The sequence below is a fragment of the Neobacillus oceani genome (assembly GCF_046237595.1).
Lineage (GTDB): Bacteria > Bacillota > Bacilli > Bacillales > Cytobacillaceae > Bacillus_D > Bacillus_D oceani.
In genome coordinates, this window is sequence record NZ_CP143543.1 from 2,475,724 (window position 1) to 2,591,066 (window position 115,343).

114 protein-coding genes, 1 tRNA gene and 2 pseudogenes (2 of these 117 only partly in view) are annotated in these 115,343 nt (G+C 45.7%); 41 read left to right on the top strand and 76 right to left on the bottom strand.

Translation table 11 applies throughout. The features are described 5' to 3' along the window. On the top strand, positions 1 to 22 hold the end of the coding sequence (locus tag V1499_RS12355; RefSeq protein WP_409270221.1) for a hypothetical protein. 290 nt of this gene lie to the left of the window's left edge; only the last 22 of its 312 coding nucleotides appear in the window; its start codon lies beyond the left edge, outside the window; the stop codon is at positions 20 to 22. An 18-nt stretch (positions 23 to 40) separates the two neighbouring features. Here the strand turns inward: V1499_RS12355 and V1499_RS12360 are convergent, their stop codons facing one another. The 5 genes from V1499_RS12360 to plsY form a co-directional block, all read right to left on the bottom strand. Beyond that, positions 41 to 328, bottom strand: coding sequence for a HesB/YadR/YfhF family protein (locus V1499_RS12360; RefSeq protein WP_409270222.1), 288 nt, complete (start codon positions 326 to 328; stop codon positions 41 to 43). A gap of 86 nt (positions 329 to 414) precedes the next feature. Next, complete coding sequence (locus V1499_RS12365; protein ID WP_409270223.1) at positions 415 to 1,551, bottom strand: CapA family protein; 1,137 nt, start codon at positions 1,549 to 1,551, stop codon at positions 415 to 417. Between the two features lie 470 nt (positions 1,552 to 2,021). Next, a complete protein-coding gene (locus V1499_RS12370) occupies positions 2,022 to 2,222 on the bottom strand; it encodes a hypothetical protein (protein ID WP_409270224.1) in 201 nt (66 codons plus the stop codon). Between the two features lie 108 nt (positions 2,223 to 2,330). Next, positions 2,331 to 3,140, bottom strand: a complete 810-nt coding sequence (locus V1499_RS12375; protein ID WP_409270225.1) for a two-component system sensor histidine kinase NtrB — start codon at positions 3,138 to 3,140, stop codon at positions 2,331 to 2,333. A gap of 560 nt (positions 3,141 to 3,700) precedes the next feature. Continuing rightward, a complete protein-coding gene (gene plsY, locus V1499_RS12380) occupies positions 3,701 to 4,294 on the bottom strand; it encodes a glycerol-3-phosphate 1-O-acyltransferase PlsY (RefSeq protein WP_409270226.1) in 594 nt (197 codons plus the stop codon). A 213-nt stretch (positions 4,295 to 4,507) separates the two neighbouring features. Between plsY and chrA the strand changes: the two genes are divergently transcribed. From chrA to V1499_RS12435, 11 genes are all read left to right on the top strand, one after another. Beyond that, positions 4,508 to 5,686 carry a chromate efflux transporter gene (gene chrA / locus V1499_RS12385; RefSeq protein WP_409270227.1) on the top strand — a complete coding sequence of 393 codons (1,179 nt, stop codon included), beginning with the start codon at positions 4,508 to 4,510 and terminating at the stop codon, positions 5,684 to 5,686. Positions 5,687 to 5,891: 205 nt separating this feature from the next. Continuing rightward, complete coding sequence (locus V1499_RS12390; RefSeq protein ID WP_409270228.1) at positions 5,892 to 7,064, top strand: ATP-binding protein; 1,173 nt, start codon at positions 5,892 to 5,894, stop codon at positions 7,062 to 7,064. Between the two features lie 116 nt (positions 7,065 to 7,180). Next, a complete protein-coding gene (locus V1499_RS12395) occupies positions 7,181 to 7,594 on the top strand; it encodes a CoA-binding protein (protein WP_409270229.1) in 414 nt (137 codons plus the stop codon). Between the two features lie 334 nt (positions 7,595 to 7,928). Next, positions 7,929 to 9,917: a DNA topoisomerase IV subunit B gene (gene parE / locus V1499_RS12400; protein WP_409270230.1), complete on the top strand. Its 1,989-nt coding sequence runs from the start codon at positions 7,929 to 7,931 to the stop codon at positions 9,915 to 9,917. Further along, positions 9,914 to 12,355, top strand: coding sequence for a DNA topoisomerase IV subunit A (gene parC / locus V1499_RS12405; RefSeq protein WP_409270231.1), 2,442 nt, complete (start codon positions 9,914 to 9,916; stop codon positions 12,353 to 12,355). Before parE ends, parC begins: the two co-directional genes overlap by 4 nt. 243 nt (positions 12,356 to 12,598) lie before the next feature. After that, positions 12,599 to 13,303 (top strand): RDD family protein, encoded by a 705-nt coding sequence (locus V1499_RS12410; protein ID WP_409270232.1) that lies wholly within the window; start codon positions 12,599 to 12,601, stop codon positions 13,301 to 13,303. A gap of 136 nt (positions 13,304 to 13,439) precedes the next feature. Next, positions 13,440 to 13,916 (top strand): staygreen family protein, encoded by a 477-nt coding sequence (locus tag V1499_RS12415; RefSeq protein ID WP_409270233.1) that lies wholly within the window; start codon positions 13,440 to 13,442, stop codon positions 13,914 to 13,916. A gap of 208 nt (positions 13,917 to 14,124) precedes the next feature. Then, complete coding sequence (locus V1499_RS12420; RefSeq protein ID WP_409270234.1) at positions 14,125 to 15,432, top strand: ABC transporter substrate-binding protein; 1,308 nt, start codon at positions 14,125 to 14,127, stop codon at positions 15,430 to 15,432. A gap of 135 nt (positions 15,433 to 15,567) precedes the next feature. Continuing rightward, complete coding sequence (locus V1499_RS12425) at positions 15,568 to 16,893, top strand: carbohydrate ABC transporter permease (RefSeq protein ID WP_409270235.1); 1,326 nt, start codon at positions 15,568 to 15,570, stop codon at positions 16,891 to 16,893. An 11-nt stretch (positions 16,894 to 16,904) separates the two neighbouring features. Further along, positions 16,905 to 17,726, top strand: a complete 822-nt coding sequence (locus V1499_RS12430) for a carbohydrate ABC transporter permease (protein WP_409270236.1) — start codon at positions 16,905 to 16,907, stop codon at positions 17,724 to 17,726. 133 nt (positions 17,727 to 17,859) lie between these two features. Then, a complete protein-coding gene (locus tag V1499_RS12435) occupies positions 17,860 to 19,815 on the top strand; it encodes a glycoside hydrolase family 15 protein (RefSeq protein ID WP_409270237.1) in 1,956 nt (651 codons plus the stop codon). A gap of 128 nt (positions 19,816 to 19,943) precedes the next feature. Here the strand turns inward: V1499_RS12435 and V1499_RS12440 are convergent, their stop codons facing one another. The 3 genes from V1499_RS12440 to V1499_RS12450 form a co-directional block, all read right to left on the bottom strand. Continuing rightward, complete coding sequence (locus tag V1499_RS12440; protein WP_409270238.1) at positions 19,944 to 20,594, bottom strand: hypothetical protein; 651 nt, start codon at positions 20,592 to 20,594, stop codon at positions 19,944 to 19,946. 471 nt (positions 20,595 to 21,065) lie between these two features. After that, positions 21,066 to 21,431: a hypothetical protein gene (locus tag V1499_RS12445; protein ID WP_409270239.1), complete on the bottom strand. Its 366-nt coding sequence runs from the start codon at positions 21,429 to 21,431 to the stop codon at positions 21,066 to 21,068. Beyond that, the gene (locus V1499_RS12450) at positions 21,412 to 22,176 is read right to left on the bottom strand and encodes an LAGLIDADG family homing endonuclease (RefSeq protein WP_409270240.1); all 765 of its coding nucleotides are present in this window, start codon (positions 22,174 to 22,176) and stop codon (positions 21,412 to 21,414) included. Before V1499_RS12450 ends, V1499_RS12445 begins: the two co-directional genes overlap by 20 nt. 221 nt (positions 22,177 to 22,397) lie before the next feature. Here V1499_RS12450 and gndA point away from each other — a divergent pair, with 221 nt between their 5' ends. Further along, positions 22,398 to 23,807 carry an NADP-dependent phosphogluconate dehydrogenase gene (gene gndA / locus V1499_RS12455; protein ID WP_409270241.1) on the top strand — a complete coding sequence of 470 codons (1,410 nt, stop codon included), beginning with the start codon at positions 22,398 to 22,400 and terminating at the stop codon, positions 23,805 to 23,807. Positions 23,808 to 23,842: 35 nt separating this feature from the next. On the opposite strand, the gene V1499_RS12460 is transcribed toward gndA, so the two are convergent. From V1499_RS12460 to V1499_RS12485, 6 genes are all read right to left on the bottom strand, one after another. Beyond that, the gene (locus V1499_RS12460) at positions 23,843 to 24,487 is read right to left on the bottom strand and encodes a hypothetical protein (RefSeq protein WP_409270242.1); all 645 of its coding nucleotides are present in this window, start codon (positions 24,485 to 24,487) and stop codon (positions 23,843 to 23,845) included. 127 nt (positions 24,488 to 24,614) lie between these two features. After that, positions 24,615 to 25,979, bottom strand: a complete 1,365-nt coding sequence (locus V1499_RS12465) for an amino acid permease (RefSeq protein ID WP_409270243.1) — start codon at positions 25,977 to 25,979, stop codon at positions 24,615 to 24,617. A 76-nt stretch (positions 25,980 to 26,055) separates the two neighbouring features. Beyond that, positions 26,056 to 26,409, bottom strand: coding sequence for a hypothetical protein (locus V1499_RS12470; RefSeq protein ID WP_409270244.1), 354 nt, complete (start codon positions 26,407 to 26,409; stop codon positions 26,056 to 26,058). 141 nt (positions 26,410 to 26,550) lie between these two features. Beyond that, complete coding sequence (locus tag V1499_RS12475; protein ID WP_316570023.1) at positions 26,551 to 26,742, bottom strand: YbxH family protein; 192 nt, start codon at positions 26,740 to 26,742, stop codon at positions 26,551 to 26,553. 30 nt (positions 26,743 to 26,772) lie between these two features. Beyond that, positions 26,773 to 26,904: a hypothetical protein gene (locus V1499_RS12480; RefSeq protein WP_409270245.1), complete on the bottom strand. Its 132-nt coding sequence runs from the start codon at positions 26,902 to 26,904 to the stop codon at positions 26,773 to 26,775. A 20-nt stretch (positions 26,905 to 26,924) separates the two neighbouring features. Continuing rightward, a complete protein-coding gene (locus V1499_RS12485) occupies positions 26,925 to 27,074 on the bottom strand; it encodes a hypothetical protein (RefSeq protein ID WP_316570021.1) in 150 nt (49 codons plus the stop codon). Between the two features lie 146 nt (positions 27,075 to 27,220). Here V1499_RS12485 and V1499_RS12490 point away from each other — a divergent pair, with 146 nt between their 5' ends. Continuing rightward, on the top strand, positions 27,221 to 27,376 hold the full coding sequence (locus V1499_RS12490; protein ID WP_409270246.1) for a hypothetical protein: 156 nt from the start codon (positions 27,221 to 27,223) through the stop codon (positions 27,374 to 27,376). Positions 27,377 to 27,480: 104 nt separating this feature from the next. Here the strand turns inward: V1499_RS12490 and V1499_RS12495 are convergent, their stop codons facing one another. After that, complete coding sequence (locus V1499_RS12495; protein WP_409270247.1) at positions 27,481 to 27,615, bottom strand: hypothetical protein; 135 nt, start codon at positions 27,613 to 27,615, stop codon at positions 27,481 to 27,483. 344 nt (positions 27,616 to 27,959) lie between these two features. On the opposite strand from V1499_RS12495, the gene V1499_RS12500 reads away from it, so the two are divergent. Beyond that, positions 27,960 to 29,111, top strand: a complete 1,152-nt coding sequence (locus tag V1499_RS12500) for a glycoside hydrolase family 18 protein (RefSeq protein ID WP_409270248.1) — start codon at positions 27,960 to 27,962, stop codon at positions 29,109 to 29,111. 36 nt (positions 29,112 to 29,147) lie between these two features. Here V1499_RS12500 and V1499_RS12505 read toward each other — a convergent pair whose 3' ends face one another. Then, entirely contained in the window at positions 29,148 to 29,426 is a 279-nt protein-coding gene (locus V1499_RS12505; RefSeq protein ID WP_409270249.1) for a DUF1292 domain-containing protein, read from the bottom strand. An 81-nt stretch (positions 29,427 to 29,507) separates the two neighbouring features. Beyond that, positions 29,508 to 29,768 (bottom strand): hypothetical protein, encoded by a 261-nt coding sequence (locus V1499_RS12510; protein ID WP_409270250.1) that lies wholly within the window; start codon positions 29,766 to 29,768, stop codon positions 29,508 to 29,510. Positions 29,769 to 29,894: 126 nt separating this feature from the next. Between V1499_RS12510 and V1499_RS12515 the strand changes: the two genes are divergently transcribed. Beyond that, positions 29,895 to 30,209, top strand: a complete 315-nt coding sequence (locus tag V1499_RS12515; protein WP_409270251.1) for a hypothetical protein — start codon at positions 29,895 to 29,897, stop codon at positions 30,207 to 30,209. A gap of 30 nt (positions 30,210 to 30,239) precedes the next feature. Continuing rightward, positions 30,240 to 30,324, top strand: a tRNA-Ser gene (locus V1499_RS12520). Between the two features lie 69 nt (positions 30,325 to 30,393). Here V1499_RS12520 and V1499_RS12525 read toward each other — a convergent pair. The 19 genes from V1499_RS12525 to glgB all read right to left on the bottom strand — a co-directional run bounded on the left by V1499_RS12525 (position 30,394) and on the right by glgB (position 55,087). Continuing rightward, positions 30,394 to 32,325 carry an endonuclease MutS2 gene (locus V1499_RS12525; RefSeq protein ID WP_409270252.1) on the bottom strand — a complete coding sequence of 644 codons (1,932 nt, stop codon included), beginning with the start codon at positions 32,323 to 32,325 and terminating at the stop codon, positions 30,394 to 30,396. Between the two features lie 456 nt (positions 32,326 to 32,781). Continuing rightward, the gene (locus tag V1499_RS12530; protein ID WP_409270253.1) at positions 32,782 to 33,861 is read right to left on the bottom strand and encodes a tartrate dehydrogenase; all 1,080 of its coding nucleotides are present in this window, start codon (positions 33,859 to 33,861) and stop codon (positions 32,782 to 32,784) included. Between the two features lie 14 nt (positions 33,862 to 33,875). Then, positions 33,876 to 34,856, bottom strand: a complete 981-nt coding sequence (locus V1499_RS12535; RefSeq protein WP_409270254.1) for a hydroxyacid dehydrogenase — start codon at positions 34,854 to 34,856, stop codon at positions 33,876 to 33,878. A gap of 18 nt (positions 34,857 to 34,874) precedes the next feature. Continuing rightward, positions 34,875 to 36,077, bottom strand: a complete 1,203-nt coding sequence (locus tag V1499_RS12540; protein WP_409270255.1) for a thiolase family protein — start codon at positions 36,075 to 36,077, stop codon at positions 34,875 to 34,877. Then, complete coding sequence (locus V1499_RS12545) at positions 36,077 to 37,225, bottom strand: acyl-CoA dehydrogenase family protein (RefSeq protein WP_409270256.1); 1,149 nt, start codon at positions 37,223 to 37,225, stop codon at positions 36,077 to 36,079. Before V1499_RS12545 ends, V1499_RS12540 begins: the two co-directional genes overlap by 1 nt. A 14-nt stretch (positions 37,226 to 37,239) precedes the next feature. Then, positions 37,240 to 37,911: a 3-oxoacid CoA-transferase subunit B gene (locus tag V1499_RS12550; RefSeq protein ID WP_409270257.1), complete on the bottom strand. Its 672-nt coding sequence runs from the start codon at positions 37,909 to 37,911 to the stop codon at positions 37,240 to 37,242. Beyond that, complete coding sequence (locus V1499_RS12555; protein ID WP_409270258.1) at positions 37,895 to 38,602, bottom strand: CoA transferase subunit A; 708 nt, start codon at positions 38,600 to 38,602, stop codon at positions 37,895 to 37,897. Before V1499_RS12555 ends, V1499_RS12550 begins: the two co-directional genes overlap by 17 nt. A 68-nt stretch (positions 38,603 to 38,670) precedes the next feature. Continuing rightward, positions 38,671 to 39,981 (bottom strand): flavin monoamine oxidase family protein, encoded by a 1,311-nt coding sequence (locus tag V1499_RS12560; RefSeq protein ID WP_409270259.1) that lies wholly within the window; start codon positions 39,979 to 39,981, stop codon positions 38,671 to 38,673. A gap of 309 nt (positions 39,982 to 40,290) precedes the next feature. Further along, positions 40,291 to 41,772: an aldehyde dehydrogenase family protein gene (locus V1499_RS12565; protein ID WP_409270260.1), complete on the bottom strand. Its 1,482-nt coding sequence runs from the start codon at positions 41,770 to 41,772 to the stop codon at positions 40,291 to 40,293. 18 nt (positions 41,773 to 41,790) lie between these two features. Further along, complete coding sequence (locus tag V1499_RS12570) at positions 41,791 to 42,957, bottom strand: LL-diaminopimelate aminotransferase (protein WP_409270261.1); 1,167 nt, start codon at positions 42,955 to 42,957, stop codon at positions 41,791 to 41,793. Between the two features lie 65 nt (positions 42,958 to 43,022). Then, positions 43,023 to 44,360, bottom strand: coding sequence for a D-serine ammonia-lyase (locus V1499_RS12575; protein WP_409270262.1), 1,338 nt, complete (start codon positions 44,358 to 44,360; stop codon positions 43,023 to 43,025). Positions 44,361 to 44,831: 471 nt separating this feature from the next. Further along, positions 44,832 to 45,824 (bottom strand): zinc-binding dehydrogenase, encoded by a 993-nt coding sequence (locus V1499_RS12580; protein ID WP_409270263.1) that lies wholly within the window; start codon positions 45,822 to 45,824, stop codon positions 44,832 to 44,834. A gap of 167 nt (positions 45,825 to 45,991) precedes the next feature. After that, entirely contained in the window at positions 45,992 to 46,447 is a 456-nt protein-coding gene (locus tag V1499_RS12585; protein WP_409270264.1) for a DUF6376 family protein, read from the bottom strand. 73 nt (positions 46,448 to 46,520) lie between these two features. Then, the gene (locus V1499_RS12590) at positions 46,521 to 47,108 is read right to left on the bottom strand and encodes a YdcF family protein (protein ID WP_409270265.1); all 588 of its coding nucleotides are present in this window, start codon (positions 47,106 to 47,108) and stop codon (positions 46,521 to 46,523) included. A gap of 71 nt (positions 47,109 to 47,179) precedes the next feature. Continuing rightward, positions 47,180 to 49,582 carry a glycogen/starch/alpha-glucan phosphorylase gene (locus V1499_RS12595; protein ID WP_409270266.1) on the bottom strand — a complete coding sequence of 801 codons (2,403 nt, stop codon included), beginning with the start codon at positions 49,580 to 49,582 and terminating at the stop codon, positions 47,180 to 47,182. Between the two features lie 12 nt (positions 49,583 to 49,594). After that, on the bottom strand, positions 49,595 to 51,025 hold the full coding sequence (gene glgA / locus V1499_RS12600) for a glycogen synthase GlgA (RefSeq protein ID WP_409270267.1): 1,431 nt from the start codon (positions 51,023 to 51,025) through the stop codon (positions 49,595 to 49,597). Further along, a complete protein-coding gene (locus V1499_RS12605; RefSeq protein ID WP_409270268.1) occupies positions 51,022 to 52,050 on the bottom strand; it encodes a sugar phosphate nucleotidyltransferase in 1,029 nt (342 codons plus the stop codon). Before V1499_RS12605 ends, glgA begins: the two co-directional genes overlap by 4 nt. A gap of 21 nt (positions 52,051 to 52,071) precedes the next feature. After that, positions 52,072 to 53,211 (bottom strand): glucose-1-phosphate adenylyltransferase, encoded by a 1,140-nt coding sequence (locus V1499_RS12610; RefSeq protein ID WP_409270269.1) that lies wholly within the window; start codon positions 53,209 to 53,211, stop codon positions 52,072 to 52,074. Continuing rightward, on the bottom strand, positions 53,129 to 55,087 hold the full coding sequence (glgB, locus tag V1499_RS12615; RefSeq protein WP_409270270.1) for a 1,4-alpha-glucan branching protein GlgB: 1,959 nt from the start codon (positions 55,085 to 55,087) through the stop codon (positions 53,129 to 53,131). The genes V1499_RS12610 and glgB overlap by 83 nt, the downstream gene beginning before the upstream one ends. A gap of 286 nt (positions 55,088 to 55,373) precedes the next feature. Between glgB and V1499_RS12620 the strand changes: the two genes are divergently transcribed. Beyond that, positions 55,374 to 56,285, top strand: coding sequence for a superoxide dismutase (locus V1499_RS12620; RefSeq protein WP_409270271.1), 912 nt, complete (start codon positions 55,374 to 55,376; stop codon positions 56,283 to 56,285). Positions 56,286 to 56,518: 233 nt separating this feature from the next. On the opposite strand, the gene V1499_RS12625 is transcribed toward V1499_RS12620, so the two are convergent. The 15 genes from V1499_RS12625 to V1499_RS12695 form a co-directional block, all read right to left on the bottom strand. After that, complete coding sequence (locus tag V1499_RS12625) at positions 56,519 to 56,602, bottom strand: putative holin-like toxin (protein WP_222928849.1); 84 nt, start codon at positions 56,600 to 56,602, stop codon at positions 56,519 to 56,521. A 406-nt stretch (positions 56,603 to 57,008) separates the two neighbouring features. Then, positions 57,009 to 59,606 carry a helicase-related protein gene (locus V1499_RS12630; RefSeq protein WP_409270272.1) on the bottom strand — a complete coding sequence of 866 codons (2,598 nt, stop codon included), beginning with the start codon at positions 59,604 to 59,606 and terminating at the stop codon, positions 57,009 to 57,011. Between the two features lie 106 nt (positions 59,607 to 59,712). Next, the gene (locus V1499_RS12635; protein WP_409270273.1) at positions 59,713 to 60,390 is read right to left on the bottom strand and encodes a TerC family protein; all 678 of its coding nucleotides are present in this window, start codon (positions 60,388 to 60,390) and stop codon (positions 59,713 to 59,715) included. Between the two features lie 334 nt (positions 60,391 to 60,724). Further along, the gene (ppdK, locus tag V1499_RS12640) at positions 60,725 to 63,394 is read right to left on the bottom strand and encodes a pyruvate, phosphate dikinase (protein ID WP_409270274.1); all 2,670 of its coding nucleotides are present in this window, start codon (positions 63,392 to 63,394) and stop codon (positions 60,725 to 60,727) included. Next, positions 63,391 to 64,212 (bottom strand): pyruvate, water dikinase regulatory protein, encoded by an 822-nt coding sequence (locus V1499_RS12645; RefSeq protein WP_409270275.1) that lies wholly within the window; start codon positions 64,210 to 64,212, stop codon positions 63,391 to 63,393. The genes ppdK and V1499_RS12645 overlap by 4 nt, the downstream gene beginning before the upstream one ends. A gap of 25 nt (positions 64,213 to 64,237) precedes the next feature. Next, on the bottom strand, positions 64,238 to 64,861 hold the full coding sequence (locus tag V1499_RS12650; RefSeq protein ID WP_409276290.1) for a helix-turn-helix transcriptional regulator: 624 nt from the start codon (positions 64,859 to 64,861) through the stop codon (positions 64,238 to 64,240). Positions 64,862 to 65,037: 176 nt separating this feature from the next. Further along, the gene (locus V1499_RS12655; RefSeq protein ID WP_409270276.1) at positions 65,038 to 66,438 is read right to left on the bottom strand and encodes an FAD-binding domain-containing protein; all 1,401 of its coding nucleotides are present in this window, start codon (positions 66,436 to 66,438) and stop codon (positions 65,038 to 65,040) included. 158 nt (positions 66,439 to 66,596) lie between these two features. Next, positions 66,597 to 67,349 carry an exodeoxyribonuclease III gene (locus V1499_RS12660; protein WP_409270277.1) on the bottom strand — a complete coding sequence of 251 codons (753 nt, stop codon included), beginning with the start codon at positions 67,347 to 67,349 and terminating at the stop codon, positions 66,597 to 66,599. Between the two features lie 73 nt (positions 67,350 to 67,422). Continuing rightward, positions 67,423 to 67,860: a peptidylprolyl isomerase gene (locus V1499_RS12665; RefSeq protein ID WP_409270278.1), complete on the bottom strand. Its 438-nt coding sequence runs from the start codon at positions 67,858 to 67,860 to the stop codon at positions 67,423 to 67,425. 202 nt (positions 67,861 to 68,062) lie between these two features. Beyond that, on the bottom strand, positions 68,063 to 68,575 hold the full coding sequence (locus tag V1499_RS12670) for a mismatch-specific DNA-glycosylase (RefSeq protein ID WP_409270279.1): 513 nt from the start codon (positions 68,573 to 68,575) through the stop codon (positions 68,063 to 68,065). A gap of 479 nt (positions 68,576 to 69,054) precedes the next feature. Further along, complete coding sequence (locus V1499_RS12675) at positions 69,055 to 69,327, bottom strand: hypothetical protein (RefSeq protein WP_409270280.1); 273 nt, start codon at positions 69,325 to 69,327, stop codon at positions 69,055 to 69,057. A 281-nt stretch (positions 69,328 to 69,608) separates the two neighbouring features. Continuing rightward, positions 69,609 to 69,797, bottom strand: coding sequence for a hypothetical protein (locus tag V1499_RS12680; RefSeq protein ID WP_409270281.1), 189 nt, complete (start codon positions 69,795 to 69,797; stop codon positions 69,609 to 69,611). A gap of 164 nt (positions 69,798 to 69,961) precedes the next feature. Further along, complete coding sequence (locus tag V1499_RS12685) at positions 69,962 to 70,720, bottom strand: ATP-binding cassette domain-containing protein (protein WP_409270282.1); 759 nt, start codon at positions 70,718 to 70,720, stop codon at positions 69,962 to 69,964. Positions 70,721 to 70,735: 15 nt separating this feature from the next. After that, a complete protein-coding gene (ssuC, locus tag V1499_RS12690) occupies positions 70,736 to 71,479 on the bottom strand; it encodes an aliphatic sulfonate ABC transporter permease SsuC (RefSeq protein ID WP_409276291.1) in 744 nt (247 codons plus the stop codon). Positions 71,480 to 71,518: 39 nt separating this feature from the next. After that, complete coding sequence (locus V1499_RS12695) at positions 71,519 to 72,502, bottom strand: sulfonate ABC transporter substrate-binding protein (RefSeq protein ID WP_409270283.1); 984 nt, start codon at positions 72,500 to 72,502, stop codon at positions 71,519 to 71,521. Positions 72,503 to 72,675: 173 nt separating this feature from the next. On the opposite strand from V1499_RS12695, the gene V1499_RS12700 reads away from it, so the two are divergent. The 3 genes from V1499_RS12700 (at position 72,676) to V1499_RS12710 (ending at position 74,876) form a co-directional block, all read left to right on the top strand. Further along, the gene (locus tag V1499_RS12700) at positions 72,676 to 72,948 is read left to right on the top strand and encodes a YqhV family protein (RefSeq protein WP_409270284.1); all 273 of its coding nucleotides are present in this window, start codon (positions 72,676 to 72,678) and stop codon (positions 72,946 to 72,948) included. Positions 72,949 to 73,102: 154 nt separating this feature from the next. Further along, positions 73,103 to 73,603 (top strand): DUF3231 family protein, encoded by a 501-nt coding sequence (locus V1499_RS12705; protein WP_409270285.1) that lies wholly within the window; start codon positions 73,103 to 73,105, stop codon positions 73,601 to 73,603. Between the two features lie 19 nt (positions 73,604 to 73,622). After that, on the top strand, positions 73,623 to 74,876 hold the full coding sequence (locus tag V1499_RS12710) for an MFS transporter (protein WP_409270286.1): 1,254 nt from the start codon (positions 73,623 to 73,625) through the stop codon (positions 74,874 to 74,876). Between the two features lie 8 nt (positions 74,877 to 74,884). Here V1499_RS12710 and V1499_RS12715 read toward each other — a convergent pair whose 3' ends face one another. Both V1499_RS12715 and pssA read right to left on the bottom strand, forming a co-directional pair. After that, the gene (locus V1499_RS12715; RefSeq protein ID WP_409270287.1) at positions 74,885 to 75,496 is read right to left on the bottom strand and encodes a YitT family protein; all 612 of its coding nucleotides are present in this window, start codon (positions 75,494 to 75,496) and stop codon (positions 74,885 to 74,887) included. A 119-nt stretch (positions 75,497 to 75,615) separates the two neighbouring features. Continuing rightward, positions 75,616 to 76,107, bottom strand: coding sequence for a CDP-diacylglycerol--serine O-phosphatidyltransferase (gene pssA / locus V1499_RS12720; RefSeq protein WP_409270288.1), 492 nt, complete (start codon positions 76,105 to 76,107; stop codon positions 75,616 to 75,618). 173 nt (positions 76,108 to 76,280) lie between these two features. On the opposite strand from pssA, the gene V1499_RS12725 reads away from it, so the two are divergent. From V1499_RS12725 to V1499_RS12735, 3 genes are all read left to right on the top strand, one after another. Then, positions 76,281 to 76,829, top strand: a complete 549-nt coding sequence (locus tag V1499_RS12725; RefSeq protein ID WP_409276292.1) for a D-glycero-alpha-D-manno-heptose-1,7-bisphosphate 7-phosphatase — start codon at positions 76,281 to 76,283, stop codon at positions 76,827 to 76,829. Between the two features lie 39 nt (positions 76,830 to 76,868). Next, positions 76,869 to 77,117 carry a sporulation protein gene (locus tag V1499_RS12730; RefSeq protein WP_409276293.1) on the top strand — a complete coding sequence of 83 codons (249 nt, stop codon included), beginning with the start codon at positions 76,869 to 76,871 and terminating at the stop codon, positions 77,115 to 77,117. Between the two features lie 146 nt (positions 77,118 to 77,263). After that, complete coding sequence (locus V1499_RS12735; RefSeq protein ID WP_409270289.1) at positions 77,264 to 78,520, top strand: erythromycin esterase family protein; 1,257 nt, start codon at positions 77,264 to 77,266, stop codon at positions 78,518 to 78,520. 44 nt (positions 78,521 to 78,564) lie between these two features. Here V1499_RS12735 and V1499_RS12740 read toward each other — a convergent pair whose 3' ends face one another. The 4 genes and pseudogenes from V1499_RS12740 to V1499_RS12755 all read right to left on the bottom strand — a co-directional run bounded on the left by V1499_RS12740 (position 78,565) and on the right by V1499_RS12755 (position 80,770). Beyond that, entirely contained in the window at positions 78,565 to 79,164 is a 600-nt protein-coding gene (locus V1499_RS12740; RefSeq protein WP_409270290.1) for a hypothetical protein, read from the bottom strand. A gap of 101 nt (positions 79,165 to 79,265) precedes the next feature. Beyond that, positions 79,266 to 79,436: pseudogene (locus V1499_RS12745) on the bottom strand (beta-eliminating lyase-related protein); the annotation flags it as partial. A gap of 97 nt (positions 79,437 to 79,533) precedes the next feature. After that, positions 79,534 to 80,184, bottom strand: coding sequence for a potassium channel family protein (locus tag V1499_RS12750; RefSeq protein WP_409270291.1), 651 nt, complete (start codon positions 80,182 to 80,184; stop codon positions 79,534 to 79,536). 439 nt (positions 80,185 to 80,623) lie between these two features. After that, the gene (locus V1499_RS12755; protein WP_316569972.1) at positions 80,624 to 80,770 is read right to left on the bottom strand and encodes a lmo0937 family membrane protein; all 147 of its coding nucleotides are present in this window, start codon (positions 80,768 to 80,770) and stop codon (positions 80,624 to 80,626) included. A gap of 234 nt (positions 80,771 to 81,004) precedes the next feature. On the opposite strand from V1499_RS12755, the gene V1499_RS12760 reads away from it, so the two are divergent. Continuing rightward, positions 81,005 to 82,300, top strand: a complete 1,296-nt coding sequence (locus V1499_RS12760; RefSeq protein WP_409270292.1) for a NarK family nitrate/nitrite MFS transporter — start codon at positions 81,005 to 81,007, stop codon at positions 82,298 to 82,300. A gap of 83 nt (positions 82,301 to 82,383) precedes the next feature. Here V1499_RS12760 and V1499_RS12765 read toward each other — a convergent pair whose 3' ends face one another. The 3 genes from V1499_RS12765 to V1499_RS12775 form a co-directional block, all read right to left on the bottom strand. Next, positions 82,384 to 83,166, bottom strand: a complete 783-nt coding sequence (locus V1499_RS12765) for a LysM peptidoglycan-binding domain-containing protein (protein ID WP_409270293.1) — start codon at positions 83,164 to 83,166, stop codon at positions 82,384 to 82,386. A 532-nt stretch (positions 83,167 to 83,698) separates the two neighbouring features. Next, positions 83,699 to 85,756 (bottom strand): formate dehydrogenase subunit alpha, encoded by a 2,058-nt coding sequence (gene fdhF, locus V1499_RS12770; protein WP_409270294.1) that lies wholly within the window; start codon positions 85,754 to 85,756, stop codon positions 83,699 to 83,701. Positions 85,757 to 85,939: 183 nt separating this feature from the next. After that, the gene (locus tag V1499_RS12775) at positions 85,940 to 88,483 is read right to left on the bottom strand and encodes a PAS domain S-box protein (protein WP_409270295.1); all 2,544 of its coding nucleotides are present in this window, start codon (positions 88,481 to 88,483) and stop codon (positions 85,940 to 85,942) included. A gap of 282 nt (positions 88,484 to 88,765) precedes the next feature. Here V1499_RS12775 and yhfH point away from each other — a divergent pair, with 282 nt between their 5' ends. From yhfH to V1499_RS12790, 3 genes are all read left to right on the top strand, one after another. Further along, complete coding sequence (yhfH, locus tag V1499_RS12780) at positions 88,766 to 88,900, top strand: protein YhfH (RefSeq protein ID WP_409270296.1); 135 nt, start codon at positions 88,766 to 88,768, stop codon at positions 88,898 to 88,900. Between the two features lie 150 nt (positions 88,901 to 89,050). Then, complete coding sequence (locus V1499_RS12785; protein ID WP_409270297.1) at positions 89,051 to 89,311, top strand: hypothetical protein; 261 nt, start codon at positions 89,051 to 89,053, stop codon at positions 89,309 to 89,311. 56 nt (positions 89,312 to 89,367) lie between these two features. Beyond that, entirely contained in the window at positions 89,368 to 89,553 is a 186-nt protein-coding gene (locus V1499_RS12790) for a hypothetical protein (RefSeq protein WP_409270298.1), read from the top strand. A 22-nt stretch (positions 89,554 to 89,575) separates the two neighbouring features. Here the strand turns inward: V1499_RS12790 and V1499_RS12795 are convergent, their stop codons facing one another. Then, positions 89,576 to 89,761 (bottom strand): cold-inducible protein YdjO-related protein, encoded by a 186-nt coding sequence (locus V1499_RS12795; protein ID WP_409270299.1) that lies wholly within the window; start codon positions 89,759 to 89,761, stop codon positions 89,576 to 89,578. 190 nt (positions 89,762 to 89,951) lie between these two features. Between V1499_RS12795 and V1499_RS12800 the strand changes: the two genes are divergently transcribed. Both V1499_RS12800 and V1499_RS12805 read left to right on the top strand, forming a co-directional pair. Continuing rightward, positions 89,952 to 90,650 (top strand): Crp/Fnr family transcriptional regulator, encoded by a 699-nt coding sequence (locus V1499_RS12800; protein ID WP_409270300.1) that lies wholly within the window; start codon positions 89,952 to 89,954, stop codon positions 90,648 to 90,650. Between the two features lie 95 nt (positions 90,651 to 90,745). After that, a complete protein-coding gene (locus tag V1499_RS12805) occupies positions 90,746 to 91,348 on the top strand; it encodes an SCO family protein (RefSeq protein ID WP_409270301.1) in 603 nt (200 codons plus the stop codon). 62 nt (positions 91,349 to 91,410) lie between these two features. Here V1499_RS12805 and V1499_RS12810 read toward each other — a convergent pair whose 3' ends face one another. Next, positions 91,411 to 91,545 carry a hypothetical protein gene (locus V1499_RS12810; protein WP_281272308.1) on the bottom strand — a complete coding sequence of 45 codons (135 nt, stop codon included), beginning with the start codon at positions 91,543 to 91,545 and terminating at the stop codon, positions 91,411 to 91,413. Positions 91,546 to 91,786: 241 nt separating this feature from the next. Here V1499_RS12810 and V1499_RS12815 point away from each other — a divergent pair, with 241 nt between their 5' ends. Then, positions 91,787 to 93,403, top strand: coding sequence for an ABC-F family ATP-binding cassette domain-containing protein (locus V1499_RS12815; protein ID WP_409270302.1), 1,617 nt, complete (start codon positions 91,787 to 91,789; stop codon positions 93,401 to 93,403). Positions 93,404 to 93,449: 46 nt separating this feature from the next. Here V1499_RS12815 and V1499_RS12820 read toward each other — a convergent pair whose 3' ends face one another. Continuing rightward, a complete protein-coding gene (locus V1499_RS12820; RefSeq protein WP_409270303.1) occupies positions 93,450 to 94,409 on the bottom strand; it encodes a nuclease-related domain-containing protein in 960 nt (319 codons plus the stop codon). Between the two features lie 406 nt (positions 94,410 to 94,815). Next, positions 94,816 to 94,947, bottom strand: coding sequence for a YuzL family protein (locus V1499_RS12825; protein ID WP_409270304.1), 132 nt, complete (start codon positions 94,945 to 94,947; stop codon positions 94,816 to 94,818). An 88-nt stretch (positions 94,948 to 95,035) separates the two neighbouring features. Between V1499_RS12825 and V1499_RS12830 the strand changes: the two genes are divergently transcribed. From V1499_RS12830 to V1499_RS12840, 3 genes are all read left to right on the top strand, one after another. Then, the gene (locus V1499_RS12830; RefSeq protein ID WP_409270305.1) at positions 95,036 to 95,278 is read left to right on the top strand and encodes a YkuS family protein; all 243 of its coding nucleotides are present in this window, start codon (positions 95,036 to 95,038) and stop codon (positions 95,276 to 95,278) included. A 131-nt stretch (positions 95,279 to 95,409) separates the two neighbouring features. Beyond that, positions 95,410 to 96,057 carry a molybdate ABC transporter permease subunit gene (gene modB / locus V1499_RS12835; RefSeq protein ID WP_409270306.1) on the top strand — a complete coding sequence of 216 codons (648 nt, stop codon included), beginning with the start codon at positions 95,410 to 95,412 and terminating at the stop codon, positions 96,055 to 96,057. A gap of 71 nt (positions 96,058 to 96,128) precedes the next feature. Continuing rightward, a complete protein-coding gene (locus V1499_RS12840; RefSeq protein WP_409270307.1) occupies positions 96,129 to 96,827 on the top strand; it encodes a DUF421 domain-containing protein in 699 nt (232 codons plus the stop codon). On the opposite strand, the gene V1499_RS12845 is transcribed toward V1499_RS12840, so the two are convergent. The 3 genes from V1499_RS12845 to hutU are packed head-to-tail and all read right to left on the bottom strand — an operon-like array spanning position 96,808 to position 100,772. Beyond that, on the bottom strand, positions 96,808 to 97,794 hold the full coding sequence (locus V1499_RS12845) for an agmatinase family protein (RefSeq protein WP_409270308.1): 987 nt from the start codon (positions 97,792 to 97,794) through the stop codon (positions 96,808 to 96,810). The two genes, V1499_RS12840 and V1499_RS12845, sit on opposite strands and share 20 nt — an antisense overlap. After that, on the bottom strand, positions 97,788 to 99,062 hold the full coding sequence (gene hutI / locus V1499_RS12850; protein ID WP_409270309.1) for an imidazolonepropionase: 1,275 nt from the start codon (positions 99,060 to 99,062) through the stop codon (positions 97,788 to 97,790). The genes V1499_RS12845 and hutI overlap by 7 nt, the downstream gene beginning before the upstream one ends. 48 nt (positions 99,063 to 99,110) lie before the next feature. Continuing rightward, positions 99,111 to 100,772 carry a urocanate hydratase gene (hutU, locus tag V1499_RS12855; RefSeq protein WP_409270310.1) on the bottom strand — a complete coding sequence of 554 codons (1,662 nt, stop codon included), beginning with the start codon at positions 100,770 to 100,772 and terminating at the stop codon, positions 99,111 to 99,113. Positions 100,773 to 100,958: 186 nt separating this feature from the next. On the opposite strand from hutU, the gene V1499_RS12860 reads away from it, so the two are divergent. From V1499_RS12860 to yidC, 7 genes are all read left to right on the top strand, one after another. Then, a complete protein-coding gene (locus tag V1499_RS12860; protein ID WP_409270311.1) occupies positions 100,959 to 101,411 on the top strand; it encodes a cupredoxin domain-containing protein in 453 nt (150 codons plus the stop codon). Positions 101,412 to 101,756: 345 nt separating this feature from the next. After that, a complete protein-coding gene (pflB, locus tag V1499_RS12865; RefSeq protein WP_409270312.1) occupies positions 101,757 to 104,027 on the top strand; it encodes a formate C-acetyltransferase in 2,271 nt (756 codons plus the stop codon). A 59-nt stretch (positions 104,028 to 104,086) separates the two neighbouring features. Beyond that, on the top strand, positions 104,087 to 104,836 hold the full coding sequence (pflA, locus tag V1499_RS12870) for a pyruvate formate-lyase-activating protein (protein ID WP_409270313.1): 750 nt from the start codon (positions 104,087 to 104,089) through the stop codon (positions 104,834 to 104,836). A 135-nt stretch (positions 104,837 to 104,971) separates the two neighbouring features. Further along, positions 104,972 to 105,700, top strand: coding sequence for a sulfite exporter TauE/SafE family protein (locus V1499_RS12875; protein WP_409270314.1), 729 nt, complete (start codon positions 104,972 to 104,974; stop codon positions 105,698 to 105,700). 97 nt (positions 105,701 to 105,797) lie between these two features. Then, on the top strand, positions 105,798 to 106,376 hold the full coding sequence (locus tag V1499_RS12880; RefSeq protein WP_409270315.1) for a biotin transporter BioY: 579 nt from the start codon (positions 105,798 to 105,800) through the stop codon (positions 106,374 to 106,376). 131 nt (positions 106,377 to 106,507) lie between these two features. Beyond that, positions 106,508 to 106,798, top strand: a complete 291-nt coding sequence (locus V1499_RS12885; protein WP_409270316.1) for a hypothetical protein — start codon at positions 106,508 to 106,510, stop codon at positions 106,796 to 106,798. 26 nt (positions 106,799 to 106,824) lie between these two features. Beyond that, positions 106,825 to 107,607 (top strand): membrane protein insertase YidC, encoded by a 783-nt coding sequence (gene yidC, locus V1499_RS12890; RefSeq protein ID WP_409270317.1) that lies wholly within the window; start codon positions 106,825 to 106,827, stop codon positions 107,605 to 107,607. A 38-nt stretch (positions 107,608 to 107,645) separates the two neighbouring features. On the opposite strand, the pseudogene V1499_RS12895 reads toward yidC, so the two are convergent. The 9 genes and pseudogenes from V1499_RS12895 to V1499_RS12935 all read right to left on the bottom strand — a co-directional run. Next, positions 107,646 to 108,925 (bottom strand): annotated as a pseudogene (locus V1499_RS12895) (M20 metallopeptidase family protein). Positions 108,926 to 109,014: 89 nt separating this feature from the next. Further along, entirely contained in the window at positions 109,015 to 109,674 is a 660-nt protein-coding gene (locus V1499_RS12900) for an amino acid ABC transporter permease (RefSeq protein WP_409270318.1), read from the bottom strand. A 94-nt stretch (positions 109,675 to 109,768) separates the two neighbouring features. Continuing rightward, complete coding sequence (locus V1499_RS12905) at positions 109,769 to 110,596, bottom strand: substrate-binding periplasmic protein (RefSeq protein ID WP_409270319.1); 828 nt, start codon at positions 110,594 to 110,596, stop codon at positions 109,769 to 109,771. 1,142 nt (positions 110,597 to 111,738) lie between these two features. Then, complete coding sequence (gene lepB / locus V1499_RS12910) at positions 111,739 to 113,106, bottom strand: signal peptidase I (protein ID WP_409270320.1); 1,368 nt, start codon at positions 113,104 to 113,106, stop codon at positions 111,739 to 111,741. Position 113,107: 1 nt separating this feature from the next. Further along, positions 113,108 to 113,650, bottom strand: a complete 543-nt coding sequence (locus tag V1499_RS12915) for a sigma-70 family RNA polymerase sigma factor (RefSeq protein WP_409270321.1) — start codon at positions 113,648 to 113,650, stop codon at positions 113,108 to 113,110. A 106-nt stretch (positions 113,651 to 113,756) separates the two neighbouring features. Beyond that, positions 113,757 to 114,098 carry a fluoride efflux transporter FluC gene (locus tag V1499_RS12920; protein ID WP_409270322.1) on the bottom strand — a complete coding sequence of 114 codons (342 nt, stop codon included), beginning with the start codon at positions 114,096 to 114,098 and terminating at the stop codon, positions 113,757 to 113,759. A 5-nt stretch (positions 114,099 to 114,103) separates the two neighbouring features. Next, the gene (gene crcB, locus V1499_RS12925; protein WP_409270323.1) at positions 114,104 to 114,478 is read right to left on the bottom strand and encodes a fluoride efflux transporter CrcB; all 375 of its coding nucleotides are present in this window, start codon (positions 114,476 to 114,478) and stop codon (positions 114,104 to 114,106) included. Positions 114,479 to 114,513: 35 nt separating this feature from the next. Next, the gene (locus tag V1499_RS12930; protein ID WP_409276294.1) at positions 114,514 to 115,098 is read right to left on the bottom strand and encodes a GNAT family N-acetyltransferase; all 585 of its coding nucleotides are present in this window, start codon (positions 115,096 to 115,098) and stop codon (positions 114,514 to 114,516) included. 63 nt (positions 115,099 to 115,161) lie between these two features. Further along, positions 115,162 to 115,343, bottom strand: the 3' portion of a protein-coding gene (locus tag V1499_RS12935; protein WP_409270324.1) for a DUF6501 family protein. It continues 22 nt past the right edge of the window; only the last 182 of its 204 coding nucleotides appear in the window; its start codon lies beyond the right edge, outside the window; it ends in the stop codon at positions 115,162 to 115,164.

A 115,343-nucleotide genomic window follows, 5' to 3' on the forward strand; every position in this document is an offset into this window, starting at 1 on the left:
CAAGAAAAATGGCGGCCTGTAGGAGGGTCGCCATTTTTCATTAATGGTAAAGGAAGACAGGTTCCTGGCGTTCTTCATCCAGTTCTACCTCCACGTCTTTCCCGTCAAAATACCATAAATCCTTTTCTTCAATATAGAATAGTAATCCGCCGCTTTCTGTCGTCACGGCAGCGTCCATAGGCTCATCGGAAATCACGCCGAGGGAAAAACCTTTCTGAAGCTGGTTGAAGCCCCCATAACGGACAAAGAAGCGAATAGGGGTTCCATCACTTACCCCGAATTCATCCTTATACCACTTTGCCGCTTTACTGCTAACATTTAATTTCATGTAAATGCCTCCTTCCGCATCTTTATTATTTACCACATTTAGTGTTATTGCAAAAAAACAAACCCTAAAAACAAACAGCCCCGTATTTAACGGAGCCATTGGTTCATGTGGCGGAGCGTTTCGTCCTGCAGTTTTTGTGCTCCAGCAACTCCATATTGGCCAGCTTCGCCAATTGGTATAACGCTAAAATTGCGGCGGTTTTTCCTGTAGACAAAGGTTGGCTGGAAGGATGGGGGACCGATTTCCAAGGTTGTACCTTTACTATTGACCCTTTTCGTAAGCTTTAGCGTAACGAGGCCGCCGATATCCTTGTAATCCCCAATCTGCGCGGAAAGGAAATTTCCGAGAGAGTATACGACGAACGTTCTTTTTCCGTCCTTGCGTTTTATCCATTCCATTGGCTGGAGGACATGGGGATGGGAACCGAAAATAATATCTACCCCCTGGTCAGCCATGAACGCTGCAAGGCTTTTTTGTTCTTCATTCGGAAAGCGTTGGTACTCATTTCCCCAGTGGATGCTGACTATAACAGCATCGCTCATCCTTTTGGCCGTGGCGATGTCCTTTTTCATCAGCTCCCTGTCAATCAAATTTACAGCGAATTCCTTGCCTTGCGGAATCGGTATACCATTCGTTCCATACGTGTACGATAAGAACGCGAGTCGGATGCCGTTTTTTGAAAGGACGGTTATCTTGTCCCTTCTCTCTTTGCTGTCCGCCGTCCCGGTAAAGGGGAGGCCAACTTTAGAAAAATGGGCTATCTGGGCCTTTAAGCCCCGATACCCTTTATCAAGGGAATGGTTGTTCGCGGTTGAAACAATATCGACACCAGCTTTCATGACAGCTTCGGACAACTCGAAGGGACTGTTGAAGTTAGGGTAGCTTGAAATACCCAATTCAGTACCGCCAACGAGACTTTCCTGATTTGCAGTCAAGATGTCGGGCGCCTGGAGCATTCCTTTTACCGGTTCAAACATCCGGTTGAAATCGTATCCTTTAGCCGTTTTCGCGTCATTGTAAACATGGTCATGGATCAGAATATCCCCAATGGCGCCGATTGTCGCACTTTCAACAATTTCTTTGGGCGCACTCGTATATTGGCGTTCCTTATGGAGCGTCGGAGCGGGAAGGCCCTCGGGCTTTTGGGTTGAGCAGGCGTTTAATAGGAAAACCAAAATGGATCCTGCCACCATGAAAATTCTATAAATCCGGAATTCCTTCACTGGAAGTCCTCCTGTTAAGCAAATTGTTTTCAATGCAGGGCACAGTGATTTATTATAAATGGTAGCCTTTTGCATTTCATCTTATTTTTTAAATAAAAGGCAAAAAATGAATATAATAACCAAACGGGGTGACAAAATGTTCACAATTACGGAAGCAGCCTACCAAACCATTGCCAAGTCGATTGAAAATGAAACCCCACTAAGCGGCGACAAACTGTATATTCGCCTGACTATGGGAATCGGCTGAGGCGGCCCAAAGCTGAACCTGTCTCTGGAAGAGCAGAAGTTAACCAATGACCAAGAATTTGACTATAAGGATTTGACTTTCCTGATCCATGAGAACGATCAGGTGTATTTCAACAACACCAAGCTTGATTTTGTAAAAGACGTCTTTGGAAGCGGAAGATTCCAGCTCCTCAAAGTATAAAAAACGGTGCCCTTTAATTGGGACACCGTTTTAAAATGCGCTTTTACCGGAAATTTAATTCGTCCATTTCTTCAAAAAATCCTATCAACTCATCAAACGTTCTTGTCACTTTTACCGGATTGCCGGAACAGGACCAGTCAGGCGTGTATGGATAAAATTCAACAATGAATTCTTCTTTGGAAGGAGCAGGGGTAACGGAGGAAGAAAAGACAAATTTAAACTTCTTGGCATTCAAATCAGGCATGCGGATTCTCCTCTCACTTTTACAATTCCGTATACGTCTATTGTAAAGGAAAGAAATTTCCATATCCGAAAATGATTTGAATGATTCGTGAATTTTATGTATCAACTGTCATGAGCAAATAGGAATCTTAATCGGAAATGAAATGGAAAACAGCGATCCCGATCCCGCTTTACTTTCCACTTGAATGGAAGCACCGTGTTCCTCAACGATTTTTTTACTAATATTTAATCCGAGCCCATTACCATCCGGCTTTGTTGAAAAGAAAGGGGTGAACAGCCGGTTAACAGTGTCCGGTTCCATCCCGCACCCATTGTCCTTAATGCCGATAATGAATGCATCCTTCTTAGTTTTCGTGAAAATCTCTATTTTCCGCCTATGCGAATGACTTGCTAAATCAATCGCTTCAATGGCGTTTTTTAACATATTGATGAAAACCTGTTTAAATTGGCTGGCATCGAGTATGAACGTATAATCTACCTCTGAAAGGCTTGCCACAAGCCGGATATCCCGAAGAATACATTCACTTTCGTAAAGCAAGATAACTTCTTTTACAAGTTGATTGATTGAGGTCCTTGTTTTTACATTCGACGGGTGTTTTGTCGCGCTTAAAAATTCGGTGATAATCTCGTTCGCCCTGTTTATTTCCTCTATCGACATCGAAGCATAACGTTCTTTTCCCAACTCTTTTAACTCCGGCAATAGAAGTTGCAGGAACCCTTTTACAATCGTCAAAGGATTCCTGATTTCATGTGCAATTCCGGCCGCGAGCTTTCCAATTTCCTCGCGTGCATCGTTCAAAGCCCTTAGTTCATCAATTTTATGATTTAGAGTATTGAGGCTTATATCCAGGAATTCCTTAAGCCCTGTCTTGCTGTTATGTAGTTCCTTTCGGTCAGAGAGTGGAATGCAATAAACCATAACCATCTCTTCCCGGCCCTTGGACTTATATACTTTAAAATAGTGTTTCTCATTATTTTTATCAAATAACGCAAGTACAATTGGCTCATCAGAAAATGAAGACCGGAAAAACTCCCTGGCATCATTGAAAAATACGTCATCCACCAAATTAAAAAACGACTGCCTCTCCGAAAATAGGTTAATAGCGGAAGAAGAAGCTCCCTGAATAGTAAACTTATGATCGAGAAGAAAACATGGAAAGGGGAGATTTGCAATTTCAATTACCATTAAGCATCCGACCGTCCTTATAAAGTTTTCTTGTCGAACTCTGGATAAAAGCCATGAAAGCATTGTAAATTATTTCAATTTCCATAAATTTTCATTTTAATGATACAAAATATGAACCTTACTTACAATCGCTTATCCGGATAATAACTGCTGGTTTTTGATTGCGATTCATTATTTTCTTCAAACCTGATATTGATTTTCCCAACAGTTTTTAGGTCCTAGTACCCTTGACATTTTCAGTCATATCTAAACTAATCCATTAAAAAATGGCTGTAAGGGAGCTTGTCCATCCCTTACAGCCATTTAATTTTGGGTTCCGTTTTATTCATGATTCTCTTAATGTTCGCCCTGTGCCTGTAAAAAACAAATAACGCCAGGATGCTTACGATAATGATGAGCGGTACATCCCTTGGCGATATCAGTAGAGAATAGGCCACCGCACCGACTCCTGCCATCATGGACGATAGGGAAACATATTTTGTAAGATACAAAGAAATGATAAAAATTGCAAAGATGACAATGAACATGATGGGTACATAAAACAGCAGGACCCCTCCAGAGGTCGCGACCGCCTTGCCGCCCCGGAAGCCAGCGAAAATAGGATACATATGGCCAATTACCGCAAACACGCCCGGAATCAAAGCATTGAAATCATCATAACCAACGAGCGTCGGCAGTGCCGCTGCAAGGGTTCCTTTCAGGATATCGGCCAAAGTGACCGCAATTCCCGCTTTTACGCCCAACGTCCTGAATGTATTTGTTCCCCCAAGGTTCCCGCTTCCATGCTGGCGGATATCCTTGTTATAAAAAACCTTTCCGATAATGAGTCCGGAAGGGATGGATCCTAGCAAGTACGCCAGCACACAAAAAAGAACAATTTCAATCATACATAAATCTCCTTTACCTTCAGTTGCAGATGTTTAGATGAAAGGTTCAGCGGAACCCCCGCTGATGGAAGTTTCACTTTATTGTACCATTTTCTTTTTAAAACGCCATATAGCCTAAAAAGGATTTTTTTAAACATGAATGACGGCCGTGGTTCCTATGGCATAAAGGCTGCTTGTTTGCTAGGATAAAATCTAGGGAAAGGACGGTTAAGGATGGGTACATATAAAGATAATAAGCAATCGAGTTTCATGGAGATATTTCTTGTTTCTTTAAAATTGGGCTGTACGTCATTTGGAGGGCCAACAGCCCATATAGGCTATTTCCATTATGAGTATGTAAAAAAGAAAAAGTGGCTCGATGAGCGAGAATTTACCGAACTGATTGCTTTATGTCAGCTGCTACCTGGGCCGGCGAGTAGCCAAGCGGGGTTTGGTATCGGTTTAAAGCGAGGGGGAGTTGCAGGAGGCATCGCCTCGTTTACGGGGTTTACCCTTCCGTCATTTGCTCTGATGGCGATATTCGCATTCCTCCTTATGGGGATTGATCCGGCAGGAAATGGCTGGCTGCACGGACTGAAAATTGTGGCCGCCGCGGTCGTTCTCCAGGCTGTGTACTCTTTGGGCAAAAACTTTGCCTCAACAAAGGTAACAGGTACAATCGCGACATTCGCCGCGGCAGCGATGTTCCTTTTTCCTTATTCAATTGCGCAGTTGGCGGTAATGGCTGCAGCGGGGATCGCTGGCTATCTTTTTTGCAAAAAGCAGGAAGCTGAACCAATCACCGGCCCTTTCACCAATGTATCCAGGAAGCTCGCGGTTGTCTGCCTGGCGGTTTTTTGCTTGTTGTTCATCCTCCTGCCAGTCCTTCGAATTTACGGAATTGAAGCAGCACTGGCAGACAGTTTTTACCGAAGTGGCGCTCTTGTATTTGGAGGGGGGCATGTTGTCCTTCCACTTCTTGAACGGGAACTAGTCCCAGCTGGTTTCATTTCAAAGGGGGACTTTCTTGCTGGATATGGCCTTGTTCAGGCAATGCCCGGTCCGTTATTTACGTTTTCCGCCTATCTTGGCGCGGCGATTGATGGATGGACAGGTGCGATTATAGCGATTGCTGCCATCTTCCTTCCGGGTTTTTTGCTTCTATTGGCTGTTTTGCCATTTTGGGGAAAAGTCCGGACAAAGCCTGCAATCCAATCCGTAGTTGCCGGGTTGAACGCCGGAGTTGTTGGGCTGCTTGCTGCCGCTTTTTATGATCCAATTTTCATTTCGTCAATAACATGGAGGATGGATGCTGCCCTCTTTGCAATATTTTTTGGTTTGCTGGCCTTTTGGAAAATACCTCCGTGGCTCCTCGTTGTCGTTGGGGCTGGAGCGGGGTATGTACTCCTTTAAAAGGATTCACATAATTACGTCCAAAAAAAGGCGAACTTTTTACAATTTGATGGATTGTTGCCAAAAGCCGCCATTTCGAATTGAACAATCCGGAAGACATTTCTATAATTTTACATATAGGCGTTCCTATAGTTTCCGCCGGCCAGGCTTGTACGTAAGGCCGGCTTATTTTTTAAAAATCCATTTAAAAAGGTTGTGAGCGAGCATGGATTCATGGGAAGAGAAACAAGGGGAATCACCAACCGGCGTTACTTTTCCAGATGGCAGGTACCCACTTAGTATCTTTCAGCTAGATTCCAAAGGAATGATTATTGCTGTTGATGGGGAGTGGGAATCGATAACCAGCCTTTGTCCCACCGAATCAATCGGCCAAAACTTCCTCGATATTTTCAGCTTCGATCCTCTTTCAAGGGGCTGCTGCGATTTCCTCCCCCTAAATAAAAACGAAAAACGCTCTTTATTCACCAAAAAAGGAAAGTTTACTTGCGTTACCGTATCAGTACTTCCAATTTTATTAGACGACGGTACAATTCATGGTTATTCTGGCGCTATGATCGATCGTTCAAGCCCACTTCTACATGAAGAACAGAGGCAATTTGAGCCAAAAAGCCTAATTCTGGATCTTGGGGAAAAGCTCTCTTCGGAAATTGAAAAAAACAGGCAAAAGGACGCGATTTTCATACAACAATCCAGGCTTGCCGCGATGGGTGAAATGCTCGCAAGTATCGGCCATCAATGGAGGCAGCCTTTGAACAATTTATCGATGCTTTTCCAGGAAGCAAGGGAAGCGCTGGAATTTGGCGACATTAACGAACAATTTGCCGACATATTTATAAAAGATGGGCTTGAGCAGGTACAAGTGCTGTCCCGGACCATCCATGACATCCGGAGATTTTACCGCCGAAACCAGGAAAAGTCGTTCTTCTCTGTTGCGGATGCGATAGAGGATGCATTGTCTCTATTCTCGCCAAGTCTCAAAAAGCACGAAATTGATATCGAATTCATCTACAGGGGACAACAAATGGCGTTCGGCTATCCGAATGAATTCAGCCAGGCTATCTTGAATTTGCTTGCCAATTCAAGGGACGCCTTTGTCCACAAAGGGATGGAAAATAGAAAAATTACGATTGCGATTGAAGATGAAGATTGTTTTACCGAAACCATTTTTACTGACAACGCCGGAGGAATTGACCCATCCTACATAACAGACATTTTTGACCCTTACTTTACAACAAAGCCTGGAGGAACCGGTTTGGGGCTCTATATGGTCAAAACGATAGTTGAACGAATGGAAGGAAACACGTTGGTTGAAAACCATCGTTCAGGGGCGCTGTTCAGGCTATCGATCCCTAAAGCAATAAATCAATGCACAGAATAAGCTGGCGGATTAGACCAAACCCTCGTTCTCTTTTTATCTGAAAAAAAGCAGAATTAAGGCATTTTTTTATGGGAAAAGGTAAACTAAAGCTAAAAGAATAAGGAGGAAACGTGCTCATGCTGACTTATCCAAGCCGTGAAGAAATAAAGGAAATCCTAAATAAGGCAAAAAGAATCGCTGTCGTTGGCCTAAGTGATAATCCAGAAAAAACGTCCTATATGGTATCCGAAGCGATGCAAAAGGCAGGCTACGAAATCATCCCTGTGAATCCGGCAATTAAAGAAGCACTTGGGGTAAAAGCGGTACAATCGCTAAAAGACATCGAGGGGCATATTGACATCGTTAACGTATTCCGCCGATCCGAGTATTTGCCCGGGGTTGCCAAGGAGTTCGCAGAAATTGATTCTGATGTATTCTGGGCGCAGCTTGGCCTTGAAAGTGAAGAAGCGTATCATTTTTTGAAAGAAAAAGGATATACCGTTATTATGGACCGTTGCATTAAGGTGGAACATGCTTTAACTAGAAGGTAACAAACTTGAAAACGGCTGCCCGCGGGCGGCTTTTTTCGTGGTGCTCATAACAAAAATAGGCAAAAAACAAGGAAAATTAACTTAAATTTGAAAGAACTGGTTTGCGAAAACGAAATAAATCGCTACAATAAAGCATAGACGCCAGGAAAAGTTATGGTAAAATTAACTTGCGAACGCTTGTTCTAAGTCGAATTTACCGATTATCCCACTCTTAATGGGACATAACCATCATGGGACATGAACCCACTTTGATGGAGCTTCACTTTATTTGCTGCTTAAAAGGATGATAGAGATACAATTCAATTCCTTTGGCAAGCATGAAAGGGGTATGTTAGTGTCAGCAAACCAACAGGCTTTTACTTATAATGATGACGCCATCCAGGTCCTCGAAGGATTGGAGGCAGTCAGGAAGCGCCCGGGTATGTATATCGGGAGTACTGACGCAAGAGGGCTCCACCATCTTGTTTATGAAATAGTCGACAACTCCGTCGATGAGGCACTTGCTGGGTACGGCAACCATATCATTGTGAGAATCCACAAGGACAATTCAATCAGCGTTATCGATAAAGGGCGCGGGATGCCAACGGGAATGCACAAGCTTGGAAAACCGACCCCGGAAGTCATCCTTACGGTCCTGCATGCCGGAGGAAAATTCGGGCAAGGGGGCTACAAAACAAGCGGAGGCCTCCATGGTGTCGGCGCCTCGGTTGTCAATGCCCTTTCGGAATGGCTGGTTGTCACAATTAAAAGGGACGGTTTTGTCTACGAACAGCGGTTTGTAAATGGCGGAAAACCGGCAACCACCCTTGAAAAAATCGGCAAAACGAACCAGACCGGAACGACCATTCATTTCAAGCCGGATCCGTCGATTTTTTCCGTCACCACCTATAACTTTGAAACGCTTTGCGAAAGGCTAAGAGAATCTGCATTCCTGTTAAAAGGCATGAAGATAGATATCATTGACGACCGGAACGGCGTACAGGAATCCTTCCATTATGAAAATGGAATAGAAGCGTTTGTCGAATATTTGAATGAAGGTAAGGAAGTCCTTCACCCGGTCGTGAGCTTCGAGGGCTCGACGAACGGGATTGAAGTTGAATTTTCTTTTCAATTCAATGATGGCTATTCGGAAAATGTCCTTTCATTCGTAAACAACGTTCGGACAAAGGACGGAGGTACCCACGAAGTAGGCGCGAAGACGGCAATGACAAGGGTTTTTAACGATTACGCCCGCAAGGTTTCCCTCCTGAAGGAAAAAGATAAAAACCTTGACGGCGCCGATATCCGTGAAGGGCTTTCTGCTATTGTTTCGGTCCGCATTCCCGAAAACCAGCTACAATTTGAAGGGCAGACAAAGGGAAAGCTAGGCACGAGCGAAGCAAGGTCTGCAGTCGATTCAGTCGTTTCCGAACATCTCTCCTATTTCCTTGAAGAGAATCCCGATATAAGTTCCCTGCTTATTAAAAAATCAATTAAGGCGTTCCAGGCAAGGGAAGCTGCCCGGAAGGCACGGGAAGAGGCGAGGAGCGGCAAAAAGCGGAAGCGCGCTGACGCAATTCTATCCGGCAAGCTGACCCCGGCACAATCACGCAATCCACAGAAGAACGAACTTTACCTGGTGGAGGGGGACTCGGCGGGAGGGTCGGCAAAACAAGGCCGCGACCGCAGATTCCAGGCCGTCCTTCCGTTAAGGGGTAAAGTTATCAATACCGAAAAAGCAAAGCTTCAGGATATTTTTAAAAATGAAGAAATCAATACAATCATCCACGCAATCGGCGGAGGAGTCGGGACCGATTTCAATGTAGAAGATATCAATTACGACAAGATTATCATCATGACCGATGCCGATACGGACGGGGCGCATATCCAAGTGCTTCTCCTGACATTCTTTTACCGCTACATGAAGCCCCTTGTTGAAGCCGGTAAGGTCTTCATAGCCCTTCCGCCGCTTTTCAAAGTGAGCAAGGGTACCGGCAAGAAGGAAATCATCGAGTATGCCTGGAACGAAGATGAGCTGCAGGGCGCCATCAAAAAGGTTGGCAAGGGCTATATGATCCAGCGCTATAAAGGACTAGGTGAAATGAACGCGGACCAGCTTTGGGAAACGACAATGGACCCTGAAACAAGGACATTGATCAGGGTGAAAATCGATGATGCGGCCAGAGCGGAACGCAGGGTTACAACCCTGATGGGCGATAAAGTAGAACCCCGCAGGAAGTGGATTGAATCAAATGTTGCATTCGGCCTGGAAGAAGAGGATGAACTTGATACGATTCTTGACAATGAAAATATTACCGTCGCCGAGGAGGAGATAGGGCAATGAGCATGACAGAGAAATTCCGTGACCTTCCCCTTGAAGATATACTTGGCGACAGGTTTGGCAGATACAGCAAATACATTATCCAGGAGCGGGCGCTTCCTGATGCGCGGGACGGGCTGAAGCCTGTCCAACGGCGAATCCTGTATGCCATGCATGTCGAAGGGAATACCCATGAAAAAGGATTTAGGAAATCAGCGAAAACAGTCGGTAACGTAATAGGCAATTACCATCCACATGGCGATTCGTCTGTTTATGAAGCGATGGTCCGGATGAGCCAGGATTGGAAAGTCCGTAATGTCCTCGTCGAAATGCATGGCAATAACGGAAGCATGGACGGCGACCCGCCGGCCGCGATGCGTTATACGGAAGCGCGGCTGTCTTCCATTTCAACTGAACTGCTCAGGGATATTGATAAACAGACTGTCGACTTCATTCCAAACTTCGATGACACATCAAGTGAGCCGACTGTTTTGCCGTCGATGTTCCCGAACTTGCTCGTCAACGGTTCGACCGGTATTTCCGCCGGTTATGCGACCGATATCCCGCCCCACAACCTTGGCGAGGTGATTGATGGCGTTATTATGAGGGTGGATAATCCTGACGCATCGGTGGAACAGCTGATGGCGGCCATCAAAGGACCCGATTTCCCAACCGGAGGAATCATCCAGGGCATAGACGGAATTAGGAAAGCGTATGAAACCGGGCGCGGGAAAATCATTGTCCGCAGTAAGACCGAGATTGAAGATATCCGCGGCGGAAGGCAGCAAATCGTCATTACTGAAATACCATATGAGGTTAACAAGGCAAACCTCGTTAAAAAAATGGATGAATTCAGGCTCGACAGGAAGCTTGAAGGGATTTCCGAAATCCGTGACGAAACCGACCGGACAGGCCTCAGGATCGTCATTGAATTGCGCAAGGATGCGGATGCTTTGGGCGTCCTGAATTATCTATATAAAAACAGCGACCTTCAAGTGGCCTATAACTTCAATATGGTCGCAATCCATAACAAACGGCCTGTGTTGATGGGACTCAGGGAGCTTCTTGATGCTTATATCAGCCATCAAAAAGAAGTCGTTACAAGAAGGTCGCAATATGAGCTAAGGAAAGCACGGGAAAGGCAGCATATCGTAGAAGGCCTCATGAAGGCACTGTCTATTCTGGATCAGGTGATCGCCGTTATCCGAGCTTCCAAAGATAAACGGAATGCGAAGGACAACCTTATCGCAAAATTCGGGTTTACTGAGCCGCAGGCCGAAGCGATTGTTTCCTTGCAGCTTTACCGGTTGACAAATACGGATATTACCGCGCTTAGGAAAGAAGCCGAGGAGCTTTCTAAAAAAGTCGAAGAGCTCCAATCCATTCTTGGCAGTGAAAAGAAACTTTTCAGCGTCATTAAAAAAGACCTGAAGGATGTTAAAAAGCGTTTCGCGGACGCAAGAAGGTCAAATATTGAAGAAGAAATCGAAGAACTGAAAATCAATCTTGATGTAATGGTCCCAAGCGAGGATGTCATCGTAACGGTGACGAAGGAAGGGTATATCAAACGGACAAGCCTGCGTTCGTTCAGCGCCTCAAACGGGCAAGATTTGGCGATGAAGGATTCCGACCGGATGTTCGCGCAGCTAGAAATGAACACGAAGGATGTCCTGCTTCTATTTACATCCAAAGGAAATTATCTTTACATGCCCGTGCACGAGCTTCCTGATATTAGATGGAAGGATATGGGGCAGCATGTCGCCAATATCATTCCAATTGACCGGGATGAAGAACTCATCAAAGCGATTCCGGTTAAAGATTTCGAAAACCATTCGTATCTCCTTTTCGTCACCAGGAATGGAATGGTCAAGAAAACGGAGTTGAAGCTTTATAAGGCGCAGCGCTATTCCAAGCCGCTGACCGCAATCAACCTGAAAGATGCCGACCAGGTTATCGATGTTCACGTAACCAATGGATCTCAGGAATTGTTCCTCGTTTCCCAATATGGGTATGCGCTATGGTTTGATGAAGCCGAGGTCAGCCCGATTGGCATAAGGGCCGCCGGGGTGAAAGGAATGAACCTGAAAGAAGGCGACTTTGTGGCCGGCGGGAAAGTGATTGGTCCGGAAGGCAAGGAATCAATCACTCTTGTCACCCAGCGCGGGGCAATGAAAAAAATGAAATTAAAGGAATTTGAAAAGGCCGCACGCGCGAAACGAGGAGTCGTTGTCCTGCGGGAACTGAAAGCCAATCCGCACCGCGTAGTCGGCGTTGAAGCGGTTGAAGACCTCGACCAGCTCTTCATCCAGACTGAAAAAGGCCAGCTTCTTTCAATAAAGGCGGGCGATCTGAAATTTAGCGACCGCTATTCAAACGGCTCGTTTATTTTGGATGAGGGGGAAAGCGGAAAAGCCGTCTCCCTTTGGAAGGAAACCCGCGGAAAAGAAACTGAACAAGCATAGCTGAAAAAGGGCTGCCCTACTTTACTTTTGGCGGCCCTTTTTCCTTTATTGGGCAGTTCATTAGCTGCCGTTTCTAGCATCCTCCGGAACATTGCCATTGATTCGGGACACTGGGTAGAGTCCCGCCTTGAAAGGTAAAACCAAATGACAAAACACGACAATTTTAACCAATTTTTCTAGTAATCTTTCAGCCAGTTTATTATACTATTTAATATTGTTAATTTTTTATAAGGAGGCAACTACTTGTACTGTCCTAATTGCAACACGTTAAATGATGATTCCGCCCGTTTTTGCAGCAAATGCGGGGAATACCTCGAAAAGAAAGCACCGAAAATATGTCCGGATTGCGGTACTGAAGGGAAAAAGGGCGATCCCTTCTGCAATATGTGCGGCTATAAATTCCCTGATGGCAATGCGCCAATCCAAACAGCACCGCCAACGAATAACTATGGCAACACTGGCAACGCAGATGGTTTTGGAGGGAGCAATGGCGGTTTCCAATCAGGCCCTTCACACAATTTCGGGTCTTACTCCGCATTTGGCGCCGATGCGGATAACGTACGGTATGCGAATTTTGGTGAAAGGCTTGTAGCACTTATAATCGATTCGGTTATTTTGGGCGTCGCTGGATTCCTCCTTGGGATTGTATTCGTATTCATTGACGATACCGGCATTCTCACGAATTTGATTTCCCTTATTATCGGTATTGCCTATAAAGCGGGAATGGAGGGCTCCTCCTACCAGGCAACGCTAGGGAAGATGGCAATGGGTATAAAGGTAATTGGGCCTGATGGCGGGCGAATCAGCTATGGCAGGGCCATCGGCAGGTACTTTGCGACTTTCCTGTCTTCAATCATTTTAGGGATCGGTTACCTGATGGCTCTCTGGACAAAAGATAAACGGACCCTTCATGACTTTATAGCCGATACGTATGTAATTAAAAAATAAGAGCAGGAAAACCCCCTTTACTTTTTAGATAAGGGGGTTTTTCATTTGTCTTTATATAGGATAGGCAATCGTCACAAATTTGTAAGGGACGCATAGTATAAAGCAGGTAGATAAAAGGGAAAGGAGCTTGCTTGACTTGACTAAATTCAATCAGGCTAACTTAACAGTCACCTATATAGCGCCGATTACCCCATTTAGGCCGCTCGAGGGAAGAAAGTATACTTTGTCCCATTCGGATACGACTGGTAAACTTTTTTTGACGATTGGGCCTGAATACAGCTATTCGACAACAACTGTTGCCAAGGATGAAGTTTTTGCCGAATGGGTCCAAAGCATGGGTGAGTATTCCCTGTACGGACGTGTACATGTAAGCAGCGGTGAATTCGACGAACAGCAATCCGGAGTCCGGTTCATGATTTTTAAAAAGGAAATGGATTTGGCCCTTACGGCAATTGTTTATGGCGACCAAGTGTTTTACAAAAGCTTTCCATGGCTCCTGGATGCTCCCATTTACATTCAATTTGATTCTATCTATCCCGAATTCAAGAAAGTCCTATACTATGGGACGCCAAGGCAATACCTTGCATCATCACGCGGACAGAAAGTAACGTAGCAGCGCGGGATAAAAATGCCTGCGCTGTTTATTTTGTAGAATATTCCATTGATTTGGACATACCCGGTTTTTTTAAAAGAAACAAGGGTAAATACGTTTTAGCATAACTTTTACCGAAATCGGTTCCAGGCCCTACATATAGAAAACATGCTGCGGATTAGAAGAGTGAACTGGATACCGGCTTCAAAATTTACTAGGAGGCGTTCTTATGCATAAGAAAAGTAAGTTCCTTCCGATTTTGGCTTCCGCCGCTCTCGCTTTGGGACTGGCCGCCTGCCAATCTGCTTCTGATAAAACGGGAGGGGACTCAAAAAAGGATGGTAAAGGGGAAGGCACAAAGGATAAAGTTGTTACAATTACGTACGCCAGGGGCGCTGATACGACAGGAAGTACCGAAAAACTAATCCAGGCATTCGAGGATGCACATCCAAATATCAAAGTCGAATACCAGGAAATGCCGAACAGCAGCGGACAGCAGCACGACCAATATGTTACCGCCTTCAGCTCGAAAAGCGACGAAATTGATGTATTTGATGCGGATGTCGTTTGGCCGGCTGAATTTGCCCAGGCGAATTATGCCCTCGAGTTGGACAGGTTTATCGAGAAAGACGGAATCAATATGGATGATTATTTCCCTGCGACAGTCCAGGCGGGCAAATTCGGCGGGAAACAATGGGCCATGCCTAAATACATGGACGCCGGCCTCCTATATTACAGGACTGACATTGTAAAGGATCCGCCGAAAACGTGGGATGAATTAATCGCTGCCGCGAAAGAAGGGCAAGGGAAGGAAGGGACAAAATTCGGTTTCGTCCTTCAGGCGAACCAATATGAAGGCCTTGTCGTAAACGCAATTGAGTTCATTGCAGCCTATGGCGGACAGGTCATCGACGAAAATAACCAGGTTGTTATTGACAGCCCTGAATCTATCAAGGGCTTAACGAAAATGGTTGAAGTCGTTAATTCGGGCATAACGCCTAACAATATCCTGAACTTTACTGAAACAGAAACGGAAACCGCGTTTATTGAAGGGCAAACTGTCCTTGCGCGCAACTGGCCATACATGTCGAAATCCGGCGCAGACAAAGAGCGTTCGAAGGTCCTTGATAAAGTTGGCTATTCTGTACTGCCTTCAGGTGATAAAGGGTCCGCTTCGACTCTCGGCGGATACATGACAATGATTAACCGGTATACGGACGAACCGGAAGCTTCGTGGGAGTTCGTTAAATGGATGACAGGCAAGGACGGCCAACTCATTTCCGCTATTGAAGGCGGTAGGGCACCGACGCTGAAAGCTTTGTATGATGACGAAAAGGTTAAAGAAGCAGCCCCGCTATTTGGCAAAGAAGAATTTGTCAATGTGCTTCATAGCGCCGTTCCAAGGCCTGTAACGCCAAATTACCAAAAAGTATCCGATATTATGCAGATAGAAGTTTCCAAGGCGTTGACCAAGAAAATTACCCCAGAAGAGGCCATTAAAAATATGCAACAAAAAATGGAAGAGGCTTTAAAGTAATCTTTCCATTTGTTAATAATTTTATTTCAAAGGAAGAAGGTGGGTGTTCTCGCACCCGCCTCTTTTCTTTCAAGTTCCACTTTAACAAACCTCAATGGCGTATCCATAACCCATTTGGAAGAGAGGGTGGTCATAATGGCAAAAGGCCCCGGGCGCAACTTCAGCCTTAGCGAAAAACAGCTTGGCTATTTGATGGTATTGCCGTCCCTGTTACTGATTCTAGCAGTTGTGATTTGGCCAATCACCCAATCCTTTTGGAATAGCCTGTTCGATTACAGGCTGAACGACCCCACCAGATCACAGAAAATGCTGACGGATAATATCGACCTTGAACGATACGCAAACAACTATTATTATTTGTCCAATTCCCTGGAAAGCCTTGAAGAAAGCGTTAAGGAGACGGATGTTAATCAAGTGCTTTCCGACATAAATACACAAATCGAATCCTACCATAAAAAGCTTTTGGGCGAACCCGGAATGGAGGATAAATACAAAAAGGTAAACGATATTATTGCTTCCTTCAGGCCCGTAACAGACTCAAAACTTAAGTATTCAAAGCTGGATTCAAAGCTTGCGGCTGATTATTCCACAGTATTGGAAAAAGCGGACAAAAAACTGGACAAGCTCCAATTTGGACCGGAAGAAGAGGCAATCGCGGCCGACTTAAAGGAACAGCTTAAAGATACGAGGGGAGCAATCCTTAAGTCAAATTTTATCGGCTTTAAAAATTATATGAATTATTTTCAGGACCAGCGGATGTGGCAATCCATTGCGAATACGACAATCTTTACGGTCATATCCGTATTTTTCGAGCTCGTTATCGGATTAATGATCGCACTGCTCTTGAACAGAGTGTTTTTTGGAAGGGGTATTGTCCGGGCGGCAGTCCTAATTCCTTGGGCCATTCCGACCGCGGTTTCAGCGATGATGTGGAAGTATTTATATGATGGCCAGTCAGGCATTATCGCTCACTTTTTTGAAAAGCTCCACCTTGTAGAAAATGCAGGGGATTTATTGACCACGCCAACCGGTGCAATGTTCTCCATCATTTTTACCGATGTATGGAAAACGACTCCCTATATGGCGCTGCTTCTGCTTGCCGGCCTCCAGACCATTCCTTCTTCGCTGTATGAGGCTGCGCAGGTTGATGGAGCAAACAGATACCATCAGTTTTTCAAAATTACGCTGCCACTCTTAAAATCGTCTTTTCTTGTGGCGCTCCTGTTCCGTACTCTCGATGCTTTCAGGGTTTTCGACCTGATTTATGTATTGACTGGGGGAGGGCCGGCGAATTCAACGGAATCAATTACGGTCTATGCATATAAAACATTGTTCTCCCAGCAAAACTTCGGAGCCGGATCTGTTTTATCAGTCATTGTCTTCCTGGCTGTGGCATTGATCAGCATGATCTATATCCGTTTTATCGGTTCCGACCTCTTTGAAGGGAAAATTAAGAGTTAGGAGGATTGAGGATGAATAGGAGAGCCGGAATTCCTTTTTATGCGTTCCTGGTTGTTTTCGTATTTCTGGTGATGTTCCCATTCTTATGGGTATTTCTCACATCGATTAAACCGCCCGGCGAAATATTTTCATCATTCGCCTGGTTCTCAAAGGAGCCGACGCTCAGGTCGTACGAATCAGCCCTGACGACTAGGCCTTTGCTGACATATATGAAAAATAGTTTTATCGTATCGGCATTGACAACCCTTATTGCAATTGTTTTCGCGTCATTCGCGGCCTATGCGCTGACCCGCCTGCCGATACGGTTCAAAAAACTCATATTGGGCATCGTACTGGCCTCTTCTATGTTTCCGCATATTGCAATCATGTCGCCAATCTATAATTTTGCGACAGACTTCCATTTGCGGAACACGTACATGGGTCTTGTAATCCCGTATATTACGTTCAGCCTGCCGCTCGCGATTTGGCTTCTATCTACCTTTTTTCAAAAGATTCCTTTCGACTTGGAGGAATCCGCGAAAATTGATGGCGCGACTCCATTTCAAACCTTCAGGAAGGTCATCTTTCCGCTCGCTGCGCCAGGTGTTTTTACAACGGCGATTCTTGTCTTTATCACGGCATGGAATGAATACCTGTTCGCGCTGACAATCAACTCGAAGGAGTCATCCAGGACGGTGCCTGTTGGAATATCGCTCTATCAAAGTGACTATACCGTCCCGTGGGGCGACATTACGGCAGCAACGGTTATTGTAACGATACCGATTGTTGTGCTGGTCCTTATTTTCCAAAGAAGGATTGTATCTGGGCTGACTTCAGGTTCGGTAAAAGGATAAAGTGAACTTCAATAAGCGTTTAACCGTATTGATGGTTAAACCAATTTACTCGATTCCTCGTAATATAAACCATGGTCTTACTTAACGTTATAAAATAGAATGATGGACTTGTTTTTTTGGGGGTGACAAATGTATGAGGAAAAAACCTTACTTAACAGACGCGATTATCGGCAATTCTAAAATGCTCGCAACGCTGACGAAGGATGGGCAGCTCCAGCGCTTGTTTTGGCCGAATATCGACTATCCGCAGCATGCAAACCGGTTCTATACCGGCATCTATATCGATGATGAAGGGGGAGGAGGGACCACTTCGTTTATCCATGAAGACGGGTGGGAACACCTTCAGTCTTACGAGGAAGATACGAATATTCTTTTCACCACGGCACGAAACTTTGAACTGAAAGTTGAAATCACGCAAACAGATTTTGTGGTGCCCGGAATGGACATTTTTGTTCGGGATTATCATGTTAAAAACCTATCAAGTTCACCTAATAGGATGTCCTTCGTCGTGTACTCAGATTTTACTGTCGATGACAGGAAACGGTACAGCACGGTGATGTTTAACCCAGTGGACGACTGCCTAGTGCATTATTTCCGCCAATATGCCTTTGCGGTCGGAAGCAGCATGGAGGCAGCCCAGTACCAGAGCGGCTCGGCTTTGGATGCGGCCCGGGCGAACAAACTAAGCGGCAAGGTAATCATGAACAAGACAGACGGAGCGCTTTCATGGGACCTTGGGGATATGGCAGGCGGTGAAGAGAAGCGGCTGACCGTATACATTACGGCCGGGTCCAATCTCGGAGGTGCAGTTGCCTGTCTTGCCAAAGCAAAAGAGCAGGGGCCAGATGATCTCCATGATCGAACGGTGCGTTACTGGGAGGAGTACCTCCTTCAGGGACGTGCAATCCATATTGATGATGAAAAGACTAGTCAGGTATACAAAAGGTCATTGCTCGCGTTCAAGCTGCTGAATGATGAAGAGACGGGAGCGTTCATCGCAGGTCCGGAAGTTGATGAAGATTATGACTATTCCGGAGGGTATGCGTATTGCTGGGGCAGGGACGCCGCTTATATCGCCACTGCCGCCACCGTTGCAGGATACCATGAACTTGTATCCAAATTTTATTATTCTACGATGGCGACACAAAGGGATGATGGAGCCTGGGAGCACCGATTTTACACGAATGGCATGCTCGCCCCGACCTGGGGAATCCAAATCGATGAAGGCGGCTCAATTCTCTGGGGTATTCATAAACACTATGAAATTACTAAGGATGACATCTTCCTGAATACCATCTGGCCCTCCGTGGAAAAGGGCGCCAATTACCTGACAATGTTCATTGACCTTGAAACCCATCTGCCGCTCCCGACAAACGATCTTTGGGAAAAGAGGGAGGGGGAACATCTGTACTCAACCGCAGCTGTCTATGGCGGTTTGATTGGTTCGGCAAAGCTTGCCCGAAAACTGGACCGAGTAGATTTGGCCGAAAAATGGGAAAGAACGGCAGAACGGATGAAAAAGACGGTAGAGGAACGATGCTGGAATGAAGAAACCGGCTCCTATTTAAGGGCCCTGAAGCTTGCAGTTGACGAGAAAACCTATACTGAGGCAGAGCTTGCAGGTAAGGAAACGGTTGTAGAAGAAGACCGGAAAGGATACAAAACTTACAGATTGATGGAGGATCCAGTTGTCGACATCAGCCTCCTCGGGTTGAATGTACCTTTTGGGATGATTGATGAAAATTCGGAAAGGATGCTTAAGACAGCCGAAACGATTGAACGCCTGTTGACTTCGCCGGTAACAGGCGGACTGGAACGTTTTCCAGGGGACGTTTATATCGGGGGGAACCCGTGGATTCTCACCACCTTGTGGATGGCCTTGTTTGACATTAAAATCGGCAATTTCGAAAAAGCACGCGCTTCTTTGCAATGGGCCGTGAACAACGCCAACCATCTAGGCCTGCTGCCTGAACAAATACACAAAGAGACCGGCGAGCCCGCTTGGGTCATGCCGCTCACATGGTCCCACGCGATGTTTGTGCTGACAGTCATAGCGCTGGAGGAAGCGGGGGAGTTGAATAGCGGTTAATGACAACAGCGAAATCCATTTTGGAGGTGGATTTCGCTGTTTTTTAAAAGTAAAAAGAAATGGAGGAATAATTGCAAAAGGTGGTCCCAAAAGATATCTTTATGGACAGCCCCGTTTTTTGGTTTCCATTATATAAAATTCCGATCTTTCGCTGCATCTTTTTGAAAGGCAGCAACGACTCCATAGCAAAGCAGGCTTATATAAAATATCCCACTGTTAAAAAAGGCTTGCAGGAACTGGACAGGGATGAAACCCAGCAACGGGGTGATCATTGCCAATAACATCAGATAAGCGAGCCAATTTGGAAAAACTTTCGATTTTAACGTGCCAATTGCAAAACCGAGAGCTCCAAAAAAAGCCAATGGGATGAAAAAGATGAAAAACCGAAAAACTGAATGGTCAAATACGCTGGTCATGAATGAATCAGCCTTTGTAAATTCTCCCTGGCTTGCAACCCCATCAAAAACAACTGGTGCAACCGAGGAAAGCAGGGTGTAGGTAGTCATTTCATATAGAAGGATATACGTAAACAAAAAGGTAAATCCAATTAGCCCCCAAGCACCAGCTTTGGATGCAATTCGGGCATAAATTCCAATAAATCCAAGAAACAAAAAGATTATACCGAAAAGAAGGAGGATTGAAACATTATTTACAGTGGCCAGGAAACTGTCAACTTGCTCAAGCTTCAAAAGATCCGGGAAGAAATAAGCCTTATAAACCATAATGGCCGATCCAATACCCAAGGAAATCCCGCTTAACTTTGCAATGGCTGAACTCATAATTTACCTCCCAGGTATGAAAAAATTTGATTCATGGTTTAATACATATGCAAAGCGCCAAATTGAATGAATTTAATTAATGTTGTTATGTTGTAATTTAAAGGAAATCAGTTCATTGTAAAGATACAAATAAACAGTTTAGGTAAACTAAATGAAAAGATCAAAATTCAACCTGGAAATTGTACAAAATGAATATTCAACAAAATCTTCTCTAAATCCATCTCACAAATGTTGCGATTCAGAGAGCATTATATTATTTTTTACACTGCTAGAATTCACGGGATAAAGATACTAGAGCATTTAATATAAGCGGAACCATAGAAAAACGAAGAATGGAACAAAATTTTTCATTCTGTCTCACTATCAAGAGTTTACTTTGATAGTGAGACTAGTTTTCCGTTTTTAAATTCAACTTCCTAGAATATATATTATGTAAACTGATAAAAATTATAAATAATAGAATCCAATCCTCTATGATTGAACCCTATGGCTTCTCCCTTCCTTGACAGCTACATTAACATCAATAAACTCTGCGGCATATTCAATTAAGTCACTCATATGAATTCCATTTGTTTGGGCAAAAACTCTCGCCCGGCCTAGCAGTTCACGGTCAAAAGTGGATTTATAGTGAACCCGGTCAGACCGCTTATTCTTTATAAGATTAAGATCTTTTGCATCAATTAAAATGTTCATTCCGCTTTCAATTAAATAATTAGTATATGTATTGTTTTGTTTCGCGATTTCTCCTAGTTTTGCCAGAATACCTGAACTGACAGTTGTTCTAAACTTAACTCGTTTTGATATGGGCAAAGCATCTTTATTCATAATTTGCAACATATTTTTTTTTCTTCAATACACAGTTTGATCTAGCGTTCCTATATATAATATCCGCCAGTTTCTTCACGCTTTCTCTGTCAGATACAACGACTCTGTAAATTGAATTCAAACTATTAGTTTTTTCTGTGCGGATTCTTGCTCGTAAAGTCCACTCTTGATATACGGACAATAAACCCTGCGCAAAACTAGAACTGCCGCTGGTTACTGTAACAGTGTATCCCTCATTATCTACATATCCATCCCCATCAATGACGCCTCGTACAAAGGATGGCAAATATTCTTGTGGACATTTAGGAAAATTAACTGTTAACGATTTCCTTTTTGTTACTCCCAGTTTACATAACTTATCTTTTAAAGTCTTTGAGCAAACTGTCAATGTATATAAATCTGCATGTGCACGTTTTGCCGCTTTACCGGTGAATCCCATCAGGTTTGCTATTTTCTCCAAAAGTTGTGGATCCTTTTGGCTCACTGAAAAAGATTGGTTAGTTGGACATATGTTCCCATCCGTAATAATCAGCCCCAACACCCAAGCCATTTCATTGGTCCATTGATCAAAAAAAGCTTCGTTTACATTATGTTTCCTCGGGGGTCCCGTTCTTGTTGCATTTAAGCCATTTTTAGTAATAACATTTAAGATGGCCCTTGCTGTCAGGCCGCTTATCTCGCTCATTTCCTTATAAGAAACTCTATCTGTATACATTTTGACAATGTTTTCATCCGTAATCCCCTTCTTTCTTGGCAATTGGCCCTCCCTCCCCTCATAGAACACTTGTTCTACTTCTATTATACAACAACGAGGAAAACTTTTCCAACTCCAATTCTCTTTAAAAAACCGAATTATGTAAAGACATAGTATTTCCTACTCATTGCCTTAAGACCTTATGACGGGTAACTGAAGTTAACTTTTGGTATACTACGTAATATATTCCCTAAAATATATAGCAGGAAAGGACGAAATACAATATGCCAAAACACCATATCGGCGTCATTGGGCTTGCAGTTATGGGCAAGAACCTTGCCTGGAACATGGAAAGCAAAGGCTACAATGTCGCGGTTTACAACCGCTCACCGGAAAGAACGGACGAAATGGCGACGGAATCCGAAGGCAAAAACATCTTCCCTGCCTATTCCCTTGAAGAATTTGTTGATTCACTTGAAAAACCACGCAAAATCATGCTGATGGTGAAAGCAGGCAAGCCAACAGACGCGACCATTGAGCAATTGAAGCCGCTCCTTGATAAAGGCGATATCCTCATAGATGGCGGAAACACATTCTTTGCCGATACCCAGCGCCGCAACAAAGAGTTAAGCGAGGCAGGCTTTCACTTTATCGGAACCGGTGTATCAGGCGGCGAAGAAGGCGCACTAAAAGGCCCTTCCATCATGCCGGGCGGCCAAAAGGAAGCCTATGACCTTGTCGCTCCTATCTTTAAGGATATTTCAGCCAAGGTGAATGGCGAGCCATGTACAACCTATATCGGTCCTGACGGCGCCGGCCATTATGTAAAAATGGTCCATAATGGGATCGAATATGGGGACATGCAGCTCATTTCCGAAGCCTACTTCCTTCTTAAAAATATTCTTGGATTAACAGCCCAGGAACTGCACGAAGTATTCGCGGAATGGAACAAAGGCGAACTCGACAGCTATCTTATCGAGATTACAGCTGATATTTTCAAAAAGACCGATGAGGAAACCGGAAGGCCTCTAGTTGATGTCATTCTCGATACAGCCGGCCAAAAAGGCACCGGAAAATGGACAAGCCAAAGCGCGCTCGATCTTGGTGTCCCCCTTCCAATCATCACCGAATCGGTATTCGCCCGTTTCATTTCAGCCATGAAGGAAGAACGCGTTCAAGCAAGCAAAATCCTCCGCGGCCCAGCCGAAAACACCTTTACGGGGGACCGCAACGCTTTCATTGAATCGGTCCGTAAAGCCTTGTATATGAGCAAAATCTGTTCGTATGCCCAAGGATTCGCACAATTGAGGGCGGCATCCGAAGAATATGGCTGGGATGTGCGCTACGGTGACATCGCGATGATATTCCGAGGCGGCTGCATCATTCGGGCGCAATTTTTACAAAAAATCAAGGAAGCATACGACCGTGAGCCTGGCTTGAAAAACCTTTTGCTAGATCCGTACTTCAAGGAAATCGCCGAAGGCTACCAGGATCCGCTGAGGGAAATTGTCGGGGCTGCTGTCCAAAACGGAATACCGGTGCCTTGTTTCTCGGCGGCGATCGCTTATTACGATAGCTACAGGAGCGAAACGCTGCCTGCCAATCTTCTTCAGGCGCAACGTGACTATTTTGGCGCGCATACGTACCAAAGGGTCGATAAGGAAGGCATTTTCCATACCGAGTGGCTGAAATAGAACACAGCAAGGGAGCTGCAAACGCAGCTCCCTTTTTAATTGTAATGCTTTTGTTTGATTAGGAATTCATGGATCGATGGATTATCGAGCTCAAAGTAAGGGCTTGAAACGTATTGGATATCCCCGCTTTTTCCTTTGATATAAGTAGGCTCGTCAAATGCAATCAGTTCCCGAATCGACAAATGGGCCATGTTCGTCATAATAAAAATTTTATTATAAAGCGTTTCATCCTTGAACAAAGCATGGATAAGCATCGCAAACCGCTCAAGAATTTCAATGGGTTGGAATTCATCAAATTCACTGACCTCCGCAAAAAATTGCTTCGTCTTATTATTATTGAGGCCAAACAAGATGTAAGGTTTTATTGTAAAAAAGGGCTTGATGATCACTTCATAATCACATTTCTGCAAATCATCGAAAGAATCGTCCACATTTGAATCAGGAAAAATGCCCCTTTCAAAAGAAATCGCGATGTTCAGGTAGTCAGGATCCTCGTCATCTTCAAACTCCCCGTCCATTTCGGTTTCATAAACGGTTTCTGCAAAAACCTCATCGTCTTCCGAATCATCGACATCCAATTCAATAATCTGCCCGGACATATCATTGACAATCATCGGCAAAAAAGGAGCTAACAGGCCAAGAACATGATCGTAAAATGGGAACCTGGTGTCTATAGTCAATTGATTTCCTCCCCGCTCATAATGACATGATGACTTCTGTACATATAATCTACCCATTCTCGTTGGATTCACACCTTCCTGCAAAAATTGGGCAAAAGAAAAAGCCCCTGAAAAGGAGCATGATTCTTTATGCCGGCTTTTGCTTTTTCCAAACCTTAAAGTGCATGATCAGCGTCGCGATTCCTATGATTAGAACAAACCCGATACTTACAAAAAAGCCAAAACGGATTTCGCTTTCCGCAAGTGTACCGCTTGCCGCCGCAAGCAACAGCAACAAGCCCATGAAGGCAAGAACCTTTCCCCCTTTGCCTGTTTCGAGGATACGGAGGCCGGAAAGGATAATAAATCCCCAATTAAACAAAATGAGAATTCCCGCTGCTGTTGTGATATATTCGTAAATTTTGCCCGGTAGTAGCAATGCCGTAATGATTGAAGCCAATAAGCCTACCGCCGCCAACCCGAGCGATGGCAAAGGCACATGTTTCCATTTTATTTTTTTCGCAAAAATAGCTGGCGCATCCTTGCTTTTTGATAAAGTTACCAGCAAGGTAGTAACCCCGAACAAGGAGGCTGTCATTGTCGAAAAACCCGCCATAATGATAGCGGCATTAAATACATGGGGAAAAAAAGAAAGGTTGTAATGTTCCATGGCTGTGACAAATGGGCTTTCCTTGTCGTTAAATTCGCCATAATTAGCCATGATGACCGCGAAGCCGATTGCCAGGAAGTAAATGGCCACAAGGACGATCAGCATAATGATTCCCGCTTTTGGGGCATCTTCCTTCTTTTTCAGCCTTGTCGCCATTAAACCGATTACTTCAATCCCCCCATAGGCGTAGTAGGCGTAAATGAGCGATGCCCAGAAGCCCATAAGCCCATTTGGAAAAAAACCGCCCATCGAATCCGGAATGCCGGGATGCTTTACATCCCCGTGAAGTACGCCTGTTAGGGCAAGTATTGCCAAAATGATGAACATGATGATTGCCGACGTCTTGATAACGGCAAGCAAATTTTCCACCTTATCGAAACCCTTGTTGCCCGTAATGACAACCAGGATTGATAAGACTGCATACCCCGCAGCAAAAAGCCAAAGAGGAATATTAGGAAACCAAAACCTCGACAGGATGGACAATGCTGTCAATTGGCTGCCCATAATAAGGATATTAGACGACCAATAATTCCAACCGCAGCTAAATCCCGCCCACTGTCCAAAAGCCTTCCCTGCATAATAACAGAACGAACCGTCCTGGGGATCTTCCGCGGTCATTTTCGCCAACAAATTGTAAACTGTGTACGTACCAAAAGCTGCCAATAAAAAAGAAAATACAAGTGATGGACCAGTCGTTTTAATCCCTATGGCTGATCCAAGGAAGAAACCGGTGCCAATTGTACACCCGATTCCTATTAACGACAACTGCCACCATTTTAGGCTTCCCTTGCCTTTGCCGCCACCTTTGTGCCCAGATTTGGCCGAAGGGATAAAAAAGTCCATGAAATACCTCCTTACGGTATTTTCTCAAAAGTAAAAGGTTTTCATCGTATAGTACATAGCACTAAATGGAATGTAGTTATTCTTCTTTTTCCTCTTCATCCTCAACAGGTTTTCCCGCGTTTCGTTCAACTGTCCGGTACATGGCAGTCGTCATGCTTCCCTGGACGACATATTCAAGAAAGAAAGGCGTGAATATTTTCTTATACTCGTCATCGTCAAACATTTTCCTGTTTTGGAGCTCCATTTCCCCCAGGCCTTCGTATTCTGAAAGGAGCACATAGGAATAGTCCGGGCCCGCGATAGGCGATAATAGTTCGACTTTGTGGCTGTAATGGTCGTTCCGATAGCTGACGATTTTCTCAAGATTTGCAAATGCCTCCATAAACTTCTCCTGCTTGATTTCAAAGGTTTGATAAACATAAACTGTCATGGCAACCTCCTTGATTCTTAATGCCTCGCTGGCGGCTGTTTCTTAAAGTCAAATACCTGGCGGCGGCCAGGATTAAAGTAACGAAAAAAAGGCCGATTGGCCGGATTATTGGGCGAATTTTCCGCTAGCAAATGGCCCTTATTAAATCCCTTTGTTATGGCAATACTCGTCAACGATTTGCTCAATCTCATCCAAAACCGGGAACTTCCCGCTAAAAGTGAATTTGATTTCTTCAACAAATTCACCATTTTTGTAAACATGGATGGCCCCGTTCTGGCTTATGACACTGAATTCGGGTTCAAATCGGTAACCAAACTTGTCTATCGCACCCACTCCATCATCCACTCCATCCACGAACTGATATTATTGATTTTTAAATTTGGATTTACCGCCGTTTTCTTGCTTATTCGGATGGACCGGAACAAATCCATAACCTGTGGGGCTGTTCTCAATTTGTTGGGCGGGCCCTTTCCTGTCCGTTTGTTCTTTTTTCATCGTTTTCCCTCCAAGCTCCTTTACTGATTACGGTTATTCGAATCGCCTTTAGTCCCCTTTTTAACAGTCTGGGGGGAATGATGATTTTCGCTTCCTCCATTCGGCGGACCGAAAACATGGCTATCGGAAGTTATTTTTGCTCCTTTTATAAAATCATCCTTCGTTTTCAATTCCTTCACCTCCACTTAAAGACCATTGTGGTTAGGTTGTGTCAATTTCCAGATTTCTATTAAGACAATTCAAAGAAGGCTGTGTAATAATTTGCATAATGCAAATACTAATTATTGATAAGTCCATACATTCAAGGAGTGTCAATATGAACAAAAAGAAAGATACTGAACAGGCGCCGACAATTGCTCCTGGGCTTGATACAGATGCGCAGCTAAGCCAGACCGCAACAGAAGAAGACCAGCGAAAAGGGAATTCCACTTCCGTCACAATCGCTTCATACGATGAAGTCGATCCTAGTTGAAAAGCCAAACCAGGGCTAACCCTGTACACAGAAAAAAAGCCCGCATCCGCCGGGCTTTTCACATTCCATCCAGTAAAGGGCTTGATTTTCGTTATGGCATTACATTATTCTCTTAAATCCGGATTTTCAGGAGGAGCAAATTTTACAGACAGGAGGCTTTCATCCTTTTTAAGTCCATATGTAGTCTTTGTATCATCATTTTCTCGATGTTCATTCACTTCTTTCTCTTCTTTTTCCATACGATGTCTCTCCTTTCATTCAGTGAAACGCGGATGTTTCATCACCCTTGTTGCATCCTCCGCGTAATATTCTTCCCTTCATTCCCTTTCAATATTAAGCGCGCCCTATTTTCAATTCTGATTAAAGAATACATGCTGCGGGGTGTAAGCTATTGGGCTCTCGGCAAGCCTTTTCCACAGAACTGGGTATTTCTTTCCGATAATAATTTTACACAGAAAAAAGAGTGCCAGCGAATTCCGGCTGGCTCTTTTGTGCTCATGCTCGGCTTCCCTTTAATTGCCACCTTCTTCCCGCCTAATTTCTGTTACACTTTTAATCAGCAATGTTTAAAAGGTGGGTTAACATGCTTTCTCGAAAGAAAATCATTCTAGGTATCATGCTGCTTGCTTTCTTTGCGGGCGGATTTTTTTCGGGAATCTATTATTCTGGGAATCTCGCAAAAGAAGCGTATATGCCTTCTTCAAGTTCCGATGGAATGGAAAATGAACGTACTGATACAGTTCAATCTGGCTCTTCTAAAGTAGTTATAGGCTACGTACAGGATTTCCGAAATCCCGAGGAAATAGATTTTACGGCGTTTACCCATATTCTTTTTTCATTCGCGCATCCAACAGCGGATGGCTCTGTTTTGTTCAACGGCGGCATGGCGCGAGAAAATCTCAGAAAAACAGTATCCCTTGCCCATCGTGAAGGGACTAAGGCAATTCTTGCGGTTGGAGGTTGGTACCATATACAGGGCGGCCAGTCTTATCCATATTTCTCTGCGGCGATCAGCAATCCGGAAGCACGCAAAAACCTTGTCAATAATTTAATCCACATCGTAGAAACAGAAAATTTGGATGGCATTGACCTCGATTTTGAACATCCCCGGACAGAACGGGATGCGGCCAACCTGGAACTTCTTGCGCAAGAGCTAAGCGAAAGGCTTAGGCCTGCTAAAAAGGAACTGTCCATTGCAGTCCATTCAAAAATAAACGCGGTTACCGGCGAAACAGTTGAATCGGTTATTTATACGCCTGGTATCTTCAAGGCTGCCGACCATGTGAACATCATGGCATATGACGGCCAGTGGGACGGTGGCTATCATGCCAAAAACCTTGCTCCTTATGGTTTCACTAAAAACATTGTCCGTTATTGGTCCAGCATGTTTGATCAACTTGGCATACCCAGGGAAAAGCTTGTCCTAGGCTTGCCGCTCTATGGGCAGCCTGAAAATCAGGAAGCAAAACAAGTGTCCTATGCTGCAATCGTCGAAAATTACCCGTCTTACGCCAGGGAAGACACTATCGCAATGAACGGCACGGTTTATTTCTATAATGGGGTGGAAACTGTTAAGAAAAAAACGAGGTTGGCAATGGCAAATAATTTTGGAGGATTGATGCTCTGGGAGGCGGGCCATGACAGCAAAGGTGAAACAAGTCTGGCCAGGGCTATCGGGGACGAAATGAAAAGCATCTCCTTCTCTGCTGCAAAGGGAAACTCGCATAGAAAATAAACGGAAGGGGCAGCAACAGCCAGCCCCTTCCGCTTATCAGTCTTCCATTTCTTCCTGATCCATCAATTCCTCGAACGCACGCGCGACTTTGTCAAACTCCTCATCTGACTGGATGGCGTCCAGGTCGCCTTCCTCATCGACTTTCAGGAAAAAAATATCAATGTCATCATCCGTCTCTTCCTGCAGGTCCTCAAGGAAGCTTACAGCCGCATACGGGGTACCGTCAACTTCCATTATGGCCAGTACCTCAACCTGCGCTTCCTCATTATTTTCATCGCTTATGGTAAAGATTTCGCCTACTTCAATTTTTTCCATCATGCTTCCCCTCACTTTAAAAGAATGCTTTCTTTCATTGTTTTCCCTTTGGAGAACAAATTAATGCCTACAAACATTCAATCAGGAATCAAATTCCTTTATTTTTGCCAGTTTTTCGACCAGCACCATACACCTTTTTCCGTCAAGTTCGAATATGTACATGGAATTTTCCTTTTCTACAAGGAGTTTCCTGAATTGAATATCGCCTTCCATGTTATTCTCTTTAACGAGCTCTGTCAATTTATGAAAAATTTGTTCTTTATTCGGTTCAATGGTTGAAGCAATCTTGATCGGCATCGGCATTCCCGGAATTTTATAGGTCACTAGAATCACTGTATCCAAATGGCTTCACTCCTTACATGGACAATTCGACACTTCATGTGTTTTCCCTGCACGGGATGAAAAAACTTTTTCGCCGCCCTGCAATTGTTTATACTTAAAATAAAAACTGTTATTGGGAGACTCGTTATGGATAAAAAAGACCTGCAAGAACAGATCATCCAGAACTATCAGGCTGATGAAAAGATGATGATCCTTATTTTTGCCCAATGGTGCGTTAATAATGGGTTAGACCCGGAAGAACTGTATTTGAGTGCCTATCCGGGACAGAAAGGAAACCATGCTTTACGGGAAGCCATAGAGCTCACTGTTCCAAAAGAGGAAGCCGGAGAAGTGCCGGACAATACCGTTCTTGGCGCTTTATCCCTTTTTGGCAACGACGATCTTGCTTTCATTGTATCCGAAGAAATCCGCAGACGAAAGAGAAAAGGGGACGCCGAATAACTGTAGAAGGATTGGACAAACTAGAGCGGAAAGCCTGTAGCTCAACGGCAGAGCGGCCGCGGCCTGGATTGCCAGGCTGATGCGCATCTAGCGGGTTCAATTCCCGCCGGGCTTTTGGAAAAATGCTTCTAAGATGGTCTTAATAAATCAGGCATGCCCATGAACCCGGCATGCCTTTTCCTGTTTATTCTTCGTATTCGATGGTAATGCCTGATTCGTGCCTTTTCGAAATAATTTTATCCGCTTTTCTATTTTCCTTCGATTTGAACACAATGTCAAAATCATAATCCGGTGGATAGAGTTCGCTAGCCGCAATTTTTAGTTCCAGGCGCTTATGATTGTATTTCTTCTTTTCCCCTTTTACCTGGACGATGTAATTCCCCAGCTCATCAGGGCCTTTATAAATAATCCCGTATTCGTTCCCTGGAGAAATCACGACATTGTCCCCCATGTTAAAAGAAGCTACTGCCTTCGCTGCGCCATTCATTTCATTTTTCACCCTTTGCTGGTGCCGGTTGACGATCATTTGTCGTTCCATTTCGATTAGTCGCCGATTATCTGTTACTAAATGGGAATAATCTTTTTCTTCCCTGTAGGTGATCCGGTGCGCTCTCTTAATTAGTTCCGGATGCATGCCCAGTTTCAGCGCTATCGCAAACGCCTGGCTCTTGCCGCCCTTGCCGATGGTCAGCCTGTATGTTGGCTGAAGCGTATCAAGGTCAAATTCCATTGACCCGTTCATAAAACCGTAGTGCTGATTGGCAAAATCCTTTATTTCGCTGTAATGCGTCGTCGCCAGCAAGGTAGCGCCTTTTGCATAAAGTTGCTCAAGGATGGCGGCCGCAAGCCCCATCCCTTCTCCCGGGTCCGTTCCAGATCCGAGTTCATCAAGAAGGACGAGGGTGAGGTCATTTGTTTCCTTCAGGATTTCAATAATGTTTACAATTCTTGAACTGAATGTGCTCAAGTTATCCAAAATGCTTTGCCCGTCGCCGATATCAACGAGGATTTTCTGATAGACAGCAATCTCACTCCCCTCTGAAACCGGGATAAAGAGACCAGATTGTACCATCAACGCCAGCAGTCCCACCGTTTTGATCGCGACTGTTTTCCCTCCGGTATTTGGGCCGGTAATGACAAGCGCGTTCTCCGGGCTGCCAATCGCTATCGTAAAGGGAACAGCCTTGCTGGCGAGCAGCGGATGCCTGGCGCCTTTAAGGTTCATAACATGCGATTCATTGACCGAAACCTTTTTGCCGTTAATAGCACGTGCATATTTCGCTTTTGCAAACAAGAAATCGTAATGGACCATCGTTTCCACCGCCAAGCGGATTTTCTGCTCATTTGCTTCTACAAGCCCGGTCAAATAGGAAAGGATTTTCTGGACTTCGGCTTCCTCGTCCGACTTCAGCCACAATAGATGTTCGGAAAAAGCGGCTATTTCCTCTGGTTCGATGAACAGTGTCGACCCGGAAGCAGATGTATCAAGCACCGCCCCTTTAACCTTTGTCCGGTATTCCTTTTTTACCGAAATGACATACCGCCCGTCTCGCTGGCTAATGATATGATCCTGCAAATACGGTTTGTATTTATTGGAGCGGACCATTTGCTGCACTTTTTCCTTGAGCCGTTCCTCCTGGATGGCGAGTTGCTTCCGGATTTTTAAAAGCTCTTTGCTCGCATAGTCATCAACAGCGCCATGCCGGATGCAGCGGATGATTTCTTCAGCGAGGGCAGGCAGTTCATCGATTGAATAAATATAGCTGGATACCCTTGGAGCCACGTATTCCTTATCCTTCATAAATCGCTTCATTTTCCCGCAGCAATCCAGGAAATCATAAAGCCTGCTGAATTGCTCCGGCCTAAGCGCGACTCCTTTATTCAGCCCTTCCAACAACGTGTCGATTCCCTCGAGGCCATGTACGGGAACACTTGTGCTGATCGCCATGATTTGCTCCGCTTCCGCAAGTTCGTCTAGTAGCACCCTAATTTGTATAAGGTTAGTTGACGGAACCAGGCTGGCAATCCTGGCTTTTCCCGCACTGGTCAAAGCATGGGCGGAAAGCTCTTCTTTGATTTTGCAAAAGTCCAATGTAGTAAATGTGTGTTCGTTCAATTTTTTTCCCTCCAAAAATAAAAATAGCCACGCTGAACAATGTCAACGCGGCTCCGCAAAGAAGCGGATATGTTCCGCTTTCTTAATCCTTTTGGCAAAAAGCCATTATAACTCTTAATAAAACCCCGATCGACGGGTTGTTGTAGAGTTAAAAAAGCATTGGTTGCCTAACCAAAATAAATAGCTGTGCACAAAGGTACACAGCTACAACGGTTAAAGGATTGTATGCTTGTATGGCCATTGTTCTTAACTTTCATTCCAGGCCACACCTAAATAAGCTTTCCCCAAAACATTCATTTTGGAGGAAAACACGGCCAGAATGAGTGTATCCAATTGATTGGATTAGTTAAGAACGGCTCCCGACATAAAACATACTCCCTTAAAAGGCTATATTGGTTTTCATTGAAATAGTATCATAGGGAAATCAGCAAAGTAAAGCGGCAGCAGCAGAAAAATTTACCCTTTTTCAATGATTTTTTGGCAAACTTCATCTCCAAATTTCCAGGTGGATGCCGTCCCTCCAAGATCAGGCGTCAAGGCCGTGCCTTCCTCCAGAACTTGCTGTAGTGATTCCATTAGGACCGCCGACAGCTCGTATTCACCAAGATGGTCCAACATCATCCCGGCGCACCATATGGCGGCAGTCGGGTTTGCAATTCCTTTTCCGGCGATATCCGGAGCCGATCCATGGACCGGTTCGAACATGGACGGGAAATCCTTTTCAGGATTGATGTTCGCGGAAGGCGCGATGCCGAGTCCCCCGACAATTGCTGCTCCGAGGTCTGTAAGGATATCGCCAAACAGGTTCGAGGCGACGACTACTTCAAATGTTTCCGGTTTTGTAACGAAAAATGCGGCGAGGGCATCGATATGGGTAATTTCGGTTATGACGTCAGGATACTCGCTGTTTATTTTCCTGACGTATTCATCCCAGAACGGCATTGAATGGTTAATGCCGTTTGATTTTGTAGCCGCCGTCAGCTTTTTTCTTTTTCCCTGCCTGCTTGCTAGAGAAAAGGCATAGCGCAAGACCCGTTCGACCCCATGTCTTGTAAAAACGGCGCTTTGAATAGCCATATCCATCGCAGTGCCTTCATACATCCGCCCGCCGATGCTGGAATATTCGCCTTCATTGTTTTCCCTGATTACGATAAAATCGAGGTCCCGCAGGTCTTTTCCCGCCAGTGGAGATTTCAATCCCCTTAACAGCTTAACAGGGCGAAGGTTGATATACTGCTGGAATTGGCGCCGGATCGGCAATAACAGCCCCCAAAGGGAAACATGGTCCGGAACGCCTGGATAACCGACTGCGCCAAGGTAGATTGAATCATATCCCTTCAGCTGTTCAAGCCCATTTTCCGGCATCATCACGCCATTTTTCAGGTAATACTCACAACTCCAATCAAATTCCTGATAGTCGAATTTCAGCCCGCCATCAAGCTTGCACAGCGCTTCCAGTACTTTTCTTCCTTCACCGATGACATCCACTCCGACTCCGTCCCCCGGAATAAGGGCAATTGAATAATGCCTAGTCATTTTTTATCCCCATTTCATTTAAATACTTCGGGGTTCCCGACATAATCAGGTTTTTCTCCTTTTACTGCCTGGAGGATATTCTTCGCAACGGTTGTTGACATAATATAATTACATTCAACTGTCGTCCCGCCGACATGCGGGGTGACAATTACATTTGGAAGCGACAAAATTGGATCACCCGGTTTTGGCGGCTCAGGATCGAATACATCTAGAGCTGCTCCTGCGATTTTTTTGTCCTTTAAAACCTCATACAGAGCACCCTGGTCGACAATCCCTCCCCTTGCCGTATTGATAAGGAAAGACGTTGGCTTCATTAGATCAAGCAGATGCCTTCCAACGAGTCCTCGCGTCTGTCCGGTTAAAGGGATATGAAGCGAAATAAAGTCCGATTCGGAGAAAATAGACTCCAGATCCTCTGTGATTGTAATTCCCCACTCCCGTGCCGCACCGTGCTTTTTCTCATTGTATTTACGGACCCATGCGGTAACGTCCATGCCCAACCCGAGTTTCAGGCGTTTGGCGGTTTCTTTTGCAATGCTCCCAAAACCTATGATTCCGGCTTTTTTGCCTTGTAGTTCATACGTTTTAATACGAGTCCTTGATGCGTAATTTCCTTGGCTCATTTCATTGTGGAACGGAATTAGGTTTTTCCCAATCGCCATGATCAGCATGACGGCATGCTCCGCTGTTGAAACAGCGTTGACGGACGGCGCATGAAGGACTGGAATCCCTCTCGATGTTGCATGTACCACATCAATATTATCCAGGCCGACGCCTGCCCCAGAAATCGCCTTAAGATTAGGGGCAGCGTCAATGATATCCCTTGTAATCCTGGCAGGGGCGCGCAGGACAATGCCGTCCACATCAGCGGCCAATTGGCAAAGGTGTTCCGTTTCAATGTTGTCAGTCCTGATCACCTCGGCACCTTCGAGAAGTATTTTTTCACCTTCAGGGTGGTACATGGACAGGATTTGTAAAATTTTTGGCTTCTTCATTCAACAGTCCCTCATTTATCAAATTCGTAAATTTTCAACAATCATGGTCAGTCCCTGGCCACCGCCGATGCAAAGAGTTACAAGACCATACCTCTTGCCGCTCCGCTCAAGCTCGTGTAATAGTTTGACCATTAAAATCGCGCCTGTCGCCCCGATAGGATGGCCAAGCGCGATTGCCCCGCCATTGACATTCACTCGTGCGGAATCCAATCCAAGTTCTTTCATTACGGCCAGCGCCTGGGCTGCAAACGCTTCATTTAATTCTATTAAATCAATTTCATCCAGCCGAAGTCCAGCCTGATTCAATGCCTTTATTGTAGCAGGTACAGGTCCGATTCCCATGATCTCCGGCGACACGCCCGCGGATGCATAGCCGATGATTTTCGCGCGGGGCTTCAGCCCGGCGTTGGCTGCGGCCCTTTCCTCCATTACGAGCAGGGCGGCTGCACCGTCATTCCTTCCGCTCGCATTTCCCGCCGTGACAGTTCCACCGGCTTTGAACACCGGCTTTAGCTGTCCTAATTTTTCGAGGGAAGTGGCCCTTGGATGCTCGTCTTTCTCGAAAAAGAGCTCACCTTTCCTGGATGGCACCTTTACTGGTATGATTTCACCCGAGAATTTGCCCGCCGCAATCGCCGCTGCAGCTTTTTCCTGGCTGGCAAGCGCGAATGCGTCCTGCTCCTCCCTGGAAATCCTGTACTTTTCGGCGAGATTCTCTGCTGTCATGCCCATTGTCAGGTGCCCATAAACCTCGATTGGCTGTGCCCTTGGCTGGCTTTCCGTATTCGGGTCAAGCAGTTCGCCGTTTCCCGCTTCATAACCGTATCGCGCATTTCTCAAATAATAGGGTGCCGTACTCATGCTTTCAGCCCCGCCAGCCAAAATCAGGTTGCTGTCCCCACAGGCGATTTGCTGAGCTGCGTTGACGATGGCCTGCAACCCCGAGGCGCATTGGCGATGTACGGTGTATCCCGGCACTTCAACCGGCAGGCCCGCTTTTAACAAAGCAAGCCTTGCAATGTTTGGCGTGTCGGAGCTTTGCTTCGCATGGCCCCATATAACTTCGTCAACTAAACTCCCGCCAACGCCTGTCCTCGCTAAAAGTTCACGGATTACAGCCTCTGATATGCGGTCAGCCTCCACATCCTTCAATGTGCCACCCAGTCGCCCAATGGCCGTTCGGATCCCATCGACAATGACAGCCTGTTTCCTTTCAGCCATTACTTCAAGCCTCTTTTCAGCTCTGCCGCTATAATGTTTTTCTGTATCTGGCTTGTACCTTCATAAATTTTCGTTATCCGCGCATCCCTGTAAAACCGCTCAATTGGATAATCCTTCATATAGCCGATGCCGCCGTGAATCTGGACGGCAAGGTCGGCGATCCGGTTATACACTTCGGATCCGTACAGCTTCGCGATGGCTGCTTCTTTCACAACCCTCATTTTTCGGTCGCTCATCCAGGCAACCCGGTAGGTGATTGAGCGAAGCACTTCGATTTCGGCTGCCATTTCGGCGAGCATATGCTGGATGGCCTGCTGTTCAAAAATTGGCTTTCCGAACTGCTCCCTTTTCATTGCGTAATCAAGGCTCATCTCAAGAAGTTTTTCACAGGAGCCAAGATTTCTTGCCGCTAACCCCGCGCGGCCATTCGCAAGGATTTTCAGCGCGTTCACATACCCCTTATTTTCCTCACCAAGTACATTTTCCGCCGGGACTTCCATATCTTCAAAGAACAGTTCGGCGGAATGCGAGCCGCGGAGCCCCATTTTTCGTTCCACATTCCCTAACACAAAGCCAGGGAATGTTTTCTCGACTATGAACGAAGTTATTCCTTTTGGGCCCTTGCCTGGGTCTGTAACCGCCATAACCGTAAACACATGCCCGCAGACGGCATTTGTAATATAATGCTTGGAACCATTAAGAATATAACGGTCGCCTTTTCTGACAGCCTTCGTTTTGAGTGCCACCGCATTGGAGCCTGCGCTTGGTTCTGTAAGTGCAAAAGCACCAATCCACTCGCCGCTCGCCATTTTTGGCAAGTATTTATTCTTTTGTATATCTGTCCCCAACTCGACAATTCCGACCGATCCAATTCCGGTATGTGCACCAATTAAAGTCGTATAACCGTTATGAGTCTTGCCGAGTTCCTCATAAATGGCGCATTTTCCGACCATATCAAGGCCCAGCCCTCCGTATTCCTCTGGTATCCCAAGGCCGAATAGACCCATGTCCATTGACATCCGGACAACTTTTTCAGGTATTTCGTCGTTTTCTTCTATTTCCATTGCTACTTTTTCGACTTCCTGCTCCACAAATTCACGGACTGCCGTGCGGAGAAGTTCAATATCTTCTGAAAAAGAAAAATCCATCCCTTTTCCCCCTTTTAATTGCCGGCCTGCCACTTTTTCAGCGCCGGTGAAACGGTGAAGCTTGCATCGGTAACAGCCTTGAGTTCTTCAATCCGCATTCCTTCCGCAAGCTCCTCAAGGACCATGCTCCCGCCATTAATCGAAAAAACCGCAAGCTCAGTTACAATGAGCTTCGCGCACTGGATACCGGTCGTCGGGTAAGTCAATTCCCTGACAAGTTTTACGGAGCCATCCTTTGCCGTATGTGTCAGTGCAGCGATAATTTTTTTCGCCCCTGGAACAAGGTCCATTGCCCCGCCGACTCCAAGGATATCTGTGCCAGGCACCGCCCAGTTGGCGATTTCCCCTTTTTCACTTACCTGGAGCGCTCCAAGGACGACGACATCAATATGGCCGCCGCGGATCATCCCGAACGAGTCGCTGCTTGAAAAAATGGCCGCTCCTGGTTCAAGTGTTACAGGATGTTTGCTTGCGCTGATGCAATCCATGTCCAGCTCATCTGGTGGAGGAGGGGGCCCCATACCGAGCATGCCGTTTTCTGAATGAAGGAAAACGCCATTCCCCTGTTCAAGGAACTCAGGGATAAGTGTCGGAATGCCAACGCCAAGGTTTACCACCATGCCCGGTTTAAGCTCCTGTGCGATCCGCCGTGCAATCCGCCTTCTGGCATCAGGTTTTTTTGACATACACGCCACCTTCCTTCCCATAGCGGCTTACCACTAGATAATCAACGAAATTGTGGGGGGTGACGATTTGTTCAGGATCGAGGGAGCCGGTTGGGACAATTTCATCCACTTCGGCAATCACCACCTCCGCTGCCGTCGCCATGGCCGGATTGAAGTTTCGGGCTGATTTTGTATAGACGAGGTTCCCAAGCGCATCCGCCTTAGCGGCTTTAATCAGCGCAGCTTTTGCCCGGATCGCTTCAACTAGAATATTTCTTTCTCCGTTAAATATCCGTTCTTCCCTGCCCTTTGCAAGCTCCGTGCCGACGCCGGTTTTTACAAAAAAGGCGGCAATCCCCGCTCCTCCCGCGCGAATTGCTTCGACAAAAGTTCCTTGCGGGTAAAGTTCGATTTCAAGGTCTCCGCTTTTCCACGCCTTTACGGCATCACGGTTCGATGTGAAGTAGGAACCGATTGCCTTTTTGATTTGGCCGGAATGAAGAAGAAGCCCCAAACCTTTTCCGGGCTCCCCCAGATTGTTGCTGATAATTGTCAGATTTATTATTGAAGGCTGCTCGATCAGTGCGTCAATCAAAGTAAAAGGCGTGCCGCACAGACCGAATCCGCCAACCATTACCGAGTCGCCATCCCGCAATAGGGCAACCGCTTTTTCGGGAGACAGCAATTTTTCCGAATATACCAATATCTCCAAATGTACGCCTCCTTTCGTGGCGAAAAACGCCCCCGCCTAGAGGGCGTTTCTATTCATTTTTTTCACTTTTACTCTTGCCCGCGTAGGAATGTATCCACTTTTCTTGCAGCGGTCATCCCCGACTCGATCGCCCCATCCATAAAGCTCGCCCAGCCTTTTGCAAATGTCGTGCCAGAAAGGAAAATGCTGTTCTCAGGCGTGTTCCAATCTTCGAAATACTTTAATAGCTGGTTCGGCTTAAGCATTGGCCATGCTTCTTTAGAAAAATCGTCATTGACCCAGTCATGCCCGGTGCATTCTAGGACCTTCACATCTGGCAGCCAATTCCTAAGCGCTTCTTCAACCTCATACGGGTCACTTGGGTCAAGCCAATCCGCCCGAGACCCAAATCCGACAATAATGCTGTCATTTTCAACATATCTGTCCAGGTGCACGGAATTAAGGGGATAATTACCTGGAGCGAGCGCATCGAATGGTTCAAGGCGCCCTTCCAGTTTTGCCCACACCTTTATGCCTCTGGATGTCTGGCCCTCCTGTGAAGCGCTCATTTTCAAGTCGGATAGCTTTGGTGAAAATTCAATTTCTTTCAGGACGGTCATCGGTACGGTAACGATCACTGCACGGCATCTATACTCTGTGCCATCAAAGGACGTCACGGTTGCACCGGCTTCGTCATGTTCTATTTTTACCGCAGGGGCCGAAAGCTTAATTTCGGCATTGGAATCTGCCGCAATCGCTTCTATCAGCGCTTTCGTTCCGTCCTTTAGCTTATAAGTAGAAATCATTTCGCTATGCGTTCCCCAATTTCCCTGTGAAAAAACCCACCAACGGAACATCTGGCTGGCAGCCCCTTCACTAGGAGGACCGCAAAAGTCGGATGCCACCCATCCATGAAGGATATCGTATTCCTCTTCCGTCAGCCCGAAGTCTTGCAAAAACTGCTCGGCGGAAATCCCGTCAATCTCCTTGATCAGAGGCGAATGAAGCGGCTGATACGGCAATGGAAGGAATTTCAGGCTCTCGCTCATCAACTTTCCCGCCGTATCCCTAATTTTTTTCCTGTATTCTTCAACGGTTGAACAGCAGGACTTGCCGCCGGAAATCCAATACACTTTTTTCGGCTTCGGACCTGAAACGATCTCCAGGCCATACCTCGTTATTTCCGCCCACACATGCGGTTGGTGCCAATGGACATATGTTCCACCCATTTCCAAGTCGGAATTAAGGCGCCTGTCCACCCAGGTTCTTCCACCAAGCCTGTCACGCGCTTCCAAAACGAGTACATTATACCCCAGTAGCCGCAGTTCTCTTGCCGCAGTCAATCCGGAAAATCCTCCGCCGATAATAACCGTGTCGTAGTCCAGTTTTATTTCCTGCATGCGACTCCCCCTTGCACTTACAAACTGCCTTGCCTAATTAAATGTATGATTGATGGGCGGGGTTAAGTAGCAAACAGCTGAAAATTCTCCGGCGTTGAATAGGTCCGCTGAAAATTTTGCTCGTTTTTTAACAGCGAGGGAAGATATCGAAAATTTTCGGGCGGATATCGAAATTTTTTCCGATGTATCACCACCTTTTTCCGATTTATCCCCCACTTTTTCCTGGTTATCGAAAACTGTCAAATTTCCGCCACAATTCCAAACACTATCTGTAATAAAAAAAGCCCACATCACTGTGAGCTTCAATCCTTATTTGTTATCAATCTGCGCGCGCTGCAGAGTCCCGCTAAAATCAACATAGACCGACTTCCACTCGGTATATACGTCAAGCGCCGCTACCCCTGAATCCCGATGCCCATTGCCCGTTCCTTTCGTGCCGCCGAATGGAAGATGGATTTCCGCGCCTGTCGTTCCGGCGTTCACGTAGACAATCCCCGTATCAAAGTCACGCATTGCGGTAAAGACCTTATTGACATCCTTTGTGAAAATGGAACTGGACAAGCCGAATTCAACGCTGTTATTCACTTCAATGGCTTCTTCCAAGCTACGAACCGGGATAATGGAAGTGACAGGCCCGAAAATTTCTTCCCGCGCAATCACCATTTCCGGAGTGACATCGGTAAACAAGGTCGGCGAATAGTAATGCCCTCCGGCTAAATCACCTTCAGAAAGTATTTCACCGCCGCAGAGGAGTTTGGCCCCCTCTCCGACCCCTTTTTGAACGTATCCATGAATCCGTTCGAGCGAAGCACTGTTGATAACCGGCCCTACGTCGACTGTCTCATCAAGCCCGTTTCCAACTTTTAGCGCTTTTACCCTTGCAAGCAGTTTACTCTCAAGCTCTTCTTTAACCGATTCATGGACGATGATCCGGCTGCAGGCGGTGCAGCGCTGGCCTGCAGTTCCGAACGCGCTCCACACAATCCCATCAACCGCCAAATCAATGTCGGCATCCTCAAGCACGGTCACCGCGTTTTTTCCGCCCATTTCAAGCGATGTCCGCTTCAAGAGGCTGCCTGCGCGGCCGTTGATCGCCTTGCCGACTTCGTTGGAGCCTGTAAACGATATAATATCGACGTCCGGGTGTTCTACCAGTGCATTCCCGACAACCGACCCGCTCCCGAAAACGACATTCAGCAATCCTTTCGGCAGTCCCGCCTCTTCATAAATCTTCGCGAACTCCGCGGCCATGAACGGAGTTTCAGTCGCTGGCTTCCAGACTACCGCATTGCCGGAAACTAGCGCGGGAAGCGACTTCCAAGATGCGATGGCGATCGGGAAATTCCAGGGGGTAATCAGCCCGGCAATTCCGACCGGGACACGGACACTCATCGCGAACTTGTTGCGGAGCTCGGACGGGACAGTATCGCCAAACAGGCGCCGCCCCTCGCCGGCCATATAATAGGCCATGTCAATCGCTTCCTGGACCTCACCCCTCGCTTCGGCAATCACTTTCCCCATTTCGCTTGTTAAAATTTCCGCCAAATGCTCCTTTTTTTCTTTTAAAATCCTGGCAACCTCATATAAAATTTCAGCCCTCTCAGGAGCAGGAACGAGCCTCCACTCCTTTTGCGCCCGTTTTGCGGCGGCTACCGCCCGGTCCACATCTTCGGTCCCGGATTTGGCGACCTCCCCCAAAAACTCCCCCGTCGCAGGGTTCACATTCTTTGTGTAGCTGCCTGACAAAGGTTGCACCCATTCACCGTTTATATAATTCTCGTAACGTATCATTCTCCGAACCTCCGTCAATTAGATCTTGATTTTCCTTTTTATCCGGCCAATTGCTTCATCCAGCCTGGCGTTTGGAACAGATAGGGAAATCCGGAAATAGCCTTCCCCAGATGGCCCGAATGCGCTTCCAGGAGTCACGATGACCCCGGCTTGCTCAAGGACAGCTTCCGCGAACCCCGATGACGAATAACCGGCCGGAACAGGCGCCCATATAAAGAAAGACGCTTTAGGTCGTTCGACCTCTATGCCGATTTCCTGAAGGGCTTCGATCATCCCTTTCATTCTCGCAAAATATATATCATTATGCGTGTCCACACATGTTTGGTCCGACAAAAGCGCATGTGCTCCCGCCAATTGGATTGGAGTGAAAACCCCTGTGTCGGTATTGCTTTTAAAAACGGCCAACGCCTTGATCACATCCCTGTTGCCAACAACGTATCCAATACGCCATCCGGTCATGCAGTACGTTTTCGAAAGAGAACCAAATTCGACAGCGACATCCTTCGCTCCCCGTGCCTCAAGAATGCTCGGGGGTTTATAGCCGCTGAAGGCCACTTTATTGTAAGCCGAATCATGGGCGATGATGATGCCCTTTCTTTTTGCGAAATCGACCGCGTTTTGAAAAAAGGGGCCGTCTGCGACCGCCGCCGTCGGATTGCCGGGATAATTCAAAAACATTAGCCGGGCCTTTTCCAATACATTTTCCGGAATCTCTTCAAAATCGGGCAAAAAACCGTTTTCTTTCACCATCGGCATGTCGTGGTACATACCGCCCGCAAGCACGGCCGCCATTCGGTAAGGCGGGTAGCAAGGGTCTGGAACAAGTACGATTTCCCCCGGGTCGATCATCGCAGGAACGAGATGGGAAAGACCTTCCTTCGATCCTATTAATGCAAGCACCTCGGTCTCAGGGTCCAGTTCGATGCCATATTCCCGCTTGTAAAATTCAGCAACAGCCTTCCTGAACACCGGATGGCCCGAAAACTGAGGATACCTTAAATTTTCAGGCTTCCTCGCTTCTTCAACAAGCTTGTCAACAATGTGAGCCGGCGTGGGCAAGTCCGGGTCGCCGATCCCAAGGTCTATCACATCGATTCCCGACTTGATCATGGCCGCCTTCTTCTTCCCAAGCTCCGCGAACATGTAGGGAGGAATCTGGTCCATTCTGACAGATTGGTAGCGCAAAACATTTCCCCCTTTTCAATAGGTATGCCTAAAGAAAAAGTATGGGAAAAACAGTGAAGTATGCTTTATATTTTTTGTAAATAGTCTTTTCTTTCTTGTTCAGGAACCATGCTGCCGCCAGTCGCCCAGGCGATATGAGTAGCGTCCTTCATTTTTCCCAGAAGGCAATTGCTTTGTAAAAACTCCTCGCCCTCTGCCGTTTGTCGCAGCTTCACAGGGCCAAGCGCCCCCGCGATGGCTGAAGGCTCGAGGAAAATTCCTTGCGAGAGCCACATACCATTCATCATCCTGAAAAGTTCCTCGTCTTTGACTGTAAAGAGCCCTGCCAAAAGCGATTCAATTGTCCTGCTTACAAATCTGGATGACCTCCCTACGGCAAGGCCATCCGCCGCGGTCATGTTGCTCAACCCGAAATCGTTCACGCTAACCTCATCATGCAGCCCTGTGGCAAGGCTTAAGAGCATGCACGGGGATTGGACCGGCTCCGCAAAAATGCAATGGACATTGTTTTTGAAAATGACTTTAAGGCCATAGGCGATTCCGCCCGGGCCTCCGCCAACTCCGCATGGCAGGTACACGAACAGCGGGTGATTACTGTCAACCAATACCCCCATTTCATCAAGCTGCCTTTTTACTCTTTCGGCAGCGACGGCATATCCGAGAAACAGATTTACTGACTTCTCATCATCAATAAAATAACAGGTTGGGTCGCTTTCGGCCTGTTTCCTTCCCTGTTCAACAGCTGCGGAATAGTCGGATGCATACTCGACTACTTCCACTCCCAGTGAGCGGAGCTTATTTTTCTTCCATTCTTTCGCCTCAGCGGACATATGCACCGTTACTTTAAAGCCGAGTTTTGCGCCAATCAGGCCGATGCTTAGGCCTAGATTCCCAGTCGAGCCGACAGCGATTGAATAATTGGAGAAAACGTCCCGGAATGCCCCGCTCCCAAAAATCGAATAATCTTCGCCCGGTTTAAGTAAGTCGTGTTGTATTGCCAGATCTTCTGCATGCTTTAATACTTCATATATCCCGCCGCGGGCTTTAATCGACCCGGAAATCGGCAAATCATTGTCGCACTTCAAAAATAACCTGCCATCAATTTCCCTTCCATGCCATTCACCAAGCATTTCCTTGAATTTGTTGATTTCCACAAGCGGTGATTCAATGATTCCGCCCGCTTCCATTGTTTCAGTGTAAGCATTTTTTATGAAAGAAGCGAAACGGTCCAGCCGGTCAGAAGCCGCTTGTATTTTTTCCTCCATTCCAAACGGGCCCCTGCCACTATGTAAATATCGCGGATTTGCCCAGAAAACCTCCTCTGCTTTGGCCACCCTGCCAAGAACGGGAATATCCTTTTTCCACTCATCAATTGATTTTCCTCCAACTATACTACCGTTCATTTGCCTACTCTCCTTGATTATTCTTCTATTTTCATAGTAGCAGGTTTCTCATACTCTATAAAAATTTGATAGTCACCAAAAGAACAAAATGCGCAAGCGCCTTGGTCAGCCCCGACCAGCATAAGACGGGGCCCGCAGGACGGGCCTGCCCTCCGGAGGGAACCGGCTTATGACCTCGAGGGGCTAGGCGCTGGAGCTGGATTACGATAACTTGTTTTGAGTTATCCACAGGAATCAATTTTAAAGTTTCCTTAAAAATCAAAAAATCCCGCGGGATTCCGCAGGACTTATCTGGTTATCTGTTCAAATCGCTGATTCCGGGAGCATGTTCGTTTGGAAGCTCCGGAAAAACGGGAACCGGAAACCCTTGCGGCGGAGGGACTACTTTAATTCTAGATTAGTCACCCAATTAAAGCCTACAAAACAAAAAAAGAAGCCCTCCCTTAAGAAGAGCTCCCTGTTACTTGCACATTATCCCAAGTAGAACCCGATTTTTCCTAGCTGTTCAGCCTTTTCTAGCCTGTCAAACGCTTCCTTATACTCCTCGAGCCTGAACATCCGGTCAATTACCGGCCTGACTCCATGCTTTTCAATAAACTGGAGCATATCCCCAAGCTCCTCGCCGCTCCCAAGGGTAGAACCAAGCAGATTATATTGGCCGTAAAAGAATGAACGCAAATTAAAATCAACCACATCCCCGGCGGACGCGCCAAATGTTACAATCGTTCCGCCAGTCCGGAGCTGGCTTAGCGATTTATTGAATGTTGCCGCCCCAACCGATTCTATGACGACATCCATCTTTTCCCCGCTTAGTTCTTCCGCCCAGTCACCCTCGCTGTTGAACGCTTTGTCAGCGCCTAATTCAAGCGCGCTTTTGCATTTCTCCTCTGAACGAGACGTGACATAAACAGTGGCCCCGGCCGCTTTTGCCATTTGGAGCATCAGCGTTGCCACTCCGCCGCCGATTCCCGGGATGAGAACCTTCATCCCTTCGCTTACCTTCGCCCTTGTAAATAGGACTCGGTAGGCGGTAAGGCCGGCAACTCCTATAACGCCAGCTTCCTCCCATGTTAAAAATGAAGGTTTCGGCAATGCGTTCTCCGCCGGAATGACTATGTATTCACCGAATGTCCCTTGGAGAGGATGGCCAAGGATATCAAATCCTAATGGTGGTGCGTCGCTTTTTTCTTTCCAGCCGACCCCCGGATTGATGATGACTTCCTCCCCAACCTTAACTCCGCTTACGCCTTCCCCGATTGCATCGATTACTCCCGCTCCATCCGACCCCATCACAAGAGGCGGCTCGGTTTCCTTATGGCGTTCAAGGATAATCAGCTCCCTGTGGTTTAGCCCGGCTATTTTTATTTTGACCCTGACCTCTCCGGCTCCGGGCTCTGGTTTCTCAAACTCCCGGTACGCCAAACCTTCCATTCCGGTTTTTCCCGCATGAACTAGTGCTTTCATTATCTTCCACCCCAATCTTTTATTCTTCAACTTCTATTTTGGAACAAGAACGGCAAAATTGCATGCTTTTACTCTTAAATTCAGCCAATTTTCAAAAAAATCCACTATCATCTTTGTCGATACTAAAAAAAGCAACCGGATTATACAGCCGGCTGCTCTCTAAACTTCTATTTGCCTTTTTCCCCAAGGTCCTTCAGTTTCTCAAATGACGCCTTGATGTCATCCGTTATCTTGGAGAAATCCTCTTTTTTAACAAAATCCTTATTGAAATCGCCTTTGTCGATGCGTTCAAGGTAAACATCTATTTTTTCTTCCAGCAGTTTGCTGTTATCAACTATTTCTCTATGAAAATCGCCGGCGATTTCAGGCGCTTGGACCTTTCCGAATTCATTTATTTTATGCTTCATCTCTTCAAGGCTGCCCTTCAATTCCTGCTTTGCCTGTTCATCATTTACCGCTTTTTCAGCTTTTTCCGGTATGTCGCTCGCAAAATCCGCAACCTTTTCCATATACTCCGAAGCTTCACCCGCATACTCCTGTGCGCCCAGTCCATCCCCTCCCGATGAACAGCCCGCTAGGATAACGGCAAGTAAGCAAATGAGCGAAAAAACCTTCACTTTCATCGTATCCACCTCCTTGGCCGGATCGTTGGAAACGGGAACCTTGTCCCATTATTCCTTTACCCATTTTTCCCGGCTATAAAGCGGATGTTAAATAGTATTTTGTGATGGCAAGGTACTCCCTTCCATACGATTTCACTACAGCCTGGGATGGCGTTTTCGCCGGCAGTCCACCAAGATCTAGGCCGTTGTCGCGGGCAATCATTTTTGCCCGGTACATGTGGAATGTATTCGTTACGACCAGCCCTTTATGCAACCCTTCAGGCAGAAGCTCTTTTGAAAATTTGATATTTTCATATGTAGATGTTGACTGGTCTTCCATGATAATCCTGGTTTCGGGGATTCCATGCCAAACCAGTTCCCGCTTAATTGCCTCCGCTTCCGAAATATCTTCCCCAGGCCCCTTCCCGCCGGACGCAATCGCGATGGTTTCCGGATTATCAAGTAAATAGCTAGCAGCGGCATCAATCCTCGCCTGCAGGGCAAGAGAAGGAGTTTCCCCTTTCACTCTCGCGCCAAGGATAATCACATAATCAGCGCCCGGGGCAGGCTTATCCTTTGCATGCTGGTGAATTTTCGCATGAAGGAAAACAACATAGAGGATTCCAAGAGCCAAAATAAAAACGAGTCCTTTTCTAATATTTGTATGTTTAAAGGTAACCACTTCCCCTTGTTTAGATGACTCCAGAAAAAAAGCAAGGGGAAAGCCCTTGGTGGGCATCCCCTGTACCAGACCTACTTGATGATGACCGGTTCGGTATGCCATATATCATTGGCATATTCCTGTATCGTCCGGTCACTTGAAAAATAACCGGACATTGCGATGTTGATGAGGCTTTTTTTCAGCCAGCCAGTCCTGTCGCCGTAACTCCTTCCAACCTGTTCCTGGATGTCGGCATAGGAGGAGAAATCGCGAAAAACAAAATATTGGTCATTATAGGCAAGAAGCGAGTCGTAAATCTCGGAAAACTCATTACCCGTATCAAGGAAAAATCCGTTGACAAGCTGGTCGACAACGGTGCGGATCCGCCGGTCATAATGGTAATACTCCTGGGCATGGTAGCCACCGTTCCGCTGAAATTCAAGGACCTCATCGGCGCTTAGCCCAAACAGGAATATATTTTCCCGGCCGACAAGCTCCGTTATCTCGACATTCGCGCCGTCAAGCGTTCCGACCGTCAGCGCCCCATTCATCATGAACTTCATATTCCCGGTCCCGGAAGCTTCCTTGCTCGCAGTAGAAATCTGCTCGCTTACGTCGGCGGCTGGGAAGATTTCCTCTCCGAGCGACACACGGTAGTTTTCAAGGAAGACGACTTTAATCCTGTCGTTCACTACTGGGTCGTTGTTCACTTTCTCGGCGACGGAATTAATCAGTTTAATGACTTTTTTCGCAAAATAATAACCTGGTGAAGCCTTTGCCCCAAAAATGAATGTCCTTGGGTGCATTTCATAATTCGGGTACTCCTTAATCCGATTGTACAAATACATGATGTGAAGGACGTTCAAAAGCTGCCTTTTATAGGCGTGCAGCCTTTTGACTTGCACATCGAATATCGAGTTCGGATCAACGGTTATGCCCGTTTTTTCATGGATGCGCGATGCGAGCACTTCCTTGTTTGCCAGTTTTATCGAATTAATTTTTTCCAGAAAGGCTTCGTTTTCCCTGAATTGGAGCAGCTCCTCAAGCCTTATTGTATCCGAGATCCAGCCAGGGCCGATTGTATCGGTAATCAATTCTGCAAGCCTGGGATTGGCTTTCATCAGCCAGCGCCGGTGGGTAATCCCATTTGTTTTGTTGTTAAAACGTTCAGGGAAAACTTTGTAAAATTTGTTCATTTCCCGTTCCTTCAGTATATCGGTATGGAGCCTGGCAACGCCATTTATGCTATGGGAGCCGACGATTGCTAGCGGAGCCATCCTAACCTCGCCATGGGCCACGATCGCCATGTTTTCAATCAGATCCCAGCTACCGGGATGCCGGTCCCACAGCAGCCTGCAAAACCGTTCATTGATTTCCTCAACAATCATGTATATCCTTGGCAGAAGCGGCCTGAAGATCCTTTCCGGCCACCTTTCAAGCGCCTCCGATAGTGTCGTATGGTTCGTATAGGAAAGCGTATTGACGGTTATATGCCACGCTTCATCCCAGCCTAGCCCTTCGTCATCCATGAGGATCCTCATCAGTTCAGGTACCGCGAGCGCAGGGTGGGTATCGTTAATATGGATGCTCGTGTGGTCGTGTAGCTCAAAAATGCTTCTGTTTTTCTTTTTGAACGATTTAATGATTGCCCTCAAGGAGGCCGCGACTAGAAGGTATTGCTGTTTCAGCCTGAGGATTTTCCCTTCATCATGCGTATCGTCAGGATAAAGGAACTCGCAGATTGCTTCCGTATCCTTTTTGTATTTAAGGATATCCGTATTGGCTGTGAACTTGGAAGGTTCAGCGCTCCAAAGCCGCAGTGTATTCACTGTTTTCGTATGGTAGCCTACGACTGGCATGTCATAAGGGACCGCCGTGACAATTTCCGGATTGATGTGGCGGAACACAAGGCGCCGGTTTTCCATGGAACTTTCGACATGTCCCCAGAAAGGAATCTCCTCTGCTTCATCGCCTTTGCGCACTTCCCAAACATGGCCGTGCTTCAGCCATTGTTCCGGCAGTTCAACCTGATAACCGTCTACGATTGCCTGCTCAAACAGGCCATGCTTGTACCGGATTCCGCATCCATGGCCCGGCAGGCTAAGCGATGCGAGCGAATCAAGGAAACAGGCGGCAAGCCGGCCAAGTCCGCCGTTGCCCAGCCCGGCATCTGCTTCGAATTCTTCAAGTCCGTCAAGTTCAATCCCCAATTCCTTAAGTCCCTTGCTGACAATCTCTTCAATTCCAAGATTCATCAGATTATGGCGTAGAAGCCTACCCAGCAGGAATTCAATTGAAAGATAATAAACCTGTTTTTTTCCCGAAATGCGGTACATTTCGTTTGTCTTGATCCAATTCGTGCTTACTTGCTCCCTGATCATCGTGCCGAGCGTCTGGAACTGCTCCCGCCTTGTACTTTCCTCAAAAGTCGTGCCGTACGCCATTTCTAGCTTTTGGACAAAAGCAGCCTTGAACTCGGGTACACTGGAAAACATTTGGATAACCCCCTATCTTTTAAGCTCCTCATAAAGCTGCTGATACATTAGCGCGGACCGGGTCCAGCTGAAATCCAGCTCCATTACCTTGCGGGTGAGGCGGTTCCATACTTCCGTTTGCCTGTAAAAGGCCAAAGCCCTTTCAATGGTATAAAGCATGTCATGCGCATTGAAATTTGTGAAGGTAAAGCCATTGCCTTCACCGTTCTCTTCATTATAAGACTTGACCGTATCATTCAATCCGCCAGTTTCCCTGACAATCGGCACGGCACCATAGCGCATCGCAATCAGCTGGCTTAGGCCGCACGGCTCGAATTTAGAAGGCATGAGGAACAGGTCGGCTCCCGCATAAATCCTATGGGCAATCGCCTCATCAAAGCCGATGAACACCTTGCACTGGTTTGGATACTGGCTGCTCATTTGGCTAAAAAAGTACTCGAATTCCCGGTCGCCCGTCCCAAGAACAATCAATTGGGCACCTGTTGCCATAATTTCATGGAATACACCCCGGACGAGTTCCAGACCCTTTTGCTTCGTCAGACGGGTAACCATTGCGATAAGGGGCACACCCCTTTCTTCGGGAAGGCCGAATTGCGCCTGGATTGCCCTTTTATTTTCACTGCGCGGCCCCCGATTCTCCGTCGAAAATGGAGCGGATAGAAATGGGTCGTTTTCCGGATTGTACAGTTCATAGTCAATTCCGTTCACAATTCCCTCAAGGTCAGCGCTTTTCATCCGTAAGACGCCATCAAGTCCCTCTCCGAAATAGGCGGTTTTAATTTCCTCCCGGTATGTAGGGCTAACCGTTGTAATTTTATCCGAAGCGACAAGGCCCGCCTTCATAAAGTTGATATTTCCGTAATATTCTAGCTGTCCCGGGTTGAAATACCGGTCATCGAGCCCGAGCAGGTCATTCATTACCTCTTTTGGGAATACCCCCTGGAACTGGAGATTGTGTATTGTAAAAATCGTCCTGATTCCTTCATATCCTTCCCGATGGCGGTACTGTTCCTGTAATAAGAAGGGTATCATCCCGGAATGCCAGTCATGGCAATGGATGATGTCGGGGAAAAACCCGATTTGGCCGATGCTTTCTAACACTGCGCGGTTGAAGAAGGAGAATTTTTCACCATCATCGTAATCCCCATACATTTGGCTTCTGAAAAAATAATATTGATTATCGATAAAATAATGGATAATGCCATCATGCTCAAGTTCTTCAATGCCGCAATATTGGTTGCGCCAGCCAAGCTGGACGGTAAATTCGGCAGTCTTTTTCATTTTTCGTTTATATTCGTCCCGGATTAATGCGTATTTGGGAAGGATAACCCTAACATCAAAGCCAAGTTTCCTTAATTCCTTTGGCAGGGCTCCCGCTACATCCGCGAGGCCCCCGGACTTTACGAATGGGACGCATTCCGATACTGCAAAAAGTATTTTCACGAGTTTTTCCACGCTCCCTGGGTCCTGCCCTTCCGTATGACGGCCGGGCTGTCTTCTGATGCCTTTAATTCGGTTCCGTTTTCAATCGTCACATCCTTGTCCAATATGACGTGTTCAATAATGCAATTTTCACCAATCCTTGATTTTTGCATGATGATGCAGTTTTTGACAACCGCGCCTTTTCCGATTGTTACCCCGCGGGCGATAATGCTGTTTTCGACAACTCCCTGAATATTGCAGCCATTTGCAATCATTGAGTTACGTACGATTGAGGTGGAAGAATAGCGAGCTGGGGGCTCATCCTTGACTTTGGTGAGGATAGGCCTTTCCTTTGTGAATAGCCTGGTCCAAATATCCGGATTGAGGAGGAGCTTGCTTGCTTTTGCATAATTCCGGATTGAATTGACCTGGATCGCAAATCCTTCAAAACTGTGGTAATGGACGGAATACGGGCTGTTCAAATCCGTTAGGGCATCGCGGATAGTCAAATAACCTGTTTCCATCCGCTTTTCAATTATTTCAAGGAGGAGTTCTTTTTTCATCAAGTAGATTCCAAGTGAGGCCCCGTCTTTCAGGACTTCCGTAATATCCCTCCCAGACGAAATATGCTCGTCAAGGATCGGGGAGAAATCAATGTTGAATACGGTGTAGGCATTTGCGATTAACGCATAGGGCTGGCGGCTCCTTGTAAAAAAATCGATGTTTTCCGCAAAGTCGTCGAGCGGACCAATGCCGGTGACCGGCTTGTCGAGGCTCGTGGACGGGAAAAAGAACAGGCCGTCCCTTTTCCTATTTAAATCCCAGTTCCTGCCCGAGCCCAGGTGGTCCATCAAAGAACGGTATTGGTACTTTGAAAAGATGCCAACGCTCTGGATGCCGGAGTTTACCATATTCGAGAGGATGAAATCAATAAGGCGGTATCTCCCGCCAAACGGAATCGCCGCAACCGATCGGTGGATGGTCAATTCATCGAGGTCTTTATGGAATGTTGTAGCATCAATGATACCCAGTAAATCTTTTTTCAATTGTTGCCCCTCCCTACAGGATTATTTGGACAAAAGCTCATCAATCGTATCCTCGGATACGGGTACGACCTCACCGTCGCCTTTTATGACACCTCCGTCAGGGACTGTAATACCTGGCGACACAATTGCTTTTTCGATTATGCAATCCTTGCCGATGACCGCGTCGGGCATAATAACAGACTCCTTGATGGATGCTCCTTTTTTAATTGAAACCCCTTGGAATACGACGGTCCTCTCGACGTTGCCTTCAATGACGCAGCCCTCATTTACAAGCGACTCAGTGAGCCTCGCGTCGGGGCAAACATACTGTGGGGGCTGGTTCGGGTTAACGGAGTAAATCCTCCAGGACTGGTCGAATAGATCAAGTTCCGAACTATCGTCCAGCAAATCCATGTTCGCTTCCCACAGGCTTTGGACCGTACCAACATCCTTCCAGTAGCCCTTGAACGGGTAGGCAACGAGTTTCCTATTTTCGTTCAATAGGAAAGGGATGATGTCCTTTCCAAAATCGTGCGTAGAGTCAGGGTTTTCATCGTCCCGGATCAGGCATTCCTCAAGAAGCTTCCAATTGAAAATATAAATTCCCATAGATGCCAGATTGCTTTTCGGATTTTTTGGCTTCTCATCGAACTCTATGATTCTCAAATTTTCATCCGTATTCATAATGCCGAACCGTCCGGTTTCCTCCCAAGGGACTTCAATAACGGATATTGTTACATCCGCTTCATTTTCGATGTGATGGTCCAACATCTTTTCATAATTCATTTTATAAATATGGTCGCCGGACAAAATAAGTACATATTCAGGTTCATATTGCCGTAAATAAGGCAGGTTTTGAAAAATCGCGCTGGCCGTCCCGTCGTACCACTTCACTTCGGACGAAACGCTATAAGGAGGCAGCACTGTCACGCCGCCATCCATCCGGTCAAGGTCCCACGCGCTCCCTATCCCGATATAACTGTTCAGGACAAGAGGCTGGTACTGGGTAAGCACCCCGACTGTATATACGCCAGAGTTCGTGCAGTTGCTTAAGGGGAAATCAATAATCCTGTATTTGCCGCCGAAAGGTACCCCCGGCTTAGCCAGTTCTTTTGTCAATGAATTTAGCCTGCTCCCCTGGCCTCCCGCCAGAAGCATGGCTACCATCTTCTTCTTTTGCATTGGCATTTATCCCCTTTCTTTTTTTCACAGGCCTTAAAATTGAAATGCCGTATGGCGGAATATTCATCTTGATGGAAAAAGGTTTCCCATGAAATCCTTCTTTTTCAGCTGAGATGACCTTTTTGTTTATTACACCAGATCCGCCGAATTCCCTCGTGTCGCTGTTAAGGATTTCCCTGTACCGTCCAGGCGCCGGGACTCCAATCCGGTAACCGCTATAGGCCTGCCACGTGAAATTGCAAACAATGACCAGGAAATCTTCTTCTTTGAACCCTCTCCGGACAAAAGAAAAAACGGATTGGTGATTGTTGTTCGGGTCAATCCATTCAAACCCCTCAGGGGAAGAATCCAGCTGATAAAGAGGCTTCGACCTTTTATAAAGTTTGTTCAATTCCTTTACAAACAGATTAAGCTTTGCATGCATTTCATACTCATTCAGATGCCAGTCAACCTCTTCTTTGTCCTTCCACTCGGAAAACTGGCCAAGCTCTGTTCCCATGAACGTCAGCTTTTTGCCGGGGTGGCAGGCCTGGTAACCAAGGAGGAGCCTTAACTGGGCAAACTTTTGCCAATAATCTCCCGGCATCTTGTCAAGAAGTGATTTTTTACCATGGACAACCTCATCATGCGAAAACGGGAGCACAAAATTCTCCGAAAAAGCATACATGAGCGAAAAGGTTACTTTAGTATGGTGGTGGCGCCTCTGATTGGGGTCTGTTTCCATATATTTCAGGATATCGTTCATCCAGCCCATATTCCATTTGTATGTAAATCCCAGTCCCCCATCCGCTGGCGGCTTTGTCACATTCGGCCAGTCCGTGGAGTCTTCAGCTATCATGAGGATGTCCGGGCAAAATGCCGTTACCGCTGAATTCAGCTTCTTCAGGAAGGCAACCCCATTTGGATTAATCACTTTTTCGGAATTCGGCCAGTAGATGATATTCGCGACTGCATCAACCCTGAAACCGTCGATATGGTACGTTTCCAGCCAGAAAAGCGCGCTTGACACAAGAAAGCTGTTTACTTCGGTTTTCCCGAGGTCAAAATTTGCGGTTCCCCAGACAGTGTTTTCCCTGTCATTTTCCGTTTTGTATTCGTAGGCATACCCGCCATCAAAACAATATAGCCCATGGGCATCCTTGCAAAAGTGGCCGGGAACCCAGTCAAGAATGACGCCTATTCCGTTCTGGTGGCATTGGTCAACAAAATACATAAAATCATGCGGCGTCCCATATCTGCTCGTTACGGAAAAGTAGCCAGTCGTCTGGTATCCCCATGATGCATCAAGCGGATGTTCGGTCAGTGGAAGGAGTTCAATATGGGTATACCCGTGCTCGAGCACATACGGTACGAGCTCATCGGCCGCTTCCCTGTAGGTAAGGAACGACCCATCTTCAGCCTTTTTCCAAGAACCAAGATGGACCTCATAAATGGCTGTGGGCTCCTCAATGGGAACTTTTTTTCCCCGCTTTCTCATCCACGTCCGATCATTCCATTGGTAACCATCCAGCGGTTGTACAATGGAAGCTGTATTCGGCCTGACCTCCGAGAAAAAAGCAAATGGATCGGCCTTCAGCTTTTTTTCCCCAGACGCGGTGAGTATTTCGTATTTGTACAATGAGCCAGTCATGTCATGGTCCGCAAATAATACCCAAACGCCTTCCTTGTTCACTTTCTCGAAGGTAAAGCCTTCGCCGTCCCAGCCATTGAAATCGCCCGCGAGCCTTACTTCAGCGGCATGTGGAGCCCAGACGCAGAAACGGGTATATGTCTTCCCGCCATCGTTTATGACATGGGCACCGAATAATTCATGGCTTTTATAGAGCGCCCCCTCATGAAACAAATGAAGCTGAAACTCAGTTGGATGATTGACCATCCTGTTCACCTGCCTGTCTTCAGTAATATTCTAGTTTCCAAAAAGTTATTTGCATAAACATGCTATTATCTGGTTTCGACGCCAGCCTTGGGAAAACCTTTAATATATGGGCTCATTATTTATGATTGGGAAAAGTATGTACAAGCAGTAAGTAGGAGAGACCTATTATCTTTCCCCAAAAACAAATAGACAAAACCCAAAATTCAGTTTTTTGAAACTTCTCATAACATTAAGAACCGAACAATATACTAATTGGAAGGAAAACGAATTGGGGGAGGGGACTTTCTTGAGGGGATTAAAGGCAAAAGGAACGTTTTTGCACGACCTGATAGAATGGGTTGGGCTTCTGGAGAAAGAGGTAGACAGGAATCTATCTATTTTTCCAGGAAACAAATCGATATACCATTTCAGACAGGAAGTTTATTTATTTTTATCAAAACTAACAAGCACGAGGAAAGATGAAATTGATTGGGATGAAGCCATCGAGCTGGAAAAATCAGCATGGGAGCTATACTGGCAGTGGCAAGAACTAAACGAAGGCAAACAATACAGACCAGCCTCTCCGGATGTCTCCGTTCCAGCCGGCAAGCATACCCTTCCCCGCCTGCCCTATGGGTATGAGGCTCTTGAGCCCTATATTAGCAGGAGAATCATGCTGCTCCATCATTCCCAGCACCATCAATCCTATGTGGATGGATTAAATAAAGCCGAAAAGGAAATGGAACAAGCGAGGCAGGAGAACCGTTATGATTTACTAAAGCACTGGGAAAGGGAAGCAGCATTCCATGGAGCGGGCCATTATTTGCACACGCTTTTTTGGGAGGCGATGGGTCCCCATGGGGGAGGCAGGCCAGAGAGAAACCTGCTGGCAAGCATCGAAAAAAGCTTCGGGTCGTTTGACAAGTTCAAAGCTCATTTTTCAGAAGCCGCAAAAAGGGTTGAAGGATCAGGCTGGGCCATCCTGGTTTGGGCGCCAAGACCGCGACGCCTGGAGATCCTTCAGGCTGAAAAACATCAAAACCTCAGCCAGTGGGACGTTATCCCGCTCCTTCCGCTAGACGTTTGGGAACATGCCTACTACCTCCAATATGAAAACAATCGTGGAAAATATGTTGAAAATTGGTGGAACGTAGTAAATTGGCTTGAAGTGGAGAAAAGATACAATGAGGCACGCAAAATAAAATGGGAGCCTTTTTAGGCAAAACCTTTATGGGTAAAAAGAAGATTGAAGGTAAAACCTTTTTAAACAGGCCCGAAAAGTGCTCCTCTATTTTCTTTTTCCCTTTTTTCGGGTATAATGAACTATGATGAAACAATAAAAAAAGGCCCGCGCATGTTGCAGCATGCACAGGCCCTTAACCGACGGTTCCCGGAAGTGGAATCGGGATAAAGCGAAAACCCGCCCATTATGCTTGCCGGCTCAAGGGTGGGTTATTTTTTTTGGTTCACCGACAGTACGGCTACAATAAGGCTGGCAAACGAAATCGCGAGCATCAGGCCCTGGAAAACTGTCATCAAGCATCACCCCCTTTCTCGGGGAGTGTTCATGCCCAGCTCTTAAAAATCGTAACTTATTGTAACATTTGTCTTAGATTCTTAAGTAAAGACAATTCGTCCAACCCTCCGCTGGTCTAGGGTTTAGCCTTCTTCCGAACACCTATGTCTTTCGGTCTCGTAATGAGCGCACCATAGGGCAGGAGTTACCTGGGCTACCTTTATCCTCTTACGGCAATCCTTCCATTGGAATTTTCACATTCTATCGAATGTCCGTACTAAAATAAAGGCTTAAAGTTTCTTCTTAATTTTGAAGGAAGTTTCTGATAACCGTTTTACCCACCCTTAAAGAACCGCCGATTGGTTTAATTATATCATATCTTCCTATTTTTTACGAACATAAGTTCGCTAATTTCGTCCTGTTCCGTCAAAATTTTCTCTTCTGCCTCCAGCCCCGCCTTGAATGGTTTTTTCTCTTATTTTGGCCGGAATGGCATTGATCGCAAATAGGGTAGGCAAAGTCAAGGGGTAAATTTTTCCCACAATTGCGGCATTTTTTCCCCTGGCTTTTCGTGACATCTTTTAATTCCTCATGGACACTGTCACTTACCTGTTCACGGACCCGTTCCCAATAAATCGCTTCCGTCCTCTTTCCTAGCTTGTACAGGAACAGAAGGTGGAGGCCAATCGCCTTGTAGGTTAATTCCATCTCTTCAAGACTCCGTTTTTTGATTGGCGGCTCTGGGAGCTCCCTCCCCTCGGCAATGGCGGCCATAGTCTCCAGCCATTGCTCTGTCAGTTGCGGCTCTTTTGCCGAAAATGGCAGATGCAGGAACCCGTACAGCTCCATCATTGGATATCGCCGTTCAATCATTGTGCCTTCAATTAGTTCATACCTGCTCCTCTCTTCGGCGAGTTCGGCCTTTTTTGTTCCTGGCGGGCTCTCGAATTTTTCCCAAAGCTCGAAAAAGGCGCCAAGGCTTCGGCTGTATTTTTGGAAGCGCTCAAAAACCGCACTTGTAGGGGCGATTGCAAAAACCTTTACCTGCTGGTCTTCTCCCTCAAGGAGTCGTTTCATCCTCTGAACATCCGATACAAAGGCGACCCGTCCAATATTGTAAATTCCCTTCCGCCCGGCTCTTCCCGCGATTTGCTTGACTTCCTGAGAAGTCAGCCTCCGCCTGGCGGTTCCATCAAATTTTTCATTTTCGAGAAACACAATTCTTCTAATAGGAAGGTTCAACCCCATTCCAATCGCATCTGTTGAAACAACAATCCCAGTCAGGCCCGAAATAAAAAGCTGCATTTGCTTTTTTCTTGTTTCCGGAGGCATGCTGCCGTAAATCATGCTGACTTTATGGCCGTTTCCCTGGAGGATTGCGGCGGTAGCCAGGACCTGTTTCCTCGAAAAGCATACTAACGCGTCGCCTTTCCTCGCTTTTTTCAGGGAAAATTCCTGTTCTTCCACATGCAGAGGCACGTCCCTCCTATATTCCTTTAACTCGTATTCCGCGTTGCCGAGAAGTTTTATGACCATATTTTTAATATTGAAGCTACCAATAATATGGACCTCTTTCGCATTCGTCTTGGTAATCGCTTTGTACCAGGAAAAACCGCGGTCCTTATCCGCGACCATTTGCGCCTCATCAATGACAGCGACTTCATAATAGTCCTTCTCATGGAACATTTCGACCGTGCAGGAAATATGTGCCGCGCCTGGCTCCACTTTTTCTTCCTCTCCGGTTTTAAGCGAGCACGGGACTCCTTCGGCATTGAGCCTGTCGAAGACCTCAAGGGCCAAAAGCCTGAGCGGGGCAAGATAAATTCCGCTTTCCGCGCTTTTCAAGGCTTCAAGTGCATGATGTGTTTTACCGGTATTCGTTTCACCGATATGAAGGACGTATTTAACATTCCTCTCAGTGGAGGGCCTGTATTCGCTCCCGAATACTTCGTCAATCATTCGCTGTTCTTCCGCCGCCTTCTGTTCCGCTTCCGCTATTTCCCGGGCGAGCCGTTCTTCCGCCATGGCCATATCGGATTCGTAAATAGCCTTATGTGTTTCAGCGTCAAATGGAATAGCTGCGAGCCTTAACAAATCCTCGATATATTCTCCGGAAACCCGTTCAAGGAAATCATCCGCCAGTTCCTCTGCCATTTCTGAAACAAGAACGGCAAGATTGCTTGCATCGCCTTCCTCCGGTTCATGGGACAAATATTCTTTAAAATCTCCCTCCGGCAATTTTTCCGAGACAAGCCGGGAAGCATTCCTGAGGACAATTCCGGTAATGGCGCGTTCGTATTTAAAGTAATACGTTTCATATTCAAAAAACATCCTGCCCCGGTAGAACGTTTTATGAATATCCCCTGTCAGCTCTTCAAAAAAATCACCCGCCCTCCGATAGTCTGCCAGACTGAAACGACCCTGGCTAATCAGCTTTTCTTCCAGCGCGAGCGTATCGATTTTTTTATATCGGGTTCCGGTGTTTATGTCAGCTTGGAGTTTGCGGGCAACTTCATATCTTGTATAAAGGTACAAGAGCGATTCGCTATCCAAGAGGACTCGCTCGGCAGCCTCGCTCATTGTACGAAGAAGGACCGCGCGTTCCTCCAATTTTCTTGCCGCTTCCTCCTGTTTCCTGAAACGTTCCCTAGCTTCGTTGTATAAATTCTCCCACATCCCGGGTTGCGCTTCCAATTCCGAGTGGAGCCATTCCGCAGGACTGAAAGGGGAAAACTCCCTCATTTCATTCCTGAACACGTGGTTAATCAGTTTCCGGTCGACACCCTCCGTTTCAATCCCTTTGCTTTCAAGAAATTCCTTTTTCCCCATTTTCGATATGCCATTTGTTACCTTGTTTAACCAGACATTCAGCCAAAGCTGTTCGATATACTGATTCCTGTCAACCAAATAATGCTCAAAGGCAGGCATCGATTCCTGAGACACCATATACTTCGAAATATCTTCTAATATTTTGCGCTTCGTATTTTTAACCGCTCCGGAGTGCGCGGCTTTTAATTCTTCCATCATATTACTCCTTTTCACAGATCCTTACTTTTATCATTTCCTTCTTTAGATAGTACTATAGAAAAAGGAACCAATTATAAAGATTGGTTCCTGAAAATGCGAAACTTTAAGCAGTCCCACTCATCTTATGCTGTTTTTGCTTGATGGCCCTGCCGATTAATATGACGGCGGCTACAATGAGAAGCTCAAACCCATATTTTACGAAAGGATTTGCAAAATATTCATTCAAAAACGGCTCGCTCACAATCATTTTTGAAGCCGTCCAGCCAAGTACGCCTGCGCCTATTGTAATGATGATCGGGAATCTGTCGACCCATTTCAATATGAGGGTACTTCCCCCAATTACGATCGGCACCGAAATAAGCAGGCCAAGGATGACAAGGACAAAGTTTCCATGAGCTGCTCCCGCGACCGCTAGAACATTGTCCAGTCCCATAAGAGCATCGGCAATGATGATGGTTCTTATGGCAGCCCAAAAGCTTCCTCCCGCTTTAACATCATGCCCTTTGTCCTCAACCAATAGCTTGATTGCGATCCAAATGAGCAGAGCCCCGCCGACCAACAAAAGGCCTGGGATCTTTAAAAGCCATACAACAATAATCGTCGCGAGCGAGCGAATGATAATGGCCCCTGCGGTTCCCCACAGGATGACCTTTTTTTGCTGATTTTTTGGCAGGTTCCTTGCGGCAAGGCCAATTACGATCGCATTGTCACCAGCGAGCACCAAGTCGATCATGACGATCGCCATTAATGCCGTTAAAAATTCCATTGATAAAAATTCCATTTCTTGTTTCCTCCTTCGTTGACTCCTGCAGCGGGTTTGTTTTAGTCCGCCCATCATGGCCTTCAATAAAGCACAGCCGAAACGGCAGTAATGGGCGCCTATACAAGAGAGAGCCCCCGCCAACTGGCAAGGGCCCTTTTTGGACAGAAAAGACCCTTACCCTTGACAGGTAAAGGTCTTGCTAACAACATGGCTGCTGCCAACAAAGCCGGAGGCAGTGCCCCGAATTGACGACTTTGCTGTAAAAGCTACTCCCCTTTATGCTTATCCTATAAGATAGGAAAATCATAAACTATTTTTTACGAAATATCAAGCATTTGTGGAGACTGGTTTTTTAGATGTTCATGACCTCTGTTTCGGCCGCTTTTCCGTGCCGAATTGTAGCCTGGGCAGCTGCAAGCCGCGCCAATGGCACCCGGAATGGCGAACAGCTGACATAGTCCAGCCCTTTCCTGAAACAAAAATCGATTGAGCTCTTTTCTCCCCCATGCTCTCCGCAGATGCCCGTTTTAAGGGACGGCTTGGTTGTCCGGCCAAGCTTTACGGCCATTTCGACTAGCTTCCCAACCCCATTCTGGTCGAGGACAGCAAAAGGATTTTCCGGCAATACCTTCCTTTCGATATACGTTTGCAGGAATTTCCCCTCCGCGTCATCACGGCTGTATCCAAACGTTGTCTGGGTCAAGTCGTTTGTCCCGAACGAGAAGAAATCGGCCTCGGAAGCGATTTCATCCGCCGTAAGGGCAGCCCTCGGTATTTCTATCATCGTACCAACAGTATATTCAAAATCCCTGCCAGATTCCTCTTTTATTTGTGAAGCAGCTTCAATTACAAGCTGACGCATTTCCCTAAGCTCGTGGACGTGGCCGACGAGCGGGATCATGATTTCTGGTTTCACAGTAATTCCTTTTTCAGCCACAGCCGCGGCTGCATAGAAAATAGCTTTGGCCTGCATCATGTATATTTCAGGATTGATCATCCCAAGCCGGCATCCCCTATGGCCAAGCATGGGGTTAAATTCTTCAAGCTGGCGGACCTTCCTGAGAAGTTGTTCCTTTTTCTTAAGTTCTGCTGAATCCGGCTGAAGGATTTGCAGTTTTGTAATGTCGACGAGCAATTCCTCTTTATCCGGCATGAACTCATGAAGCGGCGGATCAAGTAAGCGGATTGTAACCGGAAGTCCCTTCATGACCTCGAAGATACCTTCAAAATCGCCCTGTTGCATCGGGAGAAGTTTTTCGAGTGCGGCACTCCGCTCTTCAAAACTTTCGGACAGAATCATTTCCTGTACAATTGGTACCCTCGCTGCATCCATGAACATATGCTCTGTCCTGACAAGGCCGATTCCCTCTGCGCCAAACTCCAATGCCTTTCGGGCATCTACAGGATTATCGCCATTTGCCCTAACGGAGATGGCGCGGATTTCATCAGCCCACGAAAGCAGGAGTTTGAACTCATCCGAAAGTTCAGGCTCAATCATCGGGATTTCCCCAAGCATGATTTCTCCAGTGCCTCCATCAATCGTAATGATATCCCCATAATTTACGACCGTTTCACCAACTGAAAACAATCTGTTCTTCAAATCGATTTTCAATTCTTCACAGCCGCATACGCATGCTTTACCCATTCCCCTTGCAACAACAGCGGCGTGGCTTGTCATCCCACCCCTGCTCGTTACAACGGCTTGAGCGGAGATGATACCATGAATATCATCCGGAGTCGTTTCCGGCCGGACAAGGATAACTTTTTTCCCTTCTTTTGTAAGGCTTTCGGCCTCATCGGCTTCAAAAACGACGATACCTGACGCGGCGCCTGGAGATGCTGGAAGACCCTTTGCAATCTTGACCCTTTCGAATTTATCATCAATCCTACGGTGAAGAAGCTGGTTGAGCTGATCAGGATCGACGCGCAACAGTGCTTCCTCCTTTGAAATCAGCCCTTCTTCAACCATTTCAACCGCAATCCGGATGGCTGCCTGCGCTGTTCTTTTACCTGTACGGGTTTGGAGGATATATAAGTTCCCCTTTTCTATGGTGAATTCGATATCCTGCATATCCAGGTAATGCATTTCGAGGTTTTTGCATGTTTCGGCAAACTGCCTGTATACTTCGGGCATTTCAGCATTAAGTTCGGAAATCGGCCGTGGTGTACGGATTCCGGCGACAACATCCTCACCCTGTGCATTCATCAAATATTCTCCGTAAAGAATCGATTCGCCTGTGGAGGGGTTGCGGGTGAAGGCAACGCCTGTACCGGAGTCATTTCCCATATTCCCGAAAACCATGCTTTGGATATTTACGGCAGTTCCGAGGTGGTCAGGGATTTTGTTCAAGCGCCTGTAGACGATTGCGCGCTGGTTGTTCCAGGAATTGAAAACCGCATTGATGGAAAGGAACAGCTGCTCTTTGGGATCCTGAGGGAACGGTTTCCGTGTGTGCTTCTCAACAATTTTCTTGTATCCCTTAATCACTTCCGTCCAATCCTCGGCCTTCATTTCAGGATCGGATGAATAACCCTTACTTTCGCGTACTTCCTCGAGGAATTGTTCGAAAAAGAACACATCAACATCAAGGACGACATCACTGAACATTTGGATGAACCTTCTGTATGAATCATAGACGAAACGGGGATTGTTTGTCAGTGCGGCCAAGCCTTCAGCCGTTTCATCGTTCAGTCCGAGATTCAGGATTGTGTCCATCATACCGGGCATTGAGAATTTGGAACCGGAACGGACAGATACGAGCAATGGATTGGACGGATCGCCAAGTTTTTTGCCCATCCTTTCTTCCAGCTTTCCAAGTGCCTGCAAAACCTGGTCGGTTACTTCGTGTGGAATCGTTTCCCCTGATTCGTAATAGGCATTGCATGCTTCAGTTGAAATAGTAATGCCAAAAGGAACGGGCAGCCCAATCCGCGTCATCTCGGCAAGGTTGGCCCCCTTGCCGCCAAGCAAATCTTTCATTTCGCTATTGCCCTCATTAAATAAGTAAACAAATTTTTTCATCGTTGTGAGCTCCTTTCCAATTTAAGAACATCCACAATGAGGCTGGCTGTTTCTTCTACAGCCTTATTCGATACGTTGATCACCGGGCAGCCTACACGTTTCATAATTTTTTCCGCATAATCGAGCTCTTCCAATATCCGCTCAAAACTCGCGTAATTAGCCTGGGAAGTAAGGCCAAGCGCTTTTAACCGTTCCTTCCTTATAGCATTAAGTTTGTCAGGCGTAATGATAAGTCCGACACATTTGCCCCTCTGAAGCGAAAAAATCTCATCTGGAGGAGCTACTTCCGGAACAAGCGGTACGTTTGCCACCTTGTATCGCTGATGCGCCAGATACATGGATAGAGGTGTCTTAGAAGTACGGGAAACGCCAATCAAAACAATATCAGCTTTTGCGATTCCCCGGGAGTCGCGGCCGTCGTCATACTTGACAGCAAATTCTATCGCTTCGACTTTCCTGAAATATTCATCATCGAGCTTTCTCATCAGTCCCGGCCGATGCTGTGGCTCTTTGTTAAACCTTTTAACAAACGCGGACATGAGCGGGTTCAGCAAGTCAATAGCGACAATCCCTTCCTCCGCCGCCCTTCTGTCAAGGTATTCCTTAAGGGAGGGTACAACTAGAGTGTAGGCAATCAGCGACATATCCTTCTTGGCTAGCAATAATGCATCCTCTAAATCTTCTGTATCTTCAACATATGAGTTTCTTCGGATATCGACATACCCCCCATTGAATTGGGACGCGACTGCCTTTACAACCATTTCAGCTGTTTCCCCGACCGAATCAGATATAACGTAAACAATTTCTTTTTCCGCCAATTGTCTTTTTCACTCCTTACGAAGGTCACAGCCCCGCAATCTCAAGGTATGCCTTTACGATAGTGGTTTTGGTGATTCTTCCGATGACCGAATATGTATGGGTGGTTTTATCAACTTCTTTTACTACCGGAAGAGAATCAATTTGGAATTCCATCATTTTCCTAGCAGCTTCAAGAAGCGTCTCGTCCTGGCCAATCATGATTATATTCGGCATCCTAGTCATGATAATGCTAACCGGTATTTCCTCCAGACTCCTCGTCCCTATAGAGGCGCGGAGCAAATCTTTCCTGGAAATGACTCCAGCCAGATGGCCGCTTTCATCCACCACATACAGAGTACCGACATCCTCCAAAAACAGCTGAACGATCGCTTCGTAAACCGAAGCAGATGCTTGGACTACAATTGGATGGGCTTTGTATTGTGATACAGACTTTTGTACCGTACCACGTACAAATGGTGGTGGAGAAGGGTTCATACTTAGGAAATATCCAACTCTAGGCCGGGCGTCAATGGTTCCTGCCATTGTGAGAATTGCCAAGTCTGGCCTGAGCGCCGCCCTTGAAAGTGAAAGCTTTTCGGCGATTTGTTTACCTGTTATCGGCCCGGAAGCCTTAATGATCTCAATTATTTCCTCCTGCCGTCTGGACAGTTTAATTTAGGACACCCCCATTCTGCCATACCATTTACAAGTTATTAAGCTTACTACTTTAAATGTGTTACCATTATTCTTAATTAGTATATTACATTAATGCGATATTGGAAACTTTCAAATTAAATAAATGAAGAAATTTTGTTAATCATTTAAAACAGCGTAAATTTGTTATACTACTCGTCGAATAAATCCATACTTAACTGCTCTCCAATCTCCGGGGAAGATTGGGGATACTTTTTTGGCCTGTTTTCCGCTGCCGGGGCAGATAGCTTGATAGTCTTGAAAATGGTATCCGGATCTTTCATCGGAACCGGATATCCAAGAGTGTAAAAACCTGTATACCGCCAAGGCTCATGCACGTACTTTATCGGAAGGCTCGCTAATTCAGGGATGTACCTCTTGATAAATGCTCCATCGCTGTCGAGCTTCTTTCCTGCCCTTACAGGATGAAAGTACACTGTTATCCGCTTTCCGGAGAAAGAGGCGCATAATTCCAATTCACGGTCGAGAATGCACGGATCATAATCCTGGAGAAGGCTTCCAAGAAACTCCTTTACCAGCTGTTTATCCAACTGCAGTCCATTGCATAAAAAGGTGGCTAAAACAGCCCTAAGGCTGTATGGAAGCCAGCCGGTTTTCGTTAATGAAACAACAGAAGCATCAATGATCGGTATGCCGGTTCTTCCTGTCTGGATACGTTCCTGTTCATCCCGATTCCACGATTTCTCTTCAATGGTTAATTGTCGGTTTTTTTGGGGTAAGCTGTTACCGTATGCAAGGAACCGGCTATATAGACTGTCCAGAAAGGAATTTATCGCTTTACGCGCTTCTTCCGTTTTTGCTTCCTTTAATTCACCCAAGGATTTTTTGACAACTGTTTTGGCCGAAATATTCCCCCAGGCCAGGTAAGGAGACAACCTACTCGAATAATTCGACGCCTTTAATAGACCTTCCTCCTTCCCTTCATACATCATGTACCTTCCCTTGAAAAACGATTGAAGTGTTTCCTCCGCTTTCCGCTCTCCCCCTGGCTGGCCTAATGGAATCAAGTCTCCGGGAACGTGATAGTTGCGGAATTTTCCGAGCGGCTCGGATAGCCAATCGGGCAGTCTTTCGGGAAGCTTCAATTTAGGCGGTGCCAGTTCACTTTCTCCCTCCAAAACTCTTATCCATTTCATTTTTGATTGTATTGTTGCTTTTTCACCGTTTAGGGAAGGTGCCTCTTGGAACGGAATCCCGATTTTTTCTAGACAGTGATATCTAATAGATTTCGACAGCTCCTTTTCTTTATGAAAAAAGACCTTGATTGTGCCGTACGCTTCCTCCAATTTCCTGAACACATTTTCCGCCTCGCCAATTGTTACAAAAAGGCAACCGCCCATTTCGGCAAGTCGAACGGACAATTCCTCCAAGCTTTCGAAAACAAAGGCGTAATGCCGGGCAGAATAAATGCCCCCTTGCCAAAGTGAAGGCTCAATAATATACAAAGGAAGCACTTCACCGTATTTTGCAGCAGTAGAAAGAGGCAAATGATCGTTCACCCTCAGGTCGCGCCTGTACCATACAATATTCATCGTGCGGTCCCACCATTCAAAATATGTTTTTAGTACATTACCCGCCTAGCTGAAAGAAAATTGCAAAAAGGTTCGTGTGCAGGGAAACAACCATAAAATTTCACTGGAATAGGCGAGATACAAAAAAAGGGCAGGAACCCGAGTTTCTGGTTCCTGCCTTATTTTAATTCCAAGATTACAGGGCAATGGTCGCTGCCCATGATAAAACAATCAATATGAGCGTCCTTCAGCCGTTCCTCAAGCTTTTTTGAAATAATGAAATAATCGATGCGCCATCCGATATTCCGTTCACGGACCTTGCTCATATAGGACCACCACGTGTAGGCTCCTTCCCGGTCAGGATAAAAATACCGGTAGCTGTCGATAAAACCAGCCTCAAGCAATTCGGTCATTTTTGCCCTTTCTTCATCTGTGAAGCCAGAATTTCCAACATTCGACTTAGGGTTTTTCAGGTCGATCCATGAATGGGCGACGTTCAAATCCCCGCAAAGGATGACCGGCTTTTCCGCTTCCAAAGTGAGCAAATGGCTTTTGATTGAATCTTCCCACTCCAGCCTGTAGCTAAGTCGTGCGAGGTCACGCTGGGAGTTCGGAGTGTACACGTTTACAAGGAAAAAATCTTCATATTCTAGCGTAATTACCCTTCCTTCGGGTTCACTGTCAGACGAGCCAAGGCCATAACGAACGGACAGAGGCTGTCTTTTTGTAAAAACCGCTGTTCCTGAATATCCTTTTTTCTCGGCATAGTTCCAGTATTGGTGGTATCCCTCCAATTCAAGTACGATTTGGCCGTCTTGGCACTTTGTTTCCTGAAGGCAGAAAATATCGGCGTCCACTTCACGGAAATAATCAAGAAACCCTTTGTTCACGCACGCCCGGATTCCATTTACATTCCAGGATACAAGCTTCATTGTCATTCTCCCCCTTAAACAAAAAAGAAAGGCCTATCCGGCGATAAACCGGAAGGCCCTTTAGGCACCGCTGTTAGTCTTCGAAAACTTCAACTTTTTCCATTACATCGCCATTTCTCATCGACTTTGCAGTTTCCAGGCCAGATGTAACTTTCCCGAATACTGTGTGAACTCCATCAAGGTGAGGCTGCGGCTCGTGAACAATAAAGAACTGGCTTCCGCCTGTATCTCTACCCGCGTGAGCCATTGAAAGCGCGCCGGCCACATGCTTATGCGGATTTCCTTCTGTTTCACATTTAATTGTGTACCCTGGGCCGCCCGTTCCTGTTCCATGAGGGCACCCACCCTGGCTTACGAAACCAGGAATCACCCTGTGGAAAGTCAATCCATTGTAAAATCCTTTGTTGGCCAGGGTTTCAAAGTTTTCAACTGTTCCTGGTGCTTCTTCCGGATATAATTCAAATTCAATTTTTTCACCATTTTGCATTGTGATAACGCCTTTTTTTCCCATGATTACATCTCCTTCACTTCAGATAACATCTATCATACCATTTCTTATTGGCGGAATGAAGTATTTAACTATTGGGGTGAGTATTTGAAAAAACCGCTCGTCCAATGATACAATTGCATTGCCTCTTCCGACAATCGCTTGTTGCGGGACACTTAACCAGTTCGGACGGAAGAGGCGGGCGCTTCCTTTGGGAGGCGCCTTTTTACTTTTCTCTTAGCCGGGAAACAAGGCCCGGCAGTTCCTTATAAATTTCCACAATTTCTTCAAGCGGCATCCTGACAAGCCCGCTTGAAGAAGGGGCGACAAAGTCTGTGGTGCCAGCAACCATTGGCTCGGGCTGGATTCCCCAAGGTATTTCTTTCTTCCGGCTAAACTGTTGATACACTCCTTTTCCAACATAGCAGACGATCAGCGGTCTGCAGGTCTTGATTTTTTCGTTTAGCGCAACTCTACCCTGACTGTATTCTTCCTTTGTAATTTCATCCGCAGCACGAGTCGGACGCTCGACAATATTCGTAAGTCCCAGGCGGATTTCTGGAAGGAGCCAGTCCTCCTCAGGTTTGTATAGCCGCGGTGTGATTGACGCACTGTAAAGGATTTTCCAAAACCTGTTGTTCGGGTTCGCAAAATGATGCCCGGTTTCCCCTGAAAGCAGGCTGGGATTGAAGCCGACAAACAGGATATCGAGATTTTCCTTAAGATGGTCACGCAACATAGACCAATCACCTTCCTTTATTCACGCGGACCTAAGCGTGCAAATTCTATCGCTTTTCATTTTAAATCAAATATGCATAAAATCCTACCGACGCGGGATGGTGCAACGCCTTTTTGTAAAAAAACGGTTTAGTACATGCTTACATCAAAAGAAGAGGTATAACGCTTAAATATGAATGCATAAAGAAGATTCTCCTTTAAAGTTAAGTTACCAACACAAAACAAGTGCCCGAGGGATCCGTTGCCTACCGCTGTTCGGGTATTAAATTATCGTTTAACGCCCGAAGGAACTCCTTACCACTGCTGTTCGGGGTCTATTTAACCCAAAGGAATGCCAGGAGGTTCGAGTTCTGAAGACTGATTTTTTGCTCCACAAATGTATCTTGCGAGAGCGGTAATTTAGCATTGGGTTGAGTTGTTCTTCTTTAGTCTTTGGACAAACTGTGGATGCCAAAAAAGCCGCTTAAGCGGCTTTTCAGATTATTGATTCGATTGGTTGCCCTGTTTCCCTGTCACCTTATCCGGAAAAAATTCATTCGAAAATTCAGCCAAGGCGGTGTTGCGCGGTATAGGGCCCATAAACCGTTCTGCAGCCTGTTGAATCTTTGGAAGGACATTACGGTAGCGGGTCTTTCTAAGCCCTATTGCCGTAGCACTTACTCCAAGGCCAATAAGCGATGCCCAAAACATTCTTTTGCTCTGCCTTTGGTTTGTAAGTCCCCGCAAAATGGAAGCAACCATTTGCATATTCATGTGCAGGCCACCTTCTTCCATTAAATTGGATCCCGCGAAAGGATTCCGTTATTAGTATCCTGTTTTTGCAGAGCGCGAATACTGTTCCAATTCACCCAGTAATGGAATATTTGTCTTGGGCAGAAAAGAAAAAGAGCCGTATTTGGCCCGTTAGAGTTGGATGAGTTTAGAATGTATTATAAATGTTCGGGCATTCTTCTCCGGTAGGCTCATAAAAGCAATTTGAATGGGGCGACTGTAACTTTGATACGCCCCATCACGAAACCTTTTTAAAGGATTTTTTAACGTTGCCTGCTTTTCTGCTTTTCCATAACTTCGTATGATTTTTCTATGATGTCCATCAACACATCGCCTTTGTAAATTCTTCCGACCTTTGTATTTTCCTGGTAGTACGCCACGATTTCATCCAACTTTTCATATACGTCTTTTGTAATCCTTACATTCAGCTGAATACGCTGATCCTCCACCAAAAAACCCACCCCCTATCATTGTGCTATTAGCTGCTAGCAAAATGTTATCAGTCTGTTGCCCTATGCTATATCCATTTCATTATAACGTTTCAACCCGGAAAGTAAATACTAATTGATTTTGCGATTCTCCAAAAGAAATAAAGCGGTATAACGCGTATGCCACTTTATTTTCCGACCAATTTCAATCCGTTTTCACCATTTGGACCAAGAATGCGTTCTAATATTTCGTCCACGTGGTTATGAAAAGCACGCTGGGCGCGTTGCCTAGGGCGAGGAAGGTCAATGGTCCGGTTCATGACAATTTTCCCTGCTTCAATGAGGATGACTCTATCGGCAATGGCCACCGCTTCTTCCACATCATGTGTAACGAGGATTGCAGTAAACCCTTTTTCCCTCCAGATCCGTTCAATCAAATCTTGCATTTCAATCCGGGTCAAGGCATCAAGCGCTCCAAGCGGTTCATCGAGAAGCAAAATGTCCGGTTCATGGACAAGGGCCCTTGCCAGAGCGACACGCTGTTTTTGTCCACCGGAAAGCTTTGACGGCCAGTCTTTGCTCCGGTCCTCAAGTCCCACATTCCGAAGAGCGTGCAGCGCTCTATCCTGCCAGTGCCCAGTGAGCCCTATCCCAATGTTTTTTAGGACACTTTTCCAAGGAAGAAGCCGTCCATCCTGAAACATAATCCTGGCTTGTGGATTTAATCCTTTCAGTTCCTTTCCCTTAACATAAATACTTCCCATGTCATGTCCCTCAAGTCCGGCGATTAAGCGCAAAAGCGTGCTCTTCCCGCAACCGCTTTTACCGACAATGGAAATAAATTCACCGGGAGCAACCGATAAATCGATTCCATCTAGGACGATCCTGCTTCCGTATTGTTTTTTAACACTCTTCAGCGATAAATAAGGTGCTTCCCCCTGCTTCACGTCATTTCCTCCTTGTTATGAGTTCCATCGCAGCCATTTGCCTTCCATTGCCCTTGCTATTATATCGGATAGCTTGCCAAATAGCGCGTAAAGGAGAATGCTTAAAACAATAACATCCATTTGGAAAAATTCCCGGGCATTCATTGCCATGTACCCGATGCCTGATTGGGCGGAAATTGTTTCCGCGACGATCAGCGTCAGCCACATAACGCCAAGTGAAAAACGGACACCCACAAGTATTGATGAGAGCGCGCCTGGAAAAATAACGGTAAGAAACAGCTTTGTTCCCTTTAGGCCATAAGCCCTTCCCATTTCAACCAGCCCTTTATCAACAGACTTAATCCCGTGAAATGTGTTGATGTAGATAGGGAAAAGAACTCCAAGCGCCACAAGAAAAATCTTCGACGTTTCATCGATGCCGAACCAGAGTATTACAAGCGGAATAAGCGCCAGATGAGGGATTGTCCTTAGCATTTGGACCGAAGTATCTAGAAGCAATTCGGAAAATTTAAATATCCCGTTGAATAGTCCTAGCAAAAAGCCGATTGTCCCGCCAATGATGAACCCGATCACGGCCCTTCCGAGGCTAACCCAGATGTGCGCTGCAAGCTCACCGGATTTAAGCAATGCAAATGCGGCTTTTAATACATCGGTAGGGGCGGGGAGAATTCTGGTCGGGATCAACCCCATGGAGGAAAAAACCTGCCAGAAAGCAAGTATGAACATTGGAAAGGCCCAGGGAATGATTGACGGCAACATACGTTTCAAAAATGCTTTCAAATAAAATGCCTCCCCTTGCTATTTTTGCATGGCATCCCTTACATTTATTTCTTTCGGAATTATTTCAAGCTTAAAGAACGTATCAGCGATTTCCTGTTGTTCTTGAATAATTTGCTCATTGATTTCATCCACTCCATACACCCTCCGCTTTACAGCAACATCCAACGATTGCTCATCAATCTTTAAAATCGGGGCAAGCATTGCAACAAGTTCTTCGTGATGGGTATTCGCCCACTCTGATGAGCGTTGAATTTCCTCTAGAATTTGGTGAATAATCTTTGAATGTTCCTTTGCAAAAGTGGTGCTTGCAAGGAAAAAGTCTCTGTCCGTTGTCAGCCCTTCACCGTTTACTAGCATTCGTGCGCCAGAACCGATTTCCGCGGCTGACGTAAAGGGATCCCAGACAACCCATGCGTCAATATTCCCTTTTTCAAACGCCACTCTTCCATCACCTGGAGCTAGGAATGCGGGCTTGATATCTGTATAGGAAAGCCCTGCTTTTTCCAATCCTTTAATGAGCAAATAATGCGAACTCGACCCTTTTGCGAATCCGACCGTTTTTCCTTTTAAATCCTTTACTGATTTGATAGGTGAATCATCCTTGACCAATATTGCGCTTCCATTAAACTTTGGTTTCCCAGCCGCGATATAGACAAAAGGAGCGCCTGCAGCCTGGGCAAATATCGGAGGTGAATCCCCTGTCCTTCCAAAGTCAATCGTTCCGGCATTCAGTGCTTCGACAAGGGCGGGCCCGGCCTGAAATTCCTTCCATTCTACGGAAACGCCTTGTTTTTCAAGTGATTTTTCAAGTGTGCCAAGCGATTTCAATATGACAAGGGGGCCGTTCTTTTGATATCCAATTCTAATGGTTTTAACTGTTTTCTCCTCCGCGCTGGCCCTCTCATCTGTTTTTTTTGTTTCCGAACATCCTGAGAGAAAAGTGAAAGATGCAAAAAATGCGAGGAGCCAATAAAGAGTCCCTTTTGCTCGAAACAATCTCATATGGTTTCCTTCCCTTTCAAAGAATTTGGGCATATGTCTACCTGTTTTAAACTATGAAAATTAAGAGGAAGCGTTCCTGTCCACTAAAATTTGTTCCCAACCGGTAGGATTGGACTAATCCCTATTGCCAAGGCATATATTGAAAAAGAACATCGTCCAAGATGGAGGGCTTTATGTTTACGGTGATTGAAAAAACGGTTCTGGCCATGTCGTTATTACGGATAGTCTCGGGTGGAATAGAAATATTCGCAGCCCTCCTAATGATTAAGTTCAATGCTGTAGAAAAAGCATTGCTGATTAACAGCTCCCTTGCATTAATCGGGCCGCTTATTCTATTGACAACAACTACTATTGGCTTAATTGGAATAGTAGAAAAGGTATCATTAGTAAAAATGGTATGGGTGTTCGCGGGAGTTGCCTGCATTCTCTATGGAGTGAAACAATAAGGACGTTTGGCACAATAAAAACGGCTGCAGCTTGCAGCCGTTTTTATTTTTACTTGTGTATTGGTTTTTTAAAAATATAGTAAAAAATTTCATGTTATATTTTCAGTTATAGATCAAATACTAATCGAAGCATGCAGAAAATGGAGTGATAGCCATGAGTATTATGAGTGGAAACCCCCAGGATGAACCTTTACACGCAGGGGAAGTTTTTCATTTGTGGTCGCATTTGTTGGGTACAAAAGCATATCTTGTCGCTTTGCAGGTTTTTTCAAATCATTCGGGCGATCACGACCTTAAAGTATTCATAGAGGATTTCATGGAGAATTGTGTTAAACAGGAGGAACAGCAGGTTGAGGGGATATTGAAAGAAAATGGCATCCGCCTTCCCCCCGCGCCTCCGGACAGGCCGAATGTCGCAACCGAAGACATACCCGCCGGTGCAAGGTTCAACGATCCTGAAATTGCCGCGCTCTTAACAAAAGACATAACGGGTTCCAATGTTCTGGCAAGCTATATTATGGGGCTCTCCTTAAGGGCGGATATTCGTGAGATGTTCAGTGATTTCCTTACACAAAAAACAGAGTACGCGGATAAACTCGCAGCAATAATCAAGGAAAAGGGATGGCTTGTTCTGCCTCCGTTAAATTTGAAGTAAATTCATTCAAAATAAAAGGATGTGTATCCCGGTGGGAAGTAAGAATAACGGCATGACGGTCGCGGCAATAGGCTCAATTCCATTAATAATGACACTGGGAAATTCAATGCTCATCCCGATCCTCCCCCAAATGAAAGCAGAACTTGGATTGACTCCCCTTCAGACAAGCATGACCATTACAGTTTTTTCAATTGCTGCCGCAATCTTCATCCCAGTCCTTGGCTATTTATCGGACAGGTTTTCAAGAAAAGTCGTCATCCTTCCCGCATTGATCCTTTATGGAGCCGGAGGGCTATTGGCGGGTTTTGCGGCAACCAGTCTACCGAGCGCCTATTGGTGGATACTAGCCGGGCGGACCATGCAGGGAATTGGCGCGGCCGGGACTGCCCCGATTGCAATGGCTCTAACGGGGGATTTGTTTAAGGGGGGGGAGCAAAGCAGGGTTCTGGGGATTGTGGAAGCGTCGAATGGACTTGGAAAAGTCCTCTCGCCTATTCTCGGGGCACTCTTCGGCCTTCTCGCCTGGTTTGCGGTGTTTTTTGCTTTCCCTGCGATCTGTTTAATATCTATTTCGCTTACATTGTTTTTTATAAAGGAAAAAAGCCATCGTCAGGCGCCGCCGCCATTCGGCAAATACATGAGGGGGTTGGCCAGCGTTTTCAAGTTTGAAGGACGCTGGCTATTAACAGCTTATTTCGCTGGAGCGGTCTGCCTATTCACCCTATTCGGGATCCTTTTTTATCTATCGGATGTCCTCGAAAAACAATACGGCATCGACGGGGTCAAAAAAGGATTGATTTTGGCAATTCCCCTGCTTGTTATGGGCGGAACCTCCTACTTAACCGGCAGTAGGATTGGGAAAAATACTGCTGCAATGAAGCGTTTGATTGTTATCGGGCTCGGATTGATGACAGTATCCTATGCCCTGCTTGTTTTCTTTGAAAAACTCATACCATTTTTATTCGTTCTGGTCCTCAGCAGTATTGGGACCGGCCTTGTCCTCCCATGTTTGAACAGCCTCATTACAGGATCAGTAGGAAAGGAAAGGCGTGGATTTGTCACTTCTCTATATGGTTCGGTCCGTTTCATTGGTGTCGCAATAGGCCCTCCGATATTTACACGGTTGATGGAATGGACGAGATCAGGGATGTTCCTTACGATCGCTGCTCTAACCTTGATTGCTGGAATCCTTGCTCTTACCTTGATCCACGTCCCCAACAAGGGTGACGAAAAGGATAAAACAAAATATTCCTTCCGTTACAATTACATTTAACCTAATCCTTACTTTTTTCGGAAGGCAAAAGAGTAAGCGTCATACAGGCGGATTCTAAAAACAACATCGACAATTTTGGTTGAAATCCATTGGCTAAGAAGCGCCTGTATGATGATTTCCCATTTAATAATCGACGCGGTCAAGAGAAAAATACAGCCATTAATCCAGAAAAGGGGCCGCCCGGGAAGTGTCCCGCGCATGGAAGAAATAATGAGAGCCAAAACTCCGACTCCCCCATTTGACACTCCCTGCCTCAAGAGAAGCCCTACCCCGGCTCCAAGGAACAATGACCCTGTCACCAAATCAACCCAAACATTTCTGTAAGGGATTGTAATGCCCCTCTGTGAAAAATAAATCGAAAACGATGTTACCGTTATGGCAAACATTGTCCATACAGTACATCTGTTGCCAAGGAATTTAATTGCAATGACAAGCATGGAGAAATTAACCACCCAAAGGGCGAACCCCATATCAAGGCGAAAAAAATGGTGAAGCAGTACAGCAAGCCCTCCCGCACCACCTGAAGGAATGTTATGCGGAAACAAAAAAAGGCCCATACCAAGCCCCTGGATGAGGCCGCCAGCCGTTACTATAGCGCTTTTTCTTAAAAATCTGCCCATATACCCCATCCCTGCTTTGCCTTGAAGGCCTCTATGCTCCATTTTATTCGTTTTACCTGAAAAGTAGTACAAGCGTCGTGAAAGCAAACAAAGAGGCAACCCAATATGGATTGCCTCGTTTAAAATTTTTTAACCCGGATTGGGCTGACCATCAGGATGGCAAGGAGAATTGTTATATAAGCATTGCTATAATCAAAAAGTGCCATCCCCGCAATCACCATTCCGGCAAGCGGGATGGGTATTCCCATAAAATAGCCGACTGTTGGGCTTGCGCTGAATCGTGCAAGGCGGAGAGCCCCCATCGCCGCATAGAAGGTGAATGCAAAGGATGTAAGCATTGTATCTGGAGCAAGTGTATACACAAGCAATGCCGGCGCTACGCCAAAACTGACAATATCCGCCAGGGAATCAAGCTCTACTCCAACTTCACTATTCACGTTGAGCCTTCTAGCAATCCTTCCGTCTAATAGGTCCATGAGCGCGGAGGCAAAGATTAGGAGCGCCGATAACAAAATAAGGCCGTTCATATTCAAAATGATCGAGAAAACCCCGCAAAGCAAATTTGCAATCGTAAACCAGTTGGGCAAAGACCGGACAACTGGTGAAGGCATTGCCTCACCCCTTCCCACTTTGTTGTCGTTTCCTATCCCTCTAATTTCCCTAATTGGAGGACAAATATTCCACTTTTTGACGGAATACGGAATGCAATAATATATTGGCTTATGATTCCCGGTTTAACCGCCAAACCGAAAAGGAACAATAATAGTAAAGAAACAATGGCTACATTTTAAAAAGGGGCATTTTGAAAATGAAGAAAGCGGTTTTTTTGGACAGGGATGGAGTCCTCAATGAAGTTTTAACGAAGCGTGTAAAATTTGTCAATCATCCACGCCAGCTATTTCTATTGGACGGAGCGGCGGAAGCGGTTGCAGAACTTACCGAGGCAGGCTACCCCGTGTTCATTGTTACAAATCAGGGTGGTATCGGGCTTGGATTTATGACTGAGGAAAAACTGGAGAAAGTTCATAAACGGCTTACCTCGATGCTTAAGGAAAGAGGCGGCAAGGTCATCGATATCGCCTATTGTCCACATAAACCGGATGCAGGCTGCGGCTGCCGGAAACCTGAACCGGGTATGCTCGCCGCATTGGCAGAAAAGCATGGAATCAACCTAACGGAATCTGTAATGGTGGGAGACCATGAAAGGGATATCGAAGCCGGCAAAGCAGCCGGATGCAAAACGGTTTTTATCGGGACCGGTTTGACAAAAGCAGATGCAAGCGCCCCATCATTGGCTGCTGCCGTAAAGCCTATTTTATCCCTGCTCGAATAAAAGGAACACTAATCATTAGGAGGAAAGAATATGTCACAAATGGACCAATCTCTTGCTTATCTCAGGGAAATCCTCTCGAACTATACCGAAGGCCATTCCGAAGGCAAAAAGCTTTTTGATCTCCTGAAAAACGAGTACCAAACGGCAGAGCAATTCGCAGAGGATCTGGATGAAGGCGGAATTCAGTTTCTAAATTCGATCCTTCCCGAAGAAATTGACTATGCCTTAAACGAAAAAGATGAAGAGCGCGCTGGACAGCTTAATAAGGTGTATGAACAATTAATTTAGCATACATCTGGGAAATCTTTATTTCCCAGGCAAGCGCAAAGACTGACAAAAGGCGCTACTATACAAATTGTTGTTTCTGCATGAATTGACAATATACTTGTGATTACAACAACGTTTTCACCTTAAACCGGAAAGGAGGCTTTGATTTGGGAAATGAACTCAAGGAGTCGATTATGAAATGGTCGAGGCCAATAGAAGGACAAGATGCCTTGGATGAATTGGTAGATCAAGCCTCAAAAGCGAAGTTTGTCCTTCTTGGAGAGGCTTCCCATGGAACCTCCGAATTCTACTCGGTGCGCGCGGAACTTTCAAAAAAATTAATATCCGAACACGGATACAGATTCATAGCGGTTGAGGGAGACTGGCCGGCATGCCAGGCGATCAATTCATATATTAAAGATGATGAAAATAAAAGAAGCCCTGAGGAAGCCCTGAAGGTTTTTCATCGATGGCCTACCTGGATGTGGGCGAATAAGGAGATCGCCGAACTTGTTGGCTGGTTAAAGGACTATAACAAGACGGTACCGAATAATCAAAAAGTTGGATTTTACGGCCTTGATGTCTATAGCCTCTGGGAATCAATGGATGAAATCGTAAATTACCTAAAAAAGATAAACTCCCCTGACTTGCAGGCTGCAATCGATGCATTTTCCTGCTTCGAGCCTTTTAACCGCAGCAATGAAACGTATGCGATGTCCGCAGGCTATTTATCTGACGGGTGCAGGAGTGAAGTGGTCGAACTTCTGGCATCGATAAGGAAAAGCGTCCGGCAGGAAAAACTGGAACCTGAAAATGCTCTCAGCCTTGAGGTCAATGCACTAGTCGCCCGAAATGCCGAGCAATACTACAGGTTGATGGTTATGAGTGACGCGGGGTCCTGGAATACGCGTGATGCCCATATGGTCGAAACCCTGAATTCAATAATGAACTTCCATGGGAAAGACGCTAAGGCTATCGTGTGGGAGCACAATACGCATGTCGGCGACGCCCGGGCTACGGATATGCAAAGGGTAGGCATGGTTAATGTCGGCCAAATTGTTAGGGAACAGCATGGAACAAAAGATGTTTTCATTTGCGGATTCGGCACCCATCACGGGACTGTTATTGCGGCTGACCAGTGGGGAGCTCCCGTAAAAGTAATGGAAGTGCCCCCCGCCCAAGCCTTCAGTTGGGAGGATGAATTGTTCCAGGCGGGGGATGAGGACAAGCTGATAATTTTTACGGATGAAAACAGAAAAGAGTTTATAAAAGAAATTGGCCATAGGGCGATTGGCGTTGTTTATGATCCCCGTTTCGAACAATTCGGAAACTATGTGCCTTCTTCCATTTCGATGAGGTATGACGCATTCATATTTATAAGCCAAACAAACGCTCTTCGGCCGATTTTAATTGACGGCGGATAATGAAAACAAAAGAGGAATTCCCATATCGGAATTCCTCTCATTTTTCAATCCATTATAGGATCATCATAATTATCCGTAACCACTAGTTTAAAATGCTTTATTACCCCATCTATCCTCCATTGGCTTTCGGCCATGTCTGGCGTATAAGGTATCGATAGTTCTTCCCCATCCTTATTGATAAACTTGTATTGATCGAGACGGACGGAGCCGTTTGAATGGCGGTATACGATTTTTACTCGTTCCATATCCGTCCACGCGTATTTTTTCACGCCCAATCCAGCCAACTTATTGAAATATAGCCCTTCTTCTGTGGCAAAGTAATAATTGTCGACCGAGCCAATATAGACAGGTATGGTAAAGAGTTGGCTAGCAAGCAGGGCAATCCCCAGCTTTCTGCTCCCCCATTTCCACGCAGCCAGCAAATAGAAGGTGAACAATACAGCAGAAAGAAGCATTCCTGCCATGAACCCGATGTATGCACTTGGCGGGGTCTCAAAGAACCAATATTCACGCTTAAAAAAATACATGCTATGTATTGACGCAACAACAACGAAAGGGACAAAAAAACTGCTAATGTATAGAATAATTGTTATGGCAACCATTGTGACTTTTCGCTCATCACTTGACCTTGTATTGATAATCAAACCCACTTTCTCCCCAATCTTTTTTCTATTTTATGAAAGTCTTTCTATCGCTGAAATTGCGGTACGGATATCCTGCTCGCTTACCCCATAGTTGGTTACCAAACGGACGATGCCTTGGCCAAACGTTCCGCATAAGATCCCTTCCGCACAGTAGGGTCTTCCCCGTTTACATCATCGCCAACTTCAGCAAGGTAAGCCGCCTTCCTCATCTCTTCGGTCGGTTTTGTAACAGTGTCGCTTCTTAGATCAATAACGTGTGAGTTCCCCTTTATGTTAATTTTCTGTCTATACCTTATTTTACCCCATCCATCCTGATTATGGGAAAAAAAAAGAGCGGATGCCCTTTTAGCATCCGCTAAAACCCTTCTACTAAAGATTGGCAAACCGCTCAAGATCCCGGTTCCCGCCAATGACAACAAGTACATCGCCTTCCTCTATAATTTCATCAGGTGATGGGGAGATATTAATATTCCGTCCATGCCTGATGGCAATCACACTCAGATTGTACCTTGCCCGCAAATCCAGCTCCCTTAACGATTGGTTTGTCATCGATGCCGGTACCTTGATTTCTTCCACACTGTACTCCTTCGATAATTCAATAAAATTAAGGACATTTGGGGACAGAAGCATATGGGCAACCCTTTCACCCATGTCACGTTCTGGGAAAATGACCCAGTCGGCGCCAACTTTATCCAGCACCTGCCCCTGGAGCTTGTTGATTGCCTTGGCGATCACTTTCTTCACGCCCAGTTCTTTTAAAAGCAGGACGGTCAGAATGCTAGCCTGTATGTCATTTCCAATAGCTACTATAACGGTATCAAAATTTCTGATCCCTATTGATTTGAGTGCTTCAGGATCTGTGGAATCGGCGATGACGGCATGCGTGACAGCCGATTGCGCTTCTTCAACCCGTTCTTCGTTTATATCCACGCCAAGTACCTCCTGGCCGGCTCCAAATAAACTTCCAGCAAGGCTGATCCCGAATCTTCCCAAACCGATTACTGCATATTGTTTAACCAAATGCATGCACTCCTTACAATCTTCCTAGCCTATCATAATCTCCTACACGATAAAGTATAAATCCTATCCGTTAATTAATCGCAAGATCCATTTTCAACGATCTTGCTATGTCCAGCAAGCATGATGAATGAAATAAAGTTAGAAGCGACGATGGCAACCCGCGAAAGCCCAACCTTGGCAACGCAGGGCTGGCCTCGAATACATTCCTTTAAACTCCTTGCTTCTTCGGTTTGGTTTACCACACGGGGTACCTTTTTAATCATTAATCTGGCAATAAGATTGCCAAGAAAAATTTCAATTTAGATTTGACCCGTTTTTCCACCTACCCTCCTAGTATTCAAATTCTAAATGTATTTAATGCCGCAAATTTGCAAGCCTGTGTCAAAGGAAGTAAAAGCAAGATGCCGCATCCTGCCGGATGCGGCATCTTGCTTTCTTTCTAGCGCGTCGCTTTATTTTTAAAGAGGTTGAACAAAAAGACAATGACTGCCGCGACAAGTAGTAAATGAATTAGTCCTCCGGCAACTTCGAACACCAATCCGATGATCCAGAAAAGGACCAATAAGCCGATAATTGTCCATATCATAGCAATCTTCCTTTCTGTCTGTTATAAAACTAGTTTACCCGGACCGGGTCGGCTAAAAACAAAATCCCGTCCTTTTTCCGAAGATTTTACAACTTTATGAACTCATCCCCGTTTTCACAAATCCTTCAAAAACCGAGTGACAAACATCACATTTCTGATGGTAACATCACCTTATGATTACATTGTCAGTACCAACATAGTGTTAATTGGATTATACCAAAGGGGGAAATTTGCATGGCGAGAATAACGAATTGGAATCCTGAAAACGAGGATTTTTGGAAAAAGGAAGGTAAGAAACATGCGAGGAGGAATTTGTGGATTTCGGTCCCTTCACTCATGCTCGCATTCATCGTCTGGCAAATCTGGTCGGTGGTAGCGGTGCGGCTGAATGATATCGGCTTTCAATTCACCGAAGAACAATTGTTCACGCTGGCCGCAATACCCGGGCTAGTAGGTGCCACATTGCGCTTTGTTTATACGTTCGCTGTCGGTAAATTCGGGGGCAGGAATTGGACGGTCATTTCAACCGCAGTTCTTGCAATCCCGGCTATCGGAATCGGATTCGCTGTGCAAAATCCCGATACGCCATTTGGTGTCATGCTTTTATTGGCTGCGCTTTGCGGACTTGGTGGCGGTAACTTCTCATCCTCAACCGCAAACATTTCCTTCTTCTTTCCTAAAAAAGAAAAAGGAACAGCGCTTGGCATAAACGGCGGTCTTGGCAACATGGGCGTTTCCGTTGTCCAGTTTATTACCCCGCTTATAATCGCATCTGGCACCTTCGCCCTGATTGGCGGCTCACAAACATTGCCGGACGGATCTCAGGTATACTTGCAAAACGCCGCATTCATCTGGGTCATTCCAATTGCGATCTTGACAATCGCCGCCTATTTCGGAATGGATAACCTTCCAGCTGCGAAACAATCGGTATCCGATCAGTTTGTTATTGTAAAAAGAAAGCATACATGGATTATGACCGTTCTCTATATTGCAACATTTGGTTCATTTATCGGCTATTCAGCGGCGTTCCCGCTCCTATTGAGATCACAGTTCCCTGAGCATGTATCTCTTGCTTTCCTTGGCGCTCTTCTTGCAGCTTCTGCAAGGCCGGTCGGCGGCTGGATTGCTGATAAGCTTGGCGGCGCGATAGTTACAGCTTATGTCTTAATCGTCCAGGCGATCGGGGCTGGAGGAGTCATTTTCTTCCTCGGCCAAAAACAATTCTCGGGATTCCTGGCTTCCTTCCTGGTGCTATTCGTCGCATCCGGGATCGGATCCGGCTCGACGTTCCAAATGATCCCTGGCATTTTCATACCGAAGGAAGCCGCTCCTGTACTCGGTTTCACTGCTGCGTTTGCGGCTTACGGCTCATTCTTTATTCCAAAATTATTCGGATGGTCCGTGAATACGACCGGTACTCCAGTAACAGCGTTTTACTTCTTTATTGTTTTCTACGTTATCTCTTTCATATTGAACTGGTTCTACTATCAGAGAAAGAGCGCTGTTCTCGCTTTAAAACAGGCTTCCTAATTAGGCGAACATAGCAAAAAGCCGGGCAACACTGCCCGGCTTTTTGATTTTAGAAAAAAACCGCCTCTCGGCGGTTTCATTATTTAATCAAGTATTTTGACTTTAACACTCTTGACGCCCCACTTCAAAGCTGCATCACGTGATGGAATGAAAACATCAATTTTATTTCCTTTAATTGCTCCGCCAGTGTCGCCGGCTACAGCATAGCCGTATCCTTCAACATATACTTTGGAGCCGAGTGGAATAACCGATGGGTCAACGGATATCACTTTTGCCCCAGGATTACTCTTAAGGTCTATGCCAGTAGCAGTGATACCGCTGCATCCATTGCAGGACGCCGTATAGGCTGTCGCTGTTACGACAAGTTCCTGGCCACTCGTTTGTGGCGCGGCTGTACGAGTTTCCTTTTTATCCGCAGCCGAAGCAGAAACAGGTTGCGCTGCCGGAGCCGGAGCTGCCTTTTTTACAGCGGCTGGCTGTTGCGCTTGTGGAGGCTCAGCTGATGCAGTACTAGATTCTTCGATGGCAAGCTGCATCCCCGGATGGATTAAATCACCTTTCAGGTCGTTCCAATTAATAAGGTCTTGAAGGTCAACATTGTGGGATGAAGCAATTCCCCATAATGTATCGCCGATTTTAACCTCGTATATACGTTTTGGAAAAATATTCAGCGTTTCTCCGGCATAAATGGTTTCAGCCTCCAGGCCGTTCCACGCTTTAATGTTTTCGATGCTTGTATTATGTACTTCAGCAAGCCCCCAAAGCGTATCTCCTTTTTTGACAACAATTTCTTCCGCCTGTGTGCTGGCTGCAAATGTACCGGAAATTGCTGCCGCGATCATAAAGCTCCCTAACGTTTTCTTCAATTCCCTGTACCTCCTAGTTGTTATATCAAACTCACAATGTTCATGTTATCATGAAAAAACCAAATCCCAAGAACAGTCGGATGATATTTTAGTAACAAGAATGACTAAAACTTTACGTTAAGGTAACCAATTGAAACAATTTTCTGAAAACAATCAAATTTAAGGGTGAATATACCAAGTATGGAAGCGGACGGTAGGATTTCAGTTGAAAAAGCCAAATTCCGAGGGCGGGCAGCAGAAATTTTCAATGTAATAGAGTAGAGGAAAAATTGAATTAAAAAAAGATTCCGGATTGGTCTTTTGTTTACGTTTTCACGAAGAACAAAATGCGCAAGCGCCTTGGTCAGCCCCGACAAGCATAAGACGGGGCCCGCAGGACGGGCCTGCCCTCCGGAGGGAACCGGCTTATGACCTCGAGGGGCTAGGCGCTGGAGCTGGATTACAATAACTTATTTCGAGTTATCCACAAGGTTTCATTTTAAAATTTCCTAAAGAACCAAAAAGGGGCAGATTCCTCTGCCCCCACTTTTTCCTACACTGGCTGAATGGCGACAGCGCAGGCTTTGTATTCAGCTGTTCCCGAAATAGGGTCATACTCGTTCAAGGTCAAAATGTTCGTTGGCGTTTCATGCCAATGGAAGCTCATGAACACAAGGCCCGGTACAACCTGCTCGGTTATTTTGCACTTTACGGTCAATTCACCGCGACGGGATGAAACACGGACGACATCTCCATCGGCGATTCCAAGCTTCGTAGCATCCTCTGGATGGATATCGATTGTCTCTTCGGTCTGTTTAATTTTTACTCCGGAAGCATAGTAGCGCGTTTGCGTATGGGTATTGTACGATTCATACCGCCTACCAGTCGTGAGGGTAAAGGGATACTCCTCATCCGGAAGCTCAAGTGGTTCGGTATAATCGACAGGTACGAATGGAGCCTTCCTTTCAGGCTCTGAATCAGAATGGAACCGCTCATGCATGACGAATGTTCCCGGATGGTTCTCATCTGGGCATGGGTAATGGATTGAATACTCCTGTTCAAGCCTCTCATAGGAGATGCCGCCATACATTTCCCAGGCGAGCTTCCGGACCTCATTCCAAATCTCTTCGCTTGAATTGTAACTCATTGGGTAACCCATCATCGTGGATAGTTCACAAAGGATTTCCCAATCTTCCTTCGTATCTGGATGGCCGTCTACGGCCTTGCGGGTCCGTTGGATTCTCCTGTCGGTGTTTGTAAAAGTCCCATCCACCTCACCCCATGAACGGGCTGGCAGGACAACATCCGCGAGTTCGGCTGTTTCAGTCAGGAAAATATCCTGGACAATGAGCAAATCCAGCTTTTCTAAAAGCTTTCGAGTATGGTTCATATGGACATCCGCAAGAAGCGGGTTCTCTCCAATAACATAGAGGGCCTTAATTCCGCCGTCCTCAATCCGGTCGAAAGTCCTAGTTTGAGTGTCGCCAGCCTGTGGATTCAGCCTGACCCCCCACTCGTTTTCATACCTTTCCCTATAAGCGGCATTCACGAGGCTCATGGCTCCGGGCAGCTGATTTGGCAGGCAGCCCATGTCACCTGCTCCCTGGACATTGTTTTGCCCTCGCAAAGGCATGATGCCGCTGCCTTCCTTGCCGATATTCCCTGTCAAAAGGGCAAGGTTAGCAATATCAAACACATTGTTCACTCCGCAATGATGTTCCGTAATTCCAAGCGTATAGGCGATCATCGCTCCGTTAGCTGATGCATATTCCTTCGCAGTCGCGACAATATCTTCTGCGGGAACACCCGTTATGGAAGCGGAATACTCAGGTGTATACATTTCAACCCTTTTTTGCAATACTTCAAAATCTTCTGTATGCCTTCCGATAAAATCCTCGCTATAGAGCCCTTCCTTAAGGATGACATGAAGAAAGGCATTGATTAGCGCGATATCCGATCCTACATTGATTTGCAGATGGCGGTGGGCTGATTTCACCATATCGATTTTGCGTGGATCAATGACAATCATTTTCAAGCCGGATTTTACAGCCTTTTTAATCCGGTTCGCAATGATGGGATGAGCCTCGCTCGTGTTCGAGCCCATTAGCAATAAAACTTCGGCTTTTTCGAAATCTTCCAGGGTGTTTGTTGGGAAACCGCTTCCAAACACAGTTGCCAGACCGGCAACACTCGGAGCGTGTCAGGTTCGGTTACAGCCATCAATATTGTTGCTGCCTATTACAGTCCTCATGAATTTCTGCGTAATGTAGTTCGATTCATTCGTTGTCCTCGCGCATGCAAACATGGAAATGGATTCAGGCCCCCACTCCGATTTGATGGAGCCAAGCTTATTAGCGATAAAGCCTAATGCCTCATCCCAGGTTGCCTTGACCAACTGCCCGCCTTTTCTTATAAGCGGTGAACTCAATCGATTTGGCGCATGTACATATTCATAGGCAAACGAGCCCTTAACGCATGTTTGCCCTTTATTGACAGGCGCGTCCTTGTCGCCGCGAATTTTTACAATCCTATTATCTTGAACTTCGACAACGAGGCCGCAGCCGGTACCGCAATATCCACAGACGGTTTTTACAAGGTTTTGGATTCCCATTCAGATCCCTCCATTTTTAACATAGAACCTTATATAAACATATTAATTCATTTCCCTTGCCGCTTGGGCAAAATTGATGGGGATATTTTGTCATCTTTATGAAAAATACCAAAAGATATGAAAGCGGTTTCAACATTGTTTGAAGAGAAAGGGGATGGCCTAGCCATTCCCCCTTGAGAAAAATCACGCAGTTTTTGCTGGAAGGACAATATTGAACGTTGTCCCTTTATTGGGCTCGCTTTCCACAAACACCTTCCCGTTGTGGCTTTCAATTATCTTGAAGCTTACCATGAGGCCAAGCCCGTTTCCGTTTTTCTTTGTTGTGTAGAATGGTTCGCCGAGTTTTTTAAGTTTCTCCTCAGGGATACCTACTCCCGTATCCTGGATCGCGATTTGCACCTGGTTATCCTGGATGCTCGTTTTTACATGGAGTTCCCCGCCATTCGGCATTGCCTCAATTCCATTTTTAACAAAATTAAGGAAAACTTGTTTCAGCCTATTTTCATCACATTCGATCTGGATAATATCATGCGAATTGTCGAAAAATAGCTTGACGTTCTTTTTGCGTGCTTCAAATTCAAGCAGCGACAGGACAGTACTGATGACTGGAACAACGTTTTTCTCCTCCAGTTCCACTGCCTTCGGTTTTGCGAGCACCATGAAGTCTTCGACAATCCCATTCACCCGTTCAATTTCATCTAAGATGATATTTAAAAATTCCAGCCTTTCAGGGTCTCGTTCATCCAGTTGCAGGAATTCTGCGTATCCCCTCATTGAGGTAAGTGGATTTCTGATTTCGTGGGCTACGCCTGCTGCAAGCTGGCCAACAGCGGCAAGCTTATCCTGCCTGTGCAGCATTTCCTCTGTCTTCTTCCGTTCTGTGATATCATTGCGGATTGCCACATACTGATAAGGTCTCCCTTTCTCGTCAAGGAACGGTACAATCGTCGTGTCTACCCAATAGAAAGAGCCGTCTTTGGCCCGGTTCCTGATTTCGCCTTTCCAAACATTTCCCTGGCCGATTGTCCGCCAGAGGTCTTTGAAAAACTCTTTTGGATGGAGTCCCGAGTTTAGGAGATTGTGGTCCTGCCCAATCAGTTCCTCCCTTGAATATTTGGAAATTACACAGAAATTATCATTCACGCTGATAATTTTTCCTCGTGCATCCGTAATCGCTACGATAGATGACTCGTCGAGAGCGAATTTATAATCGCTGATTTCCTTAAGGGAGTTTTTCAGATTCTGCTCGGCGGTCTTTCTATTCGTGATGTCCGACCGGATTGCAATATATTGATACGGCTTTCCCTTTTTATTCAGGAACGGAACGATGGTCGTGTCGACCCAATAAAGCTTTCCGTCCTTTGCCCTGTTGCAGATTTCCCCTTTCCAAACCTTTCCGCTGCCGATAGTCCTCCACAAATCCATAAAAAATTCCTTTGGATGTGTTCCGGAGTTCAATATCCGGTGATCTTGGCCAATCAGCTCTTCACGGCTGTAGTTGGAGATTTCACAGAATTTGTCGTTCACACTCATGATTATGCCTCTTGAATCGGTGATTGCCACAATTGATGATTGGTTAAGAGCAAACGTAATATCACTGATTTCTTTATGCCGTTCCAGAAGCTCTTCTTCCGCCTTCTTACGGTCGGTGATATCCGAGCGAATTGAGACGTATTGATAAGGTTTTCCCTTTGAATCAAGAAAAGGGACAATCGTCGTATCAACCCAATAAAGGGAACCATCTTTTGCCTTATTGCATACCTCTCCGTGCCAAATTTCCCCTGCCTGGACAGTGTCCCACAGATCCTTGAAAAATTCCTTGGAATGGTAGCCGGAGTTCATCAAGCGATGGTTTTTCCCGATTATTTCTTCCTTGGTATATTTCGTTATTTCAAGAAATTTGTCATTAACATCAATTAAATTTCCGTCATTATCGGTAATGCCGACAATCGCCGATGCATCGAGCGCTGCCAATATATCCTTCAAATGGCTGTCAGCTGCCGCGAGCTTTTTGCTAATTAGGGTACTTGAAATAATCAATCCGCCAAAAATCAAAAAGGAAACAAAAAGGACAAGGTAGAAAATAAATGAGTCATCCGGAATTAGCGTTTTTTGGGCCACAGGTGCTTCTCCAATGCTTGATGCCCGCTTTAACAGGAAATGGCCTTGGGCAACAGCGGCGGTAATGATCCCGGCACTTACAGGTTTCAGCCAGGCCGAATTTCCCTTATTAAAATTTTTCGAATAAAACAACATCCAGAGCGAAAATAAAAATGAGCAAAAAATCAATAAACCGGAAACGATAAAAATGATTGGATTAAAGCCGATGCTGATTTTCATCGAATACATGCCAATGATATGGATTGAAAAAACCGCCATCGTCAAAAATAGGCTGCCAAATAAGATGCTGCTTAATTTAACTTTGTTGACCGTTAATGAAACAAACGCCATACCGGTCAGCGAAATGCCAATGACCATCGAGAGCAGGGTAAGCGGAATCTGGTAAGTTGCAAATCTATTCATGTCCTCCGATAAAAGTCCAAGGAAATTCATCACCCAAATCCCGATTCCCATCGAAAAGGTTCCGCCAATAAATAAAAAACCTTTATTTTTTTTTGAAGATTGGATAAGGGTAAACATATCCAATGCTGTATAGGAAGCCATCATCGTTAAGGCGATTGCGAAAATGAGCAAAACAGGACTGAACGTCAAATTTTCCATTGTCAAGTACCAACCCCAGTTTTTTTGACATTTATAATACAATTGTAATAGAAAGTTCACATTTAAGGAAGCACAAAAGGAGAATTTAATAAAGCATCCGATTGAATCTTACCAAATACCTCTATTTTTTCCTATATTCATAGTAAATTTTATATAGAAAAAGTCTATTTTCCTGTTTCCCAACATCTTTGTCCAAAAAAAAGTGTCACCAAATCCAAAAACATGATTAAACTGTATTATAAAAGGGAATAAATCACCAATCTGTCATATAAAAGGAGAGTTCATACAATGCTGGTCAATCCAATCGAATTTTTCCGCAATCTTCCGCAGAAGGAATGTGCAATGTGCGGGTGCGCCATCCAGGAGCAGGCGGAATCCTATCTATGTGAATGTGATTCCTGTCGTACAAAACAGAAGGATTAAGGTAGGCCTTCCAATTGCGGAGGAAGGCAATTCGCCTTATAAAAATGGCCGGCTTCGCTTAATGAATGCGGAACCGGCCATTTAATGCTGTTTAAAAATCCCTTATGATGTTTAAATAATACTAAAACCATCTTAAAGGGAGATTTTTTTATGAGGCTCGTTAGCTGGGCTTATACTAAGAAATACAATATAAAAGCAATGTTCGATCAGTTCCCCTTCTCACCTGTCATTTTCAGGCAAATAAAGGAGTACTATTTTATTTATACGGTCAAGTGGAATCCAGCCGACCCACCGGTAAGACGGACCGATCTTGAGGAAATGGAAATGCTCTTAAATATTGAACTTGGTACTTTTAAGGGCTACCAACAAAGGAAAGCCTTTCACCCACACGCCAAAACAAGCCATTCATGACATGGGAATAAAAAAAGCTCCCTACGTAAATGCTTATCTCCAAGGAGCTGAACAAAATGGAGAAAAACACAAAGTACACTGCCCCCGCAATTAAAAAACCGTCGTTTACCGTTGAAACAGGCGACACGTTCCCAAATCCCGAAAGCATCCCGGGTGACTCGGTCGACGAGCACAAGCAGATTGAAGAGGCGAACGCACTATTGAGAGGCGATGAAATCAGGCAGCAGAATGAAAACCTTTAAAGAGAGCTGGAGCCAGCTCTTTTTACATTTTTGGCAAATCCCTCAACTGCGCATCCATTGAGCTTCCACACATAGGGCATAGAAGATCGTCCGAAACAAAATTCTTCCTCATCCAGCCAATGCAGCTGTCATCGCTGCATGAGTATATTTCAGTGCTGACCAATTGTTCTTCTTCCTTTTCATTCGAAAGCCGTTTCCCAAAAAACATGTTGTTCCCTCCTCCTAACGAATATCCTTCCTGTGAAGAGTTGCGCCCCTTAGTATGCGCCAATCTCCTCTTATTATTAATACACCACTTAATCGTTCTTATTTTTGTAAAAAAGCTTCGGTTGTTGTGATGTATTGATGAGATAAAATGAAAAAAAGGAACAGCCATTTTTTCGAAACGGGTGAGAACAGTGAACGAAAATGGTAAACCCTCTCTTTCTTATGAATTGAATGAACTTCTTAAATCGGCGAACAGAGCTTTCGACTGCCCAAAAGGCGCCTACTTATTCAGGGAAGGCCAGGAAGCAAACGAGGTATACGTAATTCTTTCAGGAAAGGTCCAAATCTTAAAAATCAATCCATTCGGACAAGAACTGCTTCTCAGGCTATCAGGGACAAATGATATTGTTGGGGAACTTACCCTCTTCACCATTGATCCCAAATACATATTCAGCGCGCGGGTTGTCGAGGACTCAAGGATTGCCGCCTTGAACATTAGCGACCTTGAGCGGGCTTTTTTCCAAAACAGCAAACTTGCCCTGGAGTTTTTAAAATGGATGAACGACCACATGCGCAAAACGATGACAAAGTTCAAGGACCTTGTCCTTTATGGCAAAAAGGGCGCCCTCTATTCCACCCTAATCAGGCTATCGAACAGTTATGGGGCTGTTAGCGAGGATGGCATCACAATCGATGTGCCGTTAACAACCCAGGATTTGGCCAATTTTTGCGGAACGGCAAGGGAAATCGTGAGCCGAATGCTTTCCGATTTAAAGAAGATGGGAATTATCAGCATCCGGAAAAGGAAGATTGTTATCCATGATATCGGCTATTTGAAAAAGGAAAACCATTGCGACAACTGCCCAATCGAGTATTGCAATGTTGACTAATTAAGAAATTATTAGAAAAAATGCTTGTTCACAAATTATCCATATGCATTTAGGGGAAACTCCTTTATCTTTGGTAAAGGGAGGGAATTTTTCTCATGAAAAAAATGATTATTGTTTGCGCAATTGCGATAGCATTGGGGATTGTCGGCGGTATCAGTTTCTTTAAAGCCAGGGATGCAATGGCAAAAATTCCGGATGATGTGGAATTGGTTACCCATGAAAACAAAGCTTACCGTTTCGGCGAGGATAAAACCAAAATCAAGCTGATAGAATTTATCTATACTCACTGTCCGGATGTCTGCCCTACTACAACGCAGAAAATGGCCGCTTTGAAAAAAGACCTGGAAGAAAAGGGCGTTTTTGGCGACAAGGTTGAATTCATCACCATTACTATCGATCCATACCGAGATACCCCTGAGGTAATGACCAAGTATATGGACACGTTCGAAATAACAAATGACGGAAATTGGATTTTCCTTACAGGCGACAAAAACAATTTAAAAAATAGCCACGAACAAATCAGGAAAGCGGCCGAACCGTTCCAATTCCAATACAAGGATCCGGGCAACGGATTTTTCATTCATACGACATTTACGTATTTAGTGGATGAAAACAACAAATTCATCAAAAAATTCCCCATGGGGAAAGAATTTGACCGGAATGATGTCTTGAACACGATTCTGGATGAACTAAATTAAATTCAAATGAAAAGCGGGCACCCTTACAGCGAAGGGTACCCGCTTTTGACGTAACTTTTAAATTAGTTGACCGAAGAAGGAGTTTTGTTCAAATGCTGCAGGTTTGATAAATAATCAGCTTTCGGTTTTGTAATGCTTGCTTTAATCCCCGATTTCCTTAACTTTTTGACCAATTCGGTAATTTTTTGCTTAGCCATACGGTTCACCTTCTCTTCCCGGCATTTCCATAAGTCAATTTTACACTAAAAATATGAATAAAGTGTGAAAATATTATAAAATTTCAAGAAAAAAATTTAAGTAACATTTGTTTGGTCGATTCCTTATACCCTCTGAACCGGGCACAAAAACTCCATTTCCAAAATTAGACCATTTTAAAGTGTTAGCACCCTTCTAATAATCATGGTATAATTTTGTAGATTATGTCTATTGGAGGATGCTATGATAACAGTCAGTAATGTAAGCTTACGGTACGGAGATAGAAAATTATTCGAGGATGTTAACATAAAATTCACCCCAGGGAACTGCTATGGATTGATTGGCGCCAATGGAGCGGGCAAATCAACGTTCCTCAAGATTCTATCAGGTGAAATCGAATCCCAAACAGGTACAGTACACCTTGGCCCCGGCGAAAGGATGGCTGTCTTAAAACAGAACCACTTTGAATACGAGGAGCATGAAGTCCTGAAGACGGTTATTATGGGCCATACTCGCCTATACGAAGTCATGCAGGAGAAGGATGCCATTTATATGAAAGAAGATTTCAGCGATGAAGACGGCATGCGCGCAGCTGAACTCGAAGGCGAATTCGCGGAGCTGAACGGCTGGGAGGCTGAGTCTGAAGCGGCAATTCTCCTGAAAGGCCTTGGCATTGATGAATCCCTTCATGATAAAAAAATGGCGGAGCTTTCCGGTTCGGAAAAAGTGAAGGTCCTGCTTGCCCAGGCTTTATTCGGCCAGCCGGATGGCCTTCTTCTAGATGAGCCGACGAACCACCTCGACATTAAAGCCATTCAATGGCTCGAGGAGTTCCTGATTAATTTTGAAAACACAGTCATCGTTGTTTCCCATGACAGGTATTTCTTGAATAAGGTTTGTACCCATATCGCCGACCTCGATTTCGGCAAAATCCAAATTTATGTAGGAAACTACGATTTCTGGTACGAATCCAGCCAGTTAGCCAGCAGGATGGCGCACGATCAAAACAAGAAGAAGGAAGAAAAAATCAAGGAATTGCAAGCCTTCATTGCGCGCTTTAGCGCCAACGCGTCAAAATCGAAGCAAGCGACTTCCCGTAAAAAACTCCTTGATAAAATTTCTCTGGATGACATTAAGCCTTCTTCGCGTAAATACCCATATGTGGGCTTTACTCCTGAAAGGGAAATCGGGAACGACCTCCTTATGGTGGAAGGCTTGACAAAAACGATTGATGGCGTAAAAGTCCTTGATAATATCAGCTTTACGATGAACAAGGATGACAAAATTGCTTTGGTCGGTACGAATGAATTGGCTAAAACAACCCTTTTCAAAATATTGATGGGTGAAATGGAGCCGGATGCAGGATCCTTTAAATGGGGAATCACGACTTCGCAGGCTTATTTCCCGAAGGATAACTCAATCTTTTTCGAGAACAGCGACCTGAATCTTGTCGATTGGCTCCGCCAATTCTCACCGAAGGATGACAGCGAAAGCTTCCTGCGCGGCTTCCTTGGAAGGATGCTCTTCTCGGGTGAAGAGGTACTCAAAAAAGCTAGCGTCCTTTCCGGTGGCGAAAAGGTACGTTGCATGCTATCCAAAATGATGCTTTCAGGCGCGAATGTGCTTCTTCTTGACGAACCGACAAACCACCTTGATCTCGAATCCATCACTTCATTGAACAACGGTTTGATCAACTTTAAAGGCTCTGTCCTATTTGCTTCGCATGACCACCAATTCATCCAGACGATTGCGAACCGCATCTTTGAATTGACGCCATCCGGCCTGGTCGATAAGCAGATGACGTACGACGAATACCTGGAAAACAAAGACATTCAGGAACAGGTCGCGAAAATGTATTAAACTTTTAAAACAGGGGCATTTAGCTCCTGTTTTTTTGTTTGGGGTGCTATTGCAATTTTAGTGAATATGACCTGCTCCGTGTGTTGCCCTCTTTGTGTAGATTCATGCCCGTTAGCAGTTTATTTGCCAGTTTAACTGAAGTTATTCCCAGTAAGTCACGGCATTCCCGGTTTGTTATCCGGTTACCTTTAACAAGTAAATGATCAGTAATAACTTCTACATGGGCAGCTTTTGAATTTGCAAAACAATTAACGCAGTGCCATAAACCCCTCACTCTGACCATTGGCCTGAAGCCGCAATTTGTGCAAGCGATATATTTTAGTAGTTCGTCGTGCTTAAGTTTATAAAAACCCATAATATTAATTGGCTGAGGTGAATGCGCCTTTTTAAAGGCTTTGGCAATCTTTTTAAGTTCTTTTTCAGTAAGCAGCTCTTTTTTATACCGCTTGGATAGCTCCATGACTTTTAACGGAAGGCTTTTGTCCGTGCCGACATGCCTCGCTGTTTCATAGTTGCTGCACCTTATGACAGCCCGAGGGTTACTGATAATGGCGAGGTGTTCTATCGGAATTTCATTGATTTTTCTATCCTCGAGCCATCCTCTCAGCTGTATACAGTGGTTTAACGCCTGGATAAGTGGATTATCCGCACCCGTTACTGTTTCATGGCGGGAAACAGTAAGCTGGCCGGTCTCATTGTTGAAGAACAGTTCCCCTTCAAGGCTTTTAATTTCAATAATCAGGAAGAACCTTGCAGTTAGGATGAGGGTATCGCTTTGAAAACGGAGTTTTTTGTGGACAAGGGTTAAATCATGGAGGATAAGAAATTCCTTTTGGTCGAGTAGGCTGGCATAGTAATCGGAACTTTTTTCACCTTTGTATCCTTTTTGGCGGTATTTCAAGTTTCGGCGGATATCAGGGATTAATCGGTGGTCTTGGGGCAACAAACGGAGGAGGGCTTCGAGGCATTGGATCCAAATTGGAACCCCGCGGGCTTTTATTAGCAAAAAAACAACTCCTTTCATTCTATTTCGCTTTATTTCTTCTCGAAATGGGGATTGTTCTCCTTCATATATTGAAGAATGTTGAAAAATAGACACGATTTTAACATTAAATGTAAAAAGTAGGCTGTTTTTTAATATAGGCAGTTCGCAAAATACCAAAAATTTTTTTATTCGCCCCCAATTTCATTTCTTTCACCCCATTTTTCAAATCATTCGCCCCATTTTTTTATCCATTTGCCTTTATCTAAATTCTCAGAAAACCAGAAAGCAATTTATCAACGTAAATACATTGTATACAGGTTTTCTTTTCTAAAAAAATCATCAAAGTTTTTCCACCCAAACTTTACAAAACCCCCTTTAATAAAAAAGACAGAACCCTATCCAAAAGAGTTCCGCCTCAACAAATAGACTATGACCGCTTCTGCTTATTCCTGGACGAGGGGGCTTTCTTGCTGCCGGTTTCCCTGTCCGTGGTTCCCTGCCCTTCCACCTCGGATGAATTCAGCCCAATTGTGGATGGATCCTGCTTTCGTTTTCCCATTTCATTACACCTCCCATCCTTTAGGGTGAGCCCTGCCGCATCATTTATTCAAAAATGGGAAAGATATGGGCGAAGGAGGTGTGGATTTATGGCAAAAATAGGTGTGGAACAGTCCCTTGGCAATGTCCAGCAAGCCTTGAGGGAACGGGGACATGACGTGATTGAACTGAAGCAGGAGTCGGATGCCGCTGACTGTGCGTGCTGTGTAATTACCGGCCTTGACTCTAACATGATGGGGATGCAAGATACGGTGACACAGGCTCCTGTTATCGAGGCGAACGGCCTTTCGGCGGAAGAAGTTTGCAACCTTGTTGAAAACAGGATCGGTTAACCAGATTATTTTTCAAGTGACAGGACCGCTTTTCTTTGTTAAATTAAGACTGTCTTTCCATACCGGTCCGGGATATGGGAAGACAAGTCGCCCTTAAGGCGGTACTACATATGTGACTGGATGGAACAGATTTGGTTAATTCTATTATTCTCTCAATTCAAACGGCCTCTATCGCCCTTGGCCTAGCTTTTCCGCTCGGGGTTTTACTTGCGAGGATAATGGCTGGCAAAAGATTCCGCGGGCAAACTGCCGTGGAAACGTTTTTCTTGCTCCCCGTCGTCCTTCCCCCGACCGTTGTCGGGTTTTTGCTTATTGTCCTTTTTGGAAAGCATGGCCCTATCGGCTCTTTGATTGAAGGGATTTTCGGTCATCCTATCATGTTTACACCGTGGGCGGCGGCGCTTGCTTCGACCGTTGTCGCATTTCCGTTAATGTACCAGTCGGCAAAAGCAGGCTTTGAATCCATCAATCCAGAAATTGAAGAAGCCGCCAAAATGGATGGGGCGGGAAAATGGAGGACGTTTATACATATTACCATGCCCCTTTCCGCAAAAGCCTTAATCACCGGTGGGATTTTAAGTTTTGCCCGGGCGCTTGGGGAATTCGGTGCTACCCTTATGTTTGCCGGGAATATTCCCGGGAAAACACAGACGGCTCCGATTGCGATTTATATGGCCATGGAATCCGGCAGAACAGATGAAGCATGGTTGCTGGTTGCATTACTGATCATCATTTCATTTATCATGCTCTATCTTTCTTCCTTTTTAAAAAGCAAATAGAGGCTGCATAATTCCTTCGAGACATGGAAAACTACACCCGCCATCTAAACCAATTGTTGGGAAGTGCTTTTGTGGAAGAGATTGCTTCATCCATCTTGAGAACGGCTGTTTCATTTATCCTATTGCTCTTCATCCTCGCCTTGTACGGCAGGCAAATCAACGCGCACAAGAACCATTTTAATATGGCGATGGCCATTACCGCCGGATCGCTTGTGTCGAATATGGGCTTTAATGTAAACTTGAAATTTTTCCCGATGCTTTGCTCATTCGGTACACTTGTTATCCTGTATTATCTTGCAGCTATTGGTACGTATCGGTCCCCATTTTTCTATAAAATTCTTTCCGGCCCCTCGTCCATCCTGATTCAGGATGGAAAAATCAATGAGAGGAACCTGGCAAGCGTAAAAATGGCAAAACAGGGGTTATACCAGCAATTGAGGGAGAATGGCATCTTTGCGGTTTCTGAAGTCAAAAAAGCCATACTCGAGCCGAACGGGATTCTTTCAATCGAAAAAAAAGCCCCCCTCGATAAGGGGAGCGACGCATACCCAATTCCGGAATACATTCTGAAAGGCGTTCAGATGCCGGCCGAAATGATTCGTGATGGAGCCTGCCTGTACCGGACGTATCATGGCCAATTCATCTCCTGGTTTGAAGGCTACCTATATGCAAAAGGCTTGGAAGCCAAGAATATCCGGTACGCTGTCATTTCCACTGAGGGCGTTCTTTTCCTCGTTCCGTATTCAGACGTCAGCTCCCCCGATTCCTGAGTCCCGTCAAAAATGTCAGGAAAGTATAAACTCCTGTTTTAACCGTTGCCTGCGCGGGCGTATCCTTCGTTGGATCGAGGCAGACAATGTCCATGGCCACAACCTTCTCTGAAAGGCCCGCTTCATAAACAGCCTCGAATAATTCATGCGAAGCCATCCCCCCCGGGGTCGACGCGGGGACTCCCTGTGCGAAAGCAATGTCGAGGACATCCATGTCGACAGTTACGTAAATGCAATCAACCCTGGATGAAAGTTCAGCAACCGCCTTCTGAACCGTTTCCGCAATCCCTTTCCTCCGAGCTTCACGCAACGTAATGCAGTTGACTCCATGTTCTTTTGCATATGACAAAAGAGTCTGTCCGTTAAAGAACCCGTGCAGACCGATATTAAAAACATTACTCCCCTTAATTACCCCGTTTTCAATTAAAAAGCGGATAGGGGTCCCATTCGTCGGACCGTGGTCAGCAATATCCCTTAAATCAAGGTGGGTATCGAATTGCAGAACGCCTATTTCTTTATCGGGATGGGCGGCTTTCAGGCCGGATATGAGCCTGGCTGTGACAGAATGGTCACCGCCTATGGATACCGGAAAGGCATCCGGAAGTTCTACCCGTAGGGACTTCATCGCCTGGGTAATTTTCTCATGCGATTTTGCTATATCGGTAAAATGCATTTTCACATTGCCGACATCAAGAACCTTCATCCGAGCCAGCTCTGTCCCATAATCAAGATTGTAAGTTGAAAATCCGCCCCATGCCCGCCGGAAGGCTTCAGGGAATTCGGATGCGCCTGAAACCGAAATTGACGAGCGGGAAAGCGGAACCCCCATCACTGCAATATCCCAACCGCTTTCATTAAAAGCGTAATCCGCACTCGCCTGGGAGATCCAGTCCTTTACCTTTGGGTCTTTTGCCTGCTCATCCTTCCGCCAAGCTAACTGAGCGGGTTCCAGAAAATCTCTTAACACAACACTCCATCCTTTACTACAATTTCCCCATTTTTTATGACGGTATCCGTATGATTCATTCCGTAGTTGTATTGAAGCCTTTTATAATTCGGTACATTCGCAATCAGGATATCCGCCTGTTTTCCTGTCTCAATGCTGCCTACCCTGTCTGACCGGCCAATCGCATGGGCTGCGTTAATCGTCGCGGCTGTGATAACTTCCTCTGGCGACATGCCCATCCTCAGGCAGGCAAGATTCATGATTAGCGGCATCGACACTGTTGGGGAAGAGCCTGGATTAAAATCAGTTGATAAAGCTACAGCAACACCCGAATCAATCATTTTCCTGCCATTCGCGCTTTCAGCCATTAGGAAAAACGCCGTACCTGGCAAAAGGACGCCCATTACGCCTTTTTCCGCCATCCTGTCGATTCCTGTTTGCGAAGCCTTCAGTAAATGGTCCGCGGAAATCGCGCCAACTTCGGCAGCAAGTTCAGCCCCCTCATATGGCTCAATTTCGTCGGCATGGATTTTCGGAGTCAGGCCGAATTTCTTTCCTGCTTCAAGGAGCCGCATTGACTGTTCAGGGGTAAAAACCCCACGCTCGCAAAACACATCGTTGAATTCGGCAAGCCCTTCCGCCGCGACTTTTGGCAGCATTTCATCAATGATTAAGTCGATAAACTTGTCGGGGTCGCCTTTATATTCGGCCGGGATGGCATGCGCGCCCATGAATGTACTAACAACATCCACTGCATGAGCTTCATTTAATTTTTTCGCAACAAGGAGCTGCTTGTATTCCGTTTCCCAATCGAGTCCGTAGCCGCTTTTCGCCTCAACCGTCGTCACACCGTGCAAAAGGAAAGAATCAAGCTTTTTCATTCCTTCGCTAAAAAGCTCTTCCTCGGAAGCGGCCCTGGTCCTTGAAGTTGTGGCATGGATTCCGCCGCCACTTTCCATAATTTCCATATAGGTCGCGCCCTTCAGGCGCATCCCAAACTCATCTTCCCTGCTTCCCGCATGGACTAGATGGGTATGCGGGTCGACGAGGCCGGGAAGGACAATCTTCCCGGACGCATCTATAATGTCAGCCTCATCCAACTGGCCGCCAGCCTTCTCTTTCACTTCCTCATAAGTGCCAACCGCCGCGACTTTCCCGTCGGTTAGGAGGACAGCACCATTTTCAATAATCGAGAGATTGGCCATCTCGCCGCGGGTGGCGGGTTTCTCTGAAAATCCTTTTACAGTAATCACCTGTGAGGCGTTTTTTATAAAAATTGTTTTCGACATACACGCATTTCCCCTTTTCCTACTAGTTGCCCTTCAATCAGCAAGGGGCTAGTCTATCATAGGAATGTTAAGCCCATTCTTCCTAGCAGCGTCGACTGCCAAATCGTACCCCGCGTCGACATGTCGTACAATGCCCATTCCAGGGTCGGTCGTCAGAACGCGTTCGAGCCTCTGCTCGGCCTCTTTTGTTCCATCCGCTACGATTACCATTCCGGCATGCAGGGAGTAGCCCATGCCGACGCCGCCCCCATGATGGACCGATACCCAGCTAGCACCGCCAACCGCGTTGATCATCGCGTTCAAAATCGGCCAGTCCGCAACCGCATCGCTTCCATCCGCCATCCCTTCCGTTTCCCTGTTCGGGGAAGCAACCGATCCGGAATCAAGATGGTCCCTTCCGATGACGATTGGCGCTTTCAGTTCGCCGCTCGCGACCATATCGTTGATGATTTTTCCAAAGCGCGCCCTCTCTCCGTAACCTAGCCAGCAAATCCTAGAAGGCAGTCCCTGGAACTGGATTTTTTCTCTTGCCATCCTTATCCAGTTGCAAAGATGCTCGTTGTCCGCGAATTCACGCAGGATGACTTCATCCGTCTTATAAATATCCTCAGGATCGCCCGACAGCGCCACCCAGCGGAACGGTCCCTTCCCCTCACAGAATAAAGGCCTGATGTACGCAGGTACAAATCCCGGGAAATCAAAAGCATTTTCAACCCCTGCATCCTTCGCGACCTGCCTGATGTTGTTTCCGTAATCAAAGGTTATCGCGCCCTTTTTCTGCATCTCAAGCATTGCCCTTACATGCGCCGCCATGCTCTCACAAGACTTTTTCACATAGCCATCCGGGTCGTTTTCACGGAATTGGGCTGCTTCTTCCAGCGAGTAGCCCACCGGTATATAGCCATTGAGAGGATCATGCGCGGATGTTTGGTCGGTGAGGACATCAGGAATAAAGCCTAACTCAAGCATTTTCGGTAATATTTCAGCCGCATTCCCTTCCAACCCGATTGAAAGCGCCTGCCCCTGATGTTTCGCTTCCTTTGCCTTAAAAAGAGCGTCCTCAAGCGAATCGGCGACAACGTCCAGGTACCTGGTTTCAATCCTGCGCTGAATGTGGTGGATATCCGTATCAATCGCCAAACTAACCCCTCCATTTAACGTTACCGCCAATGGCTGGGCGCCGCCCATTCCGCCCAGTCCGGCAGTTAACGTAATCGTATGTTTCAGGCTGCCCGAGAAATGTTGCCTGGCAAGCTCGGCAAATGTCTCATACGTTCCTTGGACAATCCCCTGGCTTCCTATGTATATCCAGCTACCCGCGGTCATTTGGCCGTACATCATGAGACCCTTTTTGTCGAGTTCATGGAATGTGTCCCAATTAGCCCAGGCTGGAACTAGATTCGAATTTGCGATAAGGACCCTTGGAGCGTCTGTGTGTGATTTAAAAACGGCCACAGGCTTTCCCGACTGAATCAGCAGAGTTTCATCGCTCTCGAGTTTCTTCAAAGCTGAGACTATCGCATTAAAGCAATCCCAATTCCTCGCCGCTTTGCCAATCCCTCCGTACACAACCAGCTCATCAGGATTTTCGGCCACTTCCTCATCCAGATTGTTCATCAACAACCTGAGGGCGGCTTCCTGAATCCACCCTTTCGTATTAAGTTCGGAACCTCTGTACCTTACAACCTTGCTTTTTGTTTCCGCTTTCATTTTTGCTTCCTCCTCCCGCTTGGCTGAACTTCATTCCTTTATCAAGGGGGTTAAGCTGAGATGCGTTTCTAGAGGCAATTAACCATTCCCATTTTTATTATAAAGGATGTTTCAGAAAAAATAGACAAGTTTACCTGCCTATTCAGCATAAATTAGAAATAGGACAAATTATGGGGAGGAAACGTCATGCAATTTTTAACGATTCGAAAAGGAACAGCGATTTTCTTTCTTGTAGCGGTGATTGGAATTGTTTTAGCTGCCGGCTGGTGGCTTTTAAAAGCAGGCGAAACCGTTGTGTTTAATGAAACGGCAGGAAGTCCGCCAAGGGAAATCCACATGGTTACCGGCGAGTTCATGGCAACTTTGCCGAACGGGAAAAAAATCGAAGCGTACAGATGGGATCCCGGTACAATTTTTATGGAAAAAGGAGAAAAAGTACGCTTAATCATTTACGGGGTGAATGGGAAAGAGCATCCGTTTAGCATTGAAAACACTTCGATTAAGGGGACCGTTAAAAAGGGTGAGGAAACAGCGGTTGACCTTTCTTTTGATAAAGAAGGCACATACAGGCTAATTTGTCACGTGCACCCCGACAAGGAACACCATGGCCCAATGATTGCCTACATTGTTGTTGATTAGAAGCTGAATTGCTGTACGCTCATTGTGGGCGTGCAGCTTTTTGTTTGCCATTTTTGTACAGTGTGTTTTCACTATCAAAACGGTAATAATGTTGATTTTAAAGGATTTCTCTTGTATAACAGATTAGCATTTTTATAAAACAGGACTGATACAGTTTACTACTTTTCGACAATTCAAAAAACAACACGTCGCCTCAACCCTTGGAAAATCTAAGTTTCACAATATAGTAACAATTATAGCCATTTTAGGGTGATTTTCCTCACATGACATCTGTTATACTCGAGGTAAGATGATATCAATCAAACTGTTATATAGTTTTGAAAATATATGAAGAGGTGAACCACAATGGCTCAAAGCACTATCGTTAATACCAAAAACGAAAAAAACCATGCTGAACATTGGAACGGATTCAAAACTGGCAAATGGGCAAAAGAGGTAAACGTCCGAGACTTTATCCTGAACAACTTCACTCTTTACGAAGGCGATGATACTTTTCTAGCCGGAGCGACTGACGCAACCAATGTACTATGGGCGCAGGTAATGGAGCTGACAACGCAGGAACGTGAAAAAGGCGGCGTCCTGGACATGGATACCGAAACCGTCTCGACCATTACATCTCATGGTCCTGGGTATTTGAACGAAGACCTTGAAAAGGTAGTCGGCTTCCAGACCGACAAGCCGTTTAACCGTTCCATGCAGCCCTTTGGCGGCATCCGCATGGCGAAAGCAGCCTGTGAGGCATATGGCTACAAACTGAATGAGGAAGTTGAGCGGATCTTCACCGACTTCCGCAAAACGCACAACCAGGGAGTATTTGATGCCTACACGGATGAAATGATGCTGGCCCGTAAAGTCGGCGTTATCACCGGTCTGCCGGATGCCTATGGGCGCGGAAGGATTATCGGCGACTATCGCAGGGTTTCCCTTTATGGAGTGGACTTCCTTATCGAGGAGAAGAAGAAAGACTTAAAATCACCCAGCAGTGTTATGAGCGAACAAACAATCCGCCACCGCGAGGAGCTTTCCGAACAAATCCGGGCGCTTGATGAATTGAAAGAACTAGCAAAAAGCTATGGCTATGACATTTCCTCCCCTGCTTCCAATGCCGCCGAAGCTTTCCAATGGCTGTACTTTGGCTACCTGGCGGCGATAAAGGAACAAAACGGAGCGGCGATGAGCCTTGGCCGAGTATCAACCTTCCTGGATATTTACATTGAACGCGACCTGAAAAACGGCACGCTTACAGAATCGGAAGCACAGGAACTTGTCGACCATTTTGTCATGAAGCTGCGCCTTGTGAAATTCGCGCGCACACCGGATTATAATGAATTGTTCAGCGGCGACCCTACATGGGTAACCGAATCAATTGGCGGAATTGCCCTGGATGGACGCCCTCTTGTTACGAAGAGCTCTTTCCGCTTCCTGCATACATTGGATAATCTTGGACCAGCTCCCGAGCCAAACCTTACTGTTCTGTGGTCCACTCAGCTGCCGGCAAATTTTAAAAAATATTGCGCCAAGATGTCCATCCAAACAAGCTCGATTCAATATGAAAATGACGATATTATGCGTCCTGAATGGGGCGATGATTACGGTATCGCCTGCTGCGTATCCGCGATGGCCATTGGAAAGCAAATGCAATTTTTCGGAGCACGCGCCAACCTTGCAAAAGCGCTCCTGTACGCGATTAACGGCGGCGTCGACGAAAAACTGAAAATCCAGGCTGGCCCGGAATTCGCGCCAATCACTTCCGATGTACTGGACTATGAAGAAGTCATGAAGAAGTTTGATAATATGATGGAATGGCTGGCGGGACTTTACATCAATACCCTGAATGTCATCCATTACATGCACGACAAATACAGCTATGAGCGGATTGAAATGGCGCTTCACGATTCAGAGATCCTCCGGACGATGGCAACGGGGATCGCGGGTCTCAGTGTTGTCGCAGACTCGCTGAGTGCAATTAAGTACAGCGAAGTGAAAGTTATCCGTGATGAAAATGGCCTCGCCGTCGATTTTGAGGTGAATGGTGATTACCCTAAATACGGAAACAACGATGACCGTGTTGACAACATTGCCGTGGATATTGTAAAAACCTTTATGAACAAGCTCAAGAAGCATGAAACATACAGAAATTCCATGACAACGATGTCGGTGCTGACAATCACATCGAACGTCGTTTATGGGAAGAAAACAGGGAATACACCTGACGGACGCCGCGCGGGCGAACCATTCGCTCCTGGCGCGAATCCAATGCACGGCCGCGATACAAAAGGAACGCTAGCTTCCCTTTCTTCCGTCGCAAAGCTTCCATATGAATATTCTCTTGACGGAATCTCAAATACGTTCTCGATCGTGCCTAAGGCTTTGGGCAAGGAAGACGATAGCCGGATCAACAATCTTGTATCAATTCTTGACGGATACGCAATTAAGGAAGGCCACCATCTCAATGTCAACGTCTTTAACCGGGAAACACTGATGGATGCAATGGAGCATCCGGAACTCTATCCTCAGCTGACAATCAGGGTATCCGGTTATGCGGTGAACTTTATTAAACTTACAAGGGAACAGCAGATGGATGTCATCAACCGGACATTCCATGAATCCCTTTAAGGCATAAAGGGGCTGGCTAGACCACGGCCCGCCCCCTTTAGTTGAAAGGAGAAATAATAATGAACGGAAATATTCATTCAATCGAAACATTCGGAACGGTCGATGGGCCGGGAATCCGCTACGTAATTTTTACCCAGGGATGCCTCCTTCGCTGCCAATTTTGCCACAATGCCGATACATGGGAAATAGGGACCGGCAGGCAGATGTCTGTTTCTGAAATCATGGATGATCTCCGTTCCTATCTCCCTTTCATCGAAGCGTCAGGCGGAGGAATAACGGTGAGCGGCGGTGAACCCCTCCTCCAGGTCCCTTTCCTGATCGAGTTGTTCAAGGAATGCAAAGAAGCGGGAATCCATACAACCATTGACTCATCAGGCGGATGTTTTTCCAGCTCGAGGCATTTCCTCGACCAGCTAGACGAACTGATGGAATACACCGACCTTGTCCTTCTTGACCTGAAGCATATTGACCGGAAAAAACATATCAATCTTACGGGTATGGCGAATGACCATATCCTCGAGTTTGCAAAATACTTGTCTGACAAAAATATCCCCGCTTGGGTACGGCATGTCCTCGTTCCCGGCGTGACGGATGCGCCCGAAGATCTTGTGAGATTGGGAGATTTCATAGGCACGCTTGGAAATGTCCAAAAGGTTGAAATATTGCCATACCATAAACTCGGCGTGTACAAATGGGAAGCGCTTGGCCATGAATACCCGCTCAAGGATGTTCAACCGCCAAGCGAAGAGAAAGTACTGGAAGCCTATGAGCTTATTACAAAGTCATGGCAGTCCCCCGCCCTTTCATAATAGAAAAATGCTGTCAGCAGGCAGCATTTTCTTTTTGAATTTTACCATGGATTATTAAATTCCAACATATCCTGCATAGTTCTCCATACATTGATGCTATTTTTTAAGAAGTATACTAGTTAGGGGATATGCTTTATGTATCAAGTCCTTACCGACATCAGCAACTTCTTGAGCACGCCTTTTTTGTCAATGCTAGACCCATCCGGCCAGCTTCCAGTACTCGCGGCCTTTCTGCTTGGAATTGTCGGAGCTTTGGCGCCATGCCAGCTGACAGGGAATATCAGTGCCATCACTTTTTATGGGAATAATAGCATCCAGGCACCCGGGCAGGCTGCGAACGCTGTTTTTTTTATACTCGGGAAAATATTTGTATTCTCTTTGCTTGGGTTGTCCATCTGGGCGATTGGCCGGGAATTCCAGGATACACTGATAACCTTCTTCGCTGCATCGAGGAAAGTGATTGGCCCATTCATTATCCTCCTCGGCCTGTTTTTGGCAGGGGTGTTTAAATTGGGGTTCCTTGAAAAATTATTTTCATTTGTCCCTTCCATCCGCTCTGGAGGAAAGTGGGGTTCATTCCTGATGGGGGCCGCGTTTTCAATTTCCTTTTGCCCGACGATGTTCATCCTGTTTTTTGTCACATTAATGCCAATAGTCCTAAGCACCTCATACGGGGTTATCCTGCCATCGATTTTCGCAGTCGGCACCTCCCTTCCGCTAATTGTCTTTTTGATGATTGTCTGGTTCTTTGGAATGGATGGAGCCCTTTTACGAAAGAGCCGAAAAATCGGTGCGATTGTCCAAAAAACCGCTGGTATTTTCCTGATCCTTATTGGATTGCTTGATACAGTAACGTATTGGTGAACTTTCATTGTTGACAATTCCCCTCTACCCGTAATAAAGTGTTAAGTGTCAACCGATACATAAATTCGGTTAACACAACGAACTGGGGAGAGTAACAATGACAAATGACCAATTACGATTAAGAAGGATGATCCTCGCTGCTTTATTCGCAGCAATTACCGGAGTGCTGGCACAGATGACGATTCCTTTGCCGCTTGTGCCTATTACAGGCCAAACACTGGCAATCGGACTTGCGGCAACAATCCTGGGCTCTCGTTATGGCACGCTTTCAATTCTCGTCTATCTTGCCTTAGGGGCGGTTGGCGTGCCTGTTTTCGCCGAAATGAAATCCGGTATTTCGGTTTTATTCGGCCCTACTGGCGGCTACCTCGTCGGCTTTATCCCTACCGCCTTCCTAATTGGCTGGTATATGGAAAAGACATCCTTCACTGTTAAAAACGCAATGATTGCCAACACAATCGGAATGATTGTTACGCTTGCTTTCGGAACTGTATGGCTGAAAATGTCCGCCGGCCTTGAATGGACCGCTGCGCTAAAAGGCGGTTTTTATCCGTTCATTCCGGTGGGCATCATTAAAGCAGCACTTGCTGCATCGATTGGGGCTGGCGTCAGGAAACGGCTCGTATCCGCCAACCTGCTTTTTCCTGTTGAAAACAATATCAAACACAGTGCTTAAAAAGAAGCTGACTTACAGCTTCTTTTTTGCCTAAATAGACAACTTGTTCTACAATTTTTCCCATTCATTCACATTGCTTGTTTTTCTGTTCTGCTATATACTTTTTCTATCTACAAGAAGGAGGTGGTTCCATGATAGACTTGCTTGCCGAACTGTATGACCTAAATGCCTGGACGGCGCTATATACCGGTATCTATCTTGGGATTGCCCTAAAGCTCCTAATTGATATAGGAAAGGAAATATCCTTCGCGGAAATTGAAAAACATGAATCAAGCTTATCCGCGCTGAACCAATCCACAATCCAGGATAATAACCTAAGACAGAATGTTAATTCCATCCTAATATGGATTGGAAAATATATACGTATTAAATACGGTTCAAGCGGCGACTCGGAAGAACCACATTTCCTCCCTGCCAGTTAATCCAAATTAACTCAGCAGGAGGAAATATGAAACGGAAAAACAGTCTTTTATTGTCAACACTTCTTTTAATTGCAGTTATAGCCTTGACTGGCTGCTCATCAACATCAAATGGGGAAACGGGCTTTTTCACAACTTACTTTGTCCATCCATTCGGAGCGGCCATCCATTACTTCGGTGAACTGTTCGGCGGAAATTACGGCCTTGCGATTATCCTTATTACGTTCATCATCAGGGTTGCGCTTATGCCACTCATGCTCCGACAGTATAAAAACCAAATCGCCATGAAGGAGAAAATGGATAGCCTCAAACCGGAACTGGATGAATTGCAAAAGAAAATCAAGGCCGAAAAGGATCCTGCAAAGCAAAAGGAATTGCAGAGCCAAACTTTCTCGCTGTATCAAAAGCATGGCGTCAATCCTTTGAATATGGGGTGCCTGCCAATCCTAATACAAATGCCTATCCTTACTGGCTTTTACTATGCGATCCGCAGTTCGGCGGAAATTGCTTCCCATAGCTTCCTTTGGTTCAGCCTGGGAAGCCCGGATATTGGAATAACCTTGGTTGCCGGGCTCATCTATTACCTGCAATTTAAAGTATCCCAATCAAGCATGCCCGCACAGCAGCAGGAACAAATGAAGTTCATGGGACTTCTTTCACCAATCATGATCATCATGTTTTCCCTGAACGCACCAGCCGCTCTTCCGCTCTACTGGACAGTCGGCGGTATGTTCCTCATAGTGCAAACGCTGATTAGCAGACGCCTATATCAAACTCCTAAAGCAGAGGCGAAGATTTCACTCCAAAAATAAGTAATAACCTTCCCAGCGTTGAATTCCGGGAAGGTTTTTTAGTTTTCCAACAGGCGGATTGCTGATTGGACCATCAATTGCACGCCAATCTTCATAGCATCCTCATCAACCATGAATTTCGGGTGGTGCCAAATTTCTTTAATTCCTTTTTCTTCATTACCGGACCCAAGCCATACATAGCAGCCTGGAACTTCCTGTTGGTAAAAGGAAAAGTCTTCCCCGCCCATCGTCGGCTCGGCTACAACCGTCTTCTCTTTGCCGACAATTGATTCCGATACTTCACGGACAATCCTTGTGACCTCTGCATCATTGAATACAGCAGGCAAAAGGAATTGATAATCAATTTCTGCTTCCCCGCCAAGTGCGGCGGCTGTATTGGACACAACCTGTTTGAAGGCTTCGGCTATCTTTCGCCTTACCTGCTCATTTGATGTCCGAACGGTGCCTTTTAGGGTCGCAGTATCTGGAATGACATTGTTTGTCGCTCCCACTTGAAATGAACCAACAGTCACGACCGCCGATTCCTTTGCGGATATTGTCCTGCTCACGATTGTCTGGAGCTGCCCGACAATCGCGCTTCCGATGACAATCGGATCAATCGTTTTTTCCGGAAGGGCCGCATGCCCCCCTTTACCCTTAATGGTAATCCAAAAATCGTCGACACTGGCCATTAAAAACCCGTCTTTCACCCCTACTGTACCAGTCGGCAATTCTGGGCTGTTATGAAGGCCAATAATGGACTTGACCCCTTTAAGCAAGCCTTCCTGAATCATGCCTTCCGCACCGCCTTCAGCCTCCTCGGCCGGCTGAAAGAGGATTCTTACATTTCCAGTAAGCTCTCCGGCCATTCCTGTAGGACAATGGCAGCACCCAAGGCAATGACAGTATGGACATCATGGCCGCACATATGGCTGATTCCATCTATTTTCGAACGGTACGGAAGTTCGGATTCTTCCTGGATGGGCAGAGCATCGATATCCGCCCGGATGGCAACCGTCTGTCCGGATTCCTTCCCTTTAATTTCCGCTGCCGTGCCGGTTGGAAGTGTTAAAGGGATTTTCTTTATTCCATATTCATCAAGCCAATCGTTAACCTGGTTTGTCGTTTTGTATTCCTGGTTGCTCAATTCAGGATACATATGAAGCTGCCTTCTCATTTCAACCAGCCTTGGGTACAATCGTTCAACTTTTTCTTTGATTACCGATGCCAATCCTTCGTTCACAGCTACCATCAAATTTTCCTCCCAAAAAATAACGTGGGAACTCAATGACCTTATTAAAAGGCGTTCTCCCGGAGTGCTCTCAAAACAAAAACCCATTATCTTTTAAAACTAACCTATTTCATGCCAGTTTGGCAATTGGCATTTTGTACTGCCACAATTGAAGTGACTGCTATTTATGCTTTCCATCATTCATAAACGCTTACCCGCCGTTCAATTTTTCCCACCACGGCTGTCATGAGGGTTGTAAGCAACAAATAGATTGCCCCAACCATGATAAAAATCTCCATGTAACGATAGGTGCTGCTGATGATTTGCTGTCCGGTACGGAGCAAATCATAAAGCGCAATCGTTGAAACAAGGGACGACTCCTTGATAAGGGCGATGAACTCATTCCCTAGCGGCGGAAGCATACGGCGGAAAGCTTGCGGAATGATGACATACCGCATTGCCTGGCGGTTACTAAGCCCAAGAGACCTTGCAGCTTCCATTTGCCCTTTGTCAATTGATTGGATGGCGCCTCGCGCAATTTCAGCAATATAGGCACCCGCGTTCAGCGACAGAGCAATGCAGGCTGAGACGAATGGCGGCATCGTCAGCGCGCTGAACATCGAAGGAATGGCGAAGTGGATAACGAATAATTGCAGCAATAGCGGTGTTCCGCGGACTGCCCAAATATATAACCCGCTTATTTTTGAAAAAATTTTAACCTTTGATACCCTTCCAAGTCCAAGAGACAAGCCGATTATACTGCCGGCCGCAATCCCGATAACCGCAATTTCAATGGTTACGAGGGCCCCTTTTAGCAAATAGGGAAGATAGGTAATCGCAAATGTGAAAAAATCCATTATTTTCTCTCCTTACTCTTTCATCAGGCTTTCAGCGACAACTAATTCGGTTTAATAAATTTGTTGTCACTCTTCAGGGTAGCTTAGGTGTCTATTACTTGGTTACATCCTCCCCAAACCATTTTTTACTGATTTTTGAGAAGGTGCCATTCTCTTTTAATTTTTGGACAGCATCATTTAATGCTTTTTCGAGTGTATCATCGTTTTTTCGCACAGCAATTCCGACTGGCATCTTCATAAATGGTTCGCCTGCAACATCAAAAACTTCCGGTTTCAATGTTTTATAGTATCTACCGACTGCTTCCGCGACGATTACCCCCTCAATGCGTCCCAGGGCAAGGTCATTAAAGACATCCGTGTAGCCGTTATATGCCTTCAATTCTTTTACGCCCTTAATCTCTTTCGCGGCACTTTCACTTGTCGAGCCCATTTGGACCCCTACTATTTTTCCTGACAAATCTTCCTTTTTGGTAATATTGAGCGGGTTACCGCTTTGAACAGCAAGAATCTGGCCCGAACGCAAGTATTCGACAAAATCAACTTTTTGTTTCCGCTCTTCGGTAATGCCCATTGAGGACATGATAATGTCATAGCGTCTTGCGTCAAGGCCAGGCAGGATTCCATCCCATGCGGTAGGGATAAAATTAGCCTTAACTCCAAGCTCCTCGGAAACCGCCTTCGCGAGATCAATATCAAAACCAACCAATTCATTTTTGTCGTTCCTGTAATTCATCGGCGGGAACGTATCGTCAACCGCGATGGTAATCTCGCCCTTCTTCTTTATTTCGTCCAATGTGTTCCCATTCGCTGCCGATTTTTCCGCAGCATTGCCAGCCGCCTCCGGAATGTCCGGCTTTGCCCCGCACGCGGTTGCCATTAATGCTACGGCAAGGATAAGTACGAACTTGATTACGTTTTTCATGATGTTTCCTCCTCGATTCTTTAATTCTCTAATTCTCTAATTCTTTAGTATGTTAAAGTTATGTTGTTTATATTAACGAAGAAATTGTTATTTTGCAAGAATTTTTATCATCAAAGTTTACTCGGGCTTTTTAAATGTAGGGGGGGTTATTAAAAAGTTTCAAATTGGAGGGAAATATGAGTTGAAATAATTCTTGAGGGGGCATTGGATGATTTATCGATACTTTTGGGTTTTTGGATGTTTTTTAGTGGAGTTATTTTACGGAGAATTTTTCTAAGCGGAAGGCTATAGGAACGTAGGAAAAGATGCTACCCTAAGAAGAACGGTTCAACTGTTTAAAGAGGTAAAGAAGTAGAATTAATATAACATGTGCCTAACAAGGAAGGATTTCTTGGATCCAGGTGGCTTGGAATTTTCTTTTCAAATTCCAACCTAAAACATGAGGCACCTTTGGACTAAAGTGCCTCATGTTTTCCTTTATGTGTCCAAACATGGGGATTCTTTGGACACACGGTCCTTGAATTTTCACTTTGCTGTCCAGAGATTTGGCTTCTCTGGACACACGGTCCTTGAATTGTCACTTTGCTGTCCAGAGATTTGGCTTCTCTGGACACAAGGCCCTTGAATTTTCACTTTGCTGTCCAGAGATTTAACTTCTCTGGACACAGGGCACTTGAATTTTCACTTTGCTGTCCAGAGATCAGGCAGCATTGTTTCCAAACCGCTAGAAATAATCTTGCTGTGTCAAAACATGGTGCTTGGTTATGCCCCTTTCCAATATAGAATGAACCCAACTACAAAGAGAATGGGAAACATAATCATTAGAACTCCTGCCATGGCAAAACCACTGCCTCCACTCATTGCAAAAAACCGGCCTCCAAGCCAAGACAAAAATGGCGCAATAATAAGCATGGTTGTTTTCCCCCAAACCCTTATCTACCCCATTGCTCTTTTGGTGCTGCGAAAAAATGCAAATCCAATTCCCGCCAACAGGATAACTACCGCGATTCCCTCATATACCAATTCCTTCTCCCCCTCCAAGCAAATTAAATAAGTTTTTTTTAAAAAAAAATCCTTCTCACGCCATTTCCCCGTTAAAGGTCGGAGGGGTAAAATGCCAAAAACCAGAACTAAACAGATGCTTATTCACTTATCAAATTGTGACTTCCTTCCAAAGCCTTAGAGGCTTTAAAGTATTGGTCGTGTTTTTCGCCATAATCGACTTCGCCTTCACCCGCCCCTGTATATGGAACATCAATTAAATGGTTGGCTACATCCTGTAAAATCCGCTTGGCATCGATAAGTTTCAGGACGTTTCTCTCGGCCACGCCTTCTTTGCAAAGTTTCATAACAGTATTTAGATCATCCAGGAGCGGCAGATAATCAACATATTTTGCTGCATTGGCCAATTTTTCGGGAACATGGTAGCAATCCGAAACCTCCAACACAGTCCATTTCTTATCCTTTTGGTTTATAAGATTTTTATATAAATCATCCGCGACAATCCCTGTTAACAAAAGTGAAGAAGTACCAATCTGTTCATTTACAATTGCGATTTCCTCCAGGGTAAGGTTTTTGTATATTTGCTGCCTTAGATGGTATCTTTCTTCGGCAGTCATGGCCGGCTTTAGCGCATACGGATTAATCGACTCAACTATTTCGACGATTTGGCCGCCGCTTATTTTATCCATTTGCCGTACCTTGTTTATCTCTTCTTTTAAATAGCCAAGCACCTTGCCTTCAATAGCCGAAATGTCCAACGGGCCGAAGTGTCTGCTGTCGGTCCCTCTAAACCAGTCATCGCTCAGAACAAAGACAGCTGATTGAGGCACTTTAATGGGCCCCATGTCCTCTTTAAAGTCTTCTTCGGTAATAGAAGAATGCGGAAGATCATGGGAAAGATAGGTTTTCATATCCTGGCCCGACCTTGTTTTCTTCGCATAAAATGATTCAAGTTTCTTGTCGTTAACATATACTTGGCCGTCAATGATTTCGACCGTCTCACCGGGAAGACCCACTACCCGGCCCATGTAATAGTCCGGCGGATTAAAGGAAACATTGTCGCCAGGATATTTATAATAAACAATCGTTCCCCTCATAACTTCTTTAGTCTTTTTTATAACAATTGGTTTCAGCTGTCTTCCAATAGATTGAAAATCATGGTTCCCTCTGTCCATATTGTCGGATCCATACTCAATGACGAATGTATTGCTCCCTTCCTCTACCATATCGATTTCCGGCTTTGTCCTATCATCCCGGATTGTTTCCTCTGCCCCTTGATTTGGACCGCCAAAAAAGGATTTATTGATATCCTGATGGAAAAGCAGGATAAACAGGGTGGCTGCCAATGCGGTGATTAGGTAAGGGCGGAGCGAAGGTTTATGTTTGGCATTTTTTATTTCTTGGCGAAGCGAGTTCCTGATTTTCTCCTTCTGTATTTCCGTAAAGTGTATCCCTTGGTGGGTGGTAGAGTTCATCGCTTTCCGCAAGTTTCTAAGTTCCTTCTCCATTTTACCTCCTCCTTTCCATCAGCGCTTTTAATTTCTGCCTTGCCCGATTCAGCCTGGTTTTTATCGTGTTTCCATTCATTTTTAAAATCACGCTTATTTCTTCAATCGATAATTCCTCATAATAATAGAGAATTAATACTTCCCTGTATTTAACGGGTAGCGCCAAAACACATTCTGACAAAAATGTTTCTTCATTTTTCTTTAATGCGGCCATTTCCGGTGTTGGTTCCGGATTTTTTGCCATTGCAAGCAAGCCCGAATGAATAAAAACCCGTTTGAAAAAAGAACTTTTCACCATATCCTTGCATCTGTTAATGGTGATCCTGAAAATCCAGGCTTGAAAGGATACGATTCTTTCCAAGTTTTCATATTCCTTATAACATGTAATAAAGACTTCCTGGACGATATCCTCCGCCAGATTCCAATCCTTTGTATAGTTATAGGATAGTTTGGTTAAACGGTCGCCATATTGGTCCATGATTTCCTCAAACCACGCCTCTTTTTCGTCCCGATTTACATTTTCATTGCGATTCAATCTGTTCAACCCGCTATCACCCCGTTTCCGCTTACACCTAAGACGACTAAGCCAGGAATTGGTTTCATTTTGTTTTGTAAAAAAAGAAGCACCGGATTCGATTCCGATACTTCTTTTAAAACAGCCCGCCAAGCAGGAGGCCTATATAAACCAATATAATACCGCCACCCAGGCTTCCGACAATATATTTCAGCCGGGAGTTTCCCCCAGGGGCCTTAACAAGTTCAAGCATGAACGTGGAGAATGTGGTAAGTGCGCCGGTAAAGCCGATGCCGAACATTGCGTACAGATTTCCGCTTGCCGCATTACCCGCTAAGAACCCGAGCATCAGACAGCCAATAAAATTCGCAAGCATCGTCCCGTAAGGAATCCCTGCCCCTGCATTCAACCGGCGTGCAAGGAACATCCGGAAGATAGCCCCGAAAAACCCTCCGGCAGCAATCAATAGCAGTTTCATCTTTGCTAGCCCTCTCTTTTCATAAAAGCCGCCTTGTATCCAAGCCAACAGAGGAGTATCCCGCCAGCCAGGCTGACGGCTAAATAGGCAAACGAATAAAAATAATGCCCTGCATCCGCGAGGTTAACAATCTCCAGGGAAAAGGTTGAAAAAGTTGTGTAGGAGCCGATAAGCCCCGTTGAAAAAGCGGCGGATAGGTGCGGGTGCAGCTTTTTAAAAGAGGCGAACCTGGCTGTGAACCAGCCAAGCACGAAAGAACCTGTCAGGTTGACGAATAAAGTCCCATAGGGCATGGCCGAATCCGGTGAATGAAGGTATGTAAGGAAGTAGCGGAGGATGCTGCCGATTGCTCCACCTATTCCAACAAAGACATATGCCATGAATTAACCACTTTCTTTCACTGTAAAAATAAGTTTTAACTCTTGTCCAGCTTTTTCAGCAGTCTCTTTTTAACAGTTGTCCACTCGGAAGCCAGAATGCTATATACAACCGTATCCCTGATAAACCCGTCCTGTAGCATCCTTTCCTGCCTGAGGACCCCTTCCTTTACCGCGCCAATCCGCTCAATTGCCTTTTGTGAGACAATATTCCTGCCATCCGTTTTAAGCTGTACCCTATTCATTCCAAGTCCCTCGAACGCTGTTTTCAACAAAAGATATTTACACTCTGTATTTACGGCTGTCTTCCATGCGGATGGATTCAGCCATGTCCAGCCGATCTCTAGGCTTTTGTTTTGCGGGGAAATATCGAGGTATCGTGTACTCCCGATAATTTTTCCATCCGATTTTCTTCGTATAATAAAAGGAAACTGGATGCCCTTGGTTTTTTCCTCCAAGGCAGTTTTGACAGCCTGCTCCATTTCGCCTTCCGTAAAAATTTTCGTCGCAGTGAACCGCCATATCTCCGTTGGTTTGCCGGCCTCCCACAATTCATCGGAATGGGCGGCTTCCATCTCCTCCAGAATTACATGATCCCCTTTAATTGGCACGTGAATGAGCACCAAAACCGTCTCCCCCTTAAGACACGAAAATGCAAAAAGCCGCCGGATTCACCGGCAGCCCATTTAGCTTTCCTGGAAATATTCCTTGTAATACCCACCAACTTTACCGGTGTTATCAACAACGAAGTAAAACTCATCCGTTTCATTCTTAACGTCATAAACGTTACCAGGCGTAAGAACATTGTTTACGATGTATTTTTTTGCGTTGGCGTGAATGCATTTGACTTTTTTCACAGTTTCTTTTT

Coding starts and splice junctions, on each gene's coding strand:
- yhfH (WP_409270296.1), top strand. CDS start 88,766: ATGCTGGTCAATCCAATCGAATTTTTCCGCAATCTTCCGCAGAAGGAA.
- glgB (WP_409270270.1), bottom strand. CDS start 55,087: ATGGTCAATCATCCAACTGAGTTTCAGCTTCATTTGTTTCATGAGGGG.
- V1499_RS12480 (WP_409270245.1), bottom strand. CDS start 26,904: ATGAAAAAAGAACAAACGGACAGGAAAGGGCCCGCCCAACAAATTGAG.
- V1499_RS12670 (WP_409270279.1), bottom strand. CDS start 68,575: ATGTTGCGTGACCATCTTAAGGAAAATCTCGATATCCTGTTTGTCGGC.
- V1499_RS12395 (WP_409270229.1), top strand. CDS start 7,181: ATGCTGACTTATCCAAGCCGTGAAGAAATAAAGGAAATCCTAAATAAG.
- V1499_RS12885 (WP_409270316.1), top strand. CDS start 106,508: ATGATAGACTTGCTTGCCGAACTGTATGACCTAAATGCCTGGACGGCG.
- V1499_RS12665 (WP_409270278.1), bottom strand. CDS start 67,860: ATGGGAAAAAAAGGCGTTATCACAATGCAAAATGGTGAAAAAATTGAA.
- V1499_RS12705 (WP_409270285.1), top strand. CDS start 73,103: ATGAGTATTATGAGTGGAAACCCCCAGGATGAACCTTTACACGCAGGG.
- V1499_RS12695 (WP_409270283.1), bottom strand. CDS start 72,502: ATGAGATTGTTTCGAGCAAAAGGGACTCTTTATTGGCTCCTCGCATTT.
- V1499_RS12610 (WP_409270269.1), bottom strand. CDS start 53,211: ATGCAAAAGAAGAAGATGGTAGCCATGCTTCTGGCGGGAGGCCAGGGG.
- V1499_RS12880 (WP_409270315.1), top strand. CDS start 105,798: ATGACAAATGACCAATTACGATTAAGAAGGATGATCCTCGCTGCTTTA.
- V1499_RS12715 (WP_409270287.1), bottom strand. CDS start 75,496: ATGGGCAGATTTTTAAGAAAAAGCGCTATAGTAACGGCTGGCGGCCTC.
- V1499_RS12515 (WP_409270251.1), top strand. CDS start 29,895: ATGGATAAAAAAGACCTGCAAGAACAGATCATCCAGAACTATCAGGCT.
- V1499_RS12875 (WP_409270314.1), top strand. CDS start 104,972: ATGTATCAAGTCCTTACCGACATCAGCAACTTCTTGAGCACGCCTTTT.
- V1499_RS12500 (WP_409270248.1), top strand. CDS start 27,960: ATGCTTTCTCGAAAGAAAATCATTCTAGGTATCATGCTGCTTGCTTTC.
- V1499_RS12700 (WP_409270284.1), top strand. CDS start 72,676: ATGTTTACGGTGATTGAAAAAACGGTTCTGGCCATGTCGTTATTACGG.
- V1499_RS12795 (WP_409270299.1), bottom strand. CDS start 89,761: ATGTTTTTTGGGAAACGGCTTTCGAATGAAAAGGAAGAAGAACAATTG.
- hutI (WP_409270309.1), bottom strand. CDS start 99,062: ATGTCGAAAACAATTTTTATAAAAAACGCCTCACAGGTGATTACTGTA.
- V1499_RS12370 (WP_409270224.1), bottom strand. CDS start 2,222: ATGCCTGATTTGAATGCCAAGAAGTTTAAATTTGTCTTTTCTTCCTCC.
- V1499_RS12470 (WP_409270244.1), bottom strand. CDS start 26,409: ATGACAGTTTATGTTTATCAAACCTTTGAAATCAAGCAGGAGAAGTTT.
- V1499_RS12790 (WP_409270298.1), top strand. CDS start 89,368: ATGGAGAAAAACACAAAGTACACTGCCCCCGCAATTAAAAAACCGTCG.
- hutU (WP_409270310.1), bottom strand. CDS start 100,772: ATGAAAGCGGAAACAAAAAGCAAGGTTGTAAGGTACAGAGGTTCCGAA.
- V1499_RS12675 (WP_409270280.1), bottom strand. CDS start 69,327: ATGAATATGCAAATGGTTGCTTCCATTTTGCGGGGACTTACAAACCAA.
- pssA (WP_409270288.1), bottom strand. CDS start 76,107: ATGCCTTCACCAGTTGTCCGGTCTTTGCCCAACTGGTTTACGATTGCA.
- V1499_RS12560 (WP_409270259.1), bottom strand. CDS start 39,981: ATGCAGGAAATAAAACTGGACTACGACACGGTTATTATCGGCGGAGGA.
- V1499_RS12375 (WP_409270225.1), bottom strand. CDS start 3,140: ATGGTTTATTGCATTCCACTCTCTGACCGAAAGGAACTACATAACAGC.
- V1499_RS12730 (WP_409276293.1), top strand. CDS start 76,869: ATGGACCAATCTCTTGCTTATCTCAGGGAAATCCTCTCGAACTATACC.
- ppdK (WP_409270274.1), bottom strand. CDS start 63,394: ATGAAAAAATTTGTTTACTTATTTAATGAGGGCAATAGCGAAATGAAA.
- V1499_RS12660 (WP_409270277.1), bottom strand. CDS start 67,349: ATGAAGCTTGTATCCTGGAATGTAAATGGAATCCGGGCGTGCGTGAAC.
- V1499_RS12830 (WP_409270305.1), top strand. CDS start 95,036: ATGGCAAAAATAGGTGTGGAACAGTCCCTTGGCAATGTCCAGCAAGCC.
- V1499_RS12420 (WP_409270234.1), top strand. CDS start 14,125: ATGCATAAGAAAAGTAAGTTCCTTCCGATTTTGGCTTCCGCCGCTCTC.
- V1499_RS12435 (WP_409270237.1), top strand. CDS start 17,860: ATGAGGAAAAAACCTTACTTAACAGACGCGATTATCGGCAATTCTAAA.
- lepB (WP_409270320.1), bottom strand. CDS start 113,106: ATGGAGAAGGAACTTAGAAACTTGCGGAAAGCGATGAACTCTACCACC.
- V1499_RS12920 (WP_409270322.1), bottom strand. CDS start 114,098: ATGAAACTGCTATTGATTGCTGCCGGAGGGTTTTTCGGGGCTATCTTC.
- V1499_RS12815 (WP_409270302.1), top strand. CDS start 91,787: ATGATAACAGTCAGTAATGTAAGCTTACGGTACGGAGATAGAAAATTA.
- V1499_RS12465 (WP_409270243.1), bottom strand. CDS start 25,979: ATGGACTTTTTTATCCCTTCGGCCAAATCTGGGCACAAAGGTGGCGGC.
- V1499_RS12445 (WP_409270239.1), bottom strand. CDS start 21,431: ATGTTGCAAATTATGAATAAAGATGCTTTGCCCATATCAAAACGAGTT.
- V1499_RS12545 (WP_409270256.1), bottom strand. CDS start 37,225: ATGGATTTTTCTTTTTCAGAAGATATTGAACTTCTCCGCACGGCAGTC.
- V1499_RS12655 (WP_409270276.1), bottom strand. CDS start 66,438: ATGAATATTGTATGGTACAGGCGCGACCTGAGGGTGAACGATCATTTG.
- V1499_RS12575 (WP_409270262.1), bottom strand. CDS start 44,360: ATGAACGGTAGTATAGTTGGAGGAAAATCAATTGATGAGTGGAAAAAG.
- yidC (WP_409270317.1), top strand. CDS start 106,825: ATGAAACGGAAAAACAGTCTTTTATTGTCAACACTTCTTTTAATTGCA.
- V1499_RS12540 (WP_409270255.1), bottom strand. CDS start 36,077: ATGGCTGAAAGGAAACAGGCTGTCATTGTCGATGGGATCCGAACGGCC.
- V1499_RS12580 (WP_409270263.1), bottom strand. CDS start 45,824: ATGAAAGCACTAGTTCATGCGGGAAAAACCGGAATGGAAGGTTTGGCG.
- V1499_RS12425 (WP_409270235.1), top strand. CDS start 15,568: ATGGCAAAAGGCCCCGGGCGCAACTTCAGCCTTAGCGAAAAACAGCTT.
- V1499_RS12805 (WP_409270301.1), top strand. CDS start 90,746: ATGAAAAAAATGATTATTGTTTGCGCAATTGCGATAGCATTGGGGATT.
- V1499_RS12860 (WP_409270311.1), top strand. CDS start 100,959: ATGCAATTTTTAACGATTCGAAAAGGAACAGCGATTTTCTTTCTTGTA.
- V1499_RS12490 (WP_409270246.1), top strand. CDS start 27,221: ATGAACAAAAAGAAAGATACTGAACAGGCGCCGACAATTGCTCCTGGG.
- V1499_RS12810 (WP_281272308.1), bottom strand. CDS start 91,545: ATGGCTAAGCAAAAAATTACCGAATTGGTCAAAAAGTTAAGGAAATCG.
- V1499_RS12430 (WP_409270236.1), top strand. CDS start 16,905: ATGAATAGGAGAGCCGGAATTCCTTTTTATGCGTTCCTGGTTGTTTTC.
- plsY (WP_409270226.1), bottom strand. CDS start 4,294: ATGATTGAAATTGTTCTTTTTTGTGTGCTGGCGTACTTGCTAGGATCC.
- V1499_RS12635 (WP_409270273.1), bottom strand. CDS start 60,390: ATGGAATTTTTATCAATGGAATTTTTAACGGCATTAATGGCGATCGTC.
- V1499_RS12550 (WP_409270257.1), bottom strand. CDS start 37,911: ATGTCAAAAAAACCTGATGCCAGAAGGCGGATTGCACGGCGGATCGCA.
- V1499_RS12495 (WP_409270247.1), bottom strand. CDS start 27,615: ATGGAAAAAGAAGAGAAAGAAGTGAATGAACATCGAGAAAATGATGAT.
- V1499_RS12595 (WP_409270266.1), bottom strand. CDS start 49,582: ATGTTTTCCAGTGTACCCGAGTTCAAGGCTGCTTTTGTCCAAAAGCTA.
- V1499_RS12760 (WP_409270292.1), top strand. CDS start 81,005: ATGGCGAGAATAACGAATTGGAATCCTGAAAACGAGGATTTTTGGAAA.
- V1499_RS12585 (WP_409270264.1), bottom strand. CDS start 46,447: ATGAAAGTGAAGGTTTTTTCGCTCATTTGCTTACTTGCCGTTATCCTA.
- V1499_RS12905 (WP_409270319.1), bottom strand. CDS start 110,596: ATGAAAAACGTAATCAAGTTCGTACTTATCCTTGCCGTAGCATTAATG.
- V1499_RS12535 (WP_409270254.1), bottom strand. CDS start 34,856: ATGAAGAAGCCAAAAATTTTACAAATCCTGTCCATGTACCACCCTGAA.
- pflB (WP_409270312.1), top strand. CDS start 101,757: ATGGCTCAAAGCACTATCGTTAATACCAAAAACGAAAAAAACCATGCT.
- ssuC (WP_409276291.1), bottom strand. CDS start 71,479: ATGTTGCCGTCAATCATTCCCTGGGCCTTTCCAATGTTCATACTTGCT.
- V1499_RS12530 (WP_409270253.1), bottom strand. CDS start 33,861: ATGACTAGGCATTATTCAATTGCCCTTATTCCGGGGGACGGAGTCGGA.
- V1499_RS12625 (WP_222928849.1), bottom strand. CDS start 56,602: ATGACAGTTTTCCAGGGCCTGATGCTCGCGATTTCGTTTGCCAGCCTT.
- crcB (WP_409270323.1), bottom strand. CDS start 114,478: ATGGCATATGTCTTTGTTGGAATAGGTGGAGCAATCGGCAGCATCCTC.
- V1499_RS12825 (WP_409270304.1), bottom strand. CDS start 94,947: ATGGGAAAACGAAAGCAGGATCCATCCACAATTGGGCTGAATTCATCC.
- V1499_RS12440 (WP_409270238.1), bottom strand. CDS start 20,594: ATGAGTTCAGCCATTGCAAAGTTAAGCGGGATTTCCTTGGGTATTGGA.
- V1499_RS12390 (WP_409270228.1), top strand. CDS start 5,892: ATGGATTCATGGGAAGAGAAACAAGGGGAATCACCAACCGGCGTTACT.
- parC (WP_409270231.1), top strand. CDS start 9,914: ATGAGCATGACAGAGAAATTCCGTGACCTTCCCCTTGAAGATATACTT.
- V1499_RS12505 (WP_409270249.1), bottom strand. CDS start 29,426: ATGGAAAAAATTGAAGTAGGCGAAATCTTTACCATAAGCGATGAAAAT.
- V1499_RS12710 (WP_409270286.1), top strand. CDS start 73,623: ATGTGTATCCCGGTGGGAAGTAAGAATAACGGCATGACGGTCGCGGCA.
- V1499_RS12900 (WP_409270318.1), bottom strand. CDS start 109,674: ATGGATTTTTTCACATTTGCGATTACCTATCTTCCCTATTTGCTAAAA.
- pflA (WP_409270313.1), top strand. CDS start 104,087: ATGAACGGAAATATTCATTCAATCGAAACATTCGGAACGGTCGATGGG.
- V1499_RS12785 (WP_409270297.1), top strand. CDS start 89,051: ATGAGGCTCGTTAGCTGGGCTTATACTAAGAAATACAATATAAAAGCA.
- V1499_RS12565 (WP_409270260.1), bottom strand. CDS start 41,772: ATGATACGTTACGAGAATTATATAAACGGTGAATGGGTGCAACCTTTG.
- gndA (WP_409270241.1), top strand. CDS start 22,398: ATGCCAAAACACCATATCGGCGTCATTGGGCTTGCAGTTATGGGCAAG.
- V1499_RS12755 (WP_316569972.1), bottom strand. CDS start 80,770: ATGATATGGACAATTATCGGCTTATTGGTCCTTTTCTGGATCATCGGA.
- chrA (WP_409270227.1), top strand. CDS start 4,508: ATGGGTACATATAAAGATAATAAGCAATCGAGTTTCATGGAGATATTT.
- V1499_RS12360 (WP_409270222.1), bottom strand. CDS start 328: ATGAAATTAAATGTTAGCAGTAAAGCGGCAAAGTGGTATAAGGATGAA.
- V1499_RS12630 (WP_409270272.1), bottom strand. CDS start 59,606: ATGGAAGAATTAAAAGCCGCGCACTCCGGAGCGGTTAAAAATACGAAG.